Annotated in this window: 104 protein-coding genes and 1 tRNA gene (2 of these 105 running past the window's edge); 39 read left to right on the top strand and 66 right to left on the bottom strand. The window is 42.8% G+C overall.

All coding sequences use genetic code 11. The features are described 5' to 3' along the window. Nucleotides 1-783: the 3' portion of a GTP 3',8-cyclase MoaA gene (moaA, locus tag ACZ5O6_RS07075; protein ID WP_447091771.1), read on the top strand. The gene continues 204 nt to the left of window position 1, outside the view; the window shows 783 of its 987 coding nt (coding positions 205-987); its start codon lies beyond the left edge, outside the window; the stop codon is at nt 781-783. Between the two features lie 6 nt (nt 784-789). Here the strand turns inward: moaA and lrp are convergent, their stop codons facing one another. Beyond that, on the bottom strand, nt 790-1,260 hold the full coding sequence (gene lrp / locus ACZ5O6_RS07080) for a leucine-responsive transcriptional regulator Lrp (protein WP_447091772.1): 471 nt from the start codon (nt 1,258-1,260) through the stop codon (nt 790-792). Between the two features lie 250 nt (nt 1,261-1,510). Between lrp and ald the strand changes: the two genes are divergently transcribed. Continuing rightward, complete coding sequence (gene ald / locus ACZ5O6_RS07085; protein ID WP_447091773.1) at nt 1,511-2,623, top strand: alanine dehydrogenase; 1,113 nt, start codon at nt 1,511-1,513, stop codon at nt 2,621-2,623. A 161-nt stretch (nt 2,624-2,784) separates the two neighbouring features. Next, a complete protein-coding gene (locus ACZ5O6_RS07090) occupies nt 2,785-3,936 on the top strand; it encodes an IS4 family transposase (protein WP_447093036.1) in 1,152 nt (383 codons plus the stop codon). A gap of 105 nt (nt 3,937-4,041) precedes the next feature. Here the strand turns inward: ACZ5O6_RS07090 and ACZ5O6_RS07095 are convergent, their stop codons facing one another. The 8 genes from ACZ5O6_RS07095 to ACZ5O6_RS07130 all read right to left on the bottom strand — a co-directional run bounded on the left by ACZ5O6_RS07095 (nt 4,042) and on the right by ACZ5O6_RS07130 (nt 13,900). Next, complete coding sequence (locus ACZ5O6_RS07095) at nt 4,042-4,389, bottom strand: DHCW motif cupin fold protein (RefSeq protein ID WP_447092999.1); 348 nt, start codon at nt 4,387-4,389, stop codon at nt 4,042-4,044. Nucleotides 4,390-4,444: 55 nt separating this feature from the next. Continuing rightward, nucleotides 4,445-6,640, bottom strand: a complete 2,196-nt coding sequence (gene dinG / locus ACZ5O6_RS07100) for an ATP-dependent DNA helicase DinG (RefSeq protein WP_447093000.1) — start codon at nt 6,638-6,640, stop codon at nt 4,445-4,447. Between the two features lie 106 nt (nt 6,641-6,746). Next, a complete protein-coding gene (locus ACZ5O6_RS07105) occupies nt 6,747-7,898 on the bottom strand; it encodes a 1-acyl-sn-glycerol-3-phosphate acyltransferase (protein WP_447093001.1) in 1,152 nt (383 codons plus the stop codon). A 50-nt stretch (nt 7,899-7,948) separates the two neighbouring features. After that, complete coding sequence (locus ACZ5O6_RS07110; protein ID WP_447093002.1) at nt 7,949-8,962, bottom strand: aspartate carbamoyltransferase; 1,014 nt, start codon at nt 8,960-8,962, stop codon at nt 7,949-7,951. 188 nt (nt 8,963-9,150) lie between these two features. Beyond that, nucleotides 9,151-10,572: an exodeoxyribonuclease I gene (gene sbcB / locus ACZ5O6_RS07115; protein ID WP_447093003.1), complete on the bottom strand. Its 1,422-nt coding sequence runs from the start codon at nt 10,570-10,572 to the stop codon at nt 9,151-9,153. Nucleotides 10,573-10,665: 93 nt separating this feature from the next. Further along, entirely contained in the window at nt 10,666-11,241 is a 576-nt protein-coding gene (locus ACZ5O6_RS07120) for an OmpA family protein (RefSeq protein WP_447093004.1), read from the bottom strand. Between the two features lie 200 nt (nt 11,242-11,441). Next, complete coding sequence (locus ACZ5O6_RS07125) at nt 11,442-12,962, bottom strand: fumarate hydratase (RefSeq protein ID WP_447093005.1); 1,521 nt, start codon at nt 12,960-12,962, stop codon at nt 11,442-11,444. Nucleotides 12,963-12,991: 29 nt separating this feature from the next. Then, complete coding sequence (locus ACZ5O6_RS07130; protein WP_447093006.1) at nt 12,992-13,900, bottom strand: coiled-coil domain-containing protein; 909 nt, start codon at nt 13,898-13,900, stop codon at nt 12,992-12,994. A 214-nt stretch (nt 13,901-14,114) separates the two neighbouring features. On the opposite strand from ACZ5O6_RS07130, the gene ACZ5O6_RS07135 reads away from it, so the two are divergent. After that, nucleotides 14,115-14,744, top strand: coding sequence for a urate hydroxylase PuuD (locus ACZ5O6_RS07135; protein WP_447093007.1), 630 nt, complete (start codon nt 14,115-14,117; stop codon nt 14,742-14,744). Between the two features lie 156 nt (nt 14,745-14,900). After that, nucleotides 14,901-15,113, top strand: a complete 213-nt coding sequence (locus ACZ5O6_RS07140) for a hypothetical protein (protein WP_447093008.1) — start codon at nt 14,901-14,903, stop codon at nt 15,111-15,113. 89 nt (nt 15,114-15,202) lie between these two features. On the opposite strand, the gene ACZ5O6_RS07145 is transcribed toward ACZ5O6_RS07140, so the two are convergent. The 10 genes from ACZ5O6_RS07145 to sdhA all read right to left on the bottom strand — a co-directional run bounded on the left by ACZ5O6_RS07145 (nt 15,203) and on the right by sdhA (nt 28,076). After that, complete coding sequence (locus tag ACZ5O6_RS07145; RefSeq protein WP_447093036.1) at nt 15,203-16,354, bottom strand: IS4 family transposase; 1,152 nt, start codon at nt 16,352-16,354, stop codon at nt 15,203-15,205. Nucleotides 16,355-16,505: 151 nt separating this feature from the next. Continuing rightward, nucleotides 16,506-16,835 carry a succinate dehydrogenase, hydrophobic membrane anchor protein gene (sdhD, locus tag ACZ5O6_RS07150; protein WP_447092410.1) on the bottom strand — a complete coding sequence of 110 codons (330 nt, stop codon included), beginning with the start codon at nt 16,833-16,835 and terminating at the stop codon, nt 16,506-16,508. After that, nucleotides 16,826-17,206 carry a succinate dehydrogenase, cytochrome b556 subunit gene (sdhC, locus tag ACZ5O6_RS07155; RefSeq protein ID WP_447092409.1) on the bottom strand — a complete coding sequence of 127 codons (381 nt, stop codon included), beginning with the start codon at nt 17,204-17,206 and terminating at the stop codon, nt 16,826-16,828. Before sdhC ends, sdhD begins: the two co-directional genes overlap by 10 nt. A 126-nt stretch (nt 17,207-17,332) precedes the next feature. Beyond that, nucleotides 17,333-18,205, bottom strand: a complete 873-nt coding sequence (gene sucD / locus ACZ5O6_RS07160) for a succinate--CoA ligase subunit alpha (RefSeq protein WP_447092408.1) — start codon at nt 18,203-18,205, stop codon at nt 17,333-17,335. A 2-nt stretch (nt 18,206-18,207) separates the two neighbouring features. Continuing rightward, on the bottom strand, nt 18,208-19,374 hold the full coding sequence (gene sucC / locus ACZ5O6_RS07165) for an ADP-forming succinate--CoA ligase subunit beta (RefSeq protein ID WP_447092407.1): 1,167 nt from the start codon (nt 19,372-19,374) through the stop codon (nt 18,208-18,210). Between the two features lie 131 nt (nt 19,375-19,505). After that, the gene (gene lpdA, locus ACZ5O6_RS07170; protein WP_447092406.1) at nt 19,506-20,957 is read right to left on the bottom strand and encodes a dihydrolipoyl dehydrogenase; all 1,452 of its coding nucleotides are present in this window, start codon (nt 20,955-20,957) and stop codon (nt 19,506-19,508) included. A gap of 121 nt (nt 20,958-21,078) precedes the next feature. Next, the gene (odhB, locus tag ACZ5O6_RS07175; protein WP_447092405.1) at nt 21,079-22,563 is read right to left on the bottom strand and encodes a 2-oxoglutarate dehydrogenase complex dihydrolipoyllysine-residue succinyltransferase; all 1,485 of its coding nucleotides are present in this window, start codon (nt 22,561-22,563) and stop codon (nt 21,079-21,081) included. A 58-nt stretch (nt 22,564-22,621) separates the two neighbouring features. Next, nucleotides 22,622-25,456 carry a 2-oxoglutarate dehydrogenase E1 component gene (locus ACZ5O6_RS07180; RefSeq protein ID WP_447092404.1) on the bottom strand — a complete coding sequence of 945 codons (2,835 nt, stop codon included), beginning with the start codon at nt 25,454-25,456 and terminating at the stop codon, nt 22,622-22,624. 142 nt (nt 25,457-25,598) lie between these two features. Then, nucleotides 25,599-26,294 carry a succinate dehydrogenase iron-sulfur subunit gene (locus tag ACZ5O6_RS07185; RefSeq protein ID WP_447092403.1) on the bottom strand — a complete coding sequence of 232 codons (696 nt, stop codon included), beginning with the start codon at nt 26,292-26,294 and terminating at the stop codon, nt 25,599-25,601. Between the two features lie 15 nt (nt 26,295-26,309). Further along, the gene (gene sdhA, locus ACZ5O6_RS07190) at nt 26,310-28,076 is read right to left on the bottom strand and encodes a succinate dehydrogenase flavoprotein subunit (RefSeq protein ID WP_447092402.1); all 1,767 of its coding nucleotides are present in this window, start codon (nt 28,074-28,076) and stop codon (nt 26,310-26,312) included. A gap of 1,363 nt (nt 28,077-29,439) precedes the next feature. Between sdhA and gltA the strand changes: the two genes are divergently transcribed. Next, complete coding sequence (gltA, locus tag ACZ5O6_RS07195; RefSeq protein WP_447092401.1) at nt 29,440-30,723, top strand: citrate synthase; 1,284 nt, start codon at nt 29,440-29,442, stop codon at nt 30,721-30,723. Nucleotides 30,724-30,861: 138 nt separating this feature from the next. Here gltA and ACZ5O6_RS07200 read toward each other — a convergent pair whose 3' ends face one another. Next, entirely contained in the window at nt 30,862-31,527 is a 666-nt protein-coding gene (locus tag ACZ5O6_RS07200) for a transglutaminase-like cysteine peptidase (RefSeq protein WP_447092400.1), read from the bottom strand. A 278-nt stretch (nt 31,528-31,805) separates the two neighbouring features. On the opposite strand from ACZ5O6_RS07200, the gene ACZ5O6_RS07205 reads away from it, so the two are divergent. Then, nucleotides 31,806-32,627 carry an HAD family hydrolase gene (locus ACZ5O6_RS07205; RefSeq protein ID WP_447092399.1) on the top strand — a complete coding sequence of 274 codons (822 nt, stop codon included), beginning with the start codon at nt 31,806-31,808 and terminating at the stop codon, nt 32,625-32,627. Between the two features lie 9 nt (nt 32,628-32,636). On the opposite strand, the gene ACZ5O6_RS07210 is transcribed toward ACZ5O6_RS07205, so the two are convergent. The 24 genes from ACZ5O6_RS07210 to apbC all read right to left on the bottom strand — a co-directional run bounded on the left by ACZ5O6_RS07210 (nt 32,637) and on the right by apbC (nt 58,191). Continuing rightward, on the bottom strand, nt 32,637-33,053 hold the full coding sequence (locus tag ACZ5O6_RS07210; protein WP_447092398.1) for a cupin domain-containing protein: 417 nt from the start codon (nt 33,051-33,053) through the stop codon (nt 32,637-32,639). Further along, the gene (locus tag ACZ5O6_RS07215; RefSeq protein WP_447092397.1) at nt 33,046-33,774 is read right to left on the bottom strand and encodes a rhomboid family intramembrane serine protease; all 729 of its coding nucleotides are present in this window, start codon (nt 33,772-33,774) and stop codon (nt 33,046-33,048) included. The genes ACZ5O6_RS07210 and ACZ5O6_RS07215 overlap by 8 nt, the downstream gene beginning before the upstream one ends. Before the next feature lie 11 nt (nt 33,775-33,785). Continuing rightward, nucleotides 33,786-34,469, bottom strand: coding sequence for a DUF2894 domain-containing protein (locus ACZ5O6_RS07220; protein ID WP_447092396.1), 684 nt, complete (start codon nt 34,467-34,469; stop codon nt 33,786-33,788). A 12-nt stretch (nt 34,470-34,481) separates the two neighbouring features. Next, the gene (locus ACZ5O6_RS07225; protein WP_447092395.1) at nt 34,482-35,210 is read right to left on the bottom strand and encodes an OmpA family protein; all 729 of its coding nucleotides are present in this window, start codon (nt 35,208-35,210) and stop codon (nt 34,482-34,484) included. A 7-nt stretch (nt 35,211-35,217) separates the two neighbouring features. Further along, the gene (locus ACZ5O6_RS07230) at nt 35,218-37,335 is read right to left on the bottom strand and encodes a hypothetical protein (RefSeq protein ID WP_447092394.1); all 2,118 of its coding nucleotides are present in this window, start codon (nt 37,333-37,335) and stop codon (nt 35,218-35,220) included. Next, nucleotides 37,332-38,060, bottom strand: coding sequence for a DUF3348 family protein (locus tag ACZ5O6_RS07235; protein ID WP_447092393.1), 729 nt, complete (start codon nt 38,058-38,060; stop codon nt 37,332-37,334). Before ACZ5O6_RS07235 ends, ACZ5O6_RS07230 begins: the two co-directional genes overlap by 4 nt. A 252-nt stretch (nt 38,061-38,312) precedes the next feature. Then, entirely contained in the window at nt 38,313-38,651 is a 339-nt protein-coding gene (locus tag ACZ5O6_RS07240; RefSeq protein WP_447092392.1) for a hypothetical protein, read from the bottom strand. A gap of 144 nt (nt 38,652-38,795) precedes the next feature. Next, nucleotides 38,796-39,131, bottom strand: a complete 336-nt coding sequence (locus ACZ5O6_RS07245) for a hypothetical protein (RefSeq protein WP_447092391.1) — start codon at nt 39,129-39,131, stop codon at nt 38,796-38,798. A gap of 288 nt (nt 39,132-39,419) precedes the next feature. After that, entirely contained in the window at nt 39,420-39,803 is a 384-nt protein-coding gene (locus ACZ5O6_RS07250) for an HPF/RaiA family ribosome-associated protein (protein ID WP_447092390.1), read from the bottom strand. Nucleotides 39,804-40,635: 832 nt separating this feature from the next. Continuing rightward, nucleotides 40,636-41,577, bottom strand: a complete 942-nt coding sequence (locus ACZ5O6_RS07255) for a DUF5655 domain-containing protein (protein WP_447092389.1) — start codon at nt 41,575-41,577, stop codon at nt 40,636-40,638. 23 nt (nt 41,578-41,600) lie between these two features. After that, nucleotides 41,601-42,497 (bottom strand): hypothetical protein, encoded by an 897-nt coding sequence (locus tag ACZ5O6_RS07260; protein ID WP_447092388.1) that lies wholly within the window; start codon nt 42,495-42,497, stop codon nt 41,601-41,603. A 25-nt stretch (nt 42,498-42,522) separates the two neighbouring features. Further along, nucleotides 42,523-43,977: a class I SAM-dependent DNA methyltransferase gene (locus tag ACZ5O6_RS07265; protein ID WP_447092387.1), complete on the bottom strand. Its 1,455-nt coding sequence runs from the start codon at nt 43,975-43,977 to the stop codon at nt 42,523-42,525. A 3-nt stretch (nt 43,978-43,980) separates the two neighbouring features. Further along, entirely contained in the window at nt 43,981-45,036 is a 1,056-nt protein-coding gene (locus ACZ5O6_RS07270) for a PDDEXK nuclease domain-containing protein (protein WP_447092386.1), read from the bottom strand. Then, on the bottom strand, nt 45,036-45,905 hold the full coding sequence (locus ACZ5O6_RS07275; protein WP_447092385.1) for an HNH endonuclease family protein: 870 nt from the start codon (nt 45,903-45,905) through the stop codon (nt 45,036-45,038). Before ACZ5O6_RS07275 ends, ACZ5O6_RS07270 begins: the two co-directional genes overlap by 1 nt. Next, nucleotides 45,902-47,620 carry an AAA family ATPase gene (locus ACZ5O6_RS07280; protein WP_447092384.1) on the bottom strand — a complete coding sequence of 573 codons (1,719 nt, stop codon included), beginning with the start codon at nt 47,618-47,620 and terminating at the stop codon, nt 45,902-45,904. Before ACZ5O6_RS07280 ends, ACZ5O6_RS07275 begins: the two co-directional genes overlap by 4 nt. Before the next feature lie 4 nt (nt 47,621-47,624). Continuing rightward, nucleotides 47,625-49,328 carry a restriction endonuclease subunit S gene (locus ACZ5O6_RS07285; protein WP_447092383.1) on the bottom strand — a complete coding sequence of 568 codons (1,704 nt, stop codon included), beginning with the start codon at nt 49,326-49,328 and terminating at the stop codon, nt 47,625-47,627. Continuing rightward, nucleotides 49,325-52,099 (bottom strand): type I restriction endonuclease subunit R, encoded by a 2,775-nt coding sequence (locus tag ACZ5O6_RS07290; protein WP_447092382.1) that lies wholly within the window; start codon nt 52,097-52,099, stop codon nt 49,325-49,327. Before ACZ5O6_RS07290 ends, ACZ5O6_RS07285 begins: the two co-directional genes overlap by 4 nt. Nucleotides 52,100-52,243: 144 nt before the next feature. Beyond that, nucleotides 52,244-52,363, bottom strand: a complete 120-nt coding sequence (locus ACZ5O6_RS07295; RefSeq protein WP_447092381.1) for a helix-turn-helix domain-containing protein — start codon at nt 52,361-52,363, stop codon at nt 52,244-52,246. 78 nt (nt 52,364-52,441) lie between these two features. Beyond that, the gene (locus tag ACZ5O6_RS07300; RefSeq protein WP_447092380.1) at nt 52,442-53,578 is read right to left on the bottom strand and encodes a Fic family protein; all 1,137 of its coding nucleotides are present in this window, start codon (nt 53,576-53,578) and stop codon (nt 52,442-52,444) included. Nucleotides 53,579-54,050: 472 nt separating this feature from the next. Next, nucleotides 54,051-54,126: transfer RNA gene (locus tag ACZ5O6_RS07305), tRNA-Ala, on the bottom strand. A 192-nt stretch (nt 54,127-54,318) separates the two neighbouring features. After that, nucleotides 54,319-55,806 (bottom strand): glutamate--tRNA ligase, encoded by a 1,488-nt coding sequence (gltX, locus tag ACZ5O6_RS07310; RefSeq protein ID WP_447092379.1) that lies wholly within the window; start codon nt 55,804-55,806, stop codon nt 54,319-54,321. Between the two features lie 59 nt (nt 55,807-55,865). Continuing rightward, nucleotides 55,866-56,447 carry a dCTP deaminase gene (gene dcd, locus ACZ5O6_RS07315; RefSeq protein WP_447092378.1) on the bottom strand — a complete coding sequence of 194 codons (582 nt, stop codon included), beginning with the start codon at nt 56,445-56,447 and terminating at the stop codon, nt 55,866-55,868. Nucleotides 56,448-56,525: 78 nt separating this feature from the next. After that, entirely contained in the window at nt 56,526-56,864 is a 339-nt protein-coding gene (locus ACZ5O6_RS07320; protein ID WP_447092377.1) for a type II toxin-antitoxin system HicB family antitoxin, read from the bottom strand. A 238-nt stretch (nt 56,865-57,102) separates the two neighbouring features. Continuing rightward, nucleotides 57,103-58,191 carry an iron-sulfur cluster carrier protein ApbC gene (gene apbC / locus ACZ5O6_RS07325; protein WP_447092376.1) on the bottom strand — a complete coding sequence of 363 codons (1,089 nt, stop codon included), beginning with the start codon at nt 58,189-58,191 and terminating at the stop codon, nt 57,103-57,105. Nucleotides 58,192-58,406: 215 nt separating this feature from the next. On the opposite strand from apbC, the gene metG reads away from it, so the two are divergent. The 7 genes from metG (at nt 58,407) to ACZ5O6_RS07360 (ending at nt 66,590) form a co-directional block, all read left to right on the top strand. Further along, nucleotides 58,407-60,485: a methionine--tRNA ligase gene (metG, locus tag ACZ5O6_RS07330; protein WP_447092375.1), complete on the top strand. Its 2,079-nt coding sequence runs from the start codon at nt 58,407-58,409 to the stop codon at nt 60,483-60,485. Nucleotides 60,486-60,662: 177 nt separating this feature from the next. Further along, a complete protein-coding gene (gene rsxA / locus ACZ5O6_RS07335; RefSeq protein WP_447092411.1) occupies nt 60,663-61,244 on the top strand; it encodes an electron transport complex subunit RsxA in 582 nt (193 codons plus the stop codon). A gap of 42 nt (nt 61,245-61,286) precedes the next feature. Continuing rightward, on the top strand, nt 61,287-61,913 hold the full coding sequence (rsxB, locus tag ACZ5O6_RS07340; protein WP_447092374.1) for an electron transport complex subunit RsxB: 627 nt from the start codon (nt 61,287-61,289) through the stop codon (nt 61,911-61,913). Further along, nucleotides 61,910-64,018 (top strand): electron transport complex subunit RsxC, encoded by a 2,109-nt coding sequence (gene rsxC / locus ACZ5O6_RS07345; RefSeq protein ID WP_447092373.1) that lies wholly within the window; start codon nt 61,910-61,912, stop codon nt 64,016-64,018. The genes rsxB and rsxC overlap by 4 nt, the downstream gene beginning before the upstream one ends. Nucleotides 64,019-64,087: 69 nt before the next feature. Continuing rightward, on the top strand, nt 64,088-65,158 hold the full coding sequence (rsxD, locus tag ACZ5O6_RS07350) for an electron transport complex subunit RsxD (protein WP_447092372.1): 1,071 nt from the start codon (nt 64,088-64,090) through the stop codon (nt 65,156-65,158). A gap of 12 nt (nt 65,159-65,170) precedes the next feature. Then, on the top strand, nt 65,171-65,797 hold the full coding sequence (gene rsxG / locus ACZ5O6_RS07355) for an electron transport complex subunit RsxG (protein WP_447092371.1): 627 nt from the start codon (nt 65,171-65,173) through the stop codon (nt 65,795-65,797). Between the two features lie 10 nt (nt 65,798-65,807). Then, nucleotides 65,808-66,590 (top strand): electron transport complex subunit E, encoded by a 783-nt coding sequence (locus ACZ5O6_RS07360; RefSeq protein WP_447092370.1) that lies wholly within the window; start codon nt 65,808-65,810, stop codon nt 66,588-66,590. 28 nt (nt 66,591-66,618) lie between these two features. On the opposite strand, the gene ACZ5O6_RS07365 is transcribed toward ACZ5O6_RS07360, so the two are convergent. Then, nucleotides 66,619-67,596: a D-hexose-6-phosphate mutarotase gene (locus ACZ5O6_RS07365; RefSeq protein WP_447092369.1), complete on the bottom strand. Its 978-nt coding sequence runs from the start codon at nt 67,594-67,596 to the stop codon at nt 66,619-66,621. Nucleotides 67,597-67,888: 292 nt separating this feature from the next. Between ACZ5O6_RS07365 and ACZ5O6_RS07370 the strand changes: the two genes are divergently transcribed. Beyond that, nucleotides 67,889-68,557, top strand: a complete 669-nt coding sequence (locus tag ACZ5O6_RS07370) for a ZrgA family zinc uptake protein (RefSeq protein ID WP_464283492.1) — start codon at nt 67,889-67,891, stop codon at nt 68,555-68,557. A 128-nt stretch (nt 68,558-68,685) separates the two neighbouring features. On the opposite strand, the gene ACZ5O6_RS07375 is transcribed toward ACZ5O6_RS07370, so the two are convergent. Beyond that, complete coding sequence (locus ACZ5O6_RS07375) at nt 68,686-69,405, bottom strand: DUF3299 domain-containing protein (RefSeq protein ID WP_447092364.1); 720 nt, start codon at nt 69,403-69,405, stop codon at nt 68,686-68,688. 64 nt (nt 69,406-69,469) lie between these two features. Here ACZ5O6_RS07375 and ACZ5O6_RS07380 point away from each other — a divergent pair, with 64 nt between their 5' ends. Genes ACZ5O6_RS07380 through ACZ5O6_RS07390 form a run of 3 tightly spaced genes read left to right on the top strand, consistent with a single transcriptional unit; the run spans nt 69,470 to nt 72,247 of the window. After that, a complete protein-coding gene (locus ACZ5O6_RS07380; protein WP_447092363.1) occupies nt 69,470-70,150 on the top strand; it encodes an ABC transporter ATP-binding protein in 681 nt (226 codons plus the stop codon). Continuing rightward, nucleotides 70,140-71,396 (top strand): ABC transporter permease, encoded by a 1,257-nt coding sequence (locus ACZ5O6_RS07385; RefSeq protein WP_447092362.1) that lies wholly within the window; start codon nt 70,140-70,142, stop codon nt 71,394-71,396. The genes ACZ5O6_RS07380 and ACZ5O6_RS07385 overlap by 11 nt, the downstream gene beginning before the upstream one ends. A gap of 14 nt (nt 71,397-71,410) precedes the next feature. Further along, entirely contained in the window at nt 71,411-72,247 is an 837-nt protein-coding gene (locus tag ACZ5O6_RS07390; protein WP_447092361.1) for a putative RNA methyltransferase, read from the top strand. Between the two features lie 121 nt (nt 72,248-72,368). On the opposite strand, the gene ACZ5O6_RS07395 is transcribed toward ACZ5O6_RS07390, so the two are convergent. Next, nucleotides 72,369-72,653 (bottom strand): ArsR/SmtB family transcription factor, encoded by a 285-nt coding sequence (locus tag ACZ5O6_RS07395; protein ID WP_447092360.1) that lies wholly within the window; start codon nt 72,651-72,653, stop codon nt 72,369-72,371. Between the two features lie 109 nt (nt 72,654-72,762). Here ACZ5O6_RS07395 and ACZ5O6_RS07400 point away from each other — a divergent pair, with 109 nt between their 5' ends. Next, nucleotides 72,763-73,671 (top strand): permease, encoded by a 909-nt coding sequence (locus ACZ5O6_RS07400; RefSeq protein WP_447092359.1) that lies wholly within the window; start codon nt 72,763-72,765, stop codon nt 73,669-73,671. Between the two features lie 64 nt (nt 73,672-73,735). Further along, nucleotides 73,736-73,981 (top strand): carboxymuconolactone decarboxylase family protein, encoded by a 246-nt coding sequence (locus tag ACZ5O6_RS07405; RefSeq protein ID WP_447092358.1) that lies wholly within the window; start codon nt 73,736-73,738, stop codon nt 73,979-73,981. Between the two features lie 48 nt (nt 73,982-74,029). Here ACZ5O6_RS07405 and ACZ5O6_RS07410 read toward each other — a convergent pair whose 3' ends face one another. From ACZ5O6_RS07410 to ACZ5O6_RS07420, 3 genes are all read right to left on the bottom strand, one after another. Continuing rightward, entirely contained in the window at nt 74,030-74,752 is a 723-nt protein-coding gene (locus ACZ5O6_RS07410) for an MBL fold metallo-hydrolase (protein ID WP_447092357.1), read from the bottom strand. Between the two features lie 121 nt (nt 74,753-74,873). Continuing rightward, complete coding sequence (locus ACZ5O6_RS07415; RefSeq protein WP_447092356.1) at nt 74,874-75,731, bottom strand: sulfite exporter TauE/SafE family protein; 858 nt, start codon at nt 75,729-75,731, stop codon at nt 74,874-74,876. A 10-nt stretch (nt 75,732-75,741) separates the two neighbouring features. Beyond that, on the bottom strand, nt 75,742-77,475 hold the full coding sequence (locus ACZ5O6_RS07420) for an aminotransferase class V-fold PLP-dependent enzyme (protein ID WP_447092355.1): 1,734 nt from the start codon (nt 77,473-77,475) through the stop codon (nt 75,742-75,744). Nucleotides 77,476-77,746: 271 nt separating this feature from the next. Here ACZ5O6_RS07420 and ACZ5O6_RS07425 point away from each other — a divergent pair, with 271 nt between their 5' ends. The 4 genes from ACZ5O6_RS07425 (at nt 77,747) to ACZ5O6_RS07440 (ending at nt 81,677) form a co-directional block, all read left to right on the top strand. Continuing rightward, the gene (locus tag ACZ5O6_RS07425) at nt 77,747-78,193 is read left to right on the top strand and encodes an Lrp/AsnC family transcriptional regulator (RefSeq protein ID WP_447092354.1); all 447 of its coding nucleotides are present in this window, start codon (nt 77,747-77,749) and stop codon (nt 78,191-78,193) included. 172 nt (nt 78,194-78,365) lie between these two features. Continuing rightward, nucleotides 78,366-80,414 carry a HAMP domain-containing methyl-accepting chemotaxis protein gene (locus ACZ5O6_RS07430; RefSeq protein ID WP_447092353.1) on the top strand — a complete coding sequence of 683 codons (2,049 nt, stop codon included), beginning with the start codon at nt 78,366-78,368 and terminating at the stop codon, nt 80,412-80,414. Between the two features lie 224 nt (nt 80,415-80,638). Next, nucleotides 80,639-81,367: an AzlC family ABC transporter permease gene (locus tag ACZ5O6_RS07435; protein ID WP_447092352.1), complete on the top strand. Its 729-nt coding sequence runs from the start codon at nt 80,639-80,641 to the stop codon at nt 81,365-81,367. After that, nucleotides 81,357-81,677, top strand: coding sequence for an AzlD domain-containing protein (locus tag ACZ5O6_RS07440; protein ID WP_447092351.1), 321 nt, complete (start codon nt 81,357-81,359; stop codon nt 81,675-81,677). Before ACZ5O6_RS07435 ends, ACZ5O6_RS07440 begins: the two co-directional genes overlap by 11 nt. A 51-nt stretch (nt 81,678-81,728) precedes the next feature. Here the strand turns inward: ACZ5O6_RS07440 and ACZ5O6_RS07445 are convergent, their stop codons facing one another. After that, the gene (locus ACZ5O6_RS07445; RefSeq protein WP_447092350.1) at nt 81,729-83,606 is read right to left on the bottom strand and encodes an ABC transporter ATP-binding protein; all 1,878 of its coding nucleotides are present in this window, start codon (nt 83,604-83,606) and stop codon (nt 81,729-81,731) included. Between the two features lie 111 nt (nt 83,607-83,717). On the opposite strand from ACZ5O6_RS07445, the gene ACZ5O6_RS07450 reads away from it, so the two are divergent. The 3 genes from ACZ5O6_RS07450 (at nt 83,718) to fdxA (ending at nt 87,428) form a co-directional block, all read left to right on the top strand. Then, the gene (locus ACZ5O6_RS07450) at nt 83,718-84,197 is read left to right on the top strand and encodes a VF530 family protein (RefSeq protein WP_447092349.1); all 480 of its coding nucleotides are present in this window, start codon (nt 83,718-83,720) and stop codon (nt 84,195-84,197) included. A gap of 67 nt (nt 84,198-84,264) precedes the next feature. Further along, nucleotides 84,265-86,937 (top strand): DNA mismatch repair protein MutS, encoded by a 2,673-nt coding sequence (gene mutS / locus ACZ5O6_RS07455; RefSeq protein WP_447092348.1) that lies wholly within the window; start codon nt 84,265-84,267, stop codon nt 86,935-86,937. A gap of 167 nt (nt 86,938-87,104) precedes the next feature. Then, a complete protein-coding gene (gene fdxA / locus ACZ5O6_RS07460) occupies nt 87,105-87,428 on the top strand; it encodes a ferredoxin FdxA (protein ID WP_447092347.1) in 324 nt (107 codons plus the stop codon). A 92-nt stretch (nt 87,429-87,520) separates the two neighbouring features. Here the strand turns inward: fdxA and ACZ5O6_RS07465 are convergent, their stop codons facing one another. From ACZ5O6_RS07465 to ACZ5O6_RS07490, 6 genes are all read right to left on the bottom strand, one after another. Then, nucleotides 87,521-88,123: a peroxiredoxin gene (locus ACZ5O6_RS07465; RefSeq protein ID WP_447092346.1), complete on the bottom strand. Its 603-nt coding sequence runs from the start codon at nt 88,121-88,123 to the stop codon at nt 87,521-87,523. A 228-nt stretch (nt 88,124-88,351) separates the two neighbouring features. Beyond that, nucleotides 88,352-89,164, bottom strand: coding sequence for a mechanosensitive ion channel family protein (locus ACZ5O6_RS07470; RefSeq protein WP_447092345.1), 813 nt, complete (start codon nt 89,162-89,164; stop codon nt 88,352-88,354). An 81-nt stretch (nt 89,165-89,245) separates the two neighbouring features. After that, complete coding sequence (locus ACZ5O6_RS07475) at nt 89,246-90,310, bottom strand: OmpA family protein (protein WP_447092344.1); 1,065 nt, start codon at nt 90,308-90,310, stop codon at nt 89,246-89,248. A 220-nt stretch (nt 90,311-90,530) separates the two neighbouring features. Next, nucleotides 90,531-91,349, bottom strand: coding sequence for an amidohydrolase (locus ACZ5O6_RS07480; RefSeq protein WP_447092343.1), 819 nt, complete (start codon nt 91,347-91,349; stop codon nt 90,531-90,533). A gap of 27 nt (nt 91,350-91,376) precedes the next feature. Continuing rightward, nucleotides 91,377-91,706, bottom strand: coding sequence for a Grx4 family monothiol glutaredoxin (grxD, locus tag ACZ5O6_RS07485; RefSeq protein WP_447092342.1), 330 nt, complete (start codon nt 91,704-91,706; stop codon nt 91,377-91,379). Nucleotides 91,707-92,105: 399 nt separating this feature from the next. Further along, complete coding sequence (locus ACZ5O6_RS07490; RefSeq protein WP_447092341.1) at nt 92,106-92,288, bottom strand: hypothetical protein; 183 nt, start codon at nt 92,286-92,288, stop codon at nt 92,106-92,108. Between the two features lie 2 nt (nt 92,289-92,290). Here ACZ5O6_RS07490 and ACZ5O6_RS07495 point away from each other — a divergent pair, with 2 nt between their 5' ends. The 6 genes from ACZ5O6_RS07495 (at nt 92,291) to ACZ5O6_RS07520 (ending at nt 100,310) form a co-directional block, all read left to right on the top strand. Next, nucleotides 92,291-93,448 (top strand): acetylornithine transaminase, encoded by a 1,158-nt coding sequence (locus ACZ5O6_RS07495; protein ID WP_447092340.1) that lies wholly within the window; start codon nt 92,291-92,293, stop codon nt 93,446-93,448. An 86-nt stretch (nt 93,449-93,534) separates the two neighbouring features. Next, nucleotides 93,535-94,443, top strand: coding sequence for an ornithine carbamoyltransferase (argF, locus tag ACZ5O6_RS07500; RefSeq protein WP_447092339.1), 909 nt, complete (start codon nt 93,535-93,537; stop codon nt 94,441-94,443). 592 nt (nt 94,444-95,035) lie between these two features. Further along, complete coding sequence (locus ACZ5O6_RS07505; RefSeq protein WP_447092338.1) at nt 95,036-97,924, top strand: ribonucleoside-diphosphate reductase subunit alpha; 2,889 nt, start codon at nt 95,036-95,038, stop codon at nt 97,922-97,924. Between the two features lie 108 nt (nt 97,925-98,032). Next, complete coding sequence (locus ACZ5O6_RS07510) at nt 98,033-99,370, top strand: ribonucleotide-diphosphate reductase subunit beta (RefSeq protein ID WP_447092337.1); 1,338 nt, start codon at nt 98,033-98,035, stop codon at nt 99,368-99,370. 181 nt (nt 99,371-99,551) lie between these two features. Continuing rightward, entirely contained in the window at nt 99,552-99,848 is a 297-nt protein-coding gene (locus ACZ5O6_RS07515; RefSeq protein WP_447092336.1) for a hypothetical protein, read from the top strand. Between the two features lie 48 nt (nt 99,849-99,896). Continuing rightward, the gene (locus tag ACZ5O6_RS07520; RefSeq protein ID WP_447092335.1) at nt 99,897-100,310 is read left to right on the top strand and encodes a hypothetical protein; all 414 of its coding nucleotides are present in this window, start codon (nt 99,897-99,899) and stop codon (nt 100,308-100,310) included. Between the two features lie 30 nt (nt 100,311-100,340). Here the strand turns inward: ACZ5O6_RS07520 and ACZ5O6_RS07525 are convergent, their stop codons facing one another. From ACZ5O6_RS07525 to ACZ5O6_RS07555, 7 genes are all read right to left on the bottom strand, one after another. Continuing rightward, a complete protein-coding gene (locus ACZ5O6_RS07525; protein ID WP_447092334.1) occupies nt 100,341-101,177 on the bottom strand; it encodes a hypothetical protein in 837 nt (278 codons plus the stop codon). Between the two features lie 185 nt (nt 101,178-101,362). Further along, nucleotides 101,363-101,902 carry a DUF2878 domain-containing protein gene (locus tag ACZ5O6_RS07530; RefSeq protein ID WP_447092333.1) on the bottom strand — a complete coding sequence of 180 codons (540 nt, stop codon included), beginning with the start codon at nt 101,900-101,902 and terminating at the stop codon, nt 101,363-101,365. Nucleotides 101,903-101,932: 30 nt separating this feature from the next. After that, complete coding sequence (locus ACZ5O6_RS07535) at nt 101,933-103,207, bottom strand: class I SAM-dependent methyltransferase (RefSeq protein WP_447092332.1); 1,275 nt, start codon at nt 103,205-103,207, stop codon at nt 101,933-101,935. A 23-nt stretch (nt 103,208-103,230) separates the two neighbouring features. Beyond that, the gene (locus ACZ5O6_RS07540; RefSeq protein ID WP_447092331.1) at nt 103,231-104,244 is read right to left on the bottom strand and encodes a DUF1365 domain-containing protein; all 1,014 of its coding nucleotides are present in this window, start codon (nt 104,242-104,244) and stop codon (nt 103,231-103,233) included. Beyond that, the gene (locus tag ACZ5O6_RS07545; RefSeq protein WP_447092330.1) at nt 104,241-105,518 is read right to left on the bottom strand and encodes an NAD(P)/FAD-dependent oxidoreductase; all 1,278 of its coding nucleotides are present in this window, start codon (nt 105,516-105,518) and stop codon (nt 104,241-104,243) included. The genes ACZ5O6_RS07540 and ACZ5O6_RS07545 overlap by 4 nt, the downstream gene beginning before the upstream one ends. A gap of 67 nt (nt 105,519-105,585) precedes the next feature. Continuing rightward, nucleotides 105,586-106,356, bottom strand: a complete 771-nt coding sequence (locus tag ACZ5O6_RS07550; RefSeq protein ID WP_447092329.1) for an SDR family NAD(P)-dependent oxidoreductase — start codon at nt 106,354-106,356, stop codon at nt 105,586-105,588. A 29-nt stretch (nt 106,357-106,385) separates the two neighbouring features. After that, the gene (locus ACZ5O6_RS07555; RefSeq protein WP_447092328.1) at nt 106,386-106,841 is read right to left on the bottom strand and encodes a nuclear transport factor 2 family protein; all 456 of its coding nucleotides are present in this window, start codon (nt 106,839-106,841) and stop codon (nt 106,386-106,388) included. Nucleotides 106,842-107,113: 272 nt separating this feature from the next. Here ACZ5O6_RS07555 and ACZ5O6_RS07560 point away from each other — a divergent pair, with 272 nt between their 5' ends. From ACZ5O6_RS07560 to ACZ5O6_RS07570, 3 genes are all read left to right on the top strand, one after another. Next, on the top strand, nt 107,114-107,824 hold the full coding sequence (locus ACZ5O6_RS07560) for a sigma-70 family RNA polymerase sigma factor (RefSeq protein WP_447092327.1): 711 nt from the start codon (nt 107,114-107,116) through the stop codon (nt 107,822-107,824). A gap of 62 nt (nt 107,825-107,886) precedes the next feature. Then, nucleotides 107,887-108,624 carry a ChrR family anti-sigma-E factor gene (locus ACZ5O6_RS07565; protein ID WP_447092326.1) on the top strand — a complete coding sequence of 246 codons (738 nt, stop codon included), beginning with the start codon at nt 107,887-107,889 and terminating at the stop codon, nt 108,622-108,624. A gap of 197 nt (nt 108,625-108,821) precedes the next feature. Next, complete coding sequence (locus ACZ5O6_RS07570; RefSeq protein ID WP_447092325.1) at nt 108,822-109,505, top strand: GGDEF domain-containing protein; 684 nt, start codon at nt 108,822-108,824, stop codon at nt 109,503-109,505. A 12-nt stretch (nt 109,506-109,517) separates the two neighbouring features. On the opposite strand, the gene ACZ5O6_RS07575 is transcribed toward ACZ5O6_RS07570, so the two are convergent. After that, on the bottom strand, nt 109,518-110,081 hold the full coding sequence (locus ACZ5O6_RS07575) for an NUDIX domain-containing protein (protein ID WP_447092324.1): 564 nt from the start codon (nt 110,079-110,081) through the stop codon (nt 109,518-109,520). 351 nt (nt 110,082-110,432) lie between these two features. Here ACZ5O6_RS07575 and ACZ5O6_RS07580 point away from each other — a divergent pair, with 351 nt between their 5' ends. Further along, nucleotides 110,433-112,787: a methyl-accepting chemotaxis protein gene (locus tag ACZ5O6_RS07580; RefSeq protein ID WP_447092323.1), complete on the top strand. Its 2,355-nt coding sequence runs from the start codon at nt 110,433-110,435 to the stop codon at nt 112,785-112,787. Between the two features lie 177 nt (nt 112,788-112,964). Here the strand turns inward: ACZ5O6_RS07580 and dinB are convergent, their stop codons facing one another. Next, a complete protein-coding gene (gene dinB, locus ACZ5O6_RS07585; RefSeq protein ID WP_447092322.1) occupies nt 112,965-114,020 on the bottom strand; it encodes a DNA polymerase IV in 1,056 nt (351 codons plus the stop codon). A 376-nt stretch (nt 114,021-114,396) separates the two neighbouring features. Between dinB and ACZ5O6_RS07590 the strand changes: the two genes are divergently transcribed. Next, entirely contained in the window at nt 114,397-114,822 is a 426-nt protein-coding gene (locus tag ACZ5O6_RS07590; RefSeq protein ID WP_447092321.1) for a hypothetical protein, read from the top strand. 247 nt (nt 114,823-115,069) lie between these two features. Beyond that, nucleotides 115,070-115,343 carry the beginning of a hypothetical protein gene (locus ACZ5O6_RS07595; RefSeq protein ID WP_447092320.1) on the top strand. It continues 479 nt past the right edge of the window, so the window shows 274 of its 753 coding nt (coding positions 1-274); its start codon is at nt 115,070-115,072; its stop codon lies off the right edge, out of view.

Genomic DNA, 115,343 nt, shown 5'->3' on the forward strand with positions numbered 1-115,343 from the left:
GGTGAGCCATTAATTCGAAACGGCATTGAGAAGCTATTTAAAGATTTAGCAACGTGTAAATCCCTGCAAACCTTAACGCTAACCACTAACGGTTCTCACCTAGATCGCCATATTGATCATTTATTAGCAGCCAATATCACACGTATTAATGTCAGCTTAGACAGTTTACAAGAAAGACGCTTTCAGCAACTCACCCGCACAGGAAATCTACATCAAGTACTCAGTAATATAGACCTTGCCGTAAAGGCAGGTATTAAGGTGAAGTTGAATAGCGTAATACTTAAGGGAAGAAATAACGATGAGGTGTTAGATTTAACTGAATTTGCTTTACGCAAATCGTTAGACATTTCGTTTATAGAAGAAATGCCTCTCGGTCATATTACCGAGCATCAGCGGGATGAGACATTTGTTAGTAGCGCGGCACTACGCCAATTAATCACCCAAAAGCATCGCTTAACCCCTAGCCAAATAACGACAGGAGGGCCCTCACGGTACTGGAGCACGCCCTCATCAAGTTCATTGATTGGTTTTATTTCACCACATAGCGATAATTTTTGTAGTAGCTGTAATCGACTGCGTTTAACCGTCCAAGGACGACTGTTACTGTGCCTTGGAAATGAAGATAGTGTGGACTTAAAAACGTTGATTCGCCGTTATCCCGATGATGATAAAAGACTTAAGCAAACTATTATTGATAGTTTGAATAAAAAGCCTGAAAAACATCATTTTGATATGACAACGGCACCCGATATTGTCCGATTTATGAATGCCACTGGTGGATAAAGCGTTCTACGGGATAGGAATACTATCGGTATCTTTCACCTCTTCCATCACAATATAGGTGCGTGTTGAATTAACATGCGGAAGAGAAAGCAGCGTTTCACCCAATAACGTTCGGTAGGCAAGCATATCAGGCACTCTAGCTTTCAAAAGATAGTCAAAGTCACCAGAAACAAGATGACATTCCATAATTTCAGGCAATTTTAATACTGCTCGACGAAAGTTATTAAACGCATCTCTTGATGTTCGATCTAGGCGCAGTTCGACAAAGACAAGCAAGGCCGCATCAATATATTCTGGGTTAATACGTACGGTATATTGTTCAATACATCCGATTGACTCGAGGCGCTTCACTCTATTTAAACAGGGCGTCGCACTTAAACCAACACGTTTTGCTAGCTCTACGTTAGAGATACGTCCATTGGACTGTAGCTGCCTCAAAATACTCTTATCTAGTCTATCAAGCTCATACTTTGTCATTACACAGTACCTTTCGCTATATTAATGTGCATGACTATTATTACTCATTGGCAAATAGCCAATCTGTAGTCAGTAACACTCTTGATTAATCGGAAACCAATATAACTCAATAACAGCGCAAACTTAAAGCATATAAAACTATTTATACAGCATAAAAAAGTTTATTAAACCTTATTTTTTTAAAAAAATAACACATAAACCTTAAGATGAGGAATACAATAGTGCATAACTTAACAAAGGAGTTTTCCTCATGATTATAGGCGTACCTAAAGAAATTAAAAACCACGAATATCGCGCAGGCATGACCCCCTCTTCTGTTCGCGAATTAACCGTCCGCAATCACCAAGTCGTTGTAGAAACCAACTTAGGTTCTGGCATTGGCTATAGTGATGAAGATTACATTGCTGCAGGTGCAACCGTACTTGCCACAGCAGATGAAGTGTTTAACCAAGCAGAAATGATCGTTAAAGTGAAAGAGCCATTAGCGGTTGAAAGAAAGCGCTTAACAAAAGATCACCTGTTATTTACTTATCTTCATTTGGCACCTGATGCAGAACAAACAAAAGACTTAGTCGATAGTGAAGCGGTATGTATTGCTTATGAAACAATTACTTCCCCTAACGGCCAATTACCTTTACTAACACCAATGTCTGAAGTTGCTGGTCGTATGTCGATTCAAGCCGGTGCAGCTTGCTTACAAAAATCTAATGGTGGTAGCGGCGTTTTACTTGGCGGCGTACCGGGTGTAGAACCGGCTAAAGTTGTGATTATTGGCGGTGGTGTTGTTGGTTCGCATGCTGCTCAAATGGCGTTAGGTCTAGGAGCCGATGTCACCATTCTTGATAATAATTTGCACTCACTACGCAACCTTAACCAAATGTTTGGTACATCGATTAAATTAGTACATTCTAATAAGGCTTCTCTAGAAGAACATGTATTAGCAGCTGATTTAGTTATTGGTGGCGTATTGATTCCTGGCGCAGCGGCACCTAAATTGGTTACTGCGGAAATGATTAAGAAAATGAAGAAAGGCGCTGTTGTTGTCGATGTTGCGATTGATCAAGGCGGCTGCTTTGAAACATCAAAAGCAACCACTCACCAAGATCCAACCTATATTGTTGACGATGTTGTTCACTATTGCGTGGCTAATATGCCTGGTGCCGTTGCAAGAACATCAGCACAAGCACTTAACAATGCAACACTACCGTATATTATTAAATTAGCGGATAAAGGTTGGAAAGAAACATTAGCCAACGATGCACATTTCCTCAATGGTTTAAATGTATGCGCGGGTAAAGTAACTAATGAAGCGGTTGCTGAAAACCTAGGTTATGACTATGTTAACCCTGCTAGCATGGTATAAACGCTGTACTCAATCAGTTCATTGATATTGATGAACTGATCCATAAAAAAAGGAGATCTATGACACTACTGTCCCACAGTTTGATCTAGATAAGAAAGCCTGAACCTCACTTGTTATAATGATTCTGCGAAGAAAACATTACTAACAAAGGGGTTCAGGCTTTGTCACATCATAACACCGCATTTCATCAGTTACTAAAACCATTATCTAGACATGAATTTGAAGGGCTTGCTAAAAAGCATCATGTAGGGCAAAAATTAAGGTCGGCCACTCGCTGGGATCAGTTTATTGGTATGGCGATGTCGCAGCTATCTGGCCGCCAAAGCCTACGAGATATTCAATCTAATTTAGAATCTCAACAGGATAAGCTGTATCACTTGGGTGCAAAACCCGTTTCAAAATCAACGCTATCTCGATTAAATGCCAATCAACCTGCAGAACTCTACGAAGCACTTTTTTATAAACTACTGAATCGCTGTAAAAACCAATCCGGCCAGCACAAATTCCGTTTCAAAAATCCATTGTATTCACTGGATGCAAGTGCGATTGATCTCTCACTAAAACTGTTTCCTTGGGCAGCTCATCGAGATGATACCGCTAATGTAAAACTCAGCGTGGGCTTGAACCATGGAACACTGATGCCTGAGTTTGTCGCACTGAGTGATGGCAACGAAAATGATATGGTTAAAGGTAGAGAATTCACCTTTCCAAAAGGAAGCATTGTTGCTTTTGATAAGGGGTATGTGGACTACCAATGGTTTGGAAGTCTTACACAGCAAGGTGTATCGTTCGTAACGCGCCTACGATCTAAAGCCGTTTACCGCGTGTTAGAGCGCAGAGAAGTCAACAAAAAGAAAGGCGTTTCAAGTGATCAAGTTATTCAGCTGAGCAGTGCTCACGCCATCAAACGCGGTGCGCCTACGCTACGACGGATAGGCTACCGAGACAAAAATAGCGGTAAGTTCTATACGTTTTTAACCAACAATTTAATACTGGCGGCGAGTACGATTGCTGCCATTTACAAAGACCGCTGGCAAGTCGAATTATTCTTCAAAGCGATTAAGCAAAACTTACAAATCAAAGCGTTTTTAGGCTTATCAAAAAACGCCATATTGACACAAATTTGGATAGCAATGATTACCTATTTACTACTCGCTTTTGCTCGGCATTCAGCAAAGAAAGGGTGGACAGTGCAGCGCATTCTTCGGGTGATCCAACTCAATTTATTTGAACGAAAAGCCTTGAGAGAGATACTTGATCCAAGTCCTCCTCCTAAACAAAAAGACCAACCTCAAATGAGGTTGGTCTTATGATTTCAAACTGTGGGACAGTAGTGGATCTATGATCTCCTTTTTTTATGCGTTATCTATTAATTAGAGGTGGTATTCTTTGGCATTAAAAAATGTATTACATCGTTTTTATAGATCCGATTTCAAAAAGTCGCCGTCGATAATGAGCAAGTGCACACCACATTCCGTTACTGACTTATGAGAGCTAAGGTCATCTGACACGATGTAAGACATACCCTCTTTTAAAATAGATTGCGTACCATCGCGTAGCTTATTGATTACTTCACCTTTTATGCAATAAACGATATGGCCTTTTTCACACCAGTGATCTGCTTCGTAATTTTCAGAATACTCTACATACCTCACTCGTAAGCCACCAAAATTCATTGTTTGCCAAAAAGCCTTACCCGAAATACCCGGATGCTCTGTTTTTGCAATAGTTGACCAATCAATAGTTTGAAAAGGTATGTTTTTCATAAAAATGTCCTAGTATATTTATTCCTAATATGCGCTAAATTAGGACGACGACTATTTAAGGTAGTGACAAGTGATAAGAGGGCAATGCATTAATAAGCGCTTTACCATAACGTTTAGTGACTAGTCGTTTATCTAAAATAGTAATAGTGCCGCTATCGTTCTCACTTCTTAATAAGCGTCCACAAGACTGTACTAGTTTAATCGATGCGTCCGGCACGGAGATTTCCATAAAAGGATTTCCACCACGACTCTCAATCCATTCAGCGAGCGATGCCTCAACGGGGTCATCAGGCACAGAAAAAGGAATTTTAGCAATAATTACATGACGGCAATAATCGCCGGGTAAGTCAACACCTTCAGCAAAGCTGGCTAAACCAAATAAAACACTGGTTTTTTTCGCATCAATATTTTTTTTATGTTCCGTCAACATCGCCTGTTTACTGTGATCCCCTTGCATAAGAATTACATCTTGCCAGAAAGCAGAGAGGCCATTAAAAACATCTAGCATTTGTTTACGAGATGAAAACAACACTAGGCTTCCTTCTTTTTTTTGTAACAGCTGCGGTAAGTATTCAATCATATTATCCGTATGCGCTACCGCGTTATTCGCTTCTATTGCTGTTATAGGAACTTGTAATGTTGCTCGTGAAAAATCGAAGGGGCTAGGCATCACATTATAGTGATGAGATGGCAATGTACCTGCACGCATCATAAAACGATCGAATCGACCTAACGCAGATAGTGTTGCTGAAGTAACAATCGCACCATAGCAATGATTCCATAGGCTATTCCTTAGCGTATGCGCTGCCAAAATAGGGCTTGAACAGATTTCGTAGTCGATATTGCCATTGAGGTCCACTAAGGTAACCCAACGAGCCAGTGGTACGGCTTTATTGTCGCCGTTATTGTTTTTTATTCCTTCTTTCTGGGTTTCGCTAACAATATCTGTCGAACAATAGCTGTACCACAACTGACGATTGGCTTCTGCACGCGCCTGCCAAGTTCCCACCACCGATAACCATGTTTCTAAATCAACACGCGGCACGCTGCTATAACCATCTTCTAATGCCGCTTGAATTTCATTCACGATTTTTCCAATCAACGAATGTAGGCGATCAAACTCTTGATGTAATGTTTCTGCATAATCAAACAGACGGGCATCAATAAGACCACCTTCAAAACGATAACGCTGCGCATCTCCCTCACGAAAAAAGGGTTGCTGCTCTGCAATCAATAATTGTTCGTCAAGTAATTGCTGACAATACGGATATACCTTATCCATGGTTTGCTTAGCAGACAAAAATAAACTCGGTAACTGCTCTGCATAGCGATCGATATTACCCGCCCCGCTAATGTCACCTAGCATGGATGATAGCGTTTTTTGATTTTGCTCTAACCATTTGGCAGTTGAGTTAACCCGCGTATGATAAGCAAAATGACCCAGTGCTTTATCGGGAAGGTGATGTCCCTCATCAAAAATATAAATTGTATCTTGAGGATCAGGTAAAATGGCGCCTCCACCTAGAGCAAGATCAGCCAATACCAAATCATGATTGGCAACGATACAATCGTAATTATCAATCGCCTCTCGCGCTTTAAAAAAACTACAACTGGTAACATTGGAACAACGGCGGCCAGTACATTCGCGATGATTAGTGGTAATGGGAGACCATACAGCCTGATCAATTTCTTGAGGCCAATTATCTCTATCGCCATCCCACTTTCCGGCACTCATGGCATCGACCATGCTGTTATAAATGGTCACTGCTTCTGCATCAACTGAAGGGTATTCATCTTCGTAGAGTGCTTGGTTAAACGTATTATAAGCATCACTATCCATCAACAATCGATCTAGTTTACTTAAACAGAGATAGCGCCCTCGCCCTTTAGCGAGAGTAAAATTGAACGATAAATCGGTATTTTTTTTTACATCAGGCAAATCTTTATGAACGATTTGCTCTTGTAAAGCGATGGTCGCGGTAGAAATAACCACTTTCTTTTTTAATGATTGAGCTACCGGCAATGTTGCCAATAAATAAGCAACGGTTTTACCCGTCCCCGTGCCAGCTTCTATAACACAAATATGATTATCGGTCGTGCGTACATGATCTTCGTCACTTTCAATGGCTGACAATGTCCGAGCAATATCAGCTATCATCAATTTTTGGCCATAGCGGGGCTGCAGTGATTTATTATTTAAAAACTGGCGATAAACAGACTGGATCGTTGTTTTAACAGCATCAGCAACCATAGAAAACCTTGTAGGATATGGCCATTAAGACCAACAATAAAACGTGCATTCATCAATAATGCTGTGTTCAGGTACGGATCACCGCACCCTATAAAAAACAATAGTGTTATTGTTTTTTTAACATATGCTGGCTAATCAACGGGTTAGCATACATAGCAATCGCTTCCTCGCGCCAACGAGCATCTATTTTAGCCATTCGTTTTTCAAATTTTTGTTGATGTTCAAGCAAAACATTGGTGTGGCAATCGGGCAAGATAGCGGTATCCGCATCAGAGTTGCCATGCAATAAACGATAAGCAACAATATTGCTTGGGTGCAGATGATAATTTTCGATAACAGCTTTATCGAGCTCTTCAACGACATCATCTGTTGTTTGATAATTACCCTGTAATGTTTTTCCAAAATGAACATGCACATCACCTTTAAAACCTGTAATGCCTTGAGCAATACTTGAAGCATCTTCGTGCTCATCTTTTTCGTACTTCCCTTCGGACTTATGTGAATATAATTCTTTTGCTTTCGCCTCATCACAAGGATCATATTCATAAGAAATAGACACCGGCACAATATTTAACTCATTAATATAATCTGCAAGTGTGACTTTTTTTGGCTTACTTAAACCGAGCATACCAATCACTGCACTATTAGTGCGATCGACTCCGTCTTTCGCTCGGCCTTCGCGCTGAGCAATCCACACGTTAGCATTGTCGTCAGTAATAGACTGATGAATGTAGGCCGATAAATGTTTAGCCGCTTTCAACTTTTCTCTAGGTGCTGTCGCAGAACGATTAACAATAAAACTTTTGTTCGCTCGCATTAAGTCAGACACATACGACTTGGTGAGTAGGTTATCACCAATAGCAATTCGTAGAGTGTCATGCTGATGAGTATATAGCGCCCAATTAACTAACGCGGGATCCATAGCAATATCACGATGATTACTAATAAATAAATGGGGTTTACCATCTTTTAGATTTTCGACACCCGATATGTGTACACCCGATGTTGTTTCATCAATCATGCGCTGCATATAAAGTTTAACGACCATTTGCAAGTCATTCACTGTGTTGATTTCACATGATTGCTTTTTTACATAGCGCTTAACAAGTGGGGTAATTAATGGGAAAAAAGCATTAGGTAACGATGGAAAGCGAAAACGCGTCAGTGCTTCGATACACTCTTTATCATTGACCAAACGATCAATGGCAGGCCGAATTTCATCATCATTATAAGGGCGGATATCGTCAAATTTACTCATTTTTATTATCGTCGTCAGTTATCAATAGTAGAGGCCGTTATACAGTTTGCTTAATTTCGGTGCCCCGAAAACCAAGGTACATCGTAGGCACTCTGATCAACCAAATGAGCAACATCTAGTACCAATACAAATAATGCCATCCTCACAAGCACACCATTATCAGCTTGCCTAAAAATGGCTAAGTTAGGGTTTTGATCTAAGTCGCTGTCCAGTTCATTGGCTTCGGCACGAGAATCACGAGGCAGTGGGTGCATAATAACGGTATTAGGCTCACAAAATTGGGTATAAATAGATTGGTTAAGGCGAAAGCGGCCTCGATATAAATCGGCTTCTTCTTTCGTTTGAAAGCGTTCTTCTTGTATTCGTGTTGAATAAGCAATATCGACCTGAGAAATACTGGCTGTCAACTCTTCCGATATCACAACACGATGCCCAGCTTGGCGTAAGGCTTCTACTAAATATTCTGGCATCGCGAGTTCTTTAGGCGAGACTAAACTCACGTGAACATTAGTGTATAAACAAAGTAACTGACATAAAGAATGCACTGTACGGCCATGTTTAAGGTCACCAATCATTGCAATACGTAAACCATCAATATTGCGCCCCTTGGAAACCAGCTCATTGCGAATGGTGTACAAATCTAACAGTGCTTGGGTAGGGTGTTCATTCGCACCGTCACCGCCATTAATCACTGGAACACGACTGGCCTTGGCAAATTCAGCGACAGAGCCTTCTTGTGGATGGCGCATACAGATTACATCGCTGTAACCCGAAAGGACCCGTGCGGTATCGTAAAGTGACTCCCCTTTCGATAAAGCGGAGCTTTCAAACCCGGTAGTTTCTCGAACTGCACCACCGAGTAAATTAAATGCACTACCAAAACTGACGCGAGTTCGAGTACTAGCCTCGAAAAACATATTACCTAGGATAGCGCCGTCTAGTACCCGCGTTGCTCGCTGTCGTTGAGCATAGGGCTTCATCGAATCGGCAACCGAAAATACCTTATCGATATCATTACGCTCAAACTGTTTGATAGAAAGAATATTTGCACCGGTAAAATTCATATTATTTCGCTATACCTTACTGTCTATACGATTGGGGAAATGGTTGAAAAATTCAGATGCCAAATAAATAATTAGCAATGGCATTGTAACGGGATTTAGATGCTTATTAAACGTGATTCACAAAAGTCATGAGTAGCTCACAACGATTAACATGTACTACCGAGGGCTCGCTATTAAGCGCTCTCAATTCACTTCTCATTCAACAAGTGATCGCCATAGTCAAGTAGATCACGCACGATATTTTGGTTCACCGACGGATCATCGCTGTAGGCAGATAAACGCTCAAAATAGACGTCCAAGGTAATACTTGCCCCTGCGTTATCATCCGTTAAGCGTAAATATCGCCACTCTTGCCACTGCTGCCTCTCTTCTGCCGTTAACGTATCTGGGTAATGGCGCGCCCGATAGCGAAATAACAATGCTTTTAAGCGACTATCTTTTAACTCCTCACTGTAGTGCGCTAATGTTTCTGGTTCTGCCCCCCTGATCCGTTGCATTACCTGTTTATCATGGGCGCTAATAAAACCATCATACAACTGCTGCTCAGGATCTACTTTGGGAGCGAATCGCTGGCTAGAAAACACTGAATGTAGCTTTTCTGTGATGTCGACTTGCTGTAGCTGCTGCCAGTGGCGCTCACATTGAGCCTTATCAATATGTAAACGGTGGGCGGCATCATCAGTCAATAACTTGGTGGTAGCAATCATGGGAGATTTATTGCTATGTATTTCTTTGAGAGGTATGCGGGTTAAACCATCACTTAACTCACTCTGTTTGATATATAAACGTTCAGTAATTTCTTGTGCGGAACATGTGATGAGTGGTGTTGGATCTTCTGATAAGTCATACACAATGACACTATTTTTATTTTCAGGGTGTGGTGCCAGAGGTACCACTAAAGCAGTACATCCGTTGCTTACAGGAAACCGAGACGAGATATGTAAAATAGGTTTTCGACTAACAGTATCAATCAGTGCATTCACTTTTTGTTTATTGCGTAACTCGTAGGCATATTGATAAAGCTGGGGTTCACGTTGCTTTATCAACTTAGCCAGTGCAATCGTCGCATAAACATCAGATAAAGCATCATGGGCAGCATCATGAAGTAAGCCATTCGCTTGGCTTAATAACTCCAATTTAAAACTAACCGCACCTTTTTCGTTGATAGGCCACTCTAGAGTGTCTGGGCGCAAAGCGTAACATAAACGCACCATATCAATAATGTCCCATCGGGAATTGCCGTTTTGCCATTCACGCTCGTAAGGGTCATAAAAATTTCGATATAAGCCATAACGTGTCATTTCATCATCAAAACGAATACTGTTATAGCCAACACCACAACTCTTAGCTTGTGAAAGTTCGTGATGAATTTTTTCAAAAAAAATAGGTTCAGAAAGACCATCATTCAACGCTTTTTGCGGAGTAATACCGGTCAATAAACAGGCTTCAGGATGGGGTAAACAGTCATCGCTAGGCTTACAATAAATAACGAGAGGGTCACCAATAATGTTCAAGTCTTCATCCGTTCTGATCCCCGCAAATTGGGAAGGCTTATCTTGGCTAGGCGTTGCACCCCATGTTTCATAATCATGCCAGTACAATGTATTCATCAGCGGCTCTCATTTATTAATCTTGCTCATCATGCAGGCAAAAAAATACCCCACCAGAAAACTGGCAGGGTATTTGTGTATAACATCAGCAAACTATGGCTTAGTGTAGCCTCTTACTGTGATGTCTACACGACGGTTTTGAGCACGACCTTCTTTAGTATCGTTAGAAGCGACGGGAGAAGTTTCACCCTCACCTGCTGCACGAATAAGTGAACCAAGAATACCTTTACCTTCTAGGTAAGATTTTACAGAATTTGCACGTCTTTCTGATAAGTCTTGGTTATATGCAGCATCACCACGGCTATCTGCATGACCAACAACACTAATACCTGAAACATTTAATTGCTTAGCGCGTGATGCGAATAGGTCTAGAGCAGCTTTACCGCCAGTGCTTAATTCTGCACTGTTAGTCGCAAAGTTTGCATCGCCACTCAAAGAAACCGCTTGAGAAACCGCTTTAGGAGTTGGAACCACTTTTACTGGCTCGGCTTTATGACCACAAGCATCAAGGTGTGCACCGCTGTTTACTTTTACACAATCAGTATAACTACTTGCTACCGCATTACCAGAGTTGCTTACCAAGCCACCACCAGATACGTGAGCAGACGCTGTAGTCGCTGAAAGCGCAGATGCTAGAGCAATCGCTGCTATCGAAATAGATTTGTTCATGATTTATGGCCTCCAAAGCCTTAAAAAATTTAGTTTTCTTATTAATTTATGGGTGTTTGCACATAAACACTGGTGAGCAATATACAACAGCCGGAGAAGATGTGCAGCAAAAATCATGGATTCGTAAACTCAGCAATAAATATTGCTTAAAAATCGTACACTTCTTTGCAAAACACATCTATTTGACGCCTTTTTCTATATTATTTAACGCTAATAGCGCCTTCTTCTATTCTAGCTTTCCATATCTGAGGTCCTGTTTTATGTACCGATTCACCATTAACATCAACGGCAACTGTCACAGGCATATCTTTAACTTCAAATTCATAAATAGCTTCCATTCCTAAATCTTCAAAACCCACAACTTTTGATCCGACAATAGCTTTAGAGACTAAATAAGCCGAGCCACCCACCGCCATTAAATACACGGCTTTATTATCTTTAATCGCTTCAATAGCAGTATCACCACGTTCAGCTTTACCTACCATTCCTAGCAATCCAGTTTTTTCTAACACAGTACGAGTAAATTTATCCATTCGCGTTGCTGTTGTAGGCCCTGCGGGCCCAACGACTTCTTCTCTAACCGGATCGACGGGACCTACGTAATAAATGAAACGCCCCTTCAGGTCGACGGGTAATTCTTCACCTTTTGCTAGCATGTCGACTATTCTTTTATGCGCTGCATCACGACCCGTCAATAATTTACCCGATAGTAGTAAGGTATCACCGGGTTGCCATTCGGCTGTTTCTTCCGGAGTGATTGTATCTAGGTTGACCTGTCGTGTATTCGGATTAACGTCTCGGGTAATTTGTGGCCAATCCTTGAGATTCGGTGGCGTTTGTAATGCAGGCCCAGAACCGTCAAGAGTAAAATGTGTATGACGAGTAGCTGCACAGTTAGGAATGACTGCTACGGCTTTATTTGCCGCATGGCTTGGGAAGTCTTTCACCTTAACATCTAATACTGTTGTCAATCCGCCAAGCCCTTGAGCTCCAATACCTAAGCGATTTACCTTATCGTACAACTCTAAACGTAACTCTTCAGCACGGTTATCAGCACCTTTCTTTTGCAGGTCTTGAATATTAATCGGCTCCAGCAACGCTTCTTTCGCTAATAACATGGCTTTTTCTGCAGTACCGCCCACACCAATACCTAAAATACCTGGAGGACACCAGCCTGCTCCCATCGTCGGCACAACATTAAGCACCCAATCAACCACCGAGTCTGACGGATTAAGCATCGCAAACTTCGACTTAGCTTCGCTGCCACCGCCTTTTGCAGCCACATGAATATCGACAGTATTACCCGGAACAATTTTATAATTAATTACCGCAGGCGTGTTATCGCCGGTATTTTTGCGTGCACCATCGGGGTCTGCCAATATTGATGCCCTAAGTACGTTATCAGGGTGTTGGTAGGCACGTCTAACCCCTTCATTGATCATGTCTTCTAGAGCCATGTCACCTTCAAACAATACCTGCATACCCACTTCAACAAACACCGTAACAATACCTGTGTCCTGGCAGATAGGCCTATGGCCTTCAGCACACATACGAGAATTAATTAAGATTTGAGCCATCGCGTCTTTAGCCGCAGGGTTTTGCTCTTTTTCATAAGCCTCATGAACGGCGTGAATGAAATCAACTGGATGATAATAAGAAATAAACTGCAAGGCATCAGCGATGCTAGTGATTAAATCGTCTTGCTGAATAATTGTGGGCATAGTCATGTCTCTAGGTAAATAAGTATTTTTTAAGGTCTTTTGAGTTGCAATAATTCGCGATTCGTCGTGCGGCGGAATGCTTCCAATGACGTAATAACCTCTTCCGTCTCTTTAACACGCTGTTCAAGTGCATTGAATTTATTCGACGCAGATACGCCTTTATTGGCTTGTGATCCAAGCACTTTAAGTTGCTCAGTATGTACGGCCAACTTTTCTCTGAGAGCACGTAATAATATATCTTGCTCTGCTGCCGTTTGACGAGTTGATTTTACGGAGCGTTCGAGTGCTTGTAGCTCGTCGATAGCGCTTTTTACATCTTGCAAAGAGGCTTGTAGTGACAGAAGTTTTTTCTGTTCACTCTGTAATTTTGACACATCACCCGCAAATTTTTTGCCCAAAGTAGTAACTTTTTTATCCAAAGACCCTATTTTTTCCTCTGCGCCTTTTATCCCGTCACGATTAACATTTCTCGTTGCCCACAATTTGGCAATTTCTGAATCGGCTTGTATAGACTTACTATTCAGCTCTCGCACTTGAGCGCTAACAGATGCCAGCGACTGGCTTGCACTATCATCAGAAATCGCCAATTTATTTTCGAGCTGCACAATACGTAAACGCTGATCTTTAATCGTTTTTTGAGTCATATCTAACTGTAAAAAAACATAGGCTGTCGCTGCCCCTACACACAGAGTTAGCAAAAATACAAACCATGTAAAACCAGACGAGCCAGTGCGTTCATTTGGCGGTGTGGTGTTCTCATTTTTTATAGCCACACGACTTGTTGGGCGAGAGGTCACTTGAGCACCACGTGCAGCAGATGCACTGTCTTGGCTAGTCGCAGAACGTCGCATTTGCTGAGTGGCTTTTGCGCGCCGCCCCACTAAATCCTCTTTGTCGTCTAATACCGATGATACCGTCGGTTCTTTGCGTTCACTCACGATGACATATCCTCACACTATGGTTATCGTTACACCTACTAATCTACAGATTATACGAGATTATCAAAATAAACCCTATGATGAATGAGAATATTTACATTAATGCTGCTGACCTATCAATAATCCGTTAGAATAACTATTGGTTTCCGTTGTAATAGCAAATACTGTATACGGAATACTAATTATTATAATTTAACTTATTGAGGGGTAAGTCATGGATTTTCTGGATTTTTTGGTGCGCTGGGCACATTTATTATTCGGCATTACATGGATAGGTATGCTGTATTACTTTAACTTTGTACAAGGCGGCTACTTTAAAGCGGCTTCTCCAGAAGCGCTTGCAGATGCAAAGGCCAAATTGGCGCCAAGTGCGTTATGGTGGTTCCGCTGGGGCGCGATGTTTACTTTTGTTACCGGTGTTTATCTTTTATACTATGTAGGAAAAATTAACGCATTCAATGATTACATTGCCATCGGCGCTTTGATGGGTACACTCATGTTTTTAAATGTGTGGGTAATTATTTGGCCGAACCAAAAAATTGCTTTAGGTATGGTTGAAGGCGATGCGGCTGCAGCGGGTGCGAAAGCTCTTCTAGCCTCACGTACCAATGTACTCTTCTCTGCACCCATGGCTTTCGGCATGCTTGCTGGCCCACACTTTGTTGGTCAAGGCTATGGTACGGGCGCTGGCGGTATCGATTTATGGATTGCTATTGCCATTATCGCGTTGCTCGAAATCAACGGTCTGATTGGTAAACAAGGGCCAATGACTACCGTCAAAGGCGTTATACACTCAAGCCTTGGTTTAACTGCGGTACTAGTGGCTATTTTATACTTTTTATAATAGACCATTAAAATACCGAAAACGGCCTGTTACTTAAGTAACAGGCCGTTTTTTTATGGCTCAGTATTTACTTTAAAAAAGAAAAGCATTGAACAGAGTAGCCAGTAAGAAGCTATAATAGGCATCAGTAATTATATTTATATTTTGGAGAGAAGAATGAATTTAGAATATTATATTATTCACGGTCGTGGCGATGGTGGACTGAAGTTTCAATTAGCCAAATTAGAAGATGAAAGTGGGAACAACTATAAAGGTGAATATGATATGGCACGGCATTTTGCCAGCGTCGATGAAATGAAAGAATATATTGCAAATGATGTAATAAAGAAGCCCTTAGCAGAATTATCGATAGAGCCCATGAATATATAAGTGGTTATATTTAAATAAAACGCCATATAAGGCGTAAGTAACATGTAATAAAAAAGGGGCTTAAGCCACTACTGTCCCACAGTTTGAAATCATAAGACCAACCTCATTTGAGGTTGGTCTTTTTGTTTAGGAGGAGGACTTGGATCAAGTATCTCTCTCAAGGCTTTTCGTTCAAATAAATTGAGTTGGATCACCCGAAGAATGCGCTGCACTGTCCACCCTTTCTTTGCTGAATGCCGAGCAAAAGCGAGTAGTAAATAGGTAATCATTGCTATCCAAATTTGTGTCAATATGGCGTTTTTTGATAAGCCTAAAAACGCTTTGATTTGTAAGTTTTGCTTAATCGCTTTGAAGAATAATTCGACTTGCCAGCGGTCTTTGTAAATGGCAGCAATCGTACTCGCCGCCAGTATTAAATTGTTGGTTAAAAACGTATAGAACTTACCGCTATTTTTGTCTCGGTAGCCTATCCGTCGTAGCGTAGGCGCACCGCGTTTGATGGCGTGAGCACTGCTCAGCTGAATAACTTGATCACTTGAAACGCCTTTCTTTTTGTTGACTTCTCTGCGCTCTAACACGCGGTAAACGGCTTTAGATCGTAGGCGCGTTACGAACGATACACCTTGCTGTGTAAGACTTCCAAACCATTGGTAGTCCACATACCCCTTATCAAAAGCAACAATGCTTCCTTTTGGAAAGGTGAATTCTCTACCTTTAACCATATCATTTTCGTTGCCATCACTCAGTGCGACAAACTCAGGCATCAGTGTTCCATGGTTCAAGCCCACGCTGAGTTTTACATTAGCGGTATCATCTCGATGAGCTGCCCAAGGAAACAGTTTTAGTGAGAGATCAATCGCACTTGCATCCAGTGAATACAATGGATTTTTGAAACGGAATTTGTGCTGGCCGGATTGGTTTTTACAGCGATTCAGTAGTTTATAAAAAAGTGCTTCGTAGAGTTCTGCAGGTTGATTGGCATTTAATCGAGATAGCGTTGATTTTGAAACGGGTTTTGCACCCAAGTGATACAGCTTATCCTGTTGAGATTCTAAATTAGATTGAATATCTCGTAGGCTTTGGCGGCCAGATAGCTGCGACATCGCCATACCAATAAACTGATCCCAGCGAGTGGCCGACCTTAATTTTTGCCCTACATGATGCTTTTTAGCAAGCCCTTCAAATTCATGTCTAGATAATGGTTTTAGTAACTGATGAAATGCGGTGTTATGATGTGACAAAGCCTGAACCCCTTTGTTAGTAATGTTTTCTTCGCAGAATCATTATAACAAGTGAGGTTCAGGCTTTCTTATCTAGATCAAACTGTGGGACAGTAGTGGGCTTAAGCCCCTTTTTTATTACATGTTACTGTATCTCTTAACAAGCAAAACACTACATAAATAGCAGAGATGCTCCCCATAATACATAAAACACACTCACTATAATCGCAACTGACATCATTAAGACCGGAGGAATATTAAATTTAACAGCATAATCACCCGTTATCTGCCAACCAGCTAATATAGAGTTTGCCCCCGCTAAAATTAATGTAATCATTGCATAGACTTTAAATACCGTCGTATTAAATAAGCCATTTAGCGCATCGTAAGTCAGACCATTTGTTAGAATGGTCTTTAGTAGCACCACACCAAAAATAATAAAAACAACGTTGCTAACGCGCTGAAATACCCACTGCTGAACACCGCTTGTCATTATGCCCATACCAGTACTCCTGCCAATACACTTAATACAACACCCAAGACAATCGCTGCCCAAGAAATACATTTACCGCCAGCAAAGTCTTCAAAAAAACCGAAGTCTTGTATTAAATGCTTAATGGTACCCATACAATAATAAGCAAATGCGGTTAATAAACCCCAAGCAACAAACTGTACAATGAAGTGACTATTTAAAGCGTCTGCTAATACATAATAGTCCTTAGGTGACGACAACACATAGCAAAGAGCACACAATAGAAAGCCCAAACCAACCCAACTGATCACAGCACAAATACGATGTAAAATAGATGCTATTGCAGTAATGGGAAAGCTAACAGTGCCCAAATCAAGATTGACGGGACGATTATCACTCATGTTATACCTCCATTGAGGAAAATTTTAAAAAGAAGCTTCAAGATAGGGGTCAGAGTCATTGATTTTTAAAATCAATGACTCTGACCCCATGATTACTGTGATTACTTAAACTTGTAGCTAAGAAAATTACCAACCAGTAATTTCTTTTAATGCACTGCCAATGTCTGCGAGACTACGAACCGTTTTAACACCCGCATCTTCAAGCGCTGCAAATTTTTCATCAGCAGTTCCTTTACCGCCAGAAACAATCGCACCTGCGTGCCCCATGCGCTTGCCTTCAGGTGCTGTTACACCGGCAATGTAAGAAACAACTGGTTTGGTTACATTCGCTTTAATAAAGGCAGCCGCTTCTTCTTCTGCTGTACCACCAATTTCACCGATCATAACAATCGCTTCTGTCGCTGGATCTTCTTGGAACATGGTGAGAATATCAATAAAGTTTGAACCCGGAATTGGATCACCACCGATACCAACACACGTCGATTGACCAAAGCCGTAGTCAGTTGTTTGCTTGACCGCTTCATAGGTCAATGTACCCGAACGCGATACAACACCCACTTTACCAGGCAAGTGAATGTGGCCCGGCATAATACCGATTTTACATTCACCTGGTGTGATAACACCTGGGCAGTTAGGGCCAATCATACGCACGCCTTTCTTCTCGATGTACTCTTTAACAACAAGCATATCAAGCGTGGGAATACCTTCAGTAATAGTAATGATCAACTCAATGCCGGCATCAGCGGCTTCGATAATTGAATCTTTACAAAAAGCAGCCGGTACATAAATAACGGTTGCTGTTGCACCTGTTGCTTCTACGGCTTCTTTAACTGTGTTGAAAACCGGTAAACCTAGGTGAGTTGAACCACCTTTACCTGGTGTTACACCACCTACCATTTGCGTACCATAGGCAATCGCTTGCTCAGAATGGAAAGTACCATTAGAACCAGTAAAACCTTGGCAAATAACTTTTGTATCTTTGTTAATTAAAATAGACATTATTATTTGCCCTCCGCAGCAGCAACGACTTTTTCAGCTGCATCCGTTAATGATGTTGCACCCACTAAATTCAGTGTGCTTGCATCCAATAATTTTTTACCTTCTTCCGCATTGGTACCTTCAAGGCGAACAATCACTGGCACTTCAACACCCACTTCTTCAACCGCACCGATAATGCCTTCAGCGATCATGTCACAACGTACGATGCCACCAAAAATATTAACCAATACCGCTTTTACATTAGAATCGGAAAGAATTAACTTAAACGCTTCGATAACACGCTCTTTCGTCGCACCACCACCTACATCAAGGAAGTTCGCAGGCTTACCACCGTGAAGGTTAACAATATCCATTGTACCCATCGCAAGACCCGCACCATTAACCATACAGCCAACATTACCGTCTAGAGCAACATAATTAAGTTCAAAAGAAGCAGCATGCGCTTCACGCTCATCTTCTTGTGAAGGATCGTGCATTTCACGGATTTTTGGTTGGCGGTAAAGCGCATTAGAATCGATGTTAATTTTGCCATCTAAGCAATGAAGATTACCTTCATCGGTAATCACTAATGGGTTGATTTCTAATAAAGCAAAATCAAAATCTTCAAACATTTTCGCTAAACCTAAAAAGATCTTAGTGAACTGTTTAACCTGAGTAGGGTTTAGGCCCAATTTAAATGCTAATTCGCGACCTTGATATGGCTGAGCGCCAACCAATGGGTCAATGATTGCTTTTAAGATTTTTTCTGGCGTTTCTTCAGCCACTTTTTCAATCTCAACACCGCCTTCTGTTGACGCCATGAATACGATGCTGCGAGTTGCACGATCGACAACGGCACCAAGATATAACTCTTGATCGATATCAGTACAAGACTCAACAAGAATACGACTAACAGGCTGACCATTCGCATCTGTTTGATAGGTTACTAAGTTTTTACCTAACCAGTTTTCAGCAAACTCTTTTACTTCAGCTTGTGAGTCGACTAACTTAACGCCACCGGCCTTACCACGGCCACCCGCGTGTACTTGTGCTTTAACAACCCATTTGTCACCACCGATTGTATCGGTCGCTGCTGCCGCTTCTTCTGCTGTTGCAGCTGCAACACCCGTCGAAACTGGCAAACCGTATTCAGCAAACAATTGTTTAGCCTGATACTCATGCAAATTCATAACTTTTTCCGTTAAATTGATGCTTCTTACGAAGCGGTTAGTTGAAATCAAGATCAAGGGGTCAGAGTCAGTTGATTTTTAATTCAATCAACTAACTCTGACCCCTTGATCTTGATTATTTAATGAGAACTTTATTTACGCTTTTTACGGTTAGGCATATGGATCGCGTGGCCATGCACTGACAATGCTGCTTCTTTAACGGCTTCTGAGAAGGTTGGATGACCAAATACCGTCATGCCAATATCTTCCGCCGTTGAACCAAATTCCATTGCTATAGCAATTTGCTGAACCAAATCAGACGCACTTGGGCCGACAATGTGGCAACCCAAAATACGGTCTGTTTTTGCATCTGCGATCATCTTAACCATACCATCTTGCGAATCGGCAGCTACTGCACGACCAATTGCTAAGAACGGGAAGGTACCGATATTCACTTCAATGCCTTCTGCTGCTAGCTGCTCTTCTGTTTTACCAACAGATGCGACTTCAGGATGTGTATAAATCACGTTAGGAATAATGTCATAGTTCATCATCGCTTTCTGGCCAGCGATACGCTCAGCAACAACAACACCTTCTTCGGAACCTTTGTGTGCCAACATAGGGCCACGTACAACATCGCCCACTGCCCACACGCCATCAACCGCCGTTGCACAGTTTTCATCAACCGCAATAAAACCTCGTTCGTCAAGAGCAACGCCGGTATCATCAGCAAACAAGCCTTGCGTGAACGGGCGACGACCAACACAGACAATCAGTTTATCGAAGGTTTCTTTTTGCTCATTGCCATCTTTATCGGTAAAGGTAACTTCAACTTCCTCACCTTTTACTTCGCTACCTGTCACCATGCAACTCAGGCGAATATCTAAACCTTGCTTGGTAAAGATTTTTTTCGTTTCTTTGGCTATCTGTTGATCCATCATCGCAAGGAATTTATCCATCGCTTCAAGACAAACCACTTCAGAACCGAGACGCGCCCACACACTGCCAAGCTCTAAACCAATAACACCCGCACCGATAATACCCAAACGTTTAGGTACTTCTTGAAATTCTAATGCGCCTGTTGAATCAACAACAATCGTGTTTTCTTCAGGATTAACTGGGGCAACAGGAATATTAACGGGCACAGAACCGGTAGCAATAACAACATTATCGGCATCGTAAGTCGTTACGTTACCGTCTTTATCAGTCACTTCTACTTTTTTACCGGCTAGCAATTTACCGTAACCAAAAATTGAGGCCACTTTATTGGCTTTAAAAAGACCGGTGATACCACCGGACATTTGCGCGACAATTTTTTCTTTACGCTTAATCATGGCGGGAACATCAATACTTAATTCGCCCGTGCTAATGCCATGGCTGTCGAAACCATCATGCGCATCGTGATAACGGTGTGAGCTATCAAGTAGTGCTTTCGATGGGATACAACCCACATTCAAGCAAGTACCGCCGTTAACCAGTTTACCTTTTTCGTCGCTCCATTTTTCAACGCACGCGGTTTTTAAACCCAATTGCGCAGCACGAATGGCAGCTACATAACCTGCTGGCCCAGAACCTATTACGATCACATCATACTTTTCAGACATTTTATTTTCCTATGCTGTTCGGTGAAAAAGGAATTAAGGTTAACCCATTTCACCATATATTATCGAAAAATTGGAGTGCCAGTATTGTTAACACTTACACACTCTAATTTCGTGATTTCTCTTATATTTCTAATAAGAAACGAGCGGGATCTTCTAATAGATCTTTAATTGCTACCAAGAATTGTACCGCCTCTTTACCATCAACCATACGGTGATCATAAGACAGTGCCAAGTACATCATTGGACGAATTTCTACTTTGCCATTAACAGCCATTGGACGCTCTTGAATTTTGTGCATACCCAAAATAGCCGTTTGCGGTAAATTTAAGATAGGGGTTGATAACAATGAACCAAACACACCACCATTGGTGATGGTAAATGTTCCGCCAGTCATTTCATCAATACCTAGTTTTCCATCGCGTCCGCGTAGGCCCAAATCTCGAATAGTAGATTCAACCGTTGCCAAACCCATTTCTTCAGCATTACGTAATACAGGAACCACCAAACCTTTAGGCGTCGATACGGCAACACCGATATCATGATAACCGTGGTAAACCACATCATCACCATCAAGTGAGGCATTGATCGCTGGATATTTTTTCAGTGCTTCGACCGCAGCTTTAACAAAAAAGCCCATAAAACCAAGACGAGTACCGTCATTGCTTTTCTCAAAAAGGTCTTTGTATTTTGCACGCAAGTCCATTACTGGACCCATATCTACTTCATTAAATGTAGTTAACATAGCGGTTGTTGATGTCGCTTCTAATAAACGTTCAGCAATACGCTTACGTAAACGCGTCATCGGCACACGCTTTTCAACGCGATTACCTTCGGCAACCATGGCTACTGGAGTCGCTGCGCTAGCAGTAGGCGCTGGTGCTGATGCCGCTTTTTCAACATCGGCTTTTGAAATAAGGCCATTTCTTTCAGAGCCTGATACAGTCGACAAATCAACACCCTTTTCAGCCGCCAATTTACGTGCAGAAGGACTCGCAGCCGCACTATCATTACTCGATTCAACCACAGAAGGTGCTGCTGGAGCTGCAGGCGCAGAAGATGCTGAGGCGCCTTCAATAACGACGGCAATGACTTCACCACTCTGTACGGTATCACCTTCACCTTTAGCAATATCTCCCATAGCACCATCAGCTGGCGCAACAACTTCCAGTACGACTTTATCCGTTTCTATTTCAACTAACAGTTCATCACGCGCAACGGCATCGCCTGCGGCTTTGTGCCATGTGGCGATCGTGCCATCCTGAACAGATTCAGGGAAAGTCGGCGCTTTAATTTCTACACTATTGCCCGATGTCGCCGGTGTTGCTTCAGCGGCTGTAGAAACAGGAGCACTGTCAACCGCTGCCGCTCCACCATCAAGAATAGAGGCAAGCAACTCATTACTGAGCACAGTATCACCCTCGCCTTTGGCTATGTCACTCAATACGCCATCAGCTGGTGCAACCACTTCCAACACGACTTTATCCGTTTCTATTTCAACCAATAGTTCGTCACGGGTCACTGTATCACCCGCTTTTTTATGCCATGTTGCAATGACACCATCTTGTACAGATTCCGGAAAAGTAGGAGCTTTGATTTCATTCGCCATTGTTGTGTTCCTGTTGTCGTACGTAAAATTAGTCTGTATGTAAAAGTATGTATATAAATTAGCTAACGGTTAGCGCAGCTTCGATTAATGCGTTTTGCTCTTCCAAGTGCAGAGACATATAACCACACGCAGGAGCCGCTGAAGAAATGCGCCCTGCATACTCAACGGTTACTGCAGGGTAAACTTCTGCCATAGCACCTTCGATACGATGCCTTATTTGGAACCAAGCGCCTTGATTTCTTGGTTCTTCTTGACACCAAGCAATCTGTGAAACGTTTTTGTATTTGGCTAAAACGTCGAGAAGCTCTGCTTTAGGAAATGGATAAAGCTGCTCGAGACGAATAAGTGCAACATCATCTTGACCAGATTCCATGCGTGCTTCTAGCAGGTGGTAATACACTTTACCGCTACACAACACAATTTTCTTAACCTTATCGGCTTCAACTAAATCATCAGAAAGAACATTATGGAACGTGCCTTCAGACAATTCTTCTAATGAAGATGTCGCTAATTTATGACGTAGAATCCATTTAGGACTCATAATGACTAGCGGACGACGCATCGGCCGCACAACTTGGCGACGTAAAATATGGAAAATTTGTGCTGGTGTTGTCGGGATACACACTTGAATATTATGTTCCGCACACATTTGCATAAAACGCTCTAAGCGAGCAGATGAGTGCTCAGGGCCCTGACCTTCATAACCATGCGGAAGCAACATCGTTAAACCACATAAACGGCCCCACTTATGTTCGCCGCTAGTGATAAATTGATCGATAACAACCTGTGCGCCGTTGGCAAAATCACCAAACTGCGCTTCCCAAATCACTAATGTATTAGGCTGGGTGGTTGCATAACCGTATTCGAAAGCAAGCACTGCTTCTTCGGAAAGTAAGGAATCATAAATATTAAACGCTGGCTGACTAGCGGATAAATTCGCTATAGGCGTATAGCTTTGACCGTCTTGCTGGCTATGCAATACTGCATGACGGTGAGAAAACGTACCGCGACCAACATCTTGACCGGTTAAGCGCACAGCGGTGCCATCATCAATCAAAGTAGCATAAGCCAGTGTTTCAGCCATGCCCCAGTTAAGCGGTAATTCACCACTCGCCATTTTACGGCGATCATCATAAATTTTGGATACTTGACGCTGTACCTGAATACTTTCTGGCACTTCGCACATTTTTTGAGCCAGTGCTTGTAGCTTATCCATGGGAACGCGTGTATCACCTTCCGCTACCCAATCATGTCCTAAATACGGTGTCCAATCCACAAATAATGAGCTATCAGGTTCGCTCACTAAACCATCAGCCACATGATCACCTCGATCAAGTGACGCTCGATATTCCTTCGCTAACGCAGCCGATTCCTCGGTACTAACAACCCCCTCATTGGCTAATTGCTCAGCATATTTTGTGCGGGTAGTTTTTAACTTTTTGATGATTTTATACATCAACGGTTGGGTCGATGACGGCTCATCCGTTTCATTATGGCCACGACGTCGATAACAAACCAAATCAATCACAACGTCTTTTTTAAACTCGTAACGATAATCAACCGCTAACTGTGTCACAAACATGACCGCTTCAGGGTCGTCACCATTAACATGAAATACGGGCGCACCCACAAATTTCGCCACGTCAGTACAATAATGAGTAGAGCGTGCATCAGCAGGATTACTCGTCGTAAATCCTACTTGGTTATTAATGACAATATGCAGGGTTCCGCCCGTTTTATAGGCGCGGGTTTGTGACATTTGGAAGGTTTCGAAAACAACACCCTGTCCAGAAAAAGCCGCATCACCATGAATAGAAACCGGTACAACGATATTTCCATCACTATCCTCTCTTCTGTCTTGGCGCGCACGAACCGAACCAGAGACCACTGGAGAAGCAATTTCCAAGTGAGATGGATTGAACGCCATGGCCATATGTAATTCACCACCCGGGGTCATTACATTGGAAGAAAAGCCTTGGTGATATTTCACATCACCTGATGTATCCACTAATTTCTTGCCTTCAAACTCGTCGAATAAATCGGCTGGGTTTTTACCAAAAACATTTACCAAGGTATTTAAACGACCACGATGCGCCATACCTAAAACGATTTCTTTAGCACCATAAGTACCCGAACGTTTAATAATGCCATCAAGCATTGGAATGAGTGACTCACCCCCTTCGAGACCAAAACGCTTAGTACCCGGATATTTACTATCAAGATGCTTTTCTAAACCTTCCGCCGCTGTCAATCTTTCTAAAATACTACGCTTGGTGTTGGCTGCGTATGACGGGCGACCACGCGCACTTTCCATACGCTCTTGTAACCACTTTAATTCTGTAAGCTCAGTAATATGAGTAAATTCAGCGCCAATAGCCCCACAGTATGTAGCTTCCAGTTCTGTAATAATTTCTCGAAGCGTGGCTTTGTCTTTACCGAAAAATAAATCACCCGTTGCAAATTCACTGTCTAGATCAGCGTCGCTTAAGCCATGAAATTGTAGGTCAAGGTGCTCTAAGGAGGGAGGTGAAGTAAGCTCAAGAGGATCTGTTTTAGCCTTTAAATGACCCCCACGACGATAATGCTGAATAAGCTGAGCAACGTTAATTTGGCGCGCGTGTTCAACTTCTGCTACATGCGATGATGATTGTGCGGCATACGCTCTAGGCTGTTTAACAAACTCTCGAAACTGCTCACGAATACGAGAGTGTGGCGTATCTTGTGCAGTGGAGGTATCGCTAACCGTAGGCAATTGTTCAAAATATACCCGCCATTCATCTGGGATACTAGAGGGATCGTATAAATATGCATCGTAGAGTTCTTCTACATATGATGCGTTGCCACCCGAGATATGACCGGTGCTCCAGAGCGCTTCCATCTGACTTTCGTGCATTAGTTACTCGCCTACTTTTTATCCGTTAACAACGGATGTATTAAATTCTTTTACTACAAACAAAACTCCGGCAGTACTTGGCGCACTGCCGGTTCACTCAATTAATACGGCAAAATATAACGCCGCTTTTCAATAAAGCCTTTTAAAGCAGCATACCGCGAATGTGGCCAATCGCTTTCGTTGGGTTGAGCCCTTTAGGACAAACTGACACACAGTTTTGAATCCCATGACAACGGAACACACTGAAGGGGTCACGGAGATTATCCAAACGCTGTTCGGTTGCCGTATCGCGGCTATCCGCTAAGAAACGGTAAGACTGTAATAAGCCGGCAGGCCCAATAAACTTATCAGGGTTCCACCAAAAAGATGGGCAGCTCGTTGAGCAGCAAGCACATAAGATGCACTCATAAAGGCCATCTAACTTTTCTCGTTCTTCAGGTGACTGTAAACGCTCAATGCCTTGGACGGGTTCGTCGTTCTGTAGGAATGGCTCAATCTTACGATACTGCGCATAAAACTGGCTCATATCAATCACAAGATCACGAATAACAGGCAAGCCAGGTAAAGGACGTAACGTAAGCGTGTTGTTTTTTACGCATTCGGATAGCGGTGTAATACATGCCAAGCCGTTTTTACCATTAATATTCATGCCATCAGAGCCACAAACACCTTCGCGACATGAACGGCGAAACACTAAGCTGTTGTCTTGCTGAGCTTTTAACAACTCCAGAATATCTAGCACCATATAGTCTCGACCATTCGTTTCAACTTCAAACGTTTTCATCGACGGTGTTTGGTCTGTTTCGGGATTGTAACGGTATATTTCTACTTTCAACATAGTTTCTCTCCCGTATTAATAAGTACGTGCTTTAGGTTCAAAGGTATCGACGGTAGTCGGCGTAAAATTAACGCCTCGCTTGGTGACTTTTTTGTCTTCTGGGAAGTATAACGAGTGACACAACCAGTTTTCATCGTCACGTTCTTGGAAATCATCACGAGCATGAGCACCACGAGATTCAGTACGCACCTCTGCAGGAATCGCCGTTGCTTCCGCTACTTCTAGCAAGTTTTGCAGTTCTAAAGCCTCAATACGCGCAGTATTGAATGTAGCACTCTTATCTTCAAACGTCACATTACCGATACGCTCACGAAGGTCAGCTAGCTTTTTAACACCCTCAGCCATAAAGTCACCGCGACGGAAAACGCCAAAATGGTTCTGCATCACCTGCTGAAGCTCAGTACGCAACGCTGCGGCTGATTCTCCGCCAGTATTATTATTAAGGCGATTAAGATTAACCATCGCTGCTTCGATATCAGATTCTGACGCATCACGATGCTCAATACCTTCTTTTAGCGCTTTCTCAATAAATAAACCTGATGCTCGACCAAAGACCACTAAATCAAGTAATGAGTTGCCACCTAAACGGTTAGCACCATGCACAGAAACACACGCAGCTTCACCGCAAGCATAAAAACCTTCGATAACTTTATCTTCGCCATTCACTTGCGTTAGGGCTTGCCCATCAACATTCGTGGGGATACCGCCCATCATGTAATGGCAAGTAGGAATAACAGGAATAGGCTCTTTGACGGGGTCAACACCGGCAAATGTTCTTGATAGCTCTAGAATACCCGGCAGGCGCTGATTAAGTGTTTCTTCTCCTAGGTGATCTAATTTTAGCTTCACATGGTCGCCATTTTCACCACAGCCACGACCCTCTAAAATCTCCAATACCATTGACCGTGCGACAACATCTCGGCCGGCAAGGTCTTTAGCATTTGGCGCATAACGCTCCATAAAACGCTCGCCATCTTTATTGATGAGATAACCACCCTCACCACGGCAACCTTCTGTTACCAATGTGCCCGCACCATGAATACCCGTTGGGTGGAACTGCCACATTTCCATATCCTGCACGGGATAACCCGCACGCAATGCCATGCCAATGCCATCACCGGTATTAATATGAGCATTCGTTGTAGACGCGTAAATACGCCCTGCACCACCAGTCGCAAATACCGTCGCTTTTGATTTGATATGTACAACTTCACCATCTTCGATATTGATTGCGATAACGCCGGTTACAACACCGTCTTGGTTTTTCACAAGATCAACGGCAAACCACTCATTAAAGAAAACGGTGTTGTTTTTAACATTACCTTGATAAAGCGTGTGCAATAACGCATGACCTGTACGATCCGCTGCCGCACAAGTACGTGCTGCCTGCCCACCTTTCCCAAAATCTTTAGACTGACCACCGAATGGTCGCTGATAGATTCGACCTTCCTCTGTGCGAGAAAACGGCAAACCCATGTGTTCAAGCTCAAATACAGCTTCAGGACCTACCGAGCACATATACTCGATAGCATCTTGATCACCAATGTAGTCTGACCCTTTAACGGTGTCATACATGTGCCAGCGCCAATCATCATCTTTATCTGCGCTACCAATTGCACAGGTAATGCCACCTTGCGCCGAAACAGTGTGAGAGCGAGTAGGAAAAACTTTAGTGATTACCGCTGTTTTAAAACCTGATTGCGCCATCTGTAATGCTGCGCGCATACCTGACCCGCCGCCACCAATGACGATACCGTCAAAGGAAACTGTTCTAATCGCCATAGGACTTACTCCAAATAATAAGCATATACGTTGTCTGTTACATGCAGACAGCAAGCGTTGGTAACGATAAGCTACCTCTCACTGCTTCACACTGCATAAATTCACTCTCTATTTATTTAAGCCCGCGCACAAACTTTTATTAAAAAATAAATGCTGGCGGGCTCAAAAAACAAAAACATGTCATACATCACGGATTATTACGGTTACCAAACAACGATGGCTCACCGTAATCACAAATCCAATGACTTCCACTTCCAGAGATAAACTTACGTTTATCAAGATAGCTATTTAGCAACCGACGCTGACTGTTGACGAGAGCAACGCACCAGATAAAACCAGCACATTTATATCGTTAACTCAGCTATTGCAGTCATAAATACTATTGAGAATAGACAAGCTATACTATAAATACCAGCACAGCCAAAAATAACGGCCGAGATTATAGTGAGAGCACCATAAAAATACAAACAAAAACCGGCATTTAGTGCCCGAAAAATGGGGATTTCTCGATAAAACGAAAAGGCGATTATTTTTTAAACAATGATGAAGCTATCTCATGGTTTTTCACACTCAAAAGCACAGCGTAACAACCACATTTCAAACCACTGCTGCCTCACTTAGAAACGCTTAATTTAGAAAAACGATAGAGCTCACTACCCAACTCACACATCAACCTACTCACATCTAGGCGGCACACACTATAAAATTCAATTTTATACTGCCCTTCTCTCTCATAAGCTATGCTAATACGCGCTATAAATATTTAGCATACCATGTAGTAAAACTACAAAATACCGCATCAAGATCAGAAGCATGCCCTCCTATTGATTTTTCACTTTAACGCGCTAAAGCCCATAGATTACAGGCTATCAACACAAATTAAGATACAGAAAAAAACAACCCATAGAGCATCGACATTAGAAAACAGCGAACAACAATATCTCAGCCGCATGGCATACAGGCGCCAGTAGACTTATATAATTCAGTTAAATAACAGGTTAGTATTACTACACAAAAGCGAATAGAGCGGTAGGAAACCAAAAAAACACGCATAAGGAAGATCAATCTTCAAGGCAACATGCAAAACGCAGGGTTTGTCCTATAATGGATATTCAGCTTACTGCTGTTTATGTCATATATGTTTGTCTGCGGTAACCGCTTTTATAAATCTCTGAAGAAATTTCGAGATAGCTCTACTGAGACATTGATGCGTTTTACGCCGCATGAGGACAAAAGACCTTGCATGCAAAAGTCTCATATTTTTGAACACTTTTTACACCCATTGTTAAAGGTTTACAGTAATCAATGAACACGAGAGGGTTTCATTTTTTACTGGACACCTCATTAAAAAGCAGGAGTTTTTATGAGTGACAAAACAGCCCAACTCACCATCGACGGTCAAACATTTGATTTGCCGATCCTATCAGGCTCTACCGGACCCGATGTTATTGATGTTCGTTCACTAGTTTCTCAAGGCTACTTCACCTTTGATCCTGGCTTCATGTCCACCGCTTCGTGCGAATCAGCAATCACTTATATTGATGGTGGCAATGGTGTATTACTTCACCGTGGTTACCCTATCGAGCAACTTGCCGAACACTCTGACTTTCTAGAAACTTGCTATTTGCTACTTAACGGCGAATTGCCTAACGAGCAAGAGCGTGAAGCTTTCAGAAATGACATCACCATGCACACCATGGTCAATGAAGCGATGGCTAGACTGTTTCGTGGCTACCACCATGATGCCCATCCAATGGCAATGATGTGTGGTGCTGTAGGCGCACTATCCGCCTTCTACCACGACTCATTAGACATCACCAACCCAGAACATCGGAAAATTTCAGCGATGCGCTTAATCGCTAAAATACCCACATTGGCCGCTATGTGTTACAAACACCATATCGGCCAGCCGTTTATGTATCCAAACAACAACCTATCTTACGCAGAAAACTTTTTGTACATGATGTTCGGCACACCGTGTGATGAGCCCAATATCAACCCCGTACTGGCTCGCGCCATGGATAAAATCTTTTTGTTACATGCGGATCACGAACAAAATGCATCGACATCAACAGTACGCCTAGCTGGTTCTTCGGGTGCAAACCCATTTGCGTGTATTGCATCGGGTATTACTGCTTTATGGGGCCCTGCTCACGGCGGCGCCAACGAAGCAGTACTGACCATGCTTGCAGAAATCGGACACGTAGACAATATCGATACTTTTGTGGCTAAAGCGAAAGACAAAAATGACCCATTCCGCCTTATGGGCTTTGGACATCGCGTTTATAAAAACTTTGACCCTCGTGCAAAAGTCATGAAAGAAGCCTGTGATGAAGTGCTCGCTGAATTAGGATTAGAGAATGACCCTCTACTCGCTATCGCTAAGCGACTAGAGCAAATCGCATTAGAAGATGAATACTTCATCGAGCGTAAACTTTACCCTAATGTTGATTTTTATTCTGGCATCATCATGAAAGCGATTGGTATTCCTACTGATATGTTCACCGTGATTTTTGCTACCGGTCGTACCGTAGGATGGATTGCTCACTGGGCAGAAATGATTAGCGGCAGCTACAAAATTGGTCGCCCACGTCAGTTATATACCGGCTACACTAGCCGAGATTATGTTAGCATCGAAAAACGCTAACAAAAGGCGATCAGTAAAACCAAAAAACCGCGCCAGTGATGACGCGGTTTTTTTATAACTTTCTTTTTATGTATTTAATCCACCTTACAGCTTTATAATAATCACCGATATATGGTGTTCACTCACCGCTAATGCTATTTACAACAGTTCTCTTTGCATACGCTTATTAAGGCGCCCCCAACTAGGCAAACTCTTAGCGATATTATTACCTGACGCCATACGTTTGGTTGATTTCGCCAGCCAAATACCTTCGCCATTAAACCCATAAACAGGCAATAAGTCAGTACGCCGAGAAGCTGGCAATATCGAACGATTAATATTATCGAGAATCAATGGTTCTGACTGAGGTGTAGGATAGTAAGCTAAAACCATATGCGCTAAATTCAACTCAAGCGCTTTGACATAAGTAATGCGTAACTTATTGGTATCCATCCCCATACTAATTAATGAAAAATACTTACCAATAGAAAAATCTTCACAATCACCGGCATAAGTTCCTAATGTCTCGACCGGTGTCGCCCAGTAATCTTCGACCCCCCAATGATCTGAATCCCACTTCCATTCAACTTGATTAAAATAGTCATTAGCAAAGCGCATCAACTCATCATCCGAAGAAGACTCACTGCTCGCAAAACGGTCAAGTGTCTGGCTCCAGCGGGCAATGCGATTCTTTGCCGTACGGCCATAGGTATTTTCGATCGTTGTTAGTGCACGATCATTAATATGTCGATAACTTGGCATTGCATCAACCACAAGAGGAAGCATCAATACCAGCGACAAAAGTACGCCGCTTATAGATTGCATATACAACACAATGAATTAACTCACCCAATAAGTTGACTAGATTAAGCGATAACAAACGCTTTAAAATACGCTTACACCTATTGAGTATAGACAAACATTATTTGAGCAATAGAACCATCGAGTCTTAAAAGGAAAGATAGCTAATTAAAATGTTACAGTGGCATCTAATCACACAGCGCTCGCGTAAGTTTTTAGTGTGGCAGATAAACAACAATGGCACAGTTAAAAAAGACTGAAAGCCCTATGCTAAAAACTCACCAATAACACCGGAACAGGTAATGACACTCATTGTATTTGATCTAGATGGCACACTGCTCAACAAACATTCTGCCATTTCAGACTTCACCAAACAGATGTTACAGAAGTTACACCACAACAATATTGCTTTTACTGTTGCTACGGGGAGAACCTTTAATTCTGCACAAACCATCATTGCCGGTCACCCCTTTGTGCTTCCACAGATATATAGCAACGGCGTTATTATCTGGGATCCAAACGACAACACATTATTGCTAGATAATTGTCTCGCACACGAAGACGCACACTTCATTTTGAACACCACCCTACTACAAAAAATTACACCGTTTATTTCAGCCGTCAATGCGGATCATCAGCACTTTATATTCCATCCAGATACTATCCACGATGCCGAAAAAAACTTACTGCGCCTTTTTCAATCCCGCGACAACTTAACCGTACTTCCTCTCAAACAGATGCCTGCAGATATGGCGATTACCAACATCAGCATGATTGGCGATGCGAGCGAAATTGACCACATTCATCACCAGGTGAATACACAAACACACCTTATTGCCTACTCTGGCCCAGCCATTGAAGGTAACGGTTTAAAATGGATGGATATACACCATAACAATGCCAACAAGGGCAACGGCATTTCGCAACTACGCAAACGCCTAAAGACTGAAAAAATTATTTGTTTTGGGGACAGCGATAACGATTTAAGCATGTTTGCTCAATCTGACGAAAGCTACGCCACAGCAAATGCTAAACAAGATATTCAAGACGCGGCTAATGATGTGATAGGTCATCACCACGAAGATGGTGTTGCACACTATTTAACAAAACGTTTTAATTTATAAAAGTCTTGCTTAGCGCTTCTCTAGTTTAAGATGCAATGCAGATAAAGGCGTATCGCCTTGCACATAAGCCCTATGTCCATGTACATTCGTATCGAAGCCAATACCAGCATTTAGATAGTCTTGAGCAATAAAATAATCGCCTGCAGAAAAGCACCGACTTTGCCCATCACGCAACTCAATCGTGATCGTCCCCGATAAAATGATCAGTAATGTGGGGTCACCAGCGACATGAAAACCCGCGGAATAATTTTTTGGGCTTGTACGCCAACGAAAATTAACCGCTTGTTGCTGATCTGACAACAAACGCTCAACACTGCCTGACAACGGCACTTCACGCTGCGCAAAATATGACAACCCATCGCCATCATTTGTCACAACTGTAATAATTTGCGTGCCATGTATTTGCTGATTGTTATCATCATTCACTATTTTTATTCCCCAATCGCTTTTTATTCCTCAAGATAAGCAACACCAAAATAAACCCCACTAAAGCGCCACCTAAGTGTGCAGCGTGGGCAATATTTACACCAAGTAACGAATGTCCTGTCGCGAGCGCATATACATCAAGGCACAATAAAAGAGGCACAAAAAATTTAGCGGCAATAGGAAAAGGCAATAATAAAAAAATGAGTTTATGATTAGGAAAACGTAATGCAAACGCTGCCAATATGCCATAAATAGCGCCCGATGCACCCACAACAGGCGATGCAAAAATTTCCACTGCGCGCTGCGACGATGGGTACTGAGGATAATACCGTTCATTAGAAAATAACTGAAACAGATCATGGCTAGAAAAACCTGCGGCTAGCAATGGTTCTATCGCTGCATGAAATTGATAATAGCTCACGAGCTGGTAAATAGTGGCCGCGCCAATACCACACGCAACATAGAACAATAAAAAACGAAGACTTCCCCATAAGCCTTCCAACACACGACCGAACATCCATAACGCCATCATATTAAGTAATAGGTGTAAGACGCCACCATGAACAAACTGATGGCTTAATAGTTGATAGGGGGAAAAAGAAGGCGACTCCCAATAATATAAAGCGACACCATCAACCGAATACCCACCTAAAAACTCGGCAAGGAATACCATTGCACATAACGAAATAATGACATTACTTACCGTAAAATTTTTATACATAGGAGATAAGGCTATTTTGCCACCTTATTAGGAGGAATATTGTTATGCAGCCATTGTAAAGTATCAAAGTAAGTCACGTAATGGCGAATATATTCGGGCGATAAATCATGGATTTGGCTTAACAAACGAATAGCCAAGGTTTCTGGGTTAAGTGGGCCTGGGGTTTCTGGTTTTGCATTCAGGGCGGTATCCATAAATTGATCAACACGCTGCTGGTGTTGTAAACGATAATACGCTGCACTGGATTTTAATGCTGGTAATACTGTCGAAGCGGCATGCTCAGTCGATGTTGCAACCGCCGACTGCGTAACGCTATCGGCTTTTTCTAACTCCGGCTCAACATGCAAACCATCAACATATTTCCGTAACGTAACCAATGCATTAATCGCCTTGCTATGAGTACTTTTGGATAGGCGAACATCATTGGCTGCCGTGTCTTCAACGATAGCTTGATCGCTCACAATCCTCTCATCTAGCTTATATTGCTGAACATAACGGTTTAATGCCTGCTGTGCTTTATTAAGTACTAACACACGTACTTTTTCACGCTGAGCAGCCGCACGACTGACTAACGATTCTATACCGGCAAATGCAACGACATCATACCGATGAAACCCTTTCTGCTTTAATGAAGCTAATGCTTCTACCGAAATAGGTAATATAGATTTAGCAGATAACTGGGAAGAAGGTGTCATATACGTACCCGCTCACCCTTCTGTTGCTGGCTTTAGCAATGCAGAAGGAACATCTATCGGCTCAACACTATTACTAGTTGAACGGTTATGATCAACCTTATCAATAACATCACTACTGGGGGGCTTTGCCAACCTAGGAACTGGCGCCATTTCAACACGACGATTTTGCGCACGACTGCTACGGTCGATATTCGGCACAACCGGTTGCTGATCACCAAAGGCCGCCGCAAACACCATCGACGATGGCATCCCCTCTTCGATCAATGCACGAGTCACCGTTAATGCCCGTTGCGCCGACAAATCCCAGTTATCTGTAAACGTTAAATTACCGGCTTGTATTGGCTTGTCATCCGTAAAACCGCTCACCATCAACAACTGCTCACGCTCACTTAAATATACTTTTAAAGGCGCAACCAAAACAGTCAATAATTCTCGCCCTTCGTCTTGTAAGGTCGAAGAATTATTAGCAAACAAAACACTGCCACTAATCCCTATGCGTCCATCACGCAAGGTAACTCGCCCTGTTGCCAGTGGATCCGATAGCGCTTCTTCTAGGGCAATACGCCGCTGCTCTTCTTGCTTACGTTTAAGAATTTCGTCTTCTAGATTTTGTGCCAGCTCCAACTGAAAACCTAGCGCCCACACCAATAACAACACAAACACGCCCACAACCCCGGCCATTAAGTCACCAAAGATAGGCCATACGGGTTGATCATCAATACCTTCGTTTAAGCGGTTCATAGATAACCTACGACGCCGAGCGACCAATTTGACGCAATTGCTCCATCATCTCTTGTTGAGACAATAGTGTGTGATCAATAATTTCTCGTGCCTGCGCCACATAGTAGCCCATCTGCTCATCACTTCTCTGCCCTGAATCGGCAAGCGCTTGCTCTATCTGTGAAAGAGTCGCTTTTATATCGCGACTCGACTCACCAAATTGCTCAACGGCGACACCAAAGGCATCACCTAAACTCGCTAACTCAACGGCACTACCACTAAATTGATCGGCAGCATCGGATAAACGCGTAGATTCAACATTCACCGTTTGACCAAAGCGCTCACTTAGCTGACTTAATGTCTCCGCCGATTGCGAGGTTAAACGATTCAATGCCTCTTGTTGCTCGCGAGAAGAGCTTTCTAAGGTATTCGCCACTGTCGTGAGCTGTTCAAAAATTGCCTGACGTTCAGTTAATAGCTGATTATCCCGCTCCACAGTATTCGACATTTCTTCACGCAATTGACTGATAACTTCAGCAGCAGCACGCGGGGTTTCTGAAGCCGTTTCGATCAATTGAGTCAACGGTGCTTCAAGCCCCTGCCCTAAACGCTGTAAATGCTCTGCCGCCTTATCGCTCAAACCCGCTAACTGGTCAACGACCGCATCGCCCCTACGCGCCTCATCATCACGTAGTGTATTCAACTGCTCACTAATACGTGAAGTTAGCTCACTTACCTGTGCGTCATGGCGATCCAACCACTGCGCTTCACCCGCCGCACGCTGCTCAACCAGCTGCTCTGTCGTCGACAATAAGGTTTGCATATCATTTGCTATAGAGTGCATTGTCTGCTGCTGGTCGGCCACAAGGCGGTTAATCACCGCCTGTGTCGCATCAGTCGCTTGTGCTAAATGAGAATCTAACTGGTCGTTACGTTGCTGATCTTGTGCTTGCTGTTGTACGAGCCATTGTGTGTTCATCTCGCTAAAGCGATCAATCAATGAGCCTGATGTTTCACTTAGCGTCTGCTGATACTTCTCCGCTTGCGTTTGTTGCTGTTCAGACAACTGCTGGGTGATAGCGTGATAATCATTCACTCCTTGCTGCCAAGTATTTGCCATATGCTCGGTCGTTGATGACATGTGCTGCGATACCTCAGCAGTATGCTGAGTAAGCTGCTCTGCTATCTTTTGGTGAGTCACGCTCAAGTCACGATTAACACTTTCTGTCATCGTCTGGATCAATGGCTCTACTCCACTAAACGATGCCGTTAACTGCGCACCCATTTGCTCACTACTCGTTTTAACACTGTCTTGAAGACTACGATCAAACGATTCGGCCAATTGACGATAGTTATTACGCATTTCATCGTGAAATTGCGTTTGCTGGCTAATAAGCTGCTGATTAATGTCTTGACTAAAGGTTTCCATACGCGCCGCCATCGTCGCCAAGGTATCCGCAACCAAGGGTAGCGATTCTGCCTGTGATTGCATTGCTTTAAAGGTTTGCTCTCGATTATAGGATAGAGAAAAATCCTGAAAGGCTGTATTCATCGCGCCATCGATGTGCTGCGATGCCAATTGTCGTTCACGACGGCTAAGGGTAGAAATAAACCCCAACATCGCCGATGCACTAACACCCGCAACAGAGGTGCCAAATGCTAAGCTCAAGCCTTTAATCGGCGCACTTAAACCTTCACGGATAGCTGCCAGCTCTGTTGTGCCTTCCAAAGCAGACACCGCGCCTTTTAAGGTATCGACCATACCGGCAAATGTTCCCAGCAAACCCAACATGACTAACAGGCCCACTAAGTACGGCGTCAACATAGGCATCGGTAAAGGGGCAAACTCACCCTTGATACGCAAACGCACGCTGTTACGCAATGCCGGTGCAATCAGCGACAACCACTCGTCTAATACCGATATTTTTGACTCTGCCCCTAATGTATCAATCGTCGCCAAGGCATCATCTAAGGTGCGCGTCGCTTGCTGAAAACGCATCAACTCCATAAAGCCAATCACATACACCACTGCGATAACCCCCATCACCGCAAACGCTAACGCATTCGAGCCCACAAAGCTCGCACCCATCCACAACACAATAATGCCACCTAAAATAAAGGCGACGATAGACAGTATTCTTGTCATGCTACTTGTTCTTCCTCTTTAATCAGTGCCTCAACCAGCCCCAATGTCGGATGGAGGCGAATGTCTAATTCTGCCAGTAATAACATTTTCATCTCGGCAATAAACGTCGATAAGGTTTCCGCATCTAACGTTGCATCAGGTAATCGGCTTAATACTTCATCAAATCGTTTTGTCATCAAGTGCCCAATAGCACCAAAAGCTTTACGGCTATGGCTTGCTAAAATTTCAGCTAATTTATTATCTAGAGCGACTAACTGCGCAAGCTGTGGAGAATAGCGGGTTAACTGGCGACATATTTGCCGATGCAATGTCAGCACACGGGACTCCATCTCACTTTGCTGCAAGCTATAAAATCGCTGATGGACTTTTAATGAGGCTTCTGCCGTTTGTTCCGGCTCTTCCAAAGCTGCTTCACCCGCGACTTTGCTCAAGTACGCTGATGTGCGCTCTTGAATATGCGCTCTACCATCATCACGAGCTACTGTATAAGCTAACTGGATAGACTTAGCATTAATAACCCCACTATCTAAGCCCTCTTTCATTGATACACGCGGCAATGTCGCCAAAAAATCAGCTAAACCAAACGCCCCACCAAAATCAATAAACTGCCCCACCGTAGCCACAAACTGCTTATGCGGCACCTTAGTATCCACCAACGCCAACGATTGCAAACCACTAATAAGAGCAGATTGAGAAAACGACAAAGATGAAGGCTGAGCAGGCATACGCGACGTGCACACAAACAATAAATTGATAAAAATAGGATTTTAAAAAAGGGGCGCATTCTATCACCGTTCACCACATAACGTCTGGTAAACCGTCGATAAAGGCCGAAAGAAAAGAGCGGAAACACTTAAAGCATAAAAAGTGGAGCCCCATCACCACCTGTAGAAATATAAGCCACACGCAGCCACTATGCTAAAAGTGTCGCGTCAAACCTTAGCCAGGCGGCTAGAAAAGAGGGAACACTCTGAAGACTAGCGTTTGAAGAACTGATCAATGAGAGCTACTGATTCGCCCATAATATGATCCTCAAACTCATCCAAGCTCTTACCAAATATATTAAGGTATTTATCGGCTTTGTCATGAGTGAGCTGCTTGCTTCTTACGTGATACTGCATTTCGGGTAGGTTTTTATCAGTCCGCGGCACAATTTTCCAGCAAATAAAATCGGGGTCTAGATCCACCACTTTTTTTTGCGCAAAAACACAAAATGCATCCACATAACTCTTCCCCTCAGGCCCCAAACAGCCGGGCTCTACACGGTAAGTAACCGTGAGTTTTTGATGATCAGGCAAAGGTAAACTGACATTCATAACGCGTAATACAACTCCACTTACATTAAACAATAAAGCTATAGAATAAGTGTAGATCATCAAGAGAAAAGTGGCGTAAATTTCAAGAAATAATAGCGTATTTTTAGCTGGTTAAAAATCACACACAACTTGCTCAAAGGTTCACTATGTAAGCTTGCTACGCATATCAGCCTTAGAAGGCGAACGAGACACCTGCCCCGTCGTTTTTGAATAGTGATACGCCCTATGCTTACCACCACTGGGGTCCGAATGAGTTTCTGTAATACTCCCCGAGCGATGGCGCGTCATCGTCGCCGTCCGCGTCCCCTCCATAATACTCTGACTCCATGTCTCGCCTTCAGACAATTTCCTTCCCCCCTTATTCGCCAAAGCTTGGAAGTCCTGAACCCCAACACCAGGAGGAGCGACCTGATCATCTGTTGGTTTAAACAATGAAAATGCAGTAGTTTGTGCTGGTTTAGGTGATGATGTTGCTGACATACAAGCCCTTTTTAATCACATTAAATGATAAGCAAGAAGCAATTCTCATACCTACAACAAATAGCCTTCTAAAAATTATAAGCTACTGTTTTTTCTAGCAATATTTTCAAGCAACGTGAAGAAGGGGTAAATATGCCCCTGTTATGGCATATAAAGTGGGTCTTAAAAGTACCGGCTTTATTAGAAAGATGAAGTGTGAGTGGACATACTCAAAAATGTCATGGTATTTATTTATACGGAGGGGGAATAAGATGAGCCACCCTCCATATAAACGTTGTAACTTTCGCTTTAATTCTCTTCTAACGGCTCAATTGCTTCTGGCTCTACGTCAGATAAAGGCAATCCTGCGCCCTTTTTACGGTGATCTTTTAGGCGGCCTAGCGTACTTTCTAAGCGATGCGCTAACTTTTTAGCCGCACCATTAACCGCTTGCTCCAGTGTTTCTGCATGGTCTGTTACCGCAACGGGCTGACGGCCTTCAATGCGCGCTTCTAACATACAACGCTGATCATGCGGCCCACTCTTACCTTTGCTTTCGTCACTTAAATGTACCTCTACTCGAGTAATATGATCTTTAAAGTGATCCAACGCATCCTCGACCGAAGCGGTAACCTGTGCTGCTAGCGCTTCTGTACCATGGATATTTGCATCGGTATTAAATTGTATTTTCATTCTATTCTCCTTATTTTTTTTTGGGGGGGGGAAGACTTTTTATAACCGACTTAATCAGCCGTTATTGTATTTTTTGTTTTTACGCTTATACATTTACATGCGACTAATACCAAGGATTTCAAGGCATAGACACCTTGATTCGTAAGAATAATTAATGGTGTAGTAAATAAAGAAGGAGAGCATCATGGTAAGACACAGGAACACATACCTGCCCAAGAAATAGACAAGAAAGCCTGACTACACTTAGAAAAAAGACAGCGACTATAGACTGTCATAACACCCTACTCGCTCAAAAAACCATGTTTCACTCATCGTAGCACCCAGTATGTACACGGCTATATGATTTTTTATCTTCACTACTGCATTACCGTATGGTTCACTCTTAGCTTTTTACATACGTGTGATGTGTAAGCTCCTCACTCCATTTATGAAACATCATTGATACAAGTCATATTGATACAAGTAATACACGCATAAAATTCAGCGATAAAACTCACACCGCACAGACTAAAAAGCCCAACCGTTTATGAGCGACTGGGCTGGGTTTTGCTCTGAATCCTCTTAATACGAATGCGAGAGAGTACTGTATTTTTACTCTGACCCCACTGACCCTTGATCACTGACCCTTGATCATATTATTTCTTTTCTCGTTCTACCTTATTTCTGCCCTATTCTGATTCTTCGCACATGCTCGTGAAAAAGGGCTTTAACCCTTGGGATTTTTCTTGGATTTTTGCCGATTATTATCGTAGTCACCACTAATCACGGTGGTTACGGGGATGTTATGTCGTGGGTATATTGCTTAAAAAGGGCTCTGAGCCGTTATAGACTATTAATTTTCTTGGTAGCTTAGCTCAATAAGGCTTTTGGTCTTTTCAAAATCCTCAACCGATTTAATTTGTACTTCTAAATCGCCTGTACCCCAATGCCCTTTTTTACTTACATCCTCAATCAAACCTTCCTGCAACACGATATGCCTTGGGTCTAACTTGAGATAAAGACGAATACTCGGATCTTGTACTGGTGCCCATACCTGCACACTGGCAAAATTTTTGATACGTTTAAATGCGGTATAAAACTTTAACTCTTTACGTTGTACTTCATCGCCCAACGAGAGCGCATAATCACACACCAAATCGTATAAGGCTGTTAGCTCTTTATCGGCAGCGGCTTTGCGATGGTCGTGAGTATCCTTTCTTCCCGAATCTAAAGACCTACTGCTTTTTTGCGTAGATGCTAGATTTTTTATCGTTAAAGTATTAGCCGTTTGGGCATTTACTAACTCCAGTAATAATAAGTCATCACCAAAATAACGATAACGCATTAATTCAATATTACGATTCATTTGCTGTACGGCATGCTCATCGTATTTATTAAAATCTGAAGCAATACAAATCAAACGCGTACCGTTCCATTCAATATCTTCGGCAACCTCTCGTCCCAACTTGTCCATTACCAATAACTGAAACTCGGCCTGATGATCCAGCAACCAATCTAAATAAAACAAACCTTGGTTAATTACATTTTCATTACTATGACGTTTGTATTCAATAATAACTGGACAACCGTTTTCATCCAAGCCCAAGGAATCAATACGGCCACTATGGGTTTTTCCCGTAGTGTGTTCAGTTTTAATCAAGCGCACACCGAGAAAGGTTTCCATATTGGCTTCGAGCAATACTTGCAAATCTTTTTCTAAGGCGGCATATTTTCCCACCAGCTCGGTAACGAGTTGGTTGTTGGTATTAATGGAGAATAGCTTTATGTCACTCATACGTGAAATACCTTTCCAATAGTTTACGTCGCTGTTGCCCAACCCTGCTCAACTAATACTAACCACAGGCAGCGTAACGCCAATTGAGCATCCTCTTCAGATAATGCTCGTTTATTTTGTTTTTTCTGTTCATTGGGCTTACCTCTAGAATGTAGTCGAGCAACTACTCTTCCAGACCAACTGCTTAAGTTTTCATTTTTTTTCTCTTGCTGATTTACATATTGTTGTACCGCTTTGCCTAAATCAATAGTTAAGTTATCAACTAAACACCCAAAAACAATGGATAATGCATCGCGACAACGATCAACTACATCGACAGGACCCAAACGATGACTACTATTAACCACCTTTTCTAAAGCATCACTCAACGATCGTACTATTTCTGATGGCACATTGCTTTCGAGTAATTCAGGCACAACACCAAAAGAACGATGCGACTTTAAGGTGATGACAGGCACATCAAAAGCAGATGACTCAATGCTTAATATTTTCCAGATAGAGTAAAAAGGTGTTTTACCTAAGAGTAACTCTGGAAATATTATTGAATTTCTTAAATTATTTAGCGGATCACGTTGATAAGCAATTACATTCACCTCTTGCGCCACGCCACCTGCCCATGAGACCTGTTTCAAATCTGTACGCAATGAATCTTGAACACGCCATTTATCAGGCTGATTGCCAAATTGTTTGAAAATGCTACCCCGTCTTATCTGAGTAATTGGATCAAAGTAATCTTCTTTAAAAACACAATTGGGATAATGTAATACTTCATCTGAACCCCCGGCCATACAGTCATAATCGTCACTTTTATGCACAAAGGTAATCGGCAACAGCAATGGCATAGGTGATAACGGCGTTGCATGGCTGGGGGTTCCTTGATAAATAAGGCCGCTATCTCGACAAATGCCTAAAAAATTCATCTAACTACTCCAGATTATCTCACATCTACTCATTGCTCGACGGCAAACCATCAGCGACATCTCTAAACGAGGCTAACGCGGCTTCTAAATGATCAATAATTTCTTGTTGCAAAATAGCAGGGGATGGCAAGTTATCCAAATTATCTAAGCTATCATCTTTTAACCAAAAAATATCTAAGCTTGCTTTATCTCTTGCCATGAGTTCAGCATACTTATAAAACTTAAAACGCTCCGATTCTTTACGACGTTTCGCGTGATAACATTTAATAAAATCGTGTAAATCATTAACACTTAATGGCCGTTGCTTAAGGGTAAAATGTTTATTGGTGCGCAAGTCATAAAACCAGATACCTTTGGTATGCACTTTGCCATCTAAGGGCGCTTTATCAAAAAACACCACATTAGCCTTTACACCATTAGCGTAAAATATACCCGTGGGTAAACGTAAAATGGTATGCACATTACACTCTATTAACCATTTACGACGAATGCGCTCACCTACGCCACCTTCAAACAATACATTATCTGGCAGTACTACCGCCGCCTTGCCTGTCTCTTTCAGCATGGTAATAATATGCTGTAAAAAGTTTAATTGTTTGTTGGTGGTAGTTGCCCAAAAATCTTGACGTTCATAGGTTAAGGTGTCTTTATCTTCTTCGCCTTCTGCGTTGGTAATAGTCATGCTGCTTTTTTTACCAAAAGGAGGATTTGCCAACACATAATCAACAAATTCTGTTGGTGTACTTAATAAAGCATCTGCACGCTCTACCTCTGGATCACCATCAAGGCTACCAATATTATGTAAAAACAAATTCATTAAACATAAGCGGCGAGTGGATGGAACGATTTCATTACCGTGAAAAGTATCGTCGCGTAAAAAAGCCGTTTGCTTTTTATTGAGTTTATGGTTTTCAGAAATCCAGCGAGCGGCACTTAAAAAGAAGCCACCTGTGCCGCAGGCAGGGTCTGCAATGGTTTTCATCGGTTCAGGGCGAACACATTCCAACATCGCATCAATTAATGGACGCGGTGTAAAATATTGGCCCGCACCACTTTTCGAATCTTCCGCATTTTTTTGCAGTAAACCTTCGTATAAATCGCCTTTAGTATCCGTACCTAAACTCACCCATTTTTCTTCGTCGATCATTTTAATAATGCGGGCTAATTTAGCTGGGTCGGGGATTTTATTTTCTGATTTATAAAAAATAGCCCCTAACATGCCATCTTCATTACCCAGCTTTTTTAACACGCGGCGGTAATGTTCTTCGAGCTTTGTGCCCGTTTTATTGCACAAGCTAGGCCAATTGTGAGTTTTAGGCACTTTGGTGTCGCGATTATAAGGGTCCACCGAATATTCATGAGCCATTTTTAAAAATAGCAAATAGGTCAGCTGTTCTAAATAATCGCCATAACCTACCCCATCATCCCGTAGGGTGTGGCAATAGTTCCAGACTTTTTGTACCAGTGTTGACGCATTCATTTATTATTCCTGATCGTGGCTTGTAGGTGGTTCTGCCACGTACTGCTGTTGCGCGTGATCAATGGCTTGTTGCAATCGTTGATGCAACAATTCACGCTCGGGTAATTCAGTGAGGTATTCCGCAATATGAATGCCGGCATCATCTAGTTGTAAAAGCTCTATTTGTTCTTGGCGGTTTTCGGCGCATAAGATAATGCCTAACGGCGGTTCTTCTTCTGGCTGGCGCTCGTGTTTATCTAGCCAGCGTAAGTACAACTCCATTTGGCCTTTATAGTGGGGCTTAAAGGCGCCTATTTTTAAATCAACAACTACCAGTCGCCTTAACTTGCGGTTATATAGTAACAGATCAATATAGAAGTCTTCATTATCTATTTGTATACGCTTTTGCCTGGCAACAAAAGTAAACCCCGCCCCTAACTCCAAAAGAAAGCTTTCGAGGTCGCGGAGGATAGCGTCTTCAAGATCTTTTTCAAGGTAATGATCTTGTAAACCCAAAAAATCTAATACATACGGGTCTTTTAATACCCAATCGGGGGCTAATTGATCGGTTTGAGACAAACGCTGCAATTCTTGTTGTATCAGCGTTTCTGGTTGTTTGGATATAGCGGTACGTTGATAGAGCATCGAATCAATACGGCTCGATAAGGTGCGTACACTCCAGCGCTCGATACGACACATTTGCGCATAAAACTCACGCTGCAAAGGGTCTTTTAAGGGGATTAGATGCGTAAAATGGGTCCAGCTTAATTGTCGCGTCAGTGATGCGACAATCTGTTGATCGGGAAACACCTGCGCAAACTGCATAGTTCGCCGTAACTGCTTCTCGGAATACCCTCGCCCAAACTCAGCGGTTAATTGTCGCGCCAGTGATACGACAATTTGCTTACCATAAGCCGCACGTTCGCCGCCTAAGACCTCTTGGTTGATTCTATCGCCTATTTGCCAATAGAGCTGGGTGAGGGAAGCATTAACGACAGTGGCGGCTTGCTGTTTGGCTTGGGAGACTAGAGTGCGGATTTCTCTCAGTAATAAAGGGGCAATATCTATATTGTTTGGCATTAGATAGCTCCTGCTAATTGCTTCATCCATGGGTGTGCTTTAATCTCTCGATCATTTTCTAATTTATACACTAAAAACCCTATATAAGCAGCCGGATTACTGGGATTTAAATATTGCCTAATGCGCTTTAACGCTTGTTGAAAACAGCTATGGGCACCGGCCTCTTGACTAACAGTTCTCAAGTACCACTTTTTAGCATCTTTTACTAACGGCTTTACTAATGCCCATTGTGCTCTTCGACCTTCATTTAAACCCCGATTATCGAGATGTAGAATCCGTATAGAATATCTTACTTTGCGGTCTTCCTCGCTACCCGGTTCAAACCGTGAAAAGGGTTTTCCATCAATATTATAAGATAACAAACGCCAATCCAGCACATTGCAAGGGTCTAATATAGCGGGAATTTCATAATCCTGCTCTGCTTCGCTATAAGCTCGTTCAGACTCATTTATTAATGGAAAGTAATTCCACTTCCCCCCTGAGCTACCCTCTATATCTTTACGATATTCATTACAGTGCTGACAAGAAAAACGAAAATTATCCAAAGAAAAGGTACACCAATCATAGCCTTTATGTTCTTCTTCTAGATCAATATGGCTAAGCTTTTTTCCATCATCACTTAGTACGACGCCCCGTACTGTACCTTTAGGCCGATAATGATCAACCGCGTTATCCGTTCGTGGAATGCTAGTTTCACAGTACCAACAACAGGTGTGAGATAAGTCACCTAAAATACCTTTTAACTCACTCCAAATATGCCGTTGTTGTTCCGCCGTTCGCTCCTTATTACATAAACGCTCTTGAGCCTCCTCAGCTTTTTCTTCCCAGCCTTCGGGTAAAGCAACAAAGCTGCTATCGATATACCTCATGATGTTTTTTCTTCTGCCAGTAGTTGTTGAATGGCCTCACGGGCTACGCGTTCGCGCTCTTCTGAAGATAAACTCAGCGCAAACTTAATTAACTTTTGATAATCATCCGTATCCGCCTCTTGTGAAAGTATGGCTGTACGCAGTTCCAAGTAACGCTGATAATCATCGTCACGTTGATTAAGTGTAAAACGATCTTTATCTAACCATTGCTGAATTACCGTAAGACGCAATTCTTGCATCGGCGTACGTTGCTGAATACTGGCTAACACCCGATAAATTTCCAAACGCTTCTGGGTTCTAGAATCCAGTGACGATGGCAGACCAAACATATCGCTGGTCACAATACCGGTATAGCCCATCCCTCTTGGATCGAATTCAGGTAAGTGTGATGTGATAGTTAAGTACTCAGGATCACGATAAAGTATTTGTACCTGTTCACGGGATAATTCGGCCACTGCGAGGGGGTTATGCGTATTTAACACAATATGACTAGACGCATTATCGCTATGCCCCGCATCCACAAATAATTTTAAATACTTAAAATAATCCACACTCCATTGTGGGTTTAGATGGGTGTCGGGTTCATCTAATAAAAACAAGCCTTCTTCTTCAGCAGTAAAACGTAATAAACCTAAGACTGTCAGTAATTGCTGCTCGCCTTCACTTAGTTCTCTAAAAATCACCGTGCCATCATTATTTTTAAGTTTAACCCGAATACGCACTTCATCTATTAACTCAGAAACATAAGTGCTTTCCAAATCTCGAAAGAACTCACGGGGCGCTTGATCACCCACTAATTGTTTAAGTGCATCTAAATCTTTTACATAAAGATATAAATATTCCAGATTAGTGGAATTCCATAAACTGGTTTTGGTACGGCGTTTAATGCGGATAGGGGCAAGTGCAACATCATATAAGCGTGACAAAAAGTTTTTGACTACCCCTCTAGCCATCCAAAATCGAGGGTCACCGTCGGGCGCTTTAGAATTCCATGAGGGTTTATTTAATACAAATAGTACCGAATCAATACCTACCTCGGTATCAATACCAAAGTGCCCTTCCAAAAACTCCTTTACAAAGGTTTCATCATTTAACATAAAGGCCAATAAGGCAAACTGGCTATGAACGGGTCTAGCATAAAACAGTTGGCGTAAGCCAGGGTCTACACCATTACGTAAATCATTATCGTATTTTTCCAGATAAGGGCGAAATACTTCGTACATGCGTTCGCTATGACCAGAGTAATAACCAAAGATATATTTAGGTAAAAAGCTTTCTTTTTGACGCCTAAAATCAGAAAATTTTATGGCGACTAAAGAAGAGGGTTTCGAATTAGAGCGATCGAACAATAAGCCTTGCTCTTGAGTTTCTTCATCAACATTAGTTACATCTAACTCACGAAAATGAATATGATAAAAATCACCCTCTCTATCTGGGTCTGCATCAATAGCAATATCTTTACCGTGGCAAAAATAACGAATTTTATAAGCAAAGCTAGGCTTATTCGCGACACCCCATTGATCTTTAGCCATAATCAGATCACGAAACAAAGTGGCTAATGCTTCTAAAACGTTTGACTTACCCGTACCATTCCAACCAATAACGACCGTAATCCATTCGTTTTCATCAAAATCAATAGACACATTTTTTAGATTCTTAAAGCGTTGCTTGTCGCCTTTTTTATCTGACCCTATGGTAAACGAGGCTAAACGCATGGTCTCATTCGCCTTTTAATTTAATCATATCGTAATATCCGTGGCGCTCACACTCTAAACGCCCCACCTTATCTAAATGTCGTAGTTCTGCATACAGCGCTTCAATGCGATCGGTATCGGTACCATCACCCACACCACAAGCCCTGAATGCTTCTTGCGCATCAATCCAATCATTCTTGGCTTTTAATACTTCCAGTAAGGTTTCCATAATATTTGCCTTAGGGTTTACTTTTTTTTTAGGCCTTTTGGGCTTAGGTGCTTTAGCACGTAATGCGCGTTCGGCTTTTATTTTTTCTAGTAAAACGCTGGCGGATTCGTCATTGGAATCTTGTGGTACTAATTTGCCTGAGAAGGCATCTTTTAGGATGTTTTTGCGTTGAGCTTCGGATTCATTAAGTGAAGACTCTACGGCTTTAATTTGATGATCTACATTATCAATCTCAATAGATAATAACTCTGATATTTTTAACTGTTCAATATAAGGAGATAAAGGCACAGGGAATGACTGCAAAACCCCCTTATTAATTGAAGCCAAATTAGTAGTTTGCTTTCCCGCATTTTGAAACCACAACTTACCAAAGGTATTACCATAATAAGAAACAAGTTCTGGAATAATTTCCTTAACAAACGGCCTCATTCGAAACACATGGTTTTGATGTATACAATTATTTACTTCGCCATACCAAACCCAACCACGACCTAATTTATCCCTATCACCGCCCTCATTAAATAGAATATCACCTTTTAATAAAGTGTATTTTTCTATATCTGCTTGGCTAGCAGGAATTGTTTTAATCTCAGATAAATTTAAATATCCTCTTTGAACATTGGCTACTCGTAAATAAGCTGTTTCAAACATTTCAACAGGGTTTTTACGCTTTGTTCCTTTCGTCACGCCAGAAACAATATCTCCTAGCATATCTAGGCTCGCCCACACCCACCCCTCAGGCAACTCTGGCAATTCACTGGTATCCGGCTTTACAGGCTCTGGGTATTTTTTTTGCCAATCTTTGGGGGGTGTTTTATTTTTTGCGGCAAACTCTTCGCGTTTTTTTTGCTCCCAACGCTGGCGGCGTTCTTTTAGGATGCGGGCGAGTAGTTGCTTGCCGGTTTCTTGAATGGTATCGGCATTCTCTTCTCGCCACTGCTGGGTTAGCGTGCCTTCTACCGCGCTTTTTAATAGAGATTGGCGGTATTGGGTGAGTTTCGCTTGTGCGGTTTTAAGCTCAGCTACGCCGTTATCGAGATCGGAGAGAAGTTCTTCGAGTTTATCTACTATTCGGGTTTGTTCATTATATGGTGACAAATTAACATGTACGTTTTTTAAATTTTCTTGTGTGATTTGTGGTTGAGCGGTCCCAGTAATAACATCAGATAGGCCTCTATGAATTAAAAAATATTGCAAATAAGTGATTTGACATGCGTCAACAGCGAGATTATCAAGAGTCATTGCATTTCCATTAATATAAGAAAATGGACCAGAAACATGGATATTCCCACAAGAAGCTCCTCGACATGTAATCATCAGTGTAGGCTTTTCGTGTGTATATTCGTTATAAAAACCAATAGCACCATTTGCACCGTAAACTACATAACCAGCGGGCAATAAATCTTTTTTAGAAATCGTTTTCCATTGTTTAGGTGTGCATAGCTCAAATAAATTGGCTCTCTCCCACCCCTCCGGCAATACCTCTAAATCTTCACTCACGCCACCAACTCCCCATTTAATTCATTCATTATTTTATCCAAATCTTGTTCAAATAAACCCCATACCTTTTGCAGGCCGCCTTTGTCGGCGAAAGGGCTGTAGTCAAAGTCGTTGCGTTCGATGCAGCAACTGGCGGCGATATGGTCTTTGATTAAGCGCAACCATTCGGTTTGTTCTAGAGTAAAGGCCGTGGCGCGCTGGGCGTTGTGGCGGAATATCCAGTGTTTAAATTTGCCGTCTACTTGGTCGGCAAAGGGCTTGAGTTCTTGGTCGATACCGATGGCGAATTTCACCAAGGCAATAATATCCGTTAATTGGCGCTTTTGATTTTGGCCTTGGGTTTTTGTGGGCTGCACGCGGCTGTAGGCACTCCACAGTTTTTCGGTAGTGAGCAGCAGTGGTGGTTTTTGCAGTTGCTCGTGTAGGGTTTCGATCATGGCAAAGGTAAGTGCACGGCGCTGGTACGGTTGCTGATAAAAAAAGCTCAGGGCGGCGATTTCGTCTTTGTGCTGTTCGATAAAGGCGGTGAACGTTTGTATGAGTTTTTCGGCATTATGTATGGCTTGTTCGCTAAAGTCAGAAACCAGTACTTGATCTAGGTTCACATGATCAATAATTTGTTCGCGCTCGCGGCGCGCAGTTTCGATGCCTTCGCGTAATTTGGGGTCATCAAACGGTGCACAGGCAGCATTAACTAATTGTTCACGGGCTTGTTGGCGCTCATCTTCGGTTAGGCTATCTTTATCGCGGGTAAAGCCATTGGCCTTGGTGGTGATTAAGGCTTGCTGGGTAATGGTATCGGGGTCTATGGCCTTGAGCAGTTGCTTAGCTAATTGACTTACTGGCTGGCCCGCTTGCTGCTCTATTACTCGAATGGCTTTTGTATTCAGTTGTTTGTTTAAGCGCGTTAAGCGATTGGCTAGGCTTTGTAGGGTGTCGTCATCGCGGTGCCCCATGGCAACGCCTTGGAGTAATTCTTTAAGGGCAATATTCGGTTTACGCTCTAGGGGGCGGCTTTCGGTTTTTAGGGATTTTTCTACGCCGACGGCATCAATCAATATAAATTTATCTTTGGCGCTGGTAGCGCTTTGGCTAATGTGGTGTAGCTCTTCAAAGCTCAGGCTGCGTACGCCTCGGCCTTTCATTTGTTCGTAATAGCCTTTGCTGCGTACATCGCGCATAAATAATAAGATTTCTAATGGTTTTACGTCGGTGCCTGTGGCAATCATATCCACGGTAACGGCGATACGGGGGTGATAGCTTTTTCTAAAATCACTCAGTACTGCATCGGAGTTTTTGGCGTTATAAGTGACTTTTTGACAGAATGCGTTGCCTTCGTCGTAGGCATCGCGCACGGCTTGGATAATATCGTCGGCGTGGCTATCGGTTTTGGCAAATATGAGTGTTTTAGGCACTTCTTCGCGGTTAGGAAATATTTTGGTTTCTACCGCCACTTTCATGGCTTTGATCACTTGGCGAATTTGGCTGGGGTTGACCACCGAACGATCCAATTGTTTGGCGGTATAGGGGGTATGCTCTTCGGTTTGATCCCAACGTTTTTCGCGGGTGAGTTTGTCGCGGTGGTCTACCCATTCTTTAGCGTTTAATACGGCACCTGTTTGGGTGATGTCGGTTTCGATTTCGTATACATCGTAGCCTACGTTAACGCCATCCAGTACGGAGTCTTCGTAGCTGTATTCGGCCACAACATTTTCGTTAAAAAAACCGTAGGTACGTTTATCCGGTGTGGCGGTTAGGCCAATTAAAAAGGCATCGAAATAATCGAGTACTTGTTTCCACAGATTGTAAATAGAGCGATGGCATTCATCGACAATAATAAAATCAAACGTTTCTATGGGCACTGCAGGGTTGTATTGAACCACTCGGGCTTGCTTAGCGGTGGGTTCGCTATCCATTTCATGCAAGGAGATATCGTCAGCGCTGTCATCAATGGTTTGCCCACTGAGAATGGAGTACATGCGTTGAATCGTACAAATACACACCTCTGCTGCACTATCGATAGTATTGCTACTTAGACGCTGCACAATATGATTTTCGTGAAAGAAGGTTTGTTTACCTTGGGGTTTAAAACCGTGAAATTCTTGCTGGGCTTGTTTGCCAAGGTTGCGAGTATCTACCAAAAATAAAATACGCTTTGCACCACCGTGATTGAGCAAGCGATAGGCTGCATTAATAGCCGTAAAGGTTTTACCCGCACCAGTCGCCATATGGATAAGTGATCGTGGGCGATTTTGCCCTAGCGATTGCTCTAAACCCGTAATGGCATCGACTTGGCAGCTGCGTAAATTAGCCTTGGGCAATTCGGGCATATTATGACGTATTTGATAACGGCTAGACTCGGACTGCTCGTACCATTTTTGTAGCGTTTCGGGTTGGTAAAAATGGAAAATTTCTCTTGCACGGGGTGCTGGGTCACGGCCATCGGTAAAGTGAATCACTAGGCTGGTAGCTTCAAATAAGAATACGAGGGGCTTGTCCTCTTTATTCCATTTAATTGCACTGTTCGCGTAGCGGGTAGTTTGTGATTCGTGGATAGTGAGTATGGTTTGGTCTTTTTTGGCTTCTATTACACCTACGGGTACGCGGTTAACATAGAGCACGTAGTCTGCTGGCCCAGTATCGGTTGGATGTTCGCGAACCGCAATCCCTAAGCCTGCACCTAGGTTGGTCTCTCGGTAATGCTGAATCAACCAACCTGCTTGCTCAAGTTTTTGATCAATCACTGCACGGGCTTGCTGTTCCGGTGTCATGTGTTGAGCTACTCCTTGGGTAAGCAAAGTTTTATTGATTATTTTTGTTGGTATTATTCCATAGCGCTTGAAGTATCGCACTGAAATATAAGGGGTTTTTTGTGTTAAATGAGCGCTTACGTGTTATTTTGCGCCAACCTGACCTTATTCGTACAACTCCCCTACCTCTACACCCAATGCCTTCGCTAGCAAGGCCACTTCCTCATCGTTGATACGACGTACTTTGGACTCGATTTTGGCGAGGGTGCCGCAACTAATACCCATTTGAGTACATTACATTTAGCAATAGTCGCTTTTGTTACATTGAGCGATAACACTTATTGTGTTTTTCACTAATACATACTATTCCGATGTTTCCTGCTGGTTAATTAACGCCACCAAGGGTTTATTTATATAATAATTATTTCTGCCCACTTTATACTTTTTCAAAATACCCTCTTGCTCTAAAGCATTAAGGTATTTGGTGGCGGTATTTCTGGTTATGCCTAATTGCTCTACCACAAACTGTACTTTGGTATAGGGATGAAAAAATACGTTATTGAGTAGTTCTTGGCTATATATTTTAGGCAGCTTTTGGCGCATGGTCTGTTTGGTATGCAGAATAAGCTCGCGAATTTGATGAACAAACGTAATCGTTCGCTGCGAGGTTATGGTAATACCATCAATCATATAGCATATCCACTCTTCCCACGCGCTTTCGTTCGCCGCCGCGCTGCCCGCTTCTAATGAGTCTCTCACTAGCTGTAGCAATCGATAATATTCTGATTTAGTTTCTACGATATAACGGCTGAGGTAAAGAATAGGCAAGTCTAATAAACCTTGTTGCACTAAATACAAAATATTGATAATTCTGCCTGTGCGGCCATTCCCGTCATAGAAAGGGTGAATGCTTTCAAATTGGTGATGGATAAGCGCCATTTTAATTAGTGGGTCAATGTTCGATAGCTGGTCATCATTAATATAATCCGCAAGATTCGCCAATAAGGCAGTTATATCGTCGGCATGTTGTGGTGGCGTATAGATCACTTCGCCGGTCTGTGAATTACCCACAACAGTACCCGGAATTTTTCGTATGCCGTATTTTTTCGGCTCTATCATTTTTTGTATTTGCAGAACGTCATCAACACGGATAAGTTGTGTATTTTTTAATTGGCGATAGCTTTCTCTTAAGGCTAGCCGATAATTCTCTACCTCTTTGGCCGCTTGGTTCACGGTTTGACCTTGCTGAACATCCGTCCGAAAAAGCTCATCGTGGGTAGTGATAATATTTTCGATAGCCGAGCTATCCTTCGCTTCTTGCATAATCAGCGTAGAAATTAAGATGCCTTCATTGGGAATAGTTTTGGCAACACCTTTTAGCTCGGCAAGGTAGCGGTGAGCTTGCGCTAGCTTTCTCAATACATGCATAGACTCGATTCTTGACTCATTATCAAGAGGAAGCATACCTAATGGTGCTACCGAAGAAAGACTCACGCTCATGCTCACTTACCGCCAAATTTTGAATACATCGCTATAATATGCCCAAAAAACTCAATTTTCTATACACAACAATAAAATATGCGCAAAAATTGCTATTTTTTATACATAACTATCATTATTGGTTACACAATTGATCAAGCTCTATCTAAGGGCAAACTTTGTAACGATACAACCCTCCTACTCCAACACGCAATAGTTTAGCCATTAACACGACTTTTTTATCAGTTATCCTTCTTAACTTACCTTCTATTTTGGCGAGGGTGCCGCGGCTTTGACGAATACGAGGAAAACATTACGGACAGAACTTAAAGTGATACGGCAGGGTCTGAGCATTTAATATGAGCCAAATAAATACTCTATTCTGCTCATTAGGGAAGTGATGCCTAACACACTCATATGCGCTAAAAGACAATCCAGACAAACAAAAAAAACCGCACCATGTGCGAGGGTTTTACTTGAAATAAAAAGTGTTTGGTGGAGCCTAGCGGGATCGAACCGCTGACCTCAACACTGCCAGTGTTGCGCTCTCCCAGCTGAGCTAAGGCCCCGTATTTGGGTTTTCGTGGGGGATGTTCGTGATGAACGTTACGAAAGAGGCGGCATTCTACCGATTCGGTTTATGGCTGACAACCTCTTTGTGTGCCTGAGGGCGATATCTCTTTATAGTCAACATAATCCGATGTTTAGATACCGGTTTTCACCGGTATGACGATGCCTGCATAACAATGATAGAAATTAGGCTAATCAAGTGCCTGATAAGCCTTTTCGAGCTTTTTCTGTTGTTTCTTACCGATCTCTCCGAATAAACCATTAAGTGCGTGGCGTATTCTGGCTCGCGACATATCGGGGCCTAGTAAGGCCATTGATTCCATCACGGAAAATGAGCTTATCGTGCCAGAAATGGCGATAAATAACGGCGCTAAAAAATCTTTAAGCTTGATGTCCATGCTATCAGCTAGGGCTTTTAAGCTAGCGAAAATAGCGTCTTTGTTCCATTCGCGTAAGCCTTCTAATCGCCATAAGGCAAATTGCAGCACGAGTTTTTGCTGCTCTTCGTCGAGCTTAAGCGCTTCAAATTTACTGTTATCAACGGGCAACATACCGGAAAACATAAATGCGGCGAGTGGTGCAAAGTCGCTGAGGGTTTCCATACGCGGTTGCGCGTGTGGCAGTATGGCTTTGACGTTGTCGATGTTAAGCGCCCAGTCTTTTAAGCGTTGGGCGAGCTGCTCGGTGTTGAGTTCTTCACGAATCCATAAGCCATTGAGCCATGCGAGTTTTTCTACATCAAAAATAGGCCCACCGAGAGATACACGCTGAATATCGAAAGCGGCGATCATATCGTCGAGAGTGAATTTTTCACGCTCGTCGGGCATTGACCAACCCATACGGCCTAAATAGTTCAGCAAGCCTTCGGGTAGATAACCCATTTTTTGATAGTACAAAATGCTGGTAGGGTTTTTGCGCTTGCTGAGTTTGGATTTATCGGGGTTACGCAATAGCGGTAAGTGGCAAAGCGTAGGCATCTCCCAATCAAAGTATTGATACAGCAGCTTATGCTTAGGCGCAGAGTTGATCCATTCTTCACCCCGTAATACATGGGTGATTTTCATAAGATGATCATCGACTACATTTGCCAAGTGGTAGGTTGGCATACCATCGGACTTGAGCAAAATTTGTGCGTCCACCTGCCCCCAGTCGAGCTCTATCGTGCCGCGCAACATATCATCAACGGGGCAAGGGCCTTCGCCTTCAGGAACGTTCATACGTACCACATAAGGCATACCGGCGGCTTTGCGTGTAGCCACTTCTTCTTCCGAGAGTTTAAGCTCGCTGGGCTTTAGTGCCGTAAAACCACCCTGCTCTCGGCGCGCAGCACGTAACTCATCGAGTTCTTCTGTGGTGCGATAGCAATGAAATGCATGACCCGCATCGACGAGCTGCTGCGCATACTTCGCATAAATATCACCGCGCTCGCTTTGGCGATACGGCCCGTAGTCACCCCCAACATCGGGGCCTTCTGCCCAGTCTAAGCCTAACCAACGCAGGCTATCAAAAATGGCTTGTTCCGATTCGGGTGTTGAGCGCACTTGATCGGTATCTTCGATACGTAAAATAAACTCACCCCCATGCTGGCGAGCAAAACATAGATTAAATAGGGCAATATAGGCCGTGCCTACGTGAGGGTCACCGGTGGGTGATGGGGCGATACGAGTGCGTACAGTCATGATAGAAAATCGTTTGGTTAGAAATAGGTGGATACCGGCATTCGCCGGCATGACGATATTTACGTTTTCGGCAGTGTCACGCCGCGTTGACCTTGGTATTTGCCGCCGCGATCTTTATAAGAGGTGTCGCACACTTCGTCGGATTCAAAAAACAACATTTGTGCCACACCTTCGTTGGCATAAATTTTTGCGGGTAATGGGGTGGTATTTGAGAATTCTAGCGTTACATGCCCTTCCCACTCAGGCTCTAACGGGGTGACGTTTACAATAATACCGCAACGGGCATAGGTCGATTTACCCAAGCAGACTGTCAAAATATTACGTGGAATACGAAAATATTCTACCGTGCGCGCTAATGCAAAAGAGTTAGGAGGGATAATACACACATCACTTTTTACATCGACAAAGCTGTTTTCATCGAAGTTTTTAGGATCAACAATGGTGGAATGCACATTGGTAAAGATTTTAAATTCATCGGCGCAACGCACGTCGTAGCCATAGCTAGATGTCCCGTAGGAAATCAAGCGCTCGCCGTTAACTTCGTCATTATCGCTATAACGTACTTGGCCTGCTTCAAATGGCTCGATCATTTGTGCGGTATCGGCCATGCGGCGCATCCACTTATCTGACTTAATACTCATTGTTGCTCCGATTGTTTGATTTGACGCGCAATACTAAAGGGGGATGCACTTACAGGCAAGCGCCTTGTGCGATATAGATTATTCGCGCTGGCTACGCTCTATTTTTTCTTTAATGGCCTCGCAAACAAATGCATTAAGGCTTTGTTCTTTAGCATGAACAACCGCCGCTCGATGTAGGTCTGGGCCGGTGCGCACATTAAACGAGCCTTTAAAGGGAATATTTGGTGCTTTACCCAATTTTTCACACTCATCGAGATAACTATCGACCGCCTCTTGAAAGGCTGCCTCTAATCCTGTGGCACTTTCGGCTTCATAATTCACTAAGTCACGAATATAGGCGACTTTGCCATAAAGACACTGATCTTCTTGGCTGTACTCTACAGTACCTAAATATCCTTTATATTTAATGAGGCTCATATAAATCCCTCGTCATCCAATATCTGTTTGATTTAATGCCTAAATAACGTTGTTAGCTCTACCCACTTAACTTGGCCTTTAGTCGCTCTTTAGTCGGTCTAAACTTCTCCAACAGCTTCCTTGCTTTAGTCATTACTCGCCTCCCTAGCTTTCAACAATACATGCAACTATAAATAGTTGCAACCTGAAATATTTAAAAATCCATTCTCGCCATTATCTTTAACAGAAATATCAACGGTTAATCGTCACTGGTAGTGATCAACGGCGCATCATCCGCTTTTTGTTGAATCCATAATTCAGCGGCTACTCGTTGGGCGATGTTTTCATAGGTACGTGTAATACCACTATCGGGGTTAGCAACCACGCTTGGCTTACCGCTATCGGCGTCTTGCCGAATTGACAAGTCCAGTGGTAAAGCACCGAGTAACGCCGTGTCGTAATCTTGCGCTATACGCTCACCGCCGCCTTCACCAAAAATGTGCTCTGTATGACCACACTGGCTACACTGATGCACCGCCATATTTTCTACTATACCCAAAATAGGCACACTCACTTTATTAAACATTTCTATGGCTTTTTTCGCGTCTAGTAACGCAATATCCTGCGGTGTCGTAACAACCACCGCGCCACTTACCGGTACCTTTTGTGACAATGTGAGTTGAATATCGCCCGTACCCGGTGGCATATCAATTAACAGGTAATCAAGATCTTGCCAGTCGGTTTGAAAGATCAACTGCTGTAATGCACCGGTCGCCATTGGCCCGCGCCATACCATGGGGGTTTGCTCATTGACCAAATAACCCATCGACATCGACTTTACGCCATAACTCTCGTGGGGCAGCATATATTTTTGTTCACGCACCGCCGGGCGCTTAGCGCCGACACCCAGCATCATCGCCTGGCTTGGCCCATAAATATCGGCGTCAAGAACACCGACTTTTGCCCCTAATTTAGCCAATGCAAGCGCAAGGTTCACTGTCGTCGTTGACTTTCCCACCCCTCCCTTACCGGATGCTACCGCAATGATATTGGCAACACCGTTTAACAATGGCTGATCGGGCACATTCACATGCTTTGCAGCCGACCAACCTGCATCGATATTGACCGCATCGACATCAGGCAATGCACTCAGTGTTGACCACAGCGTTTCACTCACCGTTTTTTGTACCTCACTGCCAGGATAACCTAATGTCAGGGATAAACTAACGGTGCGATCCTGATATTGCATATTACTCACTGCATCTATCGCCAGTAATGATTTCTGGGTTATTGGATCGAGTATTTGATCTAAGAGAGGAATAAGCGTGGTATGAATAAAATCTGACATAAACAGTGTCCGTGAGACGTGAAAAAAGAAGGATAGCTAAGAGTATACTGACAGGATCAAGGCACGACTATCAGCATCAAAAAAGGAATAAGGAAATTCCCATAAAATCTACCTTAAATCAAGCACTCAGCACTGCTTAGTAGCGTATTAGCTGCTATAATTCGCCGTTTTCGTCTACAACCCTTCGACTCGATAACATTTAAGGCAAACTTTTCATGGCAGCATCTCAGCCAACGCGCAAGATATTAGTAACCAGTGCTTTACCCTATGCCAATGGCTCTATTCATCTTGGGCATTTAGTAGAATACATTCAAACCGATATTTGGGTGCGTTTTCAAAAAATGCGTGGTCATCAATGTACCTACGTCTGTGCCGATGATGCACACGGCACTGCCATCATGCTCAAAGCAGAACAAAATGGTATTACCCCAGAAGCGCAAATCGCCAATGTGAAAGCTGAGCACGAAAAAGACTTTGCAGACTTTTTTGTTGAGTTTGATAATTTTCACTCAACACACTCAGAAGAAAATAAAACATTTTCCGAACTTATCTATAACCGTCTGGTGGACAACGGACACATTGCCTCGCGCAAAATAACCCAAGCCTATGATCCCGAGAAAGAATTATTCCTCGCTGACCGCTACATCAAAGGGACTTGCCCTAAGTGTAACGCGGATGATCAGTACGGTGATAACTGCGAGGTCTGCGGTGCAACTTACTCACCGACAGATTTATTAAATCCTGTATCGGCTATTTCGGGTGCAACGCCTATTGAGAAAGAATCGGAACATTTCTTTTTTAAATTGCCTGAGTTCACCGAATTCTTAAAAAGCTGGACGCGTGGCGGACACCTACAAGATGAAATGGCCAATAAATTATCAGAATGGCTCGATAGCGGTTTACAAGAGTGGGATATTTCTCGCGATGCACCCTACTTCGGTTTTGAGATTCCCAACCAACCCGGCAAATACTTTTACGTTTGGCTTGATGCCCCTATCGGTTATATTGCGAGTTTTAAAAACCTCTGTGATCGTACCGGCGAAAACTGGGAAGACTATTGGGTTGATGATGGCAGTGGCGATAGCCGTTTAAATAATGGCACTGAGTTATATCACTTTATCGGAAAAGATATTGTGAACTTTCACGCGCTTTTTTGGCCAGCCATGCTGCATTCAGCAAAATTTCGTACACCAACAGCCGTGAATGTCCATGGTTTTTTAACGGTTAATGGTAAAAAGATGTCGAAGTCACGCGGCACATTTATCAATGCCCGCAGTTATTTAGATCACTTACAACCTGAATACCTGCGCTACTACTTTGCCGCTAAACTCACTAGCGGTGTAGACGACCTAGATTTAAACCTTGATGACTTTATCCAGCGTGTTAATTCCGACCTTGTCGGCAAGGTGGTCAATATTGCCAGTCGTACCGCTAAGTTTGTACAAAAAAGCGGTGGCACTTTATCGGCAAATATAGAAGACCCTGAGTTATGGAAAACTTTTGTTGCCGCTAATAGTACGATCGCCGAACTTTATGAAGCCCGTGAATTTGCTAAAGCCATGCGCGAAATAATGAACCTCGCAGACGCAGCCAACGAATATATTGCTGCAAAAGCTCCGTGGGCATTGGCAAAAGAAGAGGGCAAAGAGCAAGAAGTGCTAGACGTGTGTACATTAGGCATTAACATGTTCCGCGTCATTATCACTTATCTTGCCCCTGTACTTCCTGAGCTAAGTAAACAAGCCGCCGCTTTTTTGAACACAGAACTCCATTGGGAAAACGCACTAACCTTTGCCGGCGCACAAAACATCGAAGCCTTCAAACCACTGATGCGACGTGTCGAGCAAGCGCAAGTAGATGCCATGGTAGAAGCCAACGTGGCTGCTCAAGCAAAAAATACTGACACAACAAAAGTTTCTGTGAGCGCCGTAGAAGATGATAGCGAGCAACTCGATGAACCACTCGCTGATGAAATTGATTTTAACGCTTTTGCTAAAGTGGATTTACGCGTTGCCAAAATTGTTAAGGCTGAACACGTTGAAGGTGCCGATAAATTGTTACAACTCACTCTCGATATTGGTGGTGAAACACGTAATGTTTTTTCGGGTATTAAAAGCGCATATCAGCCATCTGACCTCGAAGGCAGATTGACGATCATGGTGGCTAATCTAGCTCCAAGAAAAATGAAGTTTGGCGTATCCGAAGGCATGGTGCTCGCAGCAGGCCCCGGCGGAAAAGATATTTATTTATTAGAACCACACGATGGCGCCACACCGGGTATGCGTGTGATGTAGATGGATACCGGATCAAGCCCGGTATGACAATGAGATAGTAACGAAAGTGAGACGGTTACGAAATTGATCAACACTCCACGTCATGCTGAACTTGATTCAGCATCTATACACAAAAGTAACATCAACAAAAAGTAACAATGTTTAAACAAACGTTTACGCAAAGAGCAACACATTATGATGATTGAAATGGCGACTATTTTAGTCAGCACCATTCTCGTAAATAATTTTGTTTTAGTACAGTTCTTAGGGCTGTGCCCATTTATGGGCGTTTCTAACAAACTAGAAACCGCGATTGGCATGGCGTGCGCAACAACGTTTGTACTCACGCTGGCATCTATTTGTAGCTATCTTGTACATAGTTATATTTTAGAGCCGCTATCACTCACGTATTTAAAAACGATCTCGTTTATTTTAGTGATTGCCGTAGTCGTGCAATTTGCCAAAATGTTTATCGAAAAAACGAGTCCACTACTTTATCGTGTTTTAGGTGTTTTCTTACCCCTCATTACCACTAACTGTGCTGTACTTGGCGTTGCCTTATTAAACACGACCAAAGCACATAACTTTTTTCAGTCTGCGATGTATGGTTTCGGAGCAGCGATTGGTTTTTCATTAGTATTGATTTTATTTTCTGCCATGCGTGAACGTTTGGCCGTTGCTGACGTACCCACACCCTTTAAAGGTGCAGCAATTGGTATGATTACGGCGGGGCTTATGTCACTTGCCTTTATGGGCTTTGCGGGTCTAATACAGCTATAAATACTTTTTTTCAGACAATTTTTATTAAGTAAAAATGACAACATGATAGAACTGATTGTTAACAACCCCATTCTTTCTGCACTTATTGCTCTCGGCGGCCTAGCCCTAATCTTTGGTGGCATCTTGGGCTTTGCGGCGGTGCAATTTAAGATTGAAGGCGATCCTATTGTCGAACAACTCGATGCATTATTGCCACAAACCCAATGCGGCCAATGCGGTCATCCTGGCTGTCGCCCCTATGCTGAAGGGATCGCCAATGGTGAGGCTATCAATAAATGCCCGCCCGGTGGTCAAAGCACTATTGATAATATTGCTGAGCTGATGGGTGTCGAAGCACCATCACTCGATGCCGAACACGGCGAAGAAGCCGAGGTTAAAACCGTTGCCTATATTCGAGAAGACGAGTGCATCGGTTGTACCAAATGTATTCAAGCGTGCCCTGTCGATGCCATTTTAGGTGCAGCGAAACAAATGCATACCGTGATTGTTGACGAATGTACTGGTTGTGACCTGTGTGTTGAACCTTGCCCGGTTGATTGTATTGATATGCTACCCGTTGAAGAAACCCTACAAGATTGGAAATGGACATCGCCCAATAAAATGTCGAACCTTATTGCCACCGACCGCACACCTCACAATACGGATATTCACGAGGAGGATGCGGCATGAACCAATTAATTGCCAATGATCGTTGGGTAGGTGAAGCTATTGGAGATTTTCATGGAGGTATTTATCCCCCTGAAAACAAAACCCAATCGATGCAATTACCTATTGGGGAACTCCCTATCCCACCGCTATTGCGCTTACCCCTCAATCAACATATGGGAGCGCCAGCGCTACCTATCGTCAACGTGGGTGATAAGGTATTACGCGGACAAAAAATTGCTGAAGCCGCCGGCGGCTTTAGTGCGGCAATACATGCGCCCAGTTCAGGAACAATCAGTGCCATTGGCGACTATACTCTACCCCACCCTTCAGGTATGAGTGGGCCGTGCATAGAAATCACTACCGACGGCAACCATAACGCGATTGATTTTGAGCCCTGTAACGATTACAAACAATTGACTCCGCAAGCCTGTATACAAAAAATACGCGATGCGGGTATTACCGGTTTAGGTGGCGCAGGTTTTCCAACGGCCATTAAACTACAGCCACAAGATCAATACACGATAGATACCTTAATTTTAAATGGTACAGAGTGTGAGCCCTACATCACGGCAGACCATAGCTTAATGCTGTATCACGCCGAAGAGGTAATTAATGGCGCTCTGTTACTTGCACATATACTCGGTGAACCTAAACAGATTCTGCTAGGTATTGAAGATAACAAACCTGATGCCATTAACGTGTTTAGAGCCGTTCTTGATCAGCGCAATGATTGTGATCGTATCAAGATACTCACCTTCCCAACCAAATATCCGTCGGGCGGAGAAAAACAACTCATTCAATTACTCACCGGCAAAGAAGTCCCTGCCGGTGCGATCCCTGCCAGTCTAGGGATTGTGATGCAAAACGTGGGAACCGCCGTTGCTGCGCATCGCGCAATTGTTAAAGGTGAGCCACTCACCTCACGTATCACCACATTTGTAGGCAATGCACTTAATACCCAGCGCAATGTATATACCCTTTTAGGTACACCCATTGCGTTTATTCTTGAACAATTAGGTTTTGCGACTGATAACAATCAAAAGTTGATTATGGGCGGCCCCATGATGGGCTTTGCATTAAAAAGTGCTGACGTGCCCGTGGTTAAATCAACCAATTGCATTATTGCGCCATCGATACAAGAGCTACCACCACAACCTGACGCACAAGAATGTATTCGTTGTGGTATATGCGCTGAAGCCTGCCCTGCCAGCTTATTGCCTCAACAGCTTTACTGGTATGCCAAAGCGGAAGACTACGACCGCGCACAAAATCATAATTTATTTGACTGTATTGAATGCGGCGCGTGTTCTTTCGTCTGCCCATCCAATATTCCTTTGGTGCAATATTATCGCTCGGCAAAAGGCGCGATCAAACAAATTGAGCAAGAAAAGGTCAAAGCTGATCACGCCCGTCAACGCTTCGAGTTCCGCAAAGAGCGCATGGCCAAAGCCGAAGCCGAAAAAATAGCCAAACGCGAAGCGCGCAAAAAAGCCGCTGCTGAAGCTAAGCGCCTACAAGCCGAGAAAAAGGCACAGCAGGAAAATAACTCAGACTCAAGCGCACAACCCGATGCAGCAATAGACCCTGTCGCTGCAGCAATGGCAAAAGTAAAAGCCCAAGCAAACGACCCTGCAGCACAAGAAGCAAAGCTAACACGCGCGGTTAGTGCGGCAAGCGATCGTATTGGCAAACTCAATAGTAAATTGGAACAAGCTGAGGATGATGCAAAGAAGGATCAGTTGCGCGCACAAATTAAACAGGCAGAGCTACGCTTAGACGATGCACAGAAACAACTCGTCAGCCACCAAGAAAAAAACATTACGCCAAAAAAGAAACAAGAAAAAGATGCCGCCGAAGAGCCCACTAAAAAAGCAGTAGATACAACAACAGCACCCGATGCTGCTAGTTCAGCCATAGAAAAAGCTAAAGCCAACAGCGCAGCAATGGCGGCGCTGTCGCCAGAGGAAAAACGTAAAAAGAACATTGCATCACTAGAGCAGCGTCTCGATAAAGCCAAACAACGTCTCGCTGATGCAGAAAAAGACAATAGTGAACATATTACTGCCTTTAAAACAGGTGTCGAAAAATTAGAACAAAAACTGGCTGAAGCTAAAGCGGATGTTTGATGAAAATATTACGTTAAAAATGATTAATAATAGAAAGCCAAAAAAGTACGACAATTATTCGAGAACATAATGAGTTTTATCAACGCATCATCATTACCTTCATCACCCCATACGCATCACCAGCGTAATACACAGAGTGTCATGCAGTGGGTTATTCTTGCTACGCTGCCGGGGTTTATTGCGCTCAGTTATTTCTTTGGCTGGGGCACGCTCATCAATTTACTACTCGCTGGTAGTACGGCAGTGGCTTGCGAAGCCGCTGTTTTACGCTTACGCCATCGCCCCATTAAACACTATTTAAATGACTACAGCGCACTCGTGACTGCCGTACTGCTTGGTTTAGCGCTACCGCCTTATGCCCCATGGTGGCTAGTGGTTGTAGGTACTGCTACCTCCATTATTTTAGCCAAACAACTGTATGGTGGTTTAGGCCTTAACCCATTTAACCCTGCCATGGTGGGATATGTGGTTTTGCTGATTTCCTTTCCGGTAGAAATGACACGTTGGATAAATCCTGTCAGTCTATCGGCTGATGGTCAGCTACCTAGCCTAATAGAATCATTAAATGCTGTTTTTTATAGTAGCAGTGCAGTGGATGCTTATAGCGGCGCAACGCCACTGGATTTATTTAAGAATGAAAACGGTATGCTTGTTGAACAAGTGTACGAACAGCACGCATTATTTAACCAATCGGTATTTGCCGGTGTAGGTTGGGAATGGGTTAATCTGGCATTTTTAGCCGGTGGCTTAGTACTACTACAGAAAAAGATCTTCACCTGGCATGCGCCCGTTAGTATGTTGGCTGCTCTTTTTATTATGTCGGTGATTTTCTATAACGATGGCAGCTCAACCAGTGGCGGCTCTCCTCTGCTTCACTTGCTATCAGGCGGCACTATGTTGGGGGCGTTTTTTATTATTACCGACCCGGTGAGTTCTGCCGTGAGCAACAAGGGTCGCATTATTTACGGTGCCGGCATCGGCATTTTAATTTACATTATTCGTGTGTGGGGTAATTACCCCGATGCCGTCGCTTTTGCTGTTTTATTAATGAACTTTGCTGCTCCGTTTATTGATTACTACACCGTACCTCGAACCTACGGCCACAAAAAGCCACCTCAAGCGAATAAAAAGCGTGACTAGAGAATTAACCGTATGAAAATGCCAGCGTCTATTGGTAAAAATAGCCTTTTATTATTTTTGTTTGCACTGATTACTGCAGGCATATTGGCGTCAACTTATGAAGGCACTAAAGAAACCATCGCCTTAGAAGAACGCCGCGCAGCCGAAAAGGCTCTACTAGAAATTGTCCCTCAAGCACGCTTTGATAACGATTTACTCTTAGATACTATTACTATTGACGAGACGGCTATTCCTTACTTAGGAAAAGTGGCCGACGAAAATATTTATGTTGCCCGCAAAAACAATATCGTCGTCGCAGTCATTATTCCTGCTATCGCTCCCGATGGTTATAGCGGTGATATTAAATTAATTACCGGCGTTAATGTCGATGGTTCGATTGCCGGAGTACGCGTACTTAGCCATAAAGAAACACCGGGATTAGGCGATAAAATTGATCGTAAAAAAAGTGACTGGGTGACAAGTTTTAACGGCAAGTCGCTTAATCAGCCAAAACCGGAAAAGTGGGGCGTGAAAAAAGAGGGCGGTGTGTTTGATCAATTTACCGGGGCTACGATTACGCCACGCGCTGTGGTTAACCAAATTCAACGCGTATTAAGTTACGTGGAAGATAACAAAGATACCCTTTTTATTGAAAAATGATGATAAAACCATGAATGATATAACGGCTAACGGTACAGCAGACAGTGACGTTGACAGCAACACCGATGCTTCAAGTAACAGCGACGTGAATTACCCAGAAATCACAAAAAATGGTTTGTGGTCAAACAACCCCGCGCTAGTGCAACTATTAGGCTTATGCCCATTACTCGCGGTTAGCGGCTCAGTCGTCAATGCATTAGGGTTAGGGCTTGCGACGATGCTCGTACTCATTGGCTCAAATATCGTGGTGTCATTAATTCGCAATGTTGTCAGCGATGCCGTCAAGCTCCCTGCTTTTGTTATGGTTATCGCCTCGTTTACCACCTGTACCGAACTATTAATGCAGGCCTACACTTACGAGCTGTATCAAATATTAGGTATCTTTATTCCACTGATCGTCACCAACTGTGCCATTCTTGGCCGCGCTGACGCCTTTGCCTGTAAAAACACGGTAATACCTTCCGCTGTTGATGGCTTTATGATGGGTTTAGGTTTTCTGCTGGTACTACTCGCACTAGGTGCCGTACGTGAACTTCTCGGCTCAGGGACTTTGTTTGCAGATATGCAGCTATTATTCGGAGAAAGTGCAAGAAGCTGGAAACTTGATATTTTTGGTGCGAGCTATCCGGGCTTTTTAGTCGCCCTACTGCCGCCCGGCGCATTTTTAGTGACGGGTTTTTTAATTGCCATTAAAAACGTGGTAGATGATAGAAATAAGCGCAAACAAGATGCCTTAAAGGCCAAGCCCGTTAAAGGAAATAAACGCGTAAGAACAACAGGTGTTATTAGTTAAGCACCGTTCTGGAAGTAATCGTGAAATTTTAGAGCGCTGAAAAAGTAAGCTCAATACGATGCGATGCATCGGGCGCTAAGGTCACCACATCGTCAACGGCATTGGCTGTTTCGATACATAGCATGCGCGTGTAATCGGATGTCGTAAACTGTGATAATGTGCGCGCTTTGTCCAACCAAGGGTTCCATACCACTGCGCTTTTACTTCCGCTACTTGTTAGCTCCAAGACCCTATTATCACCATCTCGAACCTGAATAGCCCCTCCGGTTGTCTGATAAACACGATCCGTTTCTTGTGAAAAAACAATATCACCTTCCTGCTGTTTAAACAGCCAATTGTTTTCATCGTCGCTTTCAAGCGCATCATAATAATGACAGCCATCTAAGCCACTCACACGAGTATGAGCGATATCATTGATCGACAAATAGCTATGTAAGGCACCGCTATAGGTCAATGCTTTATCACTTTGATTATGCACATGTAGGCTAACTGATAAGGTTTTACCTATAGCAATACGATAACTCAGCAATGTATTAAACGGCCACAGAGGTTCATCGGTTACATGGTAGGAAAGTTCGATAATTGTTAAGTTATCCGCCGGTGTGCGAATAGACGTCACTGACCAATCTCGCTCGCGGACAAAACCATGAGCAGGAAGAGAGCCCTTAGCGAGAAGAGAGCCAGAATCTTCAGCGGACAAAAACCCCACAGATTGCCGAACACTCGACGGGTTTTTATCTAGCAGACCAAACCACGGCCAACAAATTGGGATACCACCCCGTAGTGCTTGGCCAGACTGATAGTCACAAGCATCACTTAGGAACAAAAACGGTGAGCTATTATTAGGCTGATAGCGAGTAACTTGTGCCCCTTGCAAAAAGACTTCTGCCGTGGCCGCTTGGTTTTTAATGCCAATCGCCACCAACTCCTTTTGACACTCTATGGTCACGCCTTTAAGCTGACCGTAGTCAGCGTAAAGCGCACTTATCGTATTCGCAAGAGACACCTATTCATACCCTCCTCAAAAAACGATGGAAATAAAACTTCCATCACGCCATGCAACACTGAACAGTAAAAGTACCAATAATTGTTACTGTCATTATTAGCGGTAGTATACACATATACCTAATGGCGTGTGCCGACGAAACGATTAGTAAAATACGGTCATTAGATCGCATTTACACCACTAACAAAAAAGATAAGTCGTTTGATAAAAGTCTAGAAAAAGTAAAGAGAGATTTTTCTTTTGGAAAAAATGTAATATTATAACATTTACAAAAAACAAAGAGCTTACAACTATGAAATCCTTATCACTTGCTTATTCAACCCATTTTCTTAAAACGGCCGTTCGCGGCATAGCGGCTGGAGCGCTATTCACAGCAAGCACTGCGTGGGCAGCAGGCAAACACGTACATGGAGAAGCCGAACTGTTTATCGCTGTTAATCAGCAACAAGTTCTGATTGAGTTAGAAACCCCTGCAGCCAATATTGTAGGATTTGAACATAAGCCAAAAACGCACCAACAAAAACAAATCATAAAGAATGCGTTAGCCAAACTAGAAGACTATCGAAACATTGTTAACTTAGAGGGCGATATAAGCTGTAGCGTTAACAATGTTTCGATTCAAAGCCCTTTCGAGACTACTGATGATCATGCAGACCATGCAGACCATGCAGACCATGCAGACCATGCAGACCATGCAGACCATGCAGACCATGCAGACCATGCAGACCATGCAGACCATGCAGACCATGCAGACCATGCAGACCATGCCAGCAAAACCCACAGTGACTTTCATGTCAACTATGATTTAACCTGTACGAAGGTATCAACCCTATCGGGTGCAGTGGTTGTCGGATTTGAACACTTCCCTAATATTGAGAAAGCTCAGGTGTATTGGACAGTCCAAGAAAAACAAGCCACTAAAACCGCCACTGCAGCAAATAACCTTATAACGTTTAAGTAGCCATTAGCGTTTTAATAAGTAGCCATAGCGTTTTAATAGACTTGATGAAACCTCTCCGTCATACCGGACTTTAATCCGGTAGGTGAAGAGGTTCTTGGGAGAGAGGAGCAGCCTAGAGGATGGAGTGACTAATTCTGATACTCTTCGTAAGGCTTAATATTACTAGCATCAATACTATAGGCCGACAGAGCTATATTATTTTCCACTAGCTCTGTTTTCATTTGGCCTTCAATCCAAAAAGGATCATACAACGCGGTTAACTGTAAGCCCTGCGGATACTTTACGTAGATAATTTGATTAGGCGGTGGTGGCGGCACATGAATACAAGCGCCAAAGTAAGGTACGAGAAAAAACTCCGTAATCACTTGATCATCGTTATACTCCACAGGCACCACAAATCCGGGTAAGCGAATATTTTGCTGATCAAACTGTTTATTCACATTGGTTGATTTCAATGCGGCTGCGTAAGCCTGCTCCTCTGGCGAAGGAATTGCAGGTGCAAGGGGTTCGGCGCTATTATTAACGGCATCACCAATCGCTGCAGTAATGGAGTTGCTGAATTGATCTAGCTCATCCCCTGATGGGAACTCAGAAGAGAGTTCAGGGAAATCTTGTCCATGAGGAATATCGGTAATAGATTTTGGTGGATTAGTCAGTATTTTAAGATCTTCAGGTGGAATTAAGTCTACCCACTCTATAGTGGCCGCATCCGTTACTGTAGAGGCCTGAGCAGTCAAAAAGAATAAACATGCTAGTACGAGCGTTAATATTTTTGATAACGCATTTTTACATAATGTGTGTGTTGATAACTCGCAAAAGCCAGCAACAACGGCATGAACAACAGGCATAATAGGTTCCTTAAACACTATCGGCTAAAAAAATAACCGCTAATAACTCATTAAAGTAAAACGAATGACTAAAGCTTTGTCAATTAAAATAGAACAACTGCGTTTTTTTTGGAAAAACAAAAAAATATCCCCCTCCCCGGTGTTAGCGATTTCCCAATGGCATATCCAGCAAGGTGAAAATATTTTTTTACATGGCCCTTCGGGCTCTGGCAAATCAACCTTACTCAATCTAGTGGGGGGAATCCTCACGCCTAATGAAGGTAATATCACATTATTAGACACCGATATTCATACACTGAGTACCAGCCAGCGCGACCGTTTTCGAGCTCAGAACATGGGGGTTATATTTCAGCAGTTCAATCTTGTACCTTACTTATCTATCATCGATAACATTCGTCTAGGTCAACAGTTTTCTGGTGCTAACTATGACATCGCACGTATTCATGACTTGTGCGAACGGCTCAAATTACCCGTGCACTTATTAGAACAAAAAGCCAATCAACTGAGTACTGGCCAGCAGCAGCGTGTAGCAATGATAAGAGCACTGTATCACCGCCCTCTTATCATTATTGCTGACGAACCCACCTCGGCATTAGATACTCATACTCGCGATGAGTTCATTGAATTACTATTACAAGAGAGTCGACAAAATAATAGTACCGTTCTATTTGTCAGCCATGACCAACAACTCGCTAAACATTTCGACAAAAGCATCGCATTAGAGGAGATTAATCATGTTGATTAAACTCGCATGGCAAAGCTTATTACATCGCCGAACAACCGCTAGCTTGACCGTTTTTTCTATCGCTATTGGTATGATGATTATGTTAAGTATTCACCATATTCAGCAACAAACAAAGCAAAGTTTTACCAATACTCTATCCGATACCGATCTCATTGTGGGCGCCCGCTCTGGCTCCATCAACTTATTGCTATACTCCGTTTTCCGCATCGGCAATGCCAGTAATAATATTAGCTGGGATAGCTACCAACGCATTAAACGCCATAAAAATATCCGCTGGACGATTCCCTTATCTCTGGGTGATTCCCACAAAGGTTATCGTGTGGTTGCAACCACTCCCGACTATTTCACTTACTATCGTTATAGCAAAAAACAAGCACTGGCTTTTGCTCAGGGCCAACCATTTAATGGCGTATATGATGCCGTAATTGGCGCAGAGGTTGCCAAAAAACTAGGGTATACACTTAATCAAAAAATGGTCTTGTCTCACGGCGTTGCAGCAGTCAGTTTTACCAACCATGACGATAAACCGTTTACTGTTGTTGGCATATTACAACCTACCGGTACGCCTGTTGATCAAAGCATTCATATTAGTCTGGCCGGAATGGAGGCCATACATATTGATTGGCAGAATGGTGCGCCTATATCCGGCTTACGCATTAGCGCAGAAGAGGCCTTAGAAAAAGATTTAACGCCAAAAAACATCACCGCTTTTTTGGTCGGCCTTGATAATAAAATTATGACTTTCCGTCTACAGCGTGCCATTAATGATTATTCTGACGAAGCACTAATGGCAGTACTACCCGGTGTTGTACTCAGCGAGCTATGGCAAATGATGGGCAATGTCGAAAAAGCACTCGCTTTTATTGCTCTACTCGTTGTGGTCGCTTCACTGTTGGGTATGATAACGATGATGTTATCAACACTACAGCAGCGGCAACGAGAACTAGCGGTTCTGCGAGCGATTGGCGCGCCCCCGTGGTTTATGTTTTGTCTTATACAGTTAGAGGTCTTTTTATTAGCACTCGCCGGTTTACTGGTCGGCACACTATTACTATGGATAGGTTTACTCGTCGCTCAGCCGTTTATTCAACACCAATATGGTCTGCTTATTAGCAACAACCCTTTCAACATGACCAGCTTATTTTATGGTGGAGCCATGTTAGGGCTTGCTTTATTAATGGCCTGTGTCCCCGCCTTTACTGCCTATAAACAGTCATTGGCGCAGGGCTTAACCACAAGAGAATAAGCATAGGCATTGATATGACGCCCACACCAACACTGTATCGCTGCCCTGTATGCGAGCACACATTACATGATGATGGAAAACGCTTAGCCTGCGAGAATAATCACAGCTTTGATAAACACAAGAAAGGCTATATCAATTTATTATTAGCGCACCATAAAAATTCACTATCACCGGGCGATAATATCGAGATGGTTAATGGCCGGCGAGAGTTTTTACGTGCCGGTTACTATCAACCGTTTGCCAATGCGATTACTCAGTTATTAGCAGATCACTTGCTCAATCAACCGCTCACCATCGTCGATGCAGGATGTGGTGAGGGCTATTATACCGAGCAACTACAAGCAGAATTTTCTAACGCACAGGTTTATGGTTTTGATATTTCAAAGCCAGCCATTCATTCTGCCTCTACCAATAAAACTGTTCATTGGTCGGTCGCATCCAGTCATCGTCCACCTATGCTAAATAGCAGTGCCGATGTTATTACCAGTATCTTTTCACCGATTGAGTGCGATGCCTTCCACACACTATTAAAACCGGGCGGTTATATTCTTTATGCAGCACCTAATCACAACCACCTAAAGAATCTCAGAAAAATTATTTACGATGAGGTCAGAGATTATTCGACAGAAAAACATCAACACTACTTTGATCATCGCTTTAAAAAAATTGAGCAGCGATCATTACAAATACCCATTGAGCTCCCCAATCACGAAACCATTATTCAATTACTGAATATGACACCACACGCCCATCGAATATCTGCTGCTGGCCACCAACGATTAAGCAACACAAAAACACTGCACGATATAGGCGACTTTGTTCTTTATTTTTACCAAAAAATAACGGACTAAAGCAACATAAAAAATGTTCCTGAAGAGCTATACTTAAAACTGATTCACTCGATTCACCTTTTAAATATGACGCCACATCTGACAATGGCGACTTAAAATTATACCTTTATCAATAAGGGCTTTAGTCTAGGCAACATTCTGCTTGTAGAAATTCAATCACTTCATCGAAGTAATCATATTTAGCCACACAAAATAACACCCTCCCTTCCCGCCTCTGTATGATGAGGTTAGCAGAGGCTAGACTGGAAATATGATGTGACAGTGTAGATCCCGGAATATTAAGCTCCTGTTGGAGCATTCCCACCGCTAACCCCTGTCGCCCCGCCTTCACTAAGCGCTTAAAAATACTTAACCGTGTGGAATGACCCAGTTCTTTTAGTGTTTTTGCTGCGATATCTATATCCATTAAATGCCTCTCTTTCAAATATATTTCGATATTACCAGAAATACCTTGACAGCAATAGCGGCAATCTTTATATTTCGATCATTCTAGAAATTAAGTAAGGACAACAACAATGCTCACAAGTAATGAAATCATCCAAAATATTATCGACATGTTTATAACTCTTAGTATTGAGTTAACCGTATTATATTTAGGTATTAGCTTTTGTGTAGGCATACTTCAGGAGTACATCCCACCTACTCGCATAAAAAATATATTAAGTAGTAAAAATGGCAAAGGCTATATAGTTGCAGGATTCTTAGGAGCAATTACCCCATTTTGCTCCTGCTCAACAATTCCTTTTTTAAAAGGATTATTACGTGCACAAGCGGGATTTGGCACGGTGATCGTATTTTTATTTTCTAGCCCATTACTTAACCCTATCGTGATCGGATTACTGACTGTTACATTTGGTTTTCCTGTTGCACTATTTTATTTTACTTTCGCGATGGGCGTATCCATTGTGACTGGATACACTCTAGAAAAACTAGGATTTGAACGATATATTATAATAGGCACCCACTCTTTTACACCTAATACCTGCTCACAATCATTAAACACCGCTAAACAATGGGGGAAAATTTGGTTAAGCACATGGAACGATTTTGTTTCTGTCTTGCCCTATTTAATGGTTAGCATAATGATAGGCTCTATTATTTATGGTGCTGTTCCTGTCGATTTCATTTCTCAAACAACCAATAAATATTCTGCATTTGCAATTCCTATTGCCGCCATTATTGGCATCCCTCTTTACATTAGAGCTTCTATGGTGATCCCCATCAGCGCCGCCTTAGTTGCAAAAGGTATGGAGATGGGAATCATTATGGCGTTTATTATTGGCAGTGCTGGCGCAAGCCTGACCGAGGTAATTTTACTTAAATCTCTGTTTAAAAAAGAAATGATTATAGTATTTTTAATCGTCGTCTTAACGATGGCGATCAGTGCAGGATATAGCTATCAAATTTTAGAAGCGTATCTTTAAATCATGCATATAGATAACGAATACTTTTTAAAACGAATATATATTGAACATATTGGAGGATATTATGGATAGTAAAACCAAAGAATTGATTGCGATAGGAGCATCTATCACGGCTAATTGCATGCCTTGCTTAGACTTTCATATTGCTAAAGCAAGGGAATACGGTGCTACTGAAAAAGAACTTATTATCGCCTCAAAAATCGGCCAACATGTAAAAGATGGCGCGAATAAAAAAGTTAGCGAACATGCTGCCAAGCAACTTAGTGATTTTCATAAAGAGCAAGTGGATGACATCTGCCAATGCGACTAAAGACGTCTATAGCTTTAGCATCTTGTTCAGAGGCTTCATATTAATCAATTATCCATCACTAACTTCACCACACTGCATATTTGCATTAATTGCCTCTGTAAATTTTTTAGGGTTCGCTAAATTTAACTGGCTTAAAATGTCGTCTAACGCCTGCCAATCTTTTACCTGCAAGCGTGGATTATGCTTTTTCTCTTCACCAATCGTCGATTGATTCATACCCTTATAATCATGACCAGGAAAAACAATCGTTTGTTCTGGCAGTGTTAGCAGACGGGCAAATAAACTATGATAAAGTGCTTCTGATGAGCCACCCATAAAATCGGTTCGACCCGTTCCTCGAATAAATAATGTATCGCCTGTAAAAACATAAGGTGGATAATAAACATCACCATACTGACCTGCTTCTATATAAAAACTATAAGAATCGTTAGTGTGGCCCGGCGTATATAAAGCATGAAGTATAATATTCCCACAGTAAATACGCGTATCGTCAGAAAACCGACCATCCGCACAGGCAACGTTGGACTGTTCACTCACCAGCGTTTGGCATTGTGTATGCTGCCTTAAATCCCCCATTCCTGTGACATGATCGGCATGGAGATGAGTATCCAAAGCATAAATCAGCGTTAAATTCAGCTCCTTTAATTGCTGTAAATAAATTGCCAAACAGTCTTTCACCGGATCAATAAGCAGGGCTTCTTGCGTCTGCATATCGGCGATTAAATAACTAAACGAAAATGTGTCTTGATCATAAAACTGACGAATTAACATAAACCACTTTCTCTCTTATTTCTCTCTTACTTCTCTCTTACTTCTCTCTTACTTCACGCATAAAAACGGACACTAACAATCAATAAACCATCGTTTATCGTGCGCAAAAAACTATCGATATTTAGCCATTTTTAACTAACATTACCGCTGCCATTAGCACCATAATTACCGAAAATATTTTCTGTAATTTTTCACTCGACATACGACGACTTAAAATAATACCTAATCCCATTCCCACCGCACTACCCGCCATTAAAAAAGCCATAAAATTCGTATTGATGATAGGAGTGAACAATAAATATTGATAAAAACCAACACTACTTACCAGCGTAATAATCACTAAAGAGGATGCGACTGCGTGACGCATACTCATTCCCAACAACAGTGTCAGTGCAGGTACAATAACAAAACCACCACCAACACCTAACAAGCCTGAAAGCACACCGGTTAGCGCTGCTGCCACAATGACAGACAACATGGATTTGGCTGAAAACAAAACACCATGCCCCCGATCATTAATATCCTTGTTATCCGAAGAAGCGTTCGCTCTTAATACAGCTTTTCTCGGCGACAATGACTTTTTCCACATCGTGACAGCAATAATGAGTGTTAATCCGCTAAACAGAAGCGTAATAATTAATGAAGGCAACCACTGGCCTAACTGATACCCCAAAGGAGTAAAAGCACTCCCAAATACGGCAAAAAATAAGGTAGGCGGCCAAATAACCAGCCCATGTTTAAAATGATGAAACGCGCCAACCATCGCACTAAAAGCCACCACAGCAAGAGAAATACCTATCGCTTCTGGTAGCTCAAGAGGTAGCAATACCACGAGTAAGGGTACTGCCAGCAAAGACCCACCGGATCCAGTGAGCCCCAACACCAAACCAATTAACACCCCGATAAAGAGCAAGATAAAAGATAACGTTGTAGGTAACGTCATAGAAAGTGCAGATGTAACCCAGGCCCATTCCATCATAAATCGTCCACTATGATCCGTGTGTTAATTTGTTAGGCGAAATATCTTGAGGTAAGGTAAACCAACGTAGCGCTTCCACCTCATTAGATACATCAATACGGTAGTGTTTTTCTGAAGGGTCGCTTTTCTGTAACACCTGCTCACCCGCCGTTAAAAAGTCCGCCAATGCTACCGACGTATAGTGTGTATTATCTTGAGGCAATAAATCCCCAGCAGTAATAGCGAAAATATCATTGAGGTTGGCCGCAAGCGCGACCTTTTTCGCCTGATAACGCCAAACACCACTGCCTTGGTCAAAGTGGTAAGCCGGTAATAAACGCCAACCATGTTCAGCCACTAACTGAATCGCCTTTACGATATAATCAAATGTCTCTTCATCAATAAAATAATTAAAATTAACACGCACCCAACCCGGTCTTAATAGCATATTGCCACCAAGTAATTCTTGCTCTATGGCTTTACTATAAGCCATATCCATACCCAATAAGCTATGACCATAAGGCCCTGCACAAGAGCATCCACCGCGCGCCTGAATACCAAACACATCATTTAGTAATGCAGCAATAAAACCGTAATGTAAATATTTATCGGCGTGCTTAATACGAAAAGAAACAATCGCTAAACGGTCAGCCTCTTGATTTCCCAACACATCAATATTGGGTGATTGCGACCATGCATCCATGGCCTGACGCACAAAGCGCGCTTCTCTTCGTTCAATTTCGCCGGTGCCCACTTGTTGTTGTACCGAAAAAGCTAGCCCCGCCCTAATTGACTCTACAATAGCGGGCGTCCCTCCCTCTTCTCTTCGTTCTATATCATCCGTGAACACATGATCTTCTGGTGTCACATAAACGACCGTGCCGCCACCCGGCATTGCCGGTACGCGATTGCTTAATATCGATTTTTTCACCACGAGTACACCCGGAGTACCTGGCCCACCAACTAATTTATGAGGGGAAATAAATACTGCGTCTTTTGCGTAGTGCTCAACATTACCGCTCGTTATTTGCGGGTTCATATCTATACCAACATAAGGAGCCGCTGCCGCATAATCCCAAAAAGCCAATGCACCCTGCTGTTTCAATAACGCATTAACACGATTAACATGGGTTTTTATACCTGTAACATTAGACGCCGCAGAAAACGTCCCAATGACTAAAGGGCGATCAGAATATTCAGCGAGTGTGTGCTCAAGATAATTGATATCTAAATGCCCCATATCGGTGAGCGGAATAACGACAACATCAACAATCGACTCCCTCCATGGCAACTCATTACTGTGGTGCTCATATCCTCCTAATAAAACGACTGGGCGCTCATGGGGAGGAATACGTTCCAGTAATTCATAGCGGTCATTAAGGTTTGCAGGCAGACGTAAATTAAGCATATCAACGAGCTTGTTAATAGCGGCTGTGGCTCCAGAACCACATAGAATAACTGCATCGTCATCACTGGCATTAACCGCGTCTCGTATCATCTCGCGCGCTTGCTCACGTAAAGCGGTTGTTTGCGCACCGGTATACGATGTTTCGGTGTGAGAATTGGCATAAAAAGGCAACACATGTTCGCGAATATAGTCTTCAATAAAGCCAATACTGCGCCCAGAAGCGGTGTAATCTGCATAAACCAACGGCTTTTTACCAAAACCCGTATCAATATAACGTTCACTGCCAATCACAGATTCTCTAATGCGTTTAATCAGTTGATCACTGGCTTCTTGTGTGTGTTCACTATTGCTTTTCATCTCATTTCTCCTACCCCGATTCACTAGCCACCCTATGCCTGACTATGGTTATGCATTGCCAAACGCGGAATAGGTAAAACTATACTGTGAAGGCCGGCAAATAGTGTCTCTAATAGTGGATAAAATAGAACGCAAATTGAAATAAAATATCTTAAAAACAAATAAAATCGAGAAAAAGTGCTAAACTTGAAAAATAAAAGAAATAATTTCACAAAAAAATGAAAAAATATGACACAAAAAAAACAAGATATTTCAGTATCTGAGGAACATAATGGACAATCAAGACAAGGCAATTCTTAGCCTGGTACAAAAAGATGCCACCCTCTCGGTGGGCGATATTGCAGAAAAAGTTAACATCTCAAAATCCGCCTGCTGGCGACGACTGCAAAAACTAGAAAGTGATGGCGTAATACTCCAGCGCGTTGCCTTGCTTGATCAAAACAAAATCAACCTACCACTCACCGCTTACATATCAGTATGCACCAACCAACATAACGAAGAATGGATTCAGGCCTTACAACGCGTTACCGAATCCATACCGGCTGTATTAGAGGTCTATCGAATGAGCGGGGATTTAGACTACCTCATTAAAGCTGTCGTAAAAGATATGCCAGACTACGACAAACTCTATAAAAAGCTGATAAAAGCTGACTTTTCAGACGTGAGCTGCAGCTTTGTCATGGAAACCATTAAACAAACCACCGAAATGCCAATATAAGCGGCACCATTCCTCAAACGCATAAAAAAACATCACCTCCATAATAAAAAAACTGAACCTTTTTTAGCCAACACACCATCTCTCTTCTACACTTCAATCAGGTGTTATTAAAGCTGCTCGCTAGCCGTTTCATTAGATGCCATTCATCCATCTTTGTATTATGTGAGGCCGTATGTCTTTATCACTTCGTCAAGCACTGCTCGCTGGTTTCGGTATCGTATTAACATTATTTTTAGCGACATCTATATATGTGAACTACGAGACGAGAAACATCCATTCAATTGAAGAACGATTACTCGACGTACGTGTACCCACCGTATTAACAGGCGAAAAATTACTAGATGGCATCGACCTTTCTCTTGCTGGTTTGCGCGGCTATATGATTTTAGGAGGAAGCCCTGCGGGAGCCGATAAATTTAAAACTGAGCGAGCCGCAGGCTGGGAAAAAATAGACCGCATGCTGGTCGATTACGAGCGGCTTTCTACTCAATGGAACAATACCGAAGACCAAGCGCGATTAGATGAAATGAAAGAACTCATCGAAACTTTTCGTCAGGCTCAGCAAGAGGTTGAGGATATTTCTCACACACCCGAAAATATTCAAGCGATCAATGTGTTACTCACCGATGCCGCACCACAAGCAGCAAAAGTAGTCGCGGCTATTTCTGCCATGATAGACATTGAAGAAAATTTATCCGCAACCCCTGAACGTAAAAAAGCACTAAAACTTATGGCCGATAGCCGAGGTTCTTTTGCCTTAGGTTTAGCCAGTATTCGCGCTTACTTACTATCCGGCGATGCGACCTTCAAAGACGAATTCAGCAACAGATGGAAAGTGAACGAAACACGTTTCCAGCAACTGAATCAACAAGCGAACCTATTTGGCGGTGCACAAAATATCGCTTGGAAAAACTATGTCGATGCACGATCTGCATTTACCCCATTACCTGAAAAGATGTTCACCCTGCGTAGCCAAGACGACTGGAATAAAGCCAACTATTACCTAGCAACCAAAGCTGCACCTGCTGCCGGAAAAATTAAAACTTTGTTAAACGAACTCGCCACCTCACAACATCGCCTTAGCGAAGTAGATAAAAAGGCCCTATATGCCGAAGAGGTACGCTTAGAAGTCGTCAGTATTTTGATGTCGGTGATCTCAATTATTATAGGCATAGCCATCGCCTTGTATTTAAGCCATACCATTGCCGCACAATTAAAAATTATGATACGTAATGCGCAAGAAATGGGGGAAGGCAATTTGATTGTACCGACCATCGCGCATGGAAAAATTATAGATTTTAACCATCTAGCAACGGCACTCAACAACACACGTAACAAGCTCACATTATTAGTGAATAAAATTAGTTGCTCTAGCGATAGTCTATATGTGCATTCAGAAAAGCTCCAAAAACTGATTAACGAATCACAGCATGCTGTAGAAAATCAGCAGCAAGAAACCGAAATAATTGCCACTGCCATGAATGAAATGAGCGCAACCGTTAAAGAAGTCGCACAAAATACAACCGAAGCCGCAGAGTCGGCTGAAGAAGCTGACACGGCTACTTGCTCAGGGCATGATGTCGTCGTTGAAACCGTCGACAGCATTAATTCTTTAGCCGGCGCCATCGAAAACGCGGCAGAAACGATCAACCAATTAAGTGAAGAAACCAACGCTGTTGACACCATATTAGTCGCCATCAGCGGCATTGCGGATCAAACTAACCTACTCGCACTTAATGCGGCCATTGAAGCGGCGCGTGCAGGCGAACAAGGCCGAGGGTTTGCGGTAGTGGCCGACGAGGTACGTACACTGGCTGCACGTACCCAAGAATCTACCGGCGAAATACGAACCATGTTGGATCGCTTAAAAACCGGGGCAACTGATGCTGTTGATGTGATGGGGAAAGGCCATAAACAAGCACAATGTAGCGTAGAAAAAGCCGGCATCGCTCGCGAAACATTACACACCATTGCTGATACTGTTAAGGTCATTAAAGATATGAATACTCAGATTGCAACTGCCACCGAAGAGCAGAGTTTTGTCACGGAGGAAATGAGCCGAAACATCACGACCATTAATTCAAGCTCTCATATTATTGTAGAGCAAGCACAAGCCAGTTTATTATCAGCCAATGAAATGGCGAGTATGGCAAGCCAGCTCGCCGAAGGTGTTGCACAATTCACCATCGATAAACAAAATCTAAACTGCGAGAATATGTAAATAAAACAGCGTTCATTCGGCTTATCGCGTAAACGTGTCACCGGGCAAAAAGCAAAACCATCAATTTCTGCAATTGCCCAATGTTTCTCGCGGCTACTGTTTAAACCCTCAATAATAGATGAGACACACTAAGAGAAATATAAACGCTAAATAGCACTTGATTACTGGATAGTTTTACGTATGGTGAATAGGTATTAACACCAGCCATAACAAGATGATCTAACGTGAAATATTCCTTTTTTATGAGCGGCATTCGCCATACACTGCCATTGCTCGTATCCGCTTCACCCTTTGGTTTAATATTTGGCGCACTCGCAGAACCCAGCGGTATTCAATGGCTCACCGCTCTCGCCATGTCTATTTTTGTCTATGCTGGCGCATCGCAATTTATTGCCATTGGTTTACTTGCCGCAGGCGCTCCCATTATTGTTATTTGTCTCACCACATTTGTCGTTAACCTACGCCATTTATTATACGCCGCCGCCTTAAAAGAGGCCGTTGCCCATTTATCATTACCATGGCGATCGCTACTTGCTTTTGGGATCACCGATGAAACTTATGCTGCCGCAGTCAGCCGTTTTGGCAGCCAATTTTCTCATTCACATTTTCATTGGTTTTATTTAGGCTCTTGGCTGTCTATGTACCTTAACTGGATTGCTTGGACAGCCATCGGCATTTGGCTCGGCACAAAAATTCCAAATATAGATAACTGGGGCTTAGAATTCGCTATGGTTGTCACATTTATTGGTATTGTATTTCCATTATTACGCTCACAACCTTTTTGGCTAGCCGCAATAACCGCAGGCACACTAAGTATTACCTGCGCTAACTGGCCTTATCATTTAGGATTATTATTTGCCGCCTCAGCAGGCGTAGCCGTAGGCTATGGTTGGTCGGTCATTAAATATAAAACCATACCTATATCGACCAAGGGTAATACTAATGCACCGTGACTTACTGCTCATCATCGGCATGGTCATTGCGACCTACTCTGTGCGCTGGATACTGTTTGGCTTTGCACAAAAAATTGTTTTCCCCACGTGGTTTACCCTCGCGCTACGCTATGTACCGGTTGCAGTATTAACAGCATTGTTTATACCCATCGTCTTAAAACCTAACGGCGAATTATGGCTGAGTCTATACAACCCTTATTTAATTAGCGCAATTGTGGCGGCAGGTGTTGCTTGGCAATGGAAAAATTTATTACTCACAATTAGCATCGGTTTAGGCCTATTTTTATTCTTACGTTTTTTAGGCGCCTAAGCAGTAAAAATGACCACATGATATCTCATGGGTATACATTCAAACCACCCATCACTGATATGCCTTAGCCTGTAAATTAAATAAGCGTGCATAAACGCCTTTTTCATTCAATAATTGCTGATGATTACCTCGTTCTACAACAACGCCCTTATCAATGACTAAAATTTCATCTGCCATACGTACGGTCGAAAAGCGGTGTGAAATTAACACCACTGTTTTCCCCAGTGCAGCTTCTTTAAACCGATTAAAAATATCAGCTTCAGCCTGAGCATCCATCGCTGCCGTCGGTTCATCTAAGATAAGAATATCGGCTTCTTGTCGCATAAACGCCCGCGATAAAGCTAGCTTTTGCCATTGACCACCCGACAATTCTTGTCCATCTTTAAACCAACGACCGAGTTGCGTATGGTAACCATCGGGTAATCGTTCGACAAAGTCTTCAGCTCCCCCCTTGTTAGCGGCTTGCTGCCAGCAAGCTTCATCATCAAATGCACTTAACTGGCCTACGCCTAAGTTCTCTCCTACAGTAAATTGATAACGTAAGAAATCTTGAAAAATAACACCAATATGTGCGCGTAAGGCCTCACTATCCCATTCGTTCAAATCAGTGCCGTCTAACAAAATACGCCCCGAACTGGGCTGATATAAACGGCTCATTAATTTAATAAGCGTTGTTTTGCCCGAACCATTTTCACCCACTATCGCCAAGCTATGTCCTGCTGGTAAATGAAACGATACAGACGCTAGCGCCAACTGCGATGCTCCGTTATAAGAAAAACTCACATTCTCAAAACGAATACCATCATCGGGCTGGCACCCCTGCGTTTTACCACCAATAAATTCCTCACCCGGTTGCTCTAGGTATTCATAAAGATTAGAAACATATAAATTATCTTCATACATTCCACTTATCGATTGTAAACTCGCAGTAATCGCACTCTGGCCTTGTTTAAATACCACCAAATACATTGTCATGGCACCAAGTGTAATCACGCCCATAACCGTTTCAACAATCACCCAAAGATAAGCCGCATAAAATGTAATACTGGCGATAATGCTCATCACAAAACCCCAACCATCACGACGCAATGTTAACGAACGGTCTTCGTGATAAAGACCATCAAAAATAGTCTTATAGCGATTTAAGAATAAACCACCTAAACCAAACAGCTTAACCTCTTTAACAGAGTCTTCTCTGGCGAGTAACGTCTCTAAATAATTTTGCTTACGTGATTCAGGCGAACGCCAACGAAATAAACGAAAGGCTTGACCTGAAAACTTGGCCTCAGCTAGAAATCCCGGCAGTGCCGCTAAGACCAGCATCACAATGACCCAAGGAGAAAACTGCCACAACAGCACCGAAAAACCGGATAACGCAATAGCGTTTTGTAAAAGGCCAAAGGTTTTATTCACCAGCGACAAAGGACGGGTCGACGCCTCTCGACGTGCGCGCACTAACTTATCGTAAAATTCAGAATCTTCGAACTGAGACAAACTAAGCGTTTGCGCTTTTTCCAAAATCATCACATTAACGCGATGCCCTAGTAAAGCGCGCAGCAAAGATTGCACGGCAGAGATCGCCCGCTGTACACCCACCAACCCTATAACCAATAAGGCTTCGACTAGCAGCAGCCAAAGTAATAATGTGGTTTGTTCACCCGCAAACTGCTGTGATACTTGATAATAGCTACTGCTAAGGATGACCTGATCCACAATCAATTTACCAAAATAAGCAATCGAGGCAGGCAGCAGACCCGCGACAACAGTAAGCCCCGCCAATAAATAGGTTAGATGCGGTGATGTTTGCCAAACCAAAACCATCGCACGGCGACTGTAGGAAAAGACACCTAAAAATTGCTGTAAAAGGTTTTTAGGCGGTTGAGTTGATTCTAAGCTATTAAGGAAAATTCGCACGATAGGTTTACTCATCTACATTCATTTCACGAGTGTAAACTAATGGTTAGAAAACACCTACTGCACTGAACCCATATAGCGTTATAATTGCTTGCTAAGGTAACAACCTATCACTCAAAGGCCGGTATGACTGACAACAGCGACATCAATTACAAAAGCAACCCATTACATGGGCTTAGTTTAAAAAACTTACTGGTAGAGCTCGTTGATCATTACGGCTTCGAGATCCTTTATGCCTATCTTAAAATTAACTGTTTTAAGACTAACCCCAGTATCGAATCGAGTATTAAATTTCTGAAAAAAACCGATTGGGCAAGAGAGAAGGTAGAAGGCTTTTATCTTTACCAATATAAAAGCCTTCCCAAAGCATCAAATGAGCAGTTCGAGCTAGCCCCTAGAGACCGCGTCATACCTGAAGGGCAAATTCCGGGTGAACCCGCCGAACTCAATCTAGAAGACGCCGCTCGTTTACAAGAAAAACGGGCAAAAAAAGCGGCTGACTACGGCCGAAATACCACGAAACCACACACTCAAAAATCACACCACAACAAGACAATGAACAAAGAAAATACCGACAATGACGACCCTTGGGCAAAATGGCGATAGAGGCATCGCTTTATCTCAATTTCACATTAATTAAAAAACATTCTCAGGCAATATAAGTAACACATTTATGAGCACTAGTACCCAACAACACACCCCCATGATGCAACAATATCTAACGATTAAGGCAGAGCATCCTCACGAAGTGGTGTTCTACCGAATGGGTGATTTTTATGAGCTATTTTTTGATGACGCAAAACGCGTATCACAAATTTTAGATATCACCCTAACCGCACGAGGGAAGTCAGGCGGAGAGCCTATTCCTATGGCGGGTATCCCCTACCACGCGGCCGATGGTTATTTAGCGAAGCTAGTGCAAGCAGGTGAGTCGGTCGCTATTTGCGAACAAGTGGGTGACCCTGCCACGAGTAAAGGGCCTGTTGAGCGCAAAGTCATGCGTATTGTTACTCCAGGCACAGTAACTGACGAAGCGCTACTCAACGCCAAACACGACAATTTATTGGTCGCGATTAATATCGAAAACAATGGTTCGGAAAATACCTACGGTATTGCTTCATTGGATGTGGGCAGTGGTCGCTTTTACGTTTTAGAAGTAGAGTCAGAAGAAGCGCTAGTGGCAGAGCTTCAACGCTTAAACCCTGCCGAACTACTATTAAACCAATCGCTAGAAAATACGAGCATTGGCTCACAAAACCGAGGCGTTCGTTATCGCGCACCGTGGGAGTTTGACATTGATACTGCACAGCGATTGCTATGTGAGCAGTTTGGCACCCGAGACTTGATCGCCTTTGGTTGTGAGGAACTGCCAACCGCCAAAGGTGCTGCGGGTTGTGTGATGGCCTATGTACAAGAAACTCAGCGAACCGCTTTACCTCATATCTGCCGATTACAACGAGAAAACCGACATGACGCCGTATTGATGGATGCATCAACACGACGCAATCTAGAATTATGTACAAACCTATCGGGTGGTGAAGATAACACGCTCTTTTCCATTTTAAACACCTGCGCAACTACCATGGGTAGCCGACAGCTATCGCGCTGGATTAACCGTCCACTCACCCAACAAGACACACTCATTCAACGGCAACATGCTATTGGACAGTTACTCAGTCATTACCGTTTTGAACCCATGCACGACACCCTGCAAGCAATTGGTGATTTAGAACGTATTTTGGGTCGTGTCGCTTTACGCTCTGCCCGACCAAGAGACCTATCTCGCCTCTGTATATCCTTGGCCACTTACCCTCACCTCCAAGAACAGTTATCGACACTTACAGCAGACAACGGAAGTTCTTTGCTCGCACAACTTAGCCAGTCAATCAGCACCTTTCCAACGATTGTGGCCTTATTAGATAAAGCCATTATTGAAAATCCACCTGTCGTTATTCGTGATGGCGGTGTGATTGCTGAAGGCTATGACGATGAACTCGATGAGTTACGCAATATTAGTAGTCATGCGGGGCAATTTTTAATTGACTTGGAAAACCAAGAAAAAGAACGTACGGGTATATCGACGCTTAAAGTAGGCTATAACCGTGTGCATGGTTATTATATTGAAATTAGCCGCGCACAATCTGAGAAAGCCCCTGCCGAATATATTCGCCGTCAAACGCTTAAAAATGCAGAACGCTTTATTACGCCAGAATTAAAAACCTTTGAAGACAAAGCACTCTCCGCTAAAAGCCGTGCTCTTAGCCGAGAAAAAGCACTATATGATGCTATTATTGAAACGCTCAATGAGCATCTATTTGCCCTACAAACATCGGCCGCTGGCGTGGCTGAGCTTGATGTACTGACCACACTCGCAGAACGTGCAGACCGCCTACAATTTACTTGCCCCACACTAACCACAGCAGAAACCAACACCATTAATATAGAGCAAGGCCGGCACCCGGTAGTAGAAGAAGTGCTCGCGGGCACCGCGCCCTTTGTGCCCAATGATGTCAGCCTACATCAGCAACGGCGCATGCTAATTATTACCGGCCCTAATATGGGGGGTAAATCGACGTATATGCGACAAACCGCCCTAATTACATTGCTGGCTCACATAGGCAGTTATGTGCCTGCGAAAAGCGCCTCCATTAGTATTGTTGACCGAATATTTACACGTATAGGTTCATCGGATGATCTTGCCGGTGGACGCTCCACCTTTATGGTAGAGATGACAGAAACCGCAAATATCTTACAAAATGCCACACAAAACAGTCTGGTATTAATGGATGAAATTGGTCGAGGCACGAGTACATTTGATGGCTTATCGCTGGCTTGGGCTTGTGCGCACCATCTTGCAAACAGCATTCAAGCATTGTGCTTATTTGCCACCCATTACTTTGAAATTACGAGCTTACCGGAGTCTGTCGACGGAGTGGCTAACATTCATCTATCTGCGACCGAGCACAACGACAACATTGTTTTCTTACACCGCATCGAAGAAGGCGCTGCTAATCAAAGTTATGGTTTACAAGTCGCTAAACTGGCTGGAATTCCTCACATTGTTGTGGCACAAGCCAAGCAACAACTCGCTCTTTTAGAAAGTGGCCAGCACCCACACAGTATTGCCGCTGATAGCCAATTACATTTATCGGTTAATGACGGCAGCACGGTAGAGCAGCAAAACACACCATCGCAAACAGCCGAAAGCTCGACACCGTTACAAGATGATTTTTTTGCGCAAACACCACACCCTGCGATTGATATGCTCTCATCGATTAACCCTGATGATCTTTCACCAAGGGAAGCGCTTAATATTCTATTCGATTTAAAAAACACAATGCGGTAGTCACTACTTTTTAAACCTAGAGGGTAACTGATCTAGCTATAACGACGAACAGATTGGTTCTAAACAATTGACGAGAAAAGATTTCACTACATAGCAAAAAGCGATAGAATACCGCGCATATTTGTCTTACATCATTTTTTTAACAGAACGTTAGGAGCTCTACCACCATGACATTTGTTGTTGGGGAAAACTGTATTAAATGTAAACACACCGACTGTGTTGAAGTTTGTCCGGTCGATTGTTTTTATGAGGGTCCTAATTTTCTAGTCATACATCCTGACGAATGCATTGACTGCGCGCTTTGCGAGCCAGAATGTCCTGCTGACGCTATCTTCTCGGAAGATGAACTGCCTGAGGGTCAAGAAGTCTTTCTGGAACTTAATGCTGAACTTGCAGAAGTGTGGCCAAATATTACAGAAATGAAAGATGCACCGGCTGATGCTGAAGAGTGGGACGGTGTAGAAGGTAAGCTAGAGCACCTAGAACGTTAATATACGTTTACAATAAACCATAAAAAAAGCCGCTAGATAGCGGCTTTTTTTATGGTTAGCGTGCCAACCAGTGGCACGCGGACAGACACAGCTTATAGCGTATCTGCATTATCACTAAGGTAAGAAGCAACACCGTCAGGATTCGCTGTCATACCTTGATCACCTTCTTTCCAGCCTGCGGGGCACACTTCACCATGCTGCTGGTGGAATGCTAAGGCGTCAATCATACGCAACATTTCATCAACATTACGACCTAACGGCAAGTCATTCACAACTTGATGACGTACTTGACCGTCTTCGTCAATTAAGAAAGAACCACGATAAGCCACTCCACCCTCTGACTCAACATCATAAGCCTGACAGATCTCATGTTTCATATCAGCAACTAGGGTATATTTTACTTCGCCAATACCACCCTCATTCACCGGTGTGTTGCGCCATGCATTGTGCGTCCAATGACTATCGATAGAAACGCCGATTACTTCAACATCGCGCTTCTCAAATTCAGCCATGCGGTTATCAAATGCCAATAGCTCTGAAGGGCAAACAAAAGTGAAATCTAGCGGGTAGAAAAAAACGACCGCTTTTTTACCTTTAGTCGCTTCGGCAAAATTGAAGCCTTCGTTAATTTCACCTGATCCTAATACTGCAGGTGCGGTAAAGTCTGGTGCAGGTTTGCCAACAAGAACAGCCATGTTTATCTCCTAAAATATAATGATGTATGAGTAGTCATACATATAAAAAATGAACGGGCTTACGCCCAAAATGGACATCGAATAATAAGGCTTTGCTGAGCAAAAGCCTATAGATTCTATTTATGGTATCAATAGCTATTATTAAGCGACCGATACCCTTGTTACTATTGATCGGATTGTATATTGCCATGGCTGTCATACACCCATTTGGGCAACAGTAAACAACACCTATGCTTTTGTAACATTCACATCCATAGTTGGATAAGGAATACCAATACCCACTTCTTGGAAGCGTGCGTTAATTTTTTCGTTCAAATCAAATTTTACACCCCAATAATCGGCAGCGTTTACCCAAGGACGGAAAACTAAATTGATCGAAGAATCTGCAAGTTCTGCCACTGCAATCGTCACGTCTTTATCTTTCAAAATACGCTCGTCAGCGGCAGCTAATGCTTTAAGTTCATTCTTAACTTGTTCAATATTGGAATCGTATGCAACACCAACCACAAGATCCACTCGACGTGTCGCTTCTATTGAGTAATTAGTAATATTACCACCAGACACATCAGCATTAGCAATGATGACTGTTTTGTTATCACCGGTCAGTAATGTGGTGCAAAAAATTGAAATATTAGACACGCTACCCGATACACCGGCCACTTCAACAAAATCACCCACACGAATAGGACGGAAAAGAATCAACAATACACCCGCAGCAAAATTAGCCAACGAGCCCTGTAAAGCCAAACCTACAGCTAAACCGGCAGCACCCACAATAGCGACAAACGATGCTGTTTGGATACCCAACTGACCTAATGCCGCAATAATAACTACGATTAATAAAATGTAATAAACAATATTATTAACAAATTGCGACAATGTTGAGTCAACGCCTTTTTTATCTAAACCCTTAGCGACAAGCCCTGCTAGCATTTTTGCAATCCATTTACCGACAAGGTATACGACAATTGCCATTACAAATTTAATACCATAGACCACGGCATATTCGCTCACTACCGGCATAATTTCTTCAATATTCATTGTGTTCTCCATTATTGTTTTTAAAAAGTGGAGCCAAGCGCTATCAACACTTGGCCCTTAACGATATACCAAAAAACTTTACTACTTCACATCAACCTGTAGTGTTTCTTCGACTTCTACTGTGATTGATGCCTCTACACGACGATTGTCTGCACGACCTTCCGCTGTATCATTGCTGGCAATAGGCTGAGACTCACCATAACCAATAGCGGATAAACGGCTGCCTTCAATGCCATAATTAGCACTTAATAAACGTACGACTTCATTAACACGACGTTGCGATAATGATTGATTATATTCAGCAGAACCGATTGAATCTGTATGCCCGCCAATAACGGCTGTTGCGCTAGGGTATTGCTTCATGAAATCAGCCAAACGTCCAATTTCAGGTATATAAGTCGCTTGCACTGTATCTGAATTCGATGCGAACTCAACATTTAAAGTGACCTTATCCGTCGACACTGAATTTTTAACACAGCGATCGGCATTAACAACACCACCGGCACTACGACAACGATCAGCAAAAGAAGGCAACTCAGGCTCAACAAATGCGACTGTTTTAATAGGCTCAGGCTCAGGTTTACTGGTATTACCTAAGAAAATTTGTAAGGCTAAACCAAGATAAGCATCAGCCCCTTTAGTATCACCAACACCACGTAAATAACGTGCATCGCCACGCAACGCAATACGATCCGTGAAGTGATATCGCGCACCAAAACCGGCACTAATCGCGCCTTCGTCATCAACGACTGTCGCATTATTACCAAATTCAGTACTTGCGGCACCTAGAGCAATATAAGGACTAAAATTACCCACATCGCCAATATCGTAAAGCATTTCTAAACGATACTGACGTAAATCACCAATATCGGCGCCCGCTTTTGTTTCAGCGTCACCACTGGCATACACAAATTCAACCATATAAGGATCAACGAAACGATAGCCTATACCAAAGCCCACTATGGTGTCTGAATCAACATCTCGGCCATCATCAAGGTTTAAGTTACCAATCATCGGGGTGAATGTAAGACCACCTGAACGCTCATCTTCAAGCGTTGGGTATGTAAAGCTGTCTGCAGATACGGCTAAAGCAACTGACATAGACACTATGCCAACAGACAAGCCTTTTAGAAAAGAATGTTTCATAATTATATCCCCATTAATAAGGTTGTAAATTTGAGAGATGGCTTAAGCATCTTAGTGTTACCGACAGTACAACATCAGTACTGTACGGCATCCCAGAGAAGTTTCTGGCCATCGGGTATATGTTTTTCTAATTAATTTTTTAAACCAATACGTTGCTTCTATTATTATGAAAGCCCTAGCTGGCATCGCCTACAAGGCGTCGTTTACTCACCTTATAAAATTATAATTGTAAATCAAACGCATCAGCATCTTGAGCAACAGGAAAATTTTGTCTCGCCAGTTCTAAATGATCCATAGACCATTGTGAAGACAGAATACACTCATGACCGTCTCCACCGTCCGCAAGCAAATGTCCCTGATAGTCAACAAGCATAGAATCGCCATTATATACCAAGCCGTTTCCATCCTTACCCACACGATTACTTCCGATCACATAAGCTTGATTTTCAATGGCTCTTGCCTGTAACAATGTTCGCCATGCATGCCGACGGCTTGCTGGCCAATTGGCTACACAGATCATCGCATCATAATCTTGTTGATTACGGCAAAATACCGGAAAGCGTAGGTCATAGCAGATGCTCAACAATAAACGCCAGCCTTTGTAATCGATAATTCGACGCTCAGTCCCGGCGGTGTAACGCTTATGTTCGCCCGCTACAGCAAATAAATGTCTCTTATCATAGTAAGACACCTGCCCCTCTGGCGTCACAAACAATAAGCGATTGACAAAATTGCCGTTTTTTATCGGGTACGCCACACTCCCCGTTATCGCCGCATCGTGATGTTTAGCTAATCGCTTCATCCATTGCAGCGCATTGCCATCATTACCACAGCTATCGACCGATTCAGGCTTTTGCGTAAAGCCTGAAGTAAACATTTCAGGCAGCACAATGAGGTGAGTATTTTGTGGCACTAACTTCATTAGGTTAGCGAGGTGTATGAGATTTTTTTCAGGTGCCAACCACATAACATCAGGCTGAATAACCGCAACACACAAGTTGCGCAATGGCGACTCATTCAACGACACCTTGTTATTCATAAAAGTCGTACTCACCAAAACGGAGACTTATTCGTTCTCTTCTGCAGGCACCGCTTCATTCAACAGAGTTTGCAATTCACCTTTTTCATGCATTTCAGTAATAATGTCACAACCACCAATAAGCTCACCATTCACCCATAATTGAGGAAAGGTTGGCCAATTGGCATAAGTAGGTAAGTTAGAGCGCACATCAGGATTGGTCAGTACATCAACAAAAGCAAAGCGTTTACCACACGCCATTATGGCTTGCGACGTACGCATAGAAAAACCACACTGCGGTGCATTAGGCGAACCTTTCATATACAAAATCACCGGATTTGATTCAATTTGTTGCTTAATGGTATCCATAATTTCCATAAGAGATAACGCCTCATAAATAGATAAAAAATAAGTCACTAATTTTATGGCTATTTGACCGTGATAAAATAGCCTACAGCTCGATACAAAAGCTTCAATTTTAGCAAGAGAGTAAATAACGGCGCATATTCTAGCGTATTCACACATCGATGTGGTTAAATTTGTCTTGTATCGAATACTTACTTCTTAAATAGCCCCCTATCCACCGTCGAATTCAAAGCAATAACGACGTAATTACCACGTAGCCCTCGACTCTAACTAGCCCTTACTAGGCATTGCATATTATTAATGTCCGTTCACTCACAGTATTTACTACTTTTTTATCGATATTAGGCAGACATTCCCCTTTATATCACTGTAAAAGCAGCGAAAACCTCACAACTTGCTAAAATAAATAACTTACAGGATAATGTTAGACAAACAGGCAGCATTCCACTGCCTGTTTTTTGTTTTATGCGTTTTAATTTGTGGGGAAACAACAGTATTCACCATAATACGGGTCATACAGTGATCCGATAGACACAAACGAACTTGATACACCTCATTCACAAACAAAATAATCACCCATACAAAAGTAAACACTTATGACCTCTGCATTGATGAACACTTATGGCAATCGCGCACTCACCCTAACAAGAGGTAAGGCTTGTCACGTATGGGATACAGAAAACAAACAATATCTTGATGTGCTTTCGGGGATTGCGGTATGCGGACTAGGACATTGCCACCCTAATGTAACGCAAGCCATCACTGAGCAAGCGCAACAACTATTACACACATCAAACCTGTATAACCTTCCGCCCCAACAACAAGCGGCTGAACTATTGTGTGAGTTGAGCGGTATGGAGAAAGTATTTTTCTCCAATTCAGGTGCTGAAGCCAATGAAGCGGCAATCAAAATAGCCCGTAAGTTTGGACATGAGAAGAACATCGCTACACCAACAATTATCACGACAACCAATAGTTTTCATGGCCGTACAATGGCAACACTGAGTGCTACAGGCAACGACAAAGTGAAGCACGGCTTCGCACCTTTGGTTGCAGGTTTTTTGGAAGTCCCCTATAACGATATTCCCGCCATCATCAATCAACAGGGCAATAATAATATTGTTGCGATCATGGTTGAGCCCATACAAGGTGAAGGGGGTATTCGTATTCCTGATGCAGACTACTTGCCGCAACTCAGAAGAATCTGTGACGAACAAGGCTGGCTACTTATTCTTGATGAAATTCAAACAGGTAATGGACGTACGGGGGAGTATTACGCCTTTCAACACCACAATATAATGCCGGATGTTCTAACCACCGCTAAAGGGCTAGGCAATGGCATGCCTGTAGGCGCTTGCTTAACGCGAGGAGATGCCGCGTCAATCTTACAGCCAGGAAACCACGGCTCAACCTATGGTGGCAACCCTGTCGCTTGCGCAGCAGTTAACGCAGTACTCAACACACTGAAAGACCATCAATTGTGCCAACAAGCAAAGCAACGAGGCCAGTACTTTTTTGACAGCTTACAAAAGGCATTGGCAACGAAAACATGCATCACCGAAATACGTCACCAAGGGCTCATGATAGGTATTCAATTAGATCACTCATGCGCTGAACTCGTTGGTCAAGCAGCCGAGCATGGTCTGCTCATTAATGTTACAGCGGGCAATGTTATCAGGCTGTTACCACCGCTTATTATTTCTGAAAAAGAAATTGATCAAGCGATCGAAATACTCGCAACTATTATTAAATAACCATACTAATGTAGACACTGAAGCAAAATATCCTTTGCTCACTTCTATTACAGAAAAGATACCATCGTACAGAGTAGAATTATTTTATGTCCATACGCCACTTTCTAACATTAAACGACCTTTCTCAGCACGAGCTAAGCCTCATTATCGAGCGTGCAATTGCGCTAAAAAAACTGCGTAAACAAAAAGCTCTGCATAAAACACTGGAAGGCAACGTGCTGGGTATGATTTTTGAAAAGTCATCAACGCGCACTCGCGTTTCATTTGAGGCAGGCATTTCACAACTAGGAGGGAGCGGCCTTTTTCTATCATCTAATGATACGCAACTAGGCCGAGGCGAACCTATTGAGGACTCTGCACGCGTCATCTCTAGCATGGTCGATATTGTGATGATTCGTACGTATCAGCATAGTGACATCGAAAAATTTGCTCAATATTCACAAGTGCCCGTCATTAATGCACTTAGCGACGACTACCATCCATGTCAGCTACTCGCTGACATTCAAACCTACACCGAGCACCGAGGCAACCCCAAGGGGAAAACAGTCGTATGGATTGGCGATGGCAACAACATGTGCCACTCATATATTAATGCCGCTAGGCTTTGTGACTTCAATTTACGCATTGCTTGTCCTTCAGGTTACGAGCCCAATGCAGATTTACTCGCCGCCAATCAAGATCGCGTTACACTTTATGGCAATACCGCAGATGCAGTAACAGGTGCTGACTGGGTGGTTACCGATACGTGGGCGTCGATGGGCCAAGAAGAAGAAAAGAAAATACGCGAAGCAGCATTTGCTGACTTTCAGGTTAACGAGACCCTAATGGCTCGTGCCAACGAAGGCGCTGTATTTATGCATTGCTTACCCGCTTACCGTGGTTTAGAGATCAGCGACACCATTATGGACTCTGACTACTCAGTCGTATGGGACGAAGCTGAAAACCGACTACATGCACAAAAAGCATTAATGGAGTTTTTGTTGGGCGCAATCTAGCGCCCCCATTCTCCCTGCGTTCATTTCAGGCCTATTGGCCTACATCACTGACCAATACTAGCCTCACAATTAACAAGCGCTAATCGTTTTTTTTGTGATACAACACTCATTATTTATACCACTAAAAAAAAATATTTATAGTCGCAAATAGTATAAGCACCTGTCATTGCCATCTCTTTTTTAACCATCCAATTCTTCCAACGGCTATTGGGTTAATGCCCACTAACACTTTTACTTTCACACACTTTATCCACAAGAAAAGCGCAATGTCATTGGCTTGATTTTTGGCTGAAAGCGCATTATCTTGTGCCTCTAAATTAAACAACCCCTATATATAGGGGTAAAAGAATAACGACAAATCATCTACTATCGATAGGTAGACGAATAAAAAGACACTCTTAGGCAACAAATAAAGAGTGAATACAGCGTCGAGAAAGAGTTCAAGCATAAGAAACAGATAGCCAACGCCTAGGGCATGCTTCTATACATAAAGAACTTTCTCACACGAACCATGGCCATTAACCGCCACATTTTAAAAGTAATGACAACAACGCGTAAGTGAACCGACTACGACCTCTAATTGGAGACCATAATGTACACTGAGTCTGACTCAAGCACACCAAGCACAACCCCACTAGATAAGCCTAGCAGCGGATCTTATCAAACCAGCGTTACTGCAACGGCACCCGGCAAACTACGCGTTATTAAGCGTAACGGAACGGTTGTTCCTTATGCTGAAGACAAAATTGCTATTGCCGTCACTAAGGCATTTTTAGCTGTGGAAGGGGGAACTGCTGCTGCATCAAGTCGTGTTCATGAAACGGTTAAATTATTTACACAGCAAATTACCGATACCTTTCATCGTCGTATGCCATCGGGCGGTACGGTACATATCGAAGATATTCAAGATCAGGTAGAACTTACGCTGATGCGTAACGGCGAACATAAAGTCGCCCGCGATTATGTACTCTATCGTGCTGAGCGTGCCAAGGTACGTGCTGGCTCAGCACCAACAGCCTCCACAGAAGAGCTCTCTAAATACCCCAGCCTTAAAGTCACACTATCTAATGGTGAAACAGCACCTTTAGATATGGGGCGTATTCACACTATTGTTACCGAAGCCTGCGAAGGCCTCAGCGACGTCAGTGTCGATACCATTCTTGACGAAGCCATGCGCAATTTGTATGACGGTGTTGCATTGGATGACATCAACACATCCCTAGTAATCACTGCGCGTACACTGGTCGAAAAAGAGCCTAACTACACTTATGCTACGGCTCGCCTTTTACAAGATAAATTGCGCGCAGAAGCCCTTAACTTTTTAGGCTTGGCCCAACAAGCAACTCATCACGAAATGGAGCACTATTACGCTCAAGCCCTACCCGCTTATATCAGCAAAGGCATCGAACTAGAGTTACTATCTCCAAACCTAAAAATGTTTGATTTACAGATGCTCGGTGAAGCCTTAGATCATACACGTGATAACCAGTTTACTTATTTAGGTCTACAGACCTTATACGACCGTTACTTTATTCATAGCGACGAAGTACGTATCGAGCTCCCGCAAATTTTCTTTATGCGTGTAGCCATGGGCTTAGCCGTTGAAGAAGATAAGCCAAATGAACGTGCGATTGAGTTCTATCGCTTACTCTCATCATTTGACTACATGAGCTCAACACCTACCCTGTTTAACGCCGGAACATTACGACCACAATTGTCTTCTTGTTACCTCACAACCGTACCCGATGATCTTCATGGTATTTATGGTGCCATGCAAGATAATGCCATGCTATCAAAATGGGCTGGTGGCTTAGGTAATGACTGGACACCCGTCCGTGCTCTCGGTTCTTATATCAAAGGCACCAATGGTAAATCCCAAGGTGTTGTCCCCTTTTTGAAAGTCGCCAACGATACGGCTGTTGCTGTTAACCAAGGCGGTAAGCGTAAAGGCGCGATGTGTGCTTACTTAGAAACATGGCACATGGATATCGAAGAGTTTTTAGAACTACGTAAAAATACGGGTGATGATCGCCGCCGTACTCACGATATGAATACCGCAAACTGGGTTCCTGACCTGTTTATGAAGCGCGTCTTCGACAAGCAAGATTGGACATTATTTACACCTAGCGAAGCACCCGACTTACACGACCTTTGTGGTAAAGCATTTGAAGCTCGCTACGAAGAATATGAGCGTATGGCCGACAGTGGCGAAATCAAACACTTTAAACGTATCCCTGCAGAAAACTTATGGCGCAAAATGCTAGGCATGTTATTTGAAACAGGCCACCCATGGATCACTTTCAAAGACAGCTGTAATTTACGTAGCCCACAACAACATGTTGGTGTCGTTCACTCGTCGAACCTATGTACCGAGATTACGCTAAACACCAGTGCTGGCGATGAAATTGCCGTATGTAACCTAGGCTCTGTTAATTTGGCACAACATATTGACGATGGCGTGCTCAACATTAAAAAGCTAGAAAGTACTGTGAACACGGCTGTACGTATGCTGGATAATGTTATCGATATTAACTATTACGCGGTAGAAGCAGCTAAAACCTCAAACATGCGCCACCGCCCTATCGGCCTTGGCTTGATGGGTTTCCAAGACGCTCTATATAAGCAAGGTATTGCTTATTCATCTGACCAAGCCGTTGAGTTTGCAGACCGCTCGATGGAAGCGATTAGCTACTTTGCGATCAACGCATCAAGCAACCTTGCGGCTGAACGTGGGCAATACAAAACCTTTGAAGGCTCACTATGGAGCAAAGGTGAACTACCCATCGATTCGATTGAAACCTTGGTGAAACAACGCGGTGAGAAATATATTGAAATGGATCGCAGCCAAACGATGGATTGGGCTGGCCTGCGCCACAAAGTACAAACTCAAGGAATGCGTAACTCAAATGTTATGGCGATTGCACCCACAGCAACCATTGCCAACATTACCGGTGTTTCTCAATCGATCGAACCGACTTATCAAAACTTATATGTGAAATCGAACCTATCTGGCGAATTCACCGTCGTTAACCCTCACCTAGTACACGACCTTAAAAAACGTGGCCTTTGGGACAGCGTAATGGTCAACGATCTGAAATATTATGAAGGCTCAGTACAAAAAATTGAGCGTATTCCTAATGACCTAAAAGCAATGTACTCCACTGCCTTTGAAGTTGAGCCACGCTGGATTGTTAGCGCTGCTAGCCGCCGCCAAAAATGGATTGATCAAGCGCAAAGTCTCAACCTTTATATTGCCGGTGCTAATGGTAAAAAACTCGATGTTACTTATCGTATGGCATGGTATAGCGGTCTAAAAACGACCTACTATCTACGCGCGTTGTCTGCCACAACGACTGAGAAATCTACGGTCAACAGCGGCACATTAAACGCCGTATCCTCTGAAGCCGCTGCAGCGCCAGTTGCTGCTGCCGTGCCTCAAGCGTGCTCGTTAGATGACCCTGATTGCGAAGCCTGCCAGTAACACAATCCCGTAAAAACTCAGTTGGTGCCACTGGTTCGGCGCTGACTGAGGCAATAGTAAAGAATAGGCTAATCAATCAATAGCCGCTAAAAAGTATGAGGTAACACCATGTTAAATTGGGATGAATATCACGAAGACGATGTTGCGGTTGCTCCGGCGCCTGCAGAATTAGAACAAGCAGAAGCTAAAACAGCAGCTACTGCTCCACAAATACCGGCTCAACCAAGCACCACAGAAAACGTTGCATCAACCGCTAGCAATACTCAAATTAGCAACGCTCAAACTAGTAATAATCCAGAAAGTAATACCCAAGAAAATAACGCTACTCAAGCCAATGCCGAAGTACAAGCAGATGCCATCGCTCAAGCAAAAGCAGCTATTAACAATATCGATCCAACCCCAGGTATTGAAGAGCTAGAAATGGGGGCAGCGCGCGTAGGTGTTGATGAAAAAGCAATGATCAATTGCCGTGCAGACCTCAACCAACTGGTTCCCTTCAAATATGATTGGGCATGGCAGAAGTATCTTGACGGCTGTGCTAATCACTGGATGCCACAAGAAGTGAATATGACGGCTGATATTGCCTTATGGAAAAACCCAGAAGGCCTTAGCGAAGATGAACGACGCATTGTTATGCGCTCTCTAGGCTATTTTTCCACGGCTGATTCACTCGTCGCCAACAATTTAGTACTTGCGGTTTACCGTTTAATTACCAATCCAGAGTGCCGCCAATACTTATTGCGCCAAGCATTCGAAGAAGCGATTCATACCCACGCTTACCAATATTGTATTGAATCACTCGGTATGGATGAAGGTGAAATCTTCAACATGTATCGCGAAGTGCCTTCTGTTGCTAACAAAGCTTCGTGGAGCATCGCGCATACACAAGGTATTAGTGACCCAACATTTACCACCGGCACCACCGAAACTGATCAGGAACTATTACGCAACCTTATTGGCTTTTATGCTGTCACTGAGGGGATTTTCTTCTACTGTGGATTCACACAAATTCTGTCAATGGGGCGTCGCAATAAAATGACGGGCGTTGCCGAGCAGTTCCAATATATTTTGCGCGATGAATCAATGCACCTTAATTTTGGCATCGATATTATCAACCAAATTAAATTAGAAAATCCACATTTATGGACAGAAGAATTTAAAGCCGAAGTGACCCAAATGGTGTTAGAAGGCACCGAGCTAGAAATTGCTTACGCGCGCGATACTATGCCTCGCGGTGTACTGGGTATGAATGCAGCCATGATGGAAGAATATTTACAATTCATCTCGAACCGCCGTCTAGCGCAACTTGGCTTGACTGAACAATACCCCGGCGCACAAAACCCTTTTCCTTGGATGAGTGAAATCATGGACTTGCGTAAAGAAAAGAATTTCTTCGAAACACGTGTCATTGAATATCAAACCGGCGGCGCTCTTAGCTGGGATTAAACCTTGAATGCGGTGCCTAGCAATAAGCTGTTATCGCTAGGCACCGTAATGAATACCGTAGAAAAAATAACTCAAGTAACACACAAGATGTAGTTCTCAATTGATCGGTTAAGGAACCTCTTACATTTCCCAAGAGGCACCTGAAAAATAACGATAACATCAAACTATCTAGGAGCTAATCATGGGGCAAAAAACACAAGTATCGCAAAAACAATGGATTAGTCAGCGAGAAGATTTGCTCATCGCGATTGACCAACTATCACAGATGACCGAAGTCATGAATGACGTGCTCAGTCGAGTTAAACAACAGGTTGATATTCTGGATAGTAATCACTACACCCATGATACATCAGAGAATGCGGCGCACGCTCAAGCGGTTCAAACAACGAAAAAAGACACAAGAGAATCATCAAAAAACATCTCAAAACCAATAAATAATAATATATTAACTAGAAAAAAAACAAAGCTCGTTCACTGAACAACATCCCCACAAACCAACAATTACGTTACCTCTAGAGAGCGTTGCATGCCGTCTATTGTCCCTAGAAAAGAAAACAACTTACCCACATCACAACACAATAGTAGTGGCGACCTTCAAAAACCGGAAGAAAAAAGTGCATCATCTCAGTATCGTAAGCGCAAACAGATCAGCCGAATCATCAAACACTTAGCACAACAACTGCCGTCCAAGATTTCGTTGCCCGACGACGCTGTCATTGATCAATGGGTGCATACCGCGCTACGCCATACCTATATTGAAGGTAATGACTGGCAAAAACTGATTTATCATACGCTTCAAGCGATACACCATTTGAACAAAACCTCTCCTTTGCACCTAGAACAAGGCTTTATGCATGAGCCGAAAATATGCACCAAGGTCAATACCCTACTGCTACATCTACTGCTGTCAACCGACACAAAAACTATGTATTTTCGCTAATACGCTAAAACGCGAGTGAACAATTAAAAATTAATAATAGTAATAGCGAATCAATGCTGATTGAGCGCTACCTTGATCATCGGTGATATTGACCGACCCTGAAAACATGATTAATCGTTGCTTATCGCGTTCGTAAACTAAAGTAATCGGTTTAACAAACCAGTTTAAAATAACATTAGCCGCTTGCGCAGTGATACATAAATGCGTGCTGTCGTCATAAACAGTAGTAGGGCTTAACTTATTACAACGACGTATACTTCGCGACTTAATGGATAAGTTAACCGTTGTTTGCTGCGCAGGAGCAACAAACTCTACGATGACTTTATTGCCTGCCACAATATCATCCCAGTAAGCTCTTATGGCATTATCAAAACCTGCATCGATAACAAGCCCATTGCCAGCATCTACTATTGCTTTTTTTTGCTCAAGCGTATTGGCAGCTTGATAGATAACAGCAATGTCAGCATTGCTCTCCTCGCCCACGGTTTGAGGCTGCATAGACAATTTTTCACCGTGTCTTTCATCAACCTGCTCTACATTCGGCGCTAGCTGACTACTAGAAAAGTCGGCTAGCTTAGTTGCGATAAGTTGCTGGGATTGATTACGGTATTCCACCTTAGAAGCCATTGCATCGCCCATAGAAACCACCGAAGGCATCAATTCACCGGTGGTATTTTTTAGGTAATGATATTCGCAATACAGTAGTTTATCGCCAGCCGTCGTTTGAGCGACACCAACAATGGCAACATTATCACGTTGAGGGCAAAGCGTTATGCCAGTGGTATCGGACGTATTAGGAGTATCTGACGCAAAAGCTATAGGAGATAGAAAAAAAGAGAAATAACTTAATAAGAAATAAACTCGCATAAGCGTTGCCTAATAGAATGATAATCAGAAGTCATTTCTTTTACGCACGACTTATAGTGATAGTTTCCCAATACTCATTAATTTAAGAAACCTCTAAACAATAGAGACTCTTGGTTTCAAGTAATAACAGCCTCAATGCATCGACAAATAAATAATGGAGCGCTAACAATTACGCGGCTGCGGATTTACTCTTCATCGTTTATGTTCGCCAAAGAAACGAACTGACGCATCATTAAAGGAAATGCAATAGCCCAACTGCCGCCAATCAGGAATAAGCTAAACCCTATATTTTCATTCAGCGATACACTGGCATTTAGATTAGCACCCGCCAAATAACTCATCGGTGCAGCAATACCAGCAAAAATCGCAGCCAGTATCAGCTTAGGGCGCAACCATTCTAGGCTATAACGAAAAGTGGTAGCGAATAGCAGCCAAATAAAAAGCAGCCAGATAGGCGGAAGGGAAGACCCATCAACAAGCACTAGTGCATGAGACCACAAATAAAAACTCTCTATTAGCACACCAACTATCAAAACACTGCCAATTAACAAACATTCACTACCTCGCTTAGCGTGAGGCACAACAACGCTAAAATGAGTAACTAGTACAGCAATAACAATACCGAGCGACCAACCGATAGGTAATAATAGACAAGCAAACCATCCTGCTTGAAATAAGCCGATATTCAGTATTAGCTTCCAAGAGTTTTGTAGTGGATTATGCATATTTTTCACTATGAGACTAATCGCTTACTTTTAATGTCTAACCACCGCAGGTAAATGATGGCAGCGCGGTTTCGCCATCACTAACTGAACCGTACTAATGGCTCTTTCTCTAAACCCACCTTCACAGTACGCTAAGTAAAAATCCCACATACGAATAAATACGTCATCAAAACCTTGTTCTCGTACTTGCTCCAACTTAGCAATAAATCGCTCACGCCATGCGGCCAATGTTTTGGCATAATCAAGAGTAATATCATCAATACCAACAATTTGCATATCAGTATCTTTTTCAACGTGGTCAGACATGATTTTAATTGATGGCAATTCGCCGCCAGGAAAAATATAGCGTTGAATAAAATCAGTACTTTTCTTAGTGATTTCATAACGCTGATCGGGCACAGTTATCGCTTGAATCAACATCAGGCCATCAGGTTTTAGCAGCCGACTACACGCCGAGAAATAGCGTTGATAAAACTTATGCCCTACCGCTTCGATCATTTCAATAGAAACGGCTTTATCAAACTGTCCATCAAGATCTCGATAATCATCGAGTAGCAATGTGACTTTTTTGTCGAGGCCAGCAGCATGCACTTCTGCTTTAGCATGTTCGTATTGTTCTTTAGAAATAGTCGTTGTAGTGACCCGACAACCATAATGCTTAGCTGCATAAATAGCCATACCTCCCCACCCTGTGCCAATTTCCAATAGGTGATCACTCGGCTTTAGCTGTAAGCGCTGACAAATATGTTCTAGCTTATATTCGGCTGCCTCTTCTAACGAGGCATTTTCTTTTGGAAAAATCGCCGATGAATACATCATGCTTTTATCAAGAAACAAATTAAAAAAGTCATTACCCAAATCATAGTGAGCGGCAATATTGAGCCGTGAGTTTTCTTGTGTGTTTTCTCGAAAATAACGCTGTATAAAACTTGTCGCCCCCTGATTGATCGACGACCATAAACTACGACTTGACTGCATAGTATTAAAATTTGCAGAAAGCACCCTAACCACCGCCACAACATTTTTCGAGTGCCATGCTCCACGCATATAGGCTTCGCCTGCACCCACCAAACCATTAAAAACAATATCACGATAAACAATAGGCGCAGTAACCACGACGGTTGCCTGTAAGACAGACTGATTTGATCCAAAAACTTGCGTTTGATCGCCATCAACTAACGTCAAACACCCTTCTTTAATATTGTTCAACCAACGAAAAACAAATTGTTTACATCGTCTATCCAGCCAATGATTCTGATGAATTTCAGTATTTACTTTTGTTTTATCAATGCTTACTGCTCGCATTATTGCTCTCCTGCTCGCATGGTTTATCTTTTCTGTTCATCATATACGTCGGCACTATATTTCGTAGATTTATACTCAGGGGCACCATAAAAAGGGATTTTTTTTACCCACAATTTCATCGCTTGCCAATAGATAGCAGCGAAAACTTTAATAGTCATCAAAGGATAGCGAAAGATTTTTTTGTTCATTTCGTTCTTTGTCATCGGACAACGTTTAAGTAGTAACGTCGCATCAAAAACCGGAGACGATGCATCGCTAGCTAACGCAATCTTACTCTTTTTAACCTTTGGTCTACTACCATCGGCATCAATCTCGTTTTTAAAAACATCTAAATGTATGGCTAATTGCTGCGTGGGCGCCTTTCCTCTCCAACCATACACTAAATCCATTGGTTGAAACGGTGACACATGCATTGTTTTTTCAAAAAGTACCGCTGGTGATGGCATTACTCGCTTCTGCTTACTTAACGCGTGAGTATCGCTTTCACTTTCCCGATGCGTATGTTGCAGATCAATAATGTAATGACGACGCTGCCCCCAAGGGGTATTGGTCACCTCAGCAACAACGGTTTCTAATTGTTGTCCCTCTTGATCAAAACAGTAGTAGCAAGTAATAGGGTTAATTAAGAAACCAAAATAGCGTAAGTTAGTTAGCATACGTATCGCCCCCACAGGGCGGCGGCTAGTTTCTTTTTCTACATAATTTGCTACCGCGTCATAAAGATTAACGCTGGCTTGTCCATCAAAAAAATCTTTACGCCTAAACCACGCCAACGATAGTTTTTTGCTCGACCACCATGGTGTTTGTGAAAACACCGAATCTATTTCTTGTAAATCAACATAAACCATAAATACCCGATACGTAAACTCATGGTGTTTTGGTGTATATCGACGATGGCGTACCGTACCTTCATAGATAGCACTGTACCAAGGATCCTTAATCGTAGAGGCACCTTTTTCTCTAGCGGCACCAAAAGAATCAACAGTCGTGGTTAACGGCGTAGAAGACGGTGTGACGTGTACTGACGAACTCATCATGAAGACAGCGTAATACCAAATTTTTCCGCAACACGTGTTGCACTTTTAACTCCATCTTCATGAAAGCCGTTAGCCCAGTAAGCGCCACAAAACCACGTATTTTTCTGGCCATTAATATCGGCCCAACGTTGCTGGGCGGCAATCGCCTGTAGCGAAAACACAGGATGTGCATATTGATAACGGCCAATAATTTTTTGGGGATCAATTTGATCGGTATTATTGAGTGTGACACAAAAAGTACAAGGCGCATCAATCCCTTGTAAAATATTCATATTGTATGTGAGTACAGGCGGCGTATCGTCATGAGTGGCCGATTTCGGTATCGAATAATTCCAACTGGACCATGTTTTTTTGTTGTGAGGTAAACATCTTTCGTCGGTGTGCAGTACTACATCATTATTGCGATAAGCGATATCACCCAACACGCTGCTTTCATCATTGGTAGCATCACTCAATAGCGCCAAAGCTTGATCACTGTGTGTCGCTATAATGACATGATCGTATTTCTCTTCACCGTAGTTGTTGCTGGTAATCGTCACTGTATTTGCGCCATCGATGTTATCGCGAACAATAGAAGTCACCGGTGTCGATAAGCGAATACAATCTTTGAAAGATTCAACAAGTGGCGCAATATACGATTTAGAACCACCATTAACTACATGCCACTGAGGTCGATGATTAACACTTAATAATCCATGATTAACAAAAAACCGAACAAAAAATTGTAATGGGAAAGCTTGCATCACAGAGGTGCTTGCCGACCAAATGGCTGATCCCATTGGCACAAGATATTTATCAATAAATACTTCACTGTAACCACGGCTTGTCAGATAATCACCTAAGGTCATCGAGGAAAACTCCCCTCCTTTGTCAACATCAATAGGCGCCTGTTTGTTAAAGCGCAAAATGTCTTTAATCATCTGCCAGTGGCTAAGACTCACAATATTGCGACGCTGCGCAAACAACGTATCTATACTATCACCGCTATACTCCAAGCCACTCGCTTCGCAACTAACACTAAAGCCCATCTCTGTTGGCTTGGAGGTCACACCTAATTGTTCAAGTAACTGCTGAAACAGCGGATAAGTCCAATCATTAAAAACGATGAAACCGGTATCTATAGAATAGTGCTTACGTTGATACTCAATATCCATCGTTGCGGTGTGGCCACCTAAGCGATCACCCGCTTCATAAAGAACCACATCATGTTTTTTAGACAAGAGATAAGCAGAGGTAAGACCCGAAATGCCCGATCCTATAACGGCAATTTTCATATAAGACTCTTCTAATAATTTTTATTGTTATGCATAGGTTGGTATTAAAACACTGCCCAAAAGCGGACTAGTCTCTACTTGTTTTTGGCCCCAAGCAGTTATACCAGAAACCCGGTATGCACGATAGTAAACGTAAGATGAATGAAAGGCGTTTAGGAAAAACAATCAGTCGTTTACGCTTTTCCATGCCACGTAAAATACGATCCGCGGCCTTATCAGCATTCATTAAAAATGGCATCGGAAAATCATTCACCGATGTCATTGGTGTTTCAACAAATCCTGGACGAACAACACTGACATCAAACTGACGACGAGGCAGATCAATCATCAAGGCATGTAAAAAATAATCAACCGCTGCTTTGGATGCACCATAAGCCTCAGCTCGTGGAAAACCAATCATCATTGATTGACTACTTAAACCAACAATGTGAGATTTTTGTGGGGCTGCTTCTAGCAAAGGCTTCGCTATTGCTAAAGCATTGACAGTACCAAAAAAATTAACATCAAATACACGACGATACATCGCCGTCGTTAACGATACATCATCTTCATACTCAACCGTACCAGCAGCAATAACAATAATATCGATATGCTCGGTAATCCCTCGTAGGCGCTGCTTAATATCGTCAACATGACTATCTTGGCTAATATCTGCCGGTAAGGCTGTTAAATTATTAGGATGCGTTTTCACCAGTGCGTGCAGCTTCTCTTCACTACGAGCACTAACAATCACCGTATTGCCTGCAGCAGCCAGTTTGATTGCCATTGATTTACCAATACCTGAGCTTGCACCCACGATCCAGATGGTTTTATCGGTAATAGAGGTTGAGTAAGTCATGAGTGATCCGAATACCTGAATTATTTAGCTTAGGCGGCTTTAGTGAGCTGCTGCTTTAACCAACTCACACAACGCCCAAGTATCGGCGTATGTTCATAAAGCATGCTCCCCATATCATAGAAATCTTCATGCGAACAAATACGTAACCCTGACGGAGTATCACAAAATTTAATGTAAGTGGCACCGGTGAGTAACAGCGGGGAATTATTTTTTAGCCTAGGGTGACGATAATGCATAACCCACTTAAACCAAGCACTACTGTCACCGATAGTTTCACCGACAAACTCGAAACGACATTCTGTCAAATTATCGCACATAGAAGAAAAATACTGCTTTACGTCGCCCAGCGACTCTATTTGGTGTATTGGGTCTGAAAAAATCAAATTTTCACTATAAAACGTATTAAGAGCATCCATATCGCGGCTGGAGAAATGACTGTAGTACTGTTTAAAGTCATCAATCACGGTAAGTATATCGGCCTGCATTATTTCTCCTTATCCTATGAGCGCTACACCAGCGGTGCTTTAACTATAATTGTTCATTTTGCGATACATACGCACCACAAAAATTGATGGATCAAATCCTATCACTAAGAAAGCATACGACATCGTTCTCAGCCACCTAGTAACCAGTAAAAAGAGCCTATGTTAGCGAGTCACCAATTATTATTAGATAACTTTATTAGTCATCCAGTAGCTTCTAAAGAACGTAAAGATCGTAGTGTGAAATAAACCAACCAGACAATTAATTGGAAGCAATGAAAATGTCATCTGCAAGCGCTATACTGGAAAACCCATCATCCAATCAATCCGCTGCAAGTGTAACGGGTTCAGTTAAGGGTAATGTTTCAACAATGAATACCCAGCCCCCTACCAGCGCGACCACTAAAAGTACGACTAAAGAGTGGAACGAGCATCTGGTCAAATTGAGCAAGTCTCAAGATCGCGTAGCATTTAAAGCGCTCTTCGAGCATTTTTCACCACTGCTTAAAAACTACTTTATTGGCAAATACCCCACGCAGAGCTCCTATCAGATGATTGAGGAGCTGATACAAGAAGTGATGATTAAAGTGTGGCAAAAGGCCTCTTCTTACGACCCGTCAAAGGCCGCCGCTAGCACATGGATCTTCACTTTGGCACGTAATACTCGTATTGACATGTTAAGACGTCAAAATAAGTATGCCAACACTACATCAATAGAAACGGAAGATATTTGGGAAGACACCACTGAAAACGGCCCCTACACTTTTCTTACTCACAAACGAGACGAGTCGCTGATAAAAGAAAAACTGCTAGCACTGCCAGATGAGCAGCAAGTCGTGATCAGAAAGGTTTATATGGAAGCGAAATCTCATACCGAAGTTGCCACCGAGCTAAGCCTACCATTAGGTACCGTAAAGTCTCGAGTGAGACTGGCTCAGAAGAAACTGCAAGTCATGCTTGCCGATACCAAACAAAACGAGCAATAGCAAAACCACTCAACACACACGCTATTGAAAACAACGACCACCAAACAATGTAATGCCTAGCTATGAATACATCACCACAACATCATCCAGACAAAAATTTACTCATTGAGTACGCTGCCGGGACACTGGAAACAGGGCCCGCTATCGCTATTAGCAGCCACTTACACTACTGCAGCCATTGCAGAAATGAAGTCAATAAACTGGAACAATTAGGTGGTGCGCTGCTTAGCACAATGAGCGAGGACGTAGTTAGTGTATCTTCTGATACAAAAAATCTAGGCAGCATCGCAGATCAAACCTGTGATAACGACGATGCTTTTACTGCGTTAATGTCGATAATAGATAAAAAAACCTCTGCACCGGTAGGCACATCCGCGACAAACGCACCAACGGTACCTCTTGCTAAAAAATATGCGGCATTACCCAAGTCCGTAAAAAAGATGATGCAGTACAACCCGGTTAACTGGCGACGGGTAACACGTAATTTACATTCAGCAAGCCTAGTTGCCGGCCAAGATAAATATGCTGTGTCACTACAAAAAATCCGATCGGGTGGACAAGTACCCCAACACGATCATAATGCCCTAGAAATGACTGTCGTATTAAAAGGCAGCTTTTCTGACGAAGATAGCGTTTATCAGCAAGGTGACTTTTTACTGAAACAACCCGGTGACAAGCATCAACCCATGGCATCAAGTAACGAAGACTGCCTGTGCTTATCCGTTGAACTCGCACCGGTTAAGCTAACCAGTATGGTGGGGCGATTGATCAACCCATTTTTACGTATCACACCTGCATAAGCAGGTGTTCAACGCCCTATTTTCGCCATTCTTCCTCACTTGGCACCCAAGCGATCAATTCACAGACCAATGTCTAAAGCTCACGTAGACAATTTATCCCTACAATTCAATAATTACCCGCTATAATCTATGCATAAAGGTGATTTACAGTGGTTTCGTACCATTTGTTTTGATCACAAACAGATAATAGGGCATCAATGAGCGACTCTACTTCGATTAACTGCGCCGACGGTAACCTCTGCCAGCGCAATCAAGAAATAAAAACACTCAGTGATGAAGTTGATCGTCTATCTCAACTCGTCAACACCGACCCACTCACCCACTTATTTAATTATCGCCATTTTAGCCAAGTACTTTCGCAAGAGATTGAGCGCTCCCAGCGTACGCTACAAGCAACAACATTAATTATGGTCGACATTGATCACTTTAAACGAGTCAATGACGAATGGGGGCATGAAAAAGGCAATGATGCTCTCTGTCTAATTGCGCAGTGTATTATCGACAATGTTCGTAAATTAGATATTGCCTGTCGCTATGGCGGTGAAGAGTTTGCCATTATTTTACCGAGTACCGATATTGTAACTGGCGCACGCGTGGCAGAACGAATTCGTCAATCAATTGAAAATTCACCACTTGAAGTCACCCTTAAAGATGGTAGTGCATCGCATATTACGCTAACCGCTAGCGCGGGGCTCAGTGTTTACGATGGCACCAAAGACCCTGCAAGCGGCAGTCTTATCGAAGCCGCTGACGAACAGCTCTATGCCGCCAAAGAACAAGGCCGAAACCGCGTTTGTTTCAATAAACCAGAAGATGAAAAAGATCAACAAGTCAGTACGGCAGAGAAAGAAGCCCTGTCTATGCTGTTTAATAACAGGTGATAAACAACGACCCTATACCAAACAGGCTTTGGCTTTTAATAACGCCGCTACAGAAATAGCATCTCGTATTTCGCCTTGTAATACCATATCTATTGCTTGCGTTAACGGTAAGCGCCACACCTCAATATCTTCCGTCGGCTCTAACGCATTGGCGCCTTGAGTAAGTGTTTTTGCTAAAAATACTGTCGCTTGCTCATCGGTAACAGAGTTTGACAAGTCCATTTCTAAAAACGGCTGCCAATCTGCCGCCAATAAGCCAGTTTCTTCTTTTAACTCTCGCTGTGCTGCATCAATCAGGGCTTCTCCCAATGGACAACCACCTTCGGGTATTTCCCACGTAGGTTGGCCTAACACATACCGTGTTTGCTTCACTAGCCACGTATAGTCCTCGTCATCGACGGCCAAAATACCAATCGCATGGTTTTTAAAGTGAACCACGCCATAGATACCGGGGGTATTAGCTGGTGTGATTACTTCATCGTGAGAGACTTGAATCCAAGGGTTATCATAAACCACCGTCGAGTTTTTTTGGTGCCAACCAGAATGGCGGCTAGGTTTATCATCTTTATTATTCATCAATACTACTCATCTAGATTTGTTTAAACCACTCGCAAAAATGGGAGTGGCTCATCAATGCGAAAGAGGTTTTCGATCAAATAAAGTCAACGGTATAGAGTAAAGACTACACCAGCAACCCGCTATTGGTGCAATAAGTAACCAAAAAACACCTTCCAATAACTTTATCTTAACCCTTTTACCTACCTTATCGCTCAGAGATATATCACCGAGTATTCACCAAAAAAAATGCGCTCTTTATTGGAAAAAGCCTAATTTTTCAGCTACACCTAATAAGACGGTCTGAGCTTTTAATAATTCGAGCACTCAGTACTATTAAATACACATTATTAACGAGACATTGGTTGTAATATGAAAATTCAAACGAAGCTATTAATTGGTACTTGCTCACTTATTACCGTAGCACTCGCATTTACCTCGTTATCTATTAGTCATATTGCGGGCAAACAATCGTCCGTGGCTTTGGAAAAAATCACCCTCAAAGAGCTAATATCGGTGCGAGAACTCACCTCTCAAGCCCTACAAGACTACTTTGAGGGCATAAAAGGGGTTGCGCAAATCACCTCGTCTGACCCTCGTGTGGTAGAGGCCACAAAAGCATTTACCACCAGCTTTGCCAGTTATACACAAGAAGCTCAAGGCTTACCGCCTGTGAATGCACAAAAAAAAGCCGTGCAAGACTATTACACCAACCAATACGGAAAAGAGTTTCAGCGTATTAACCAGCGCGACATCAACACGAACGCGATGTTATCTCAACTCGACAATACTGCACTAGCACTACAATACAGCTATATTGCCAACAATACGCACCCTTTAGGTAATAAAGAATTATTAGATAGCGCCGCCAGCGATGGCAGCAGTTACAGCAAAACGCATGCGGCTTTTCATCCACATACTCGCGAATTTTTATATCATTTTGGCTTTTATGATGTTTTTATCGCGGATATTAACAACGGTAATATCATCTATTCCGTGTACAAAGAATTAGACTACGCAACATCACTAAAATCTGGCGCCTACGCGAACAGTGGTATTGGCGAAGCCTTTAAAAAAGCCGCTAGTGCGAACAACCCCGAATTTGTCTATCTGACTGACTTTGATACCTATACCCCCTCTTACAATGCGCCTGCCGCTTTTATGTCCTCTCCTATCTATGATGGCACCCAAAAGATTGGCGTACTGATTATTCAAGCACCCATAGATAAAGTGAATGTCTTTATGACACACCACGAAAAGTGGCAACAAGCCGGTTTAGGCGACACCGGCGAAACCATGTTAGTTGGGGCTGATGGAATAGCGCGCAGTAATATCCGCACGATAATTGAAGACTTGCCCGGGTTTATTAAACTTGCACGTGATTTAAAATTAACAACAAGCGATAAAATTGATCGTATGGAGCAGCTCGAAACCAATATCGGGTTACTCGACCTTAATAATCCCGCAGTAGATCGGGCCAAAGCAGGTGACGTAGGCACCATGCACTACATCAAGTACACAGGCGAAGAAGTACTCGTCGCTTATGCTCCTGTCAAAGTGCTCAATCAAAAATGGATTATTTTGAGCGAAATGGACTTGGCCGAGGCCGTATTACCCACTCAAGAATTATTAGGAAAAATTAATTCTACCGCGATATTTACCGCTTTAATTGCGATTGTTCTGTCACTCGGCGCTATTTATGTATTTGCTAAAATCTTAATGAAACCGTTACACCGCATGATAGACCTAGTACGTGACCTCGCGAAAGGAGATGGCAACCTATGTAGCCGACTTGAAAACAATAGCGAAGATGAAACCGGTATATTGTCTGGATTAATTAATGAATTTATTGAAAAAATTCAACAATTAGTCGCCAGTATTAGTGTAGAAGCAAAAAGCCTAAAACAGGTTGCTGAAACGATGGAAGCCATCGCCCAAGACAATGCCAGTGGTGCTGAACAGCAATATATTTCTTCTCAACAAGTGAACCAATCTATCGTTGAAATGAGCTTAGCGGCTAATGAATCTGCCGAGAGCGCCACCAGTGCCGAGCAAGCCGCCTCGCAGGCAATGGTTGCGACAAACCACGGTACCGAAATTATGGGACTAACGTCTAACTCTATTCAGACAGTGGCAAGTAATGTAGAAGAAGCCGTGACTATTATTCGCGAATTAGAACATACCAGCGAAACCATTGGCTCGGTAGTCGGAGTCATCAATGGTATCGCCGAACAAACGAATTTACTCGCACTCAACGCCGCTATCGAAGCTGCACGTGCAGGAGAGCAAGGCCGTGGCTTTGCGGTAGTTGCCGACGAGGTAAGAGCACTAGCTAGCCGCACACAAGAATCTACCCTTGAAATTAATAGCATTATTGAAAAGCTACAGCAAAATGCCAATACTGCCGTTAATGTAATGAACAATGGACACGATGCCGTTAACAGCTGTGTTGAAGAAGCTGAGAAAGCACAAGAGGCATTACAGTCAATTCAAACGCAGATTAGCGACATTAATGCCATGAATTTACGCATCGCCACTAGTGCCGAAGAACAAAGCGCCGTAAGTGAAACGGTGAAAGGAAATGTAGAAGAAATCGCCCAAATTTCTACTAAAAACAATGAAGGCGCAACAATGGCTATCGAAAAAACCCGAGAAATGTCTGCCTCTATAGATACATTAAATGACGCTGTAGGCCAGTTTAGTATTGATGAGTGTGATATTCGATAACTCATTACAAGTAGACTTGATTTATTAGTTCTTAAAGAGATAGCTATCCAGGATATTGTGACCTCTCAATGTTTTTACTAACATAAGAGAGGCCGCAATATAGCAACAATGCTTTACACAAAGTCGGTACACTTAAATGCCCCTCTTTAGCGTCACTGGCATAAACTCAAACAAGTGTTAATCAAACAGTTTTAATTGATCATACCCAGTAGTACCTGCTGAGAAACGAACACCTATACCCAGTAATCTGATGGCTTTTTTATATCTTTGCCAGCCTTGTTTAAACAAAGATTGACACAATTCAATCGATAATTGTTGGCTTTGTATTTCTATTGACGTTTTAGAGAAATCATCAAATGTGATTTTAATGAAGACTTTAACAAAGTGCTGCTGATCATTAGGAAGGCGCTCAATACGTGTTAATAACCGTTCTCGTAATTGACCTATCTCATTCAAGCTATTTATCCATTGAATATTACTCTCTAGCGTTTTCTCAACACTAAGAGACTTTCTATCTGGATTTGGGTTTACACTACGATCATCAATTCCCTGAGATAAATCATAAAGGCGCTGACCAAACTTACCCAATACCTGAGTAAGAGCAGGTATTTGATAATGGACAATATCCGAGCACTGATAGATTCCCATATTATTTAATTTTGCTAGGGTCTTTTTACCCACACCAGATATACAGCTCACGGGTAAATTTTTCATAAAAAAAGGAATGCGTGATGGTTCTATCACTGTCAATCCATCAGGCTTCTTCCACTCACTCGCAACTTTAGCCAAAAATTTATTAGAGGATACCCCTGCTGATATAGTAATGCCCACTTCTGATCTTACCCGTTGGCGAATCTCTTTAGCTATTAACGTTGCACTCCCGTTACATTTTCCACTTGCTGAAACATCTAAAAATGCTTCATCCAGTGATAGACTCTCTACAAGATGCGTATAATCCTTGAATATTGATATTAGCTGTTGAGCCGCCGCACGATATTTTTCCATATTATGCGGAACAATGTGTAAATGTGGGCATAATTTTTTTGCATAGGCAGAGGCTATAGCTGATCGAACACCGAATATTCTTGCCTCATAATTACAGGTTGCAATCACCCCTCGGCGTGAAGGGTCACCACCAACAGCTAAAGGAATCCCCCTGAGGGAAGCATGATCTCGCATCTCTATAGCCGCAAAAAAACAATCAGCATCGCAGTGAATAATTTTTCGTTGCAAAAAATATTTTCTCCTACTAGTTTGTTACCTTATTTCTACTCCACTAAAAATGGAATCTAGTGATCGAATACCATTTATTGATGCCATTATTTAAAAATAGAACTAAGTATAAAGTCACAAATGGCCCACATGAAAACTGTATATAAAAACAGTGTAATTTATCATGGCGTATAGTAGAAGAGCCAATTACACTGAGCCCTTAAAAACAATTAATCTTATTTAAGAAATACCTGACTAAATCTGAATTCAGCCTTCTTTAAAGTAAAGTGGGCCGTTATCAAGAAAAATGATTTTAATAATAGAAAAAGCCGTAATAACTTGATCAGAGATCACTTAAATATCTCGTTTAAAACAGTAACCAAGGAGTACTAGCGAAATGACCGACACTACCAACGTGAATACATGGAGCCCTGAACAATCTACACAAGCAAGTACAAATAAGTACTGCATAAAGAATGACTTTTTATTACGTACCATTAACTTTATGCTGGATAAAAACGGCTGTGACATTCGTTCCTTTTTAACACCTCAGGAGCAAGAACAGCACCGTGCCATCATGCAGCAACCTAAGGCGCTCTGGATAACTATCAGTGAAGGCTTATCTAACGAAGCGATTATCGCACTCATTAAATTTTTTACATTAGCTGAAATGCAATACTCCCAATGGCGAGCTGATGAGTTATCCCCTGTTATTGGCCTGACAAGAGGTTTAAAAAAAAAGGGCGAAAAGATAGACCGCGAATTACTTACGTGGATAAAAAAAGAAAGTGATAATAAGTTTTTACCTAATGGTCCATTATGAAACGATAAGTAAACAATGAATTCTTTGCACGTTTAGGTAAATTTTTCAAAAAGTACTAAAATTTATTCATTACAAAGCCTAGTTTTGATATTTATTCACCAAAAACATGTTTTTTTTATCAAAAAAACGAAAAAAACGAAAAAAACGATGAATTTTTCTTGCAAAATATTTATTCTGCTATTATTAGCTGTATAATTCGCGTTGTTCAGAATTTATCATTAATACAACCCAACATAGGAAATTTTCCATGGCCGTATCTAAAAAAGCAGCTGATCCTGTAAAAGAAATTGCATCATCTATCGCTAAACTAGAAAAACAACTAGCTTCTGCACAACAGAAACAATTAGCTTCGCTAAAGAAAGAAATTACAAAAAATTCTAAATCTGTTGCTGATGCGACCAAAAAATCAAAAGCAGCGGCTGCAAAAGTGAGTGCACTCGCTAAAAAGAAAAAAACAGCGGCTACAGCTAAACAAGCCATCGTCGCTAAAAAGGCTGTCGTTGCAGCTAAAGCGAATACCG

Source organism: Eionea flava, assembly GCF_055393785.1.

Excerpts from the sequence above, each read along its gene's own strand:
- rsxA (WP_447092411.1), top strand. The coding sequence starts at position 60,663 with ATGATTGAAATGGCGACTATTTTAGTCAGCACCATTCTCGTAAATAAT.
- rsxC (WP_447092373.1), top strand. The coding sequence starts at position 61,910 with ATGAACCAATTAATTGCCAATGATCGTTGGGTAGGTGAAGCTATTGGA.
- ACZ5O6_RS07385 (WP_447092362.1), top strand. The coding sequence starts at position 70,140 with ATGTTGATTAAACTCGCATGGCAAAGCTTATTACATCGCCGAACAACC.
- ACZ5O6_RS07205 (WP_447092399.1), top strand. The coding sequence starts at position 31,806 with ATGACACTCATTGTATTTGATCTAGATGGCACACTGCTCAACAAACAT.
- lpdA (WP_447092406.1), bottom strand. The coding sequence starts at position 20,957 with ATGTCTGAAAAGTATGATGTGATCGTAATAGGTTCTGGGCCAGCAGGT.
- ACZ5O6_RS07225 (WP_447092395.1), bottom strand. The coding sequence starts at position 35,210 with ATGAACCGCTTAAACGAAGGTATTGATGATCAACCCGTATGGCCTATC.
- ACZ5O6_RS07300 (WP_447092380.1), bottom strand. The coding sequence starts at position 53,578 with ATGAGCGTGAGTCTTTCTTCGGTAGCACCATTAGGTATGCTTCCTCTT.
- ACZ5O6_RS07530 (WP_447092333.1), bottom strand. The coding sequence starts at position 101,902 with ATGCATAATCCACTACAAAACTCTTGGAAGCTAATACTGAATATCGGC.
- ACZ5O6_RS07140 (WP_447093008.1), top strand. The coding sequence starts at position 14,901 with ATGAATTTAGAATATTATATTATTCACGGTCGTGGCGATGGTGGACTG.
- ACZ5O6_RS07255 (WP_447092389.1), bottom strand. The coding sequence starts at position 41,577 with ATGAGTGACATAAAGCTATTCTCCATTAATACCAACAACCAACTCGTT.
- ACZ5O6_RS07295 (WP_447092381.1), bottom strand. The coding sequence starts at position 52,363 with ATGGGTATTAGTTGCGGCACCCTCGCCAAAATCGAGTCCAAAGTACGT.
- ACZ5O6_RS07405 (WP_447092358.1), top strand. The coding sequence starts at position 73,736 with ATGGATAGTAAAACCAAAGAATTGATTGCGATAGGAGCATCTATCACG.
- ACZ5O6_RS07410 (WP_447092357.1), bottom strand. The coding sequence starts at position 74,752 with ATGTTAATTCGTCAGTTTTATGATCAAGACACATTTTCGTTTAGTTAT.
- ACZ5O6_RS07415 (WP_447092356.1), bottom strand. The coding sequence starts at position 75,731 with ATGATGGAATGGGCCTGGGTTACATCTGCACTTTCTATGACGTTACCT.
- ACZ5O6_RS07565 (WP_447092326.1), top strand. The coding sequence starts at position 107,887 with ATGAATACATCACCACAACATCATCCAGACAAAAATTTACTCATTGAG.
- ACZ5O6_RS07120 (WP_447093004.1), bottom strand. The coding sequence starts at position 11,241 with ATGAACAAATCTATTTCGATAGCAGCGATTGCTCTAGCATCTGCGCTT.
- rsxG (WP_447092371.1), top strand. The coding sequence starts at position 65,171 with ATGAAAATGCCAGCGTCTATTGGTAAAAATAGCCTTTTATTATTTTTG.
- ACZ5O6_RS07465 (WP_447092346.1), bottom strand. The coding sequence starts at position 88,123 with ATGGCTGTTCTTGTTGGCAAACCTGCACCAGACTTTACCGCACCTGCA.
- ACZ5O6_RS07290 (WP_447092382.1), bottom strand. The coding sequence starts at position 52,099 with ATGACACCGGAACAGCAAGCCCGTGCAGTGATTGATCAAAAACTTGAG.
- lrp (WP_447091772.1), bottom strand. The coding sequence starts at position 1,260 with ATGACAAAGTATGAGCTTGATAGACTAGATAAGAGTATTTTGAGGCAG.
- ACZ5O6_RS07450 (WP_447092349.1), top strand. The coding sequence starts at position 83,718 with ATGACTGACAACAGCGACATCAATTACAAAAGCAACCCATTACATGGG.
- ACZ5O6_RS07235 (WP_447092393.1), bottom strand. The coding sequence starts at position 38,060 with ATGCCTGCTCAGCCTTCATCTTTGTCGTTTTCTCAATCTGCTCTTATT.
- ACZ5O6_RS07470 (WP_447092345.1), bottom strand. The coding sequence starts at position 89,164 with ATGAATATTGAAGAAATTATGCCGGTAGTGAGCGAATATGCCGTGGTC.
- ACZ5O6_RS07200 (WP_447092400.1), bottom strand. The coding sequence starts at position 31,527 with ATGCAATCTATAAGCGGCGTACTTTTGTCGCTGGTATTGATGCTTCCT.
- ACZ5O6_RS07265 (WP_447092387.1), bottom strand. The coding sequence starts at position 43,977 with ATGAATGCGTCAACACTGGTACAAAAAGTCTGGAACTATTGCCACACC.
- odhB (WP_447092405.1), bottom strand. The coding sequence starts at position 22,563 with ATGGCGAATGAAATCAAAGCTCCTACTTTTCCGGAATCTGTACAAGAT.
- sucC (WP_447092407.1), bottom strand. The coding sequence starts at position 19,374 with ATGAATTTGCATGAGTATCAGGCTAAACAATTGTTTGCTGAATACGGT.
- ACZ5O6_RS07135 (WP_447093007.1), top strand. The coding sequence starts at position 14,115 with ATGGATTTTCTGGATTTTTTGGTGCGCTGGGCACATTTATTATTCGGC.
- metG (WP_447092375.1), top strand. The coding sequence starts at position 58,407 with ATGGCAGCATCTCAGCCAACGCGCAAGATATTAGTAACCAGTGCTTTA.
- ACZ5O6_RS07570 (WP_447092325.1), top strand. The coding sequence starts at position 108,822 with ATGAGCGACTCTACTTCGATTAACTGCGCCGACGGTAACCTCTGCCAG.
- ACZ5O6_RS07275 (WP_447092385.1), bottom strand. The coding sequence starts at position 45,905 with ATGAGGTATATCGATAGCAGCTTTGTTGCTTTACCCGAAGGCTGGGAA.
- ACZ5O6_RS07375 (WP_447092364.1), bottom strand. The coding sequence starts at position 69,405 with ATGCCTGTTGTTCATGCCGTTGTTGCTGGCTTTTGCGAGTTATCAACA.
- ACZ5O6_RS07180 (WP_447092404.1), bottom strand. The coding sequence starts at position 25,456 with ATGCACGAAAGTCAGATGGAAGCGCTCTGGAGCACCGGTCATATCTCG.
- ACZ5O6_RS07320 (WP_447092377.1), bottom strand. The coding sequence starts at position 56,864 with ATGAGCCTCATTAAATATAAAGGATATTTAGGTACTGTAGAGTACAGC.
- rsxB (WP_447092374.1), top strand. The coding sequence starts at position 61,287 with ATGATAGAACTGATTGTTAACAACCCCATTCTTTCTGCACTTATTGCT.
- ACZ5O6_RS07535 (WP_447092332.1), bottom strand. The coding sequence starts at position 103,207 with ATGCGAGCAGTAAGCATTGATAAAACAAAAGTAAATACTGAAATTCAT.
- dcd (WP_447092378.1), bottom strand. The coding sequence starts at position 56,447 with ATGAGTATTAAGTCAGATAAGTGGATGCGCCGCATGGCCGATACCGCA.
- ACZ5O6_RS07105 (WP_447093001.1), bottom strand. The coding sequence starts at position 7,898 with ATGAGTAAATTTGACGATATCCGCCCTTATAATGATGATGAAATTCGG.
- apbC (WP_447092376.1), bottom strand. The coding sequence starts at position 58,191 with ATGTCAGATTTTATTCATACCACGCTTATTCCTCTCTTAGATCAAATA.
- ACZ5O6_RS07245 (WP_447092391.1), bottom strand. The coding sequence starts at position 39,131 with ATGTCAGCAACATCATCACCTAAACCAGCACAAACTACTGCATTTTCA.
- ACZ5O6_RS07390 (WP_447092361.1), top strand. The coding sequence starts at position 71,411 with ATGACGCCCACACCAACACTGTATCGCTGCCCTGTATGCGAGCACACA.
- ACZ5O6_RS07270 (WP_447092386.1), bottom strand. The coding sequence starts at position 45,036 with ATGCCAAACAATATAGATATTGCCCCTTTATTACTGAGAGAAATCCGC.
- ald (WP_447091773.1), top strand. The coding sequence starts at position 1,511 with ATGATTATAGGCGTACCTAAAGAAATTAAAAACCACGAATATCGCGCA.
- ACZ5O6_RS07495 (WP_447092340.1), top strand. The coding sequence starts at position 92,291 with ATGACCTCTGCATTGATGAACACTTATGGCAATCGCGCACTCACCCTA.
- ACZ5O6_RS07445 (WP_447092350.1), bottom strand. The coding sequence starts at position 83,606 with ATGAGTAAACCTATCGTGCGAATTTTCCTTAATAGCTTAGAATCAACT.
- ACZ5O6_RS07240 (WP_447092392.1), bottom strand. The coding sequence starts at position 38,651 with ATGAATGTCAGTTTACCTTTGCCTGATCATCAAAAACTCACGGTTACT.
- fdxA (WP_447092347.1), top strand. The coding sequence starts at position 87,105 with ATGACATTTGTTGTTGGGGAAAACTGTATTAAATGTAAACACACCGAC.
- ACZ5O6_RS07560 (WP_447092327.1), top strand. The coding sequence starts at position 107,114 with ATGAAAATGTCATCTGCAAGCGCTATACTGGAAAACCCATCATCCAAT.
- ACZ5O6_RS07125 (WP_447093005.1), bottom strand. The coding sequence starts at position 12,962 with ATGCCCACAATTATTCAGCAAGACGATTTAATCACTAGCATCGCTGAT.
- gltX (WP_447092379.1), bottom strand. The coding sequence starts at position 55,806 with ATGACTGTACGCACTCGTATCGCCCCATCACCCACCGGTGACCCTCAC.
- sucD (WP_447092408.1), bottom strand. The coding sequence starts at position 18,205 with ATGTCTATTTTAATTAACAAAGATACAAAAGTTATTTGCCAAGGTTTT.
- ACZ5O6_RS07440 (WP_447092351.1), top strand. The coding sequence starts at position 81,357 with ATGCACCGTGACTTACTGCTCATCATCGGCATGGTCATTGCGACCTAC.
- ACZ5O6_RS07185 (WP_447092403.1), bottom strand. The coding sequence starts at position 26,294 with ATGTTGAAAGTAGAAATATACCGTTACAATCCCGAAACAGACCAAACA.
- grxD (WP_447092342.1), bottom strand. The coding sequence starts at position 91,706 with ATGGAAATTATGGATACCATTAAGCAACAAATTGAATCAAATCCGGTG.
- ACZ5O6_RS07280 (WP_447092384.1), bottom strand. The coding sequence starts at position 47,620 with ATGCGTTTAGCCTCGTTTACCATAGGGTCAGATAAAAAAGGCGACAAG.
- ACZ5O6_RS07510 (WP_447092337.1), top strand. The coding sequence starts at position 98,033 with ATGTTAAATTGGGATGAATATCACGAAGACGATGTTGCGGTTGCTCCG.
- argF (WP_447092339.1), top strand. The coding sequence starts at position 93,535 with ATGTCCATACGCCACTTTCTAACATTAAACGACCTTTCTCAGCACGAG.
- ACZ5O6_RS07505 (WP_447092338.1), top strand. The coding sequence starts at position 95,036 with ATGTACACTGAGTCTGACTCAAGCACACCAAGCACAACCCCACTAGAT.
- sdhD (WP_447092410.1), bottom strand. The coding sequence starts at position 16,835 with ATGGGCATAATGACAAGCGGTGTTCAGCAGTGGGTATTTCAGCGCGTT.
- dinG (WP_447093000.1), bottom strand. The coding sequence starts at position 6,640 with ATGGTTGCTGATGCTGTTAAAACAACGATCCAGTCTGTTTATCGCCAG.
- ACZ5O6_RS07555 (WP_447092328.1), bottom strand. The coding sequence starts at position 106,841 with ATGCAGGCCGATATACTTACCGTGATTGATGACTTTAAACAGTACTAC.
- ACZ5O6_RS07425 (WP_447092354.1), top strand. The coding sequence starts at position 77,747 with ATGGACAATCAAGACAAGGCAATTCTTAGCCTGGTACAAAAAGATGCC.
- ACZ5O6_RS07250 (WP_447092390.1), bottom strand. The coding sequence starts at position 39,803 with ATGAAAATACAATTTAATACCGATGCAAATATCCATGGTACAGAAGCG.
- ACZ5O6_RS07480 (WP_447092343.1), bottom strand. The coding sequence starts at position 91,349 with ATGAATAACAAGGTGTCGTTGAATGAGTCGCCATTGCGCAACTTGTGT.
- sdhC (WP_447092409.1), bottom strand. The coding sequence starts at position 17,206 with ATGAGTGATAATCGTCCCGTCAATCTTGATTTGGGCACTGTTAGCTTT.
- ACZ5O6_RS07575 (WP_447092324.1), bottom strand. The coding sequence starts at position 110,081 with ATGAATAATAAAGATGATAAACCTAGCCGCCATTCTGGTTGGCACCAA.
- ACZ5O6_RS07515 (WP_447092336.1), top strand. The coding sequence starts at position 99,552 with ATGGGGCAAAAAACACAAGTATCGCAAAAACAATGGATTAGTCAGCGA.
- gltA (WP_447092401.1), top strand. The coding sequence starts at position 29,440 with ATGAGTGACAAAACAGCCCAACTCACCATCGACGGTCAAACATTTGAT.
- sdhA (WP_447092402.1), bottom strand. The coding sequence starts at position 28,076 with ATGGCGATTAGAACAGTTTCCTTTGACGGTATCGTCATTGGTGGCGGC.
- ACZ5O6_RS07215 (WP_447092397.1), bottom strand. The coding sequence starts at position 33,774 with ATGTATAAAAATTTTACGGTAAGTAATGTCATTATTTCGTTATGTGCA.
- sbcB (WP_447093003.1), bottom strand. The coding sequence starts at position 10,572 with ATGAATACATTGTACTGGCATGATTATGAAACATGGGGTGCAACGCCT.
- ACZ5O6_RS07360 (WP_447092370.1), top strand. The coding sequence starts at position 65,808 with ATGAATGATATAACGGCTAACGGTACAGCAGACAGTGACGTTGACAGC.
- ACZ5O6_RS07400 (WP_447092359.1), top strand. The coding sequence starts at position 72,763 with ATGCTCACAAGTAATGAAATCATCCAAAATATTATCGACATGTTTATA.
- mutS (WP_447092348.1), top strand. The coding sequence starts at position 84,265 with ATGAGCACTAGTACCCAACAACACACCCCCATGATGCAACAATATCTA.
- ACZ5O6_RS07540 (WP_447092331.1), bottom strand. The coding sequence starts at position 104,244 with ATGATGAGTTCGTCAGTACACGTCACACCGTCTTCTACGCCGTTAACC.
- ACZ5O6_RS07590 (WP_447092321.1), top strand. The coding sequence starts at position 114,397 with ATGACCGACACTACCAACGTGAATACATGGAGCCCTGAACAATCTACA.
- ACZ5O6_RS07095 (WP_447092999.1), bottom strand. The coding sequence starts at position 4,389 with ATGAAAAACATACCTTTTCAAACTATTGATTGGTCAACTATTGCAAAA.
- ACZ5O6_RS07370 (WP_464283492.1), top strand. The coding sequence starts at position 67,889 with ATGAAATCCTTATCACTTGCTTATTCAACCCATTTTCTTAAAACGGCC.
- ACZ5O6_RS07430 (WP_447092353.1), top strand. The coding sequence starts at position 78,366 with ATGTCTTTATCACTTCGTCAAGCACTGCTCGCTGGTTTCGGTATCGTA.
- ACZ5O6_RS07420 (WP_447092355.1), bottom strand. The coding sequence starts at position 77,475 with ATGAAAAGCAATAGTGAACACACACAAGAAGCCAGTGATCAACTGATT.
- ACZ5O6_RS07520 (WP_447092335.1), top strand. The coding sequence starts at position 99,897 with ATGCCGTCTATTGTCCCTAGAAAAGAAAACAACTTACCCACATCACAA.
- ACZ5O6_RS07580 (WP_447092323.1), top strand. The coding sequence starts at position 110,433 with ATGAAAATTCAAACGAAGCTATTAATTGGTACTTGCTCACTTATTACC.
- ACZ5O6_RS07550 (WP_447092329.1), bottom strand. The coding sequence starts at position 106,356 with ATGACTTACTCAACCTCTATTACCGATAAAACCATCTGGATCGTGGGT.
- ACZ5O6_RS07220 (WP_447092396.1), bottom strand. The coding sequence starts at position 34,469 with ATGACACCTTCTTCCCAGTTATCTGCTAAATCTATATTACCTATTTCG.
- ACZ5O6_RS07260 (WP_447092388.1), bottom strand. The coding sequence starts at position 42,497 with ATGAATTTTTTAGGCATTTGTCGAGATAGCGGCCTTATTTATCAAGGA.
- ACZ5O6_RS07475 (WP_447092344.1), bottom strand. The coding sequence starts at position 90,310 with ATGAAACATTCTTTTCTAAAAGGCTTGTCTGTTGGCATAGTGTCTATG.
- rsxD (WP_447092372.1), top strand. The coding sequence starts at position 64,088 with ATGAGTTTTATCAACGCATCATCATTACCTTCATCACCCCATACGCAT.
- ACZ5O6_RS07380 (WP_447092363.1), top strand. The coding sequence starts at position 69,470 with ATGACTAAAGCTTTGTCAATTAAAATAGAACAACTGCGTTTTTTTTGG.
- ACZ5O6_RS07395 (WP_447092360.1), bottom strand. The coding sequence starts at position 72,653 with ATGGATATAGATATCGCAGCAAAAACACTAAAAGAACTGGGTCATTCC.
- ACZ5O6_RS07230 (WP_447092394.1), bottom strand. The coding sequence starts at position 37,335 with ATGACAAGAATACTGTCTATCGTCGCCTTTATTTTAGGTGGCATTATT.
- ACZ5O6_RS07545 (WP_447092330.1), bottom strand. The coding sequence starts at position 105,518 with ATGAAAATTGCCGTTATAGGATCGGGCATTTCGGGTCTTACCTCTGCT.
- ACZ5O6_RS07110 (WP_447093002.1), bottom strand. The coding sequence starts at position 8,962 with ATGAATTTTACCGGTGCAAATATTCTTTCTATCAAACAGTTTGAGCGT.
- ACZ5O6_RS07525 (WP_447092334.1), bottom strand. The coding sequence starts at position 101,177 with ATGCGAGTTTATTTCTTATTAAGTTATTTCTCTTTTTTTCTATCTCCT.